This window comes from Saccharibacillus endophyticus (assembly GCF_013185185.1).
Classification (GTDB): Bacteria; Bacillota; Bacilli; order Paenibacillales; family Paenibacillaceae; genus Saccharibacillus; species Saccharibacillus endophyticus.
Genome location: NZ_JAAZWE010000003.1, coordinates 461,374 through 576,716 on the forward strand (window position 1 = coordinate 461,374; position 115,343 = coordinate 576,716).

General features: G+C 52.8%; 103 protein-coding genes and 4 pseudogenes (1 of these 107 running past the window's edge). 63 read left to right on the plus strand and 44 right to left on the minus strand.

The features are described from left to right. The first annotated feature begins 59 nt into the window (after positions 1 to 59). Entirely contained in the window at positions 60 to 1,712 is a 1,653-nt protein-coding gene (locus HRQ63_RS13430; protein WP_172244476.1) for an S-layer homology domain-containing protein, read from the plus strand. A gap of 137 nt (positions 1,713 to 1,849) precedes the next feature. On the opposite strand, the gene HRQ63_RS13435 is transcribed toward HRQ63_RS13430, so the two are convergent. Both HRQ63_RS13435 and HRQ63_RS13440 read right to left on the minus strand, forming a co-directional pair. Beyond that, positions 1,850 to 2,914 (minus strand): hemolysin family protein, encoded by a 1,065-nt coding sequence (locus HRQ63_RS13435; RefSeq protein WP_172244478.1) that lies wholly within the window; start codon positions 2,912 to 2,914, stop codon positions 1,850 to 1,852. Positions 2,915 to 3,080: 166 nt separating this feature from the next. Continuing rightward, the gene (locus tag HRQ63_RS13440; RefSeq protein WP_172244480.1) at positions 3,081 to 4,382 is read right to left on the minus strand and encodes a hemolysin family protein; all 1,302 of its coding nucleotides are present in this window, start codon (positions 4,380 to 4,382) and stop codon (positions 3,081 to 3,083) included. A gap of 369 nt (positions 4,383 to 4,751) precedes the next feature. Here HRQ63_RS13440 and HRQ63_RS13445 point away from each other — a divergent pair, with 369 nt between their 5' ends. Continuing rightward, positions 4,752 to 5,702 (plus strand): sulfurtransferase, encoded by a 951-nt coding sequence (locus tag HRQ63_RS13445; protein WP_172244482.1) that lies wholly within the window; start codon positions 4,752 to 4,754, stop codon positions 5,700 to 5,702. A gap of 309 nt (positions 5,703 to 6,011) precedes the next feature. On the opposite strand, the gene HRQ63_RS13450 is transcribed toward HRQ63_RS13445, so the two are convergent. Further along, complete coding sequence (locus HRQ63_RS13450) at positions 6,012 to 7,091, minus strand: AlbA family DNA-binding domain-containing protein (RefSeq protein WP_172244484.1); 1,080 nt, start codon at positions 7,089 to 7,091, stop codon at positions 6,012 to 6,014. Between the two features lie 192 nt (positions 7,092 to 7,283). On the opposite strand from HRQ63_RS13450, the gene HRQ63_RS13455 reads away from it, so the two are divergent. Next, positions 7,284 to 7,838 carry a hypothetical protein gene (locus tag HRQ63_RS13455; RefSeq protein WP_172244486.1) on the plus strand — a complete coding sequence of 185 codons (555 nt, stop codon included), beginning with the start codon at positions 7,284 to 7,286 and terminating at the stop codon, positions 7,836 to 7,838. 15 nt (positions 7,839 to 7,853) lie between these two features. After that, positions 7,854 to 8,048, plus strand: a complete 195-nt coding sequence (locus HRQ63_RS13460; RefSeq protein WP_172244488.1) for a hypothetical protein — start codon at positions 7,854 to 7,856, stop codon at positions 8,046 to 8,048. A gap of 69 nt (positions 8,049 to 8,117) precedes the next feature. On the opposite strand, the gene HRQ63_RS13465 is transcribed toward HRQ63_RS13460, so the two are convergent. The 3 genes and pseudogenes from HRQ63_RS13465 to HRQ63_RS13475 all read right to left on the minus strand — a co-directional run bounded on the left by HRQ63_RS13465 (position 8,118) and on the right by HRQ63_RS13475 (position 10,158). Continuing rightward, positions 8,118 to 8,759 (minus strand): site-specific integrase, encoded by a 642-nt coding sequence (locus HRQ63_RS13465; protein WP_280529311.1) that lies wholly within the window; start codon positions 8,757 to 8,759, stop codon positions 8,118 to 8,120. Between the two features lie 127 nt (positions 8,760 to 8,886). Further along, positions 8,887 to 9,159, minus strand: a pseudogene (locus HRQ63_RS26370) (tyrosine-type recombinase/integrase); the annotation flags it as partial. A gap of 240 nt (positions 9,160 to 9,399) precedes the next feature. Continuing rightward, entirely contained in the window at positions 9,400 to 10,158 is a 759-nt protein-coding gene (locus HRQ63_RS13475) for a Crp/Fnr family transcriptional regulator (protein WP_172244494.1), read from the minus strand. 224 nt (positions 10,159 to 10,382) lie between these two features. Here HRQ63_RS13475 and HRQ63_RS13480 point away from each other — a divergent pair, with 224 nt between their 5' ends. After that, the gene (locus HRQ63_RS13480; protein WP_172244496.1) at positions 10,383 to 11,405 is read left to right on the plus strand and encodes an S-layer homology domain-containing protein; all 1,023 of its coding nucleotides are present in this window, start codon (positions 10,383 to 10,385) and stop codon (positions 11,403 to 11,405) included. Between the two features lie 208 nt (positions 11,406 to 11,613). On the opposite strand, the gene HRQ63_RS13485 is transcribed toward HRQ63_RS13480, so the two are convergent. Then, positions 11,614 to 12,840, minus strand: coding sequence for an S-layer homology domain-containing protein (locus HRQ63_RS13485; RefSeq protein ID WP_172244498.1), 1,227 nt, complete (start codon positions 12,838 to 12,840; stop codon positions 11,614 to 11,616). Between the two features lie 114 nt (positions 12,841 to 12,954). Then, positions 12,955 to 13,443, minus strand: coding sequence for an ankyrin repeat domain-containing protein (locus tag HRQ63_RS13490; RefSeq protein ID WP_172244500.1), 489 nt, complete (start codon positions 13,441 to 13,443; stop codon positions 12,955 to 12,957). A 227-nt stretch (positions 13,444 to 13,670) separates the two neighbouring features. Here HRQ63_RS13490 and HRQ63_RS13495 point away from each other — a divergent pair, with 227 nt between their 5' ends. The 7 genes and pseudogenes from HRQ63_RS13495 to HRQ63_RS13525 all read left to right on the plus strand — a co-directional run bounded on the left by HRQ63_RS13495 (position 13,671) and on the right by HRQ63_RS13525 (position 18,654). Next, a complete protein-coding gene (locus tag HRQ63_RS13495) occupies positions 13,671 to 14,483 on the plus strand; it encodes a DUF5677 domain-containing protein (RefSeq protein ID WP_172244502.1) in 813 nt (270 codons plus the stop codon). Between the two features lie 242 nt (positions 14,484 to 14,725). After that, a pseudogene (locus HRQ63_RS26415) lies at positions 14,726 to 15,070 on the plus strand (sulfurtransferase); the annotation flags it as partial. Between the two features lie 201 nt (positions 15,071 to 15,271). Next, positions 15,272 to 15,859, plus strand: a complete 588-nt coding sequence (locus tag HRQ63_RS13505; protein WP_172245090.1) for a TetR/AcrR family transcriptional regulator — start codon at positions 15,272 to 15,274, stop codon at positions 15,857 to 15,859. A 19-nt stretch (positions 15,860 to 15,878) separates the two neighbouring features. Continuing rightward, positions 15,879 to 16,700, plus strand: a complete 822-nt coding sequence (locus HRQ63_RS13510) for a substrate-binding periplasmic protein (protein WP_172244504.1) — start codon at positions 15,879 to 15,881, stop codon at positions 16,698 to 16,700. A 42-nt stretch (positions 16,701 to 16,742) separates the two neighbouring features. Then, the gene (locus HRQ63_RS13515) at positions 16,743 to 17,387 is read left to right on the plus strand and encodes an amino acid ABC transporter permease (protein ID WP_172244506.1); all 645 of its coding nucleotides are present in this window, start codon (positions 16,743 to 16,745) and stop codon (positions 17,385 to 17,387) included. Positions 17,388 to 17,403: 16 nt separating this feature from the next. After that, positions 17,404 to 18,150, plus strand: a complete 747-nt coding sequence (locus HRQ63_RS13520; RefSeq protein ID WP_172244508.1) for an amino acid ABC transporter ATP-binding protein — start codon at positions 17,404 to 17,406, stop codon at positions 18,148 to 18,150. A 69-nt stretch (positions 18,151 to 18,219) separates the two neighbouring features. After that, entirely contained in the window at positions 18,220 to 18,654 is a 435-nt protein-coding gene (locus HRQ63_RS13525) for an OsmC family protein (protein ID WP_172244510.1), read from the plus strand. Positions 18,655 to 18,733: 79 nt separating this feature from the next. Here the strand turns inward: HRQ63_RS13525 and HRQ63_RS13530 are convergent, their stop codons facing one another. After that, entirely contained in the window at positions 18,734 to 19,657 is a 924-nt protein-coding gene (locus tag HRQ63_RS13530; protein WP_172244512.1) for a VanZ family protein, read from the minus strand. A 222-nt stretch (positions 19,658 to 19,879) separates the two neighbouring features. On the opposite strand from HRQ63_RS13530, the gene HRQ63_RS13535 reads away from it, so the two are divergent. The 5 genes from HRQ63_RS13535 to HRQ63_RS13555 all read left to right on the plus strand — a co-directional run bounded on the left by HRQ63_RS13535 (position 19,880) and on the right by HRQ63_RS13555 (position 24,645). After that, complete coding sequence (locus HRQ63_RS13535; RefSeq protein ID WP_172244514.1) at positions 19,880 to 20,239, plus strand: hypothetical protein; 360 nt, start codon at positions 19,880 to 19,882, stop codon at positions 20,237 to 20,239. Positions 20,240 to 20,275: 36 nt separating this feature from the next. After that, positions 20,276 to 21,265: a phosphotransferase enzyme family protein gene (locus HRQ63_RS13540; RefSeq protein WP_172244516.1), complete on the plus strand. Its 990-nt coding sequence runs from the start codon at positions 20,276 to 20,278 to the stop codon at positions 21,263 to 21,265. A 293-nt stretch (positions 21,266 to 21,558) separates the two neighbouring features. Further along, complete coding sequence (locus tag HRQ63_RS13545; protein ID WP_172244518.1) at positions 21,559 to 23,046, plus strand: methyl-accepting chemotaxis protein; 1,488 nt, start codon at positions 21,559 to 21,561, stop codon at positions 23,044 to 23,046. A 159-nt stretch (positions 23,047 to 23,205) separates the two neighbouring features. Then, positions 23,206 to 23,643: a DUF488 domain-containing protein gene (locus HRQ63_RS13550; RefSeq protein ID WP_172244520.1), complete on the plus strand. Its 438-nt coding sequence runs from the start codon at positions 23,206 to 23,208 to the stop codon at positions 23,641 to 23,643. A gap of 123 nt (positions 23,644 to 23,766) precedes the next feature. Then, positions 23,767 to 24,645, plus strand: coding sequence for a GNAT family N-acetyltransferase (locus tag HRQ63_RS13555; RefSeq protein ID WP_172244522.1), 879 nt, complete (start codon positions 23,767 to 23,769; stop codon positions 24,643 to 24,645). Between the two features lie 367 nt (positions 24,646 to 25,012). Here the strand turns inward: HRQ63_RS13555 and HRQ63_RS13560 are convergent, their stop codons facing one another. Then, the gene (locus HRQ63_RS13560) at positions 25,013 to 25,288 is read right to left on the minus strand and encodes a hypothetical protein (protein WP_172244524.1); all 276 of its coding nucleotides are present in this window, start codon (positions 25,286 to 25,288) and stop codon (positions 25,013 to 25,015) included. A 271-nt stretch (positions 25,289 to 25,559) separates the two neighbouring features. Further along, positions 25,560 to 26,114 carry a hypothetical protein gene (locus HRQ63_RS13565; RefSeq protein ID WP_172244526.1) on the minus strand — a complete coding sequence of 185 codons (555 nt, stop codon included), beginning with the start codon at positions 26,112 to 26,114 and terminating at the stop codon, positions 25,560 to 25,562. Between the two features lie 217 nt (positions 26,115 to 26,331). On the opposite strand from HRQ63_RS13565, the gene HRQ63_RS13570 reads away from it, so the two are divergent. Next, entirely contained in the window at positions 26,332 to 27,300 is a 969-nt protein-coding gene (locus HRQ63_RS13570) for an SDR family NAD(P)-dependent oxidoreductase (protein WP_172244528.1), read from the plus strand. Positions 27,301 to 27,753: 453 nt separating this feature from the next. Here the strand turns inward: HRQ63_RS13570 and HRQ63_RS13575 are convergent, their stop codons facing one another. Together HRQ63_RS13575 and HRQ63_RS13580 are read right to left on the minus strand one after the other, a co-directional pair. Then, positions 27,754 to 28,497: a CPBP family intramembrane glutamic endopeptidase gene (locus tag HRQ63_RS13575; protein ID WP_172244530.1), complete on the minus strand. Its 744-nt coding sequence runs from the start codon at positions 28,495 to 28,497 to the stop codon at positions 27,754 to 27,756. Next, positions 28,494 to 29,081 carry a TetR/AcrR family transcriptional regulator gene (locus tag HRQ63_RS13580; RefSeq protein WP_172244532.1) on the minus strand — a complete coding sequence of 196 codons (588 nt, stop codon included), beginning with the start codon at positions 29,079 to 29,081 and terminating at the stop codon, positions 28,494 to 28,496. The genes HRQ63_RS13575 and HRQ63_RS13580 overlap by 4 nt, the downstream gene beginning before the upstream one ends. Before the next feature lie 203 nt (positions 29,082 to 29,284). Between HRQ63_RS13580 and HRQ63_RS13585 the strand changes: the two genes are divergently transcribed. The 3 genes from HRQ63_RS13585 to allD all read left to right on the plus strand — a co-directional run bounded on the left by HRQ63_RS13585 (position 29,285) and on the right by allD (position 32,055). Beyond that, positions 29,285 to 30,004 (plus strand): SDR family NAD(P)-dependent oxidoreductase, encoded by a 720-nt coding sequence (locus tag HRQ63_RS13585; protein ID WP_172244534.1) that lies wholly within the window; start codon positions 29,285 to 29,287, stop codon positions 30,002 to 30,004. 157 nt (positions 30,005 to 30,161) lie between these two features. Further along, positions 30,162 to 30,950, plus strand: coding sequence for a (S)-ureidoglycine aminohydrolase (gene allE / locus HRQ63_RS13590; protein ID WP_172244536.1), 789 nt, complete (start codon positions 30,162 to 30,164; stop codon positions 30,948 to 30,950). 46 nt (positions 30,951 to 30,996) lie between these two features. Continuing rightward, on the plus strand, positions 30,997 to 32,055 hold the full coding sequence (gene allD, locus HRQ63_RS13595) for an ureidoglycolate dehydrogenase (RefSeq protein ID WP_229714196.1): 1,059 nt from the start codon (positions 30,997 to 30,999) through the stop codon (positions 32,053 to 32,055). Between the two features lie 127 nt (positions 32,056 to 32,182). Here allD and HRQ63_RS13600 read toward each other — a convergent pair whose 3' ends face one another. Then, complete coding sequence (locus HRQ63_RS13600) at positions 32,183 to 33,814, minus strand: PucR family transcriptional regulator (protein ID WP_172244540.1); 1,632 nt, start codon at positions 33,812 to 33,814, stop codon at positions 32,183 to 32,185. 287 nt (positions 33,815 to 34,101) lie between these two features. Here HRQ63_RS13600 and allC point away from each other — a divergent pair, with 287 nt between their 5' ends. The 4 genes from allC (at position 34,102) to HRQ63_RS13620 (ending at position 39,321) form a co-directional block, all read left to right on the plus strand. After that, entirely contained in the window at positions 34,102 to 35,328 is a 1,227-nt protein-coding gene (gene allC / locus HRQ63_RS13605) for an allantoate deiminase (protein ID WP_268239464.1), read from the plus strand. Positions 35,329 to 35,545: 217 nt separating this feature from the next. Then, positions 35,546 to 36,994 carry an allantoin permease gene (gene allW, locus HRQ63_RS13610; protein WP_268239467.1) on the plus strand — a complete coding sequence of 483 codons (1,449 nt, stop codon included), beginning with the start codon at positions 35,546 to 35,548 and terminating at the stop codon, positions 36,992 to 36,994. A gap of 21 nt (positions 36,995 to 37,015) precedes the next feature. Beyond that, positions 37,016 to 38,383 (plus strand): allantoinase AllB, encoded by a 1,368-nt coding sequence (gene allB, locus HRQ63_RS13615; protein WP_172244546.1) that lies wholly within the window; start codon positions 37,016 to 37,018, stop codon positions 38,381 to 38,383. 497 nt (positions 38,384 to 38,880) lie between these two features. Next, positions 38,881 to 39,321 (plus strand): hypothetical protein, encoded by a 441-nt coding sequence (locus HRQ63_RS13620; RefSeq protein ID WP_172244548.1) that lies wholly within the window; start codon positions 38,881 to 38,883, stop codon positions 39,319 to 39,321. Positions 39,322 to 39,644: 323 nt separating this feature from the next. Here HRQ63_RS13620 and HRQ63_RS13625 read toward each other — a convergent pair whose 3' ends face one another. Both HRQ63_RS13625 and HRQ63_RS13630 read right to left on the minus strand, forming a co-directional pair. Beyond that, a complete protein-coding gene (locus HRQ63_RS13625; RefSeq protein ID WP_172244550.1) occupies positions 39,645 to 40,577 on the minus strand; it encodes an AEC family transporter in 933 nt (310 codons plus the stop codon). A gap of 41 nt (positions 40,578 to 40,618) precedes the next feature. Continuing rightward, positions 40,619 to 41,428, minus strand: a complete 810-nt coding sequence (locus HRQ63_RS13630) for an alpha/beta hydrolase (protein ID WP_172244552.1) — start codon at positions 41,426 to 41,428, stop codon at positions 40,619 to 40,621. A gap of 231 nt (positions 41,429 to 41,659) precedes the next feature. Between HRQ63_RS13630 and fdrA the strand changes: the two are divergent. The 11 genes and pseudogenes from fdrA to HRQ63_RS13675 all read left to right on the plus strand — a co-directional run. After that, positions 41,660 to 43,381, plus strand: a pseudogene (gene fdrA, locus HRQ63_RS25930) (acyl-CoA synthetase FdrA); the annotation flags it as partial. A 30-nt stretch (positions 43,382 to 43,411) separates the two neighbouring features. Further along, positions 43,412 to 44,671, plus strand: coding sequence for a YlbE family protein (locus HRQ63_RS25935; protein WP_371873223.1), 1,260 nt, complete (start codon positions 43,412 to 43,414; stop codon positions 44,669 to 44,671). Positions 44,672 to 44,992: 321 nt separating this feature from the next. After that, a pseudogene (locus HRQ63_RS26180) lies at positions 44,993 to 45,505 on the plus strand (oxamate carbamoyltransferase subunit AllH family protein); the annotation flags it as partial. Between the two features lie 42 nt (positions 45,506 to 45,547). Beyond that, on the plus strand, positions 45,548 to 46,507 hold the full coding sequence (gene arcC / locus HRQ63_RS25945; protein ID WP_229714199.1) for a carbamate kinase: 960 nt from the start codon (positions 45,548 to 45,550) through the stop codon (positions 46,505 to 46,507). A 261-nt stretch (positions 46,508 to 46,768) separates the two neighbouring features. Then, the gene (locus HRQ63_RS13645; protein ID WP_172244559.1) at positions 46,769 to 47,761 is read left to right on the plus strand and encodes a LacI family DNA-binding transcriptional regulator; all 993 of its coding nucleotides are present in this window, start codon (positions 46,769 to 46,771) and stop codon (positions 47,759 to 47,761) included. A 50-nt stretch (positions 47,762 to 47,811) separates the two neighbouring features. Continuing rightward, positions 47,812 to 48,714 carry a ribokinase gene (rbsK, locus tag HRQ63_RS13650; protein WP_172244561.1) on the plus strand — a complete coding sequence of 301 codons (903 nt, stop codon included), beginning with the start codon at positions 47,812 to 47,814 and terminating at the stop codon, positions 48,712 to 48,714. After that, complete coding sequence (gene rbsD / locus HRQ63_RS13655) at positions 48,711 to 49,118, plus strand: D-ribose pyranase (RefSeq protein WP_172244572.1); 408 nt, start codon at positions 48,711 to 48,713, stop codon at positions 49,116 to 49,118. The genes rbsK and rbsD overlap by 4 nt, the downstream gene beginning before the upstream one ends. 11 nt (positions 49,119 to 49,129) lie before the next feature. Beyond that, on the plus strand, positions 49,130 to 50,611 hold the full coding sequence (locus HRQ63_RS13660; protein ID WP_172244574.1) for a sugar ABC transporter ATP-binding protein: 1,482 nt from the start codon (positions 49,130 to 49,132) through the stop codon (positions 50,609 to 50,611). 1 nt (position 50,612) lies between these two features. Next, positions 50,613 to 51,584: a ribose ABC transporter permease RbsC gene (rbsC, locus tag HRQ63_RS13665; protein WP_172244577.1), complete on the plus strand. Its 972-nt coding sequence runs from the start codon at positions 50,613 to 50,615 to the stop codon at positions 51,582 to 51,584. Between the two features lie 20 nt (positions 51,585 to 51,604). After that, a complete protein-coding gene (rbsB, locus tag HRQ63_RS13670; protein WP_172244579.1) occupies positions 51,605 to 52,537 on the plus strand; it encodes a ribose ABC transporter substrate-binding protein RbsB in 933 nt (310 codons plus the stop codon). Positions 52,538 to 52,788: 251 nt separating this feature from the next. Continuing rightward, positions 52,789 to 53,331, plus strand: a complete 543-nt coding sequence (locus HRQ63_RS13675; RefSeq protein ID WP_172244581.1) for a DUF1697 domain-containing protein — start codon at positions 52,789 to 52,791, stop codon at positions 53,329 to 53,331. A 218-nt stretch (positions 53,332 to 53,549) separates the two neighbouring features. On the opposite strand, the gene HRQ63_RS13680 is transcribed toward HRQ63_RS13675, so the two are convergent. The 6 genes from HRQ63_RS13680 to HRQ63_RS13705 all read right to left on the minus strand — a co-directional run bounded on the left by HRQ63_RS13680 (position 53,550) and on the right by HRQ63_RS13705 (position 58,419). Next, entirely contained in the window at positions 53,550 to 54,290 is a 741-nt protein-coding gene (locus HRQ63_RS13680; RefSeq protein WP_172244583.1) for a 5'-methylthioadenosine/adenosylhomocysteine nucleosidase, read from the minus strand. Between the two features lie 46 nt (positions 54,291 to 54,336). Next, positions 54,337 to 55,206 carry a MetQ/NlpA family ABC transporter substrate-binding protein gene (locus HRQ63_RS13685; RefSeq protein WP_172244585.1) on the minus strand — a complete coding sequence of 290 codons (870 nt, stop codon included), beginning with the start codon at positions 55,204 to 55,206 and terminating at the stop codon, positions 54,337 to 54,339. Positions 55,207 to 55,337: 131 nt separating this feature from the next. Next, a complete protein-coding gene (locus HRQ63_RS13690) occupies positions 55,338 to 56,108 on the minus strand; it encodes an SDR family NAD(P)-dependent oxidoreductase (protein WP_172244587.1) in 771 nt (256 codons plus the stop codon). Positions 56,109 to 56,111: 3 nt separating this feature from the next. Then, complete coding sequence (locus HRQ63_RS13695) at positions 56,112 to 56,573, minus strand: S-ribosylhomocysteine lyase (RefSeq protein ID WP_037290750.1); 462 nt, start codon at positions 56,571 to 56,573, stop codon at positions 56,112 to 56,114. Positions 56,574 to 56,674: 101 nt separating this feature from the next. Further along, a complete protein-coding gene (locus tag HRQ63_RS13700) occupies positions 56,675 to 57,355 on the minus strand; it encodes a methionine ABC transporter permease (protein ID WP_172244589.1) in 681 nt (226 codons plus the stop codon). Then, positions 57,352 to 58,419, minus strand: a complete 1,068-nt coding sequence (locus HRQ63_RS13705) for a methionine ABC transporter ATP-binding protein (RefSeq protein WP_172244600.1) — start codon at positions 58,417 to 58,419, stop codon at positions 57,352 to 57,354. The genes HRQ63_RS13700 and HRQ63_RS13705 overlap by 4 nt, the downstream gene beginning before the upstream one ends. A gap of 228 nt (positions 58,420 to 58,647) precedes the next feature. Here HRQ63_RS13705 and HRQ63_RS13710 point away from each other — a divergent pair, with 228 nt between their 5' ends. Together HRQ63_RS13710 and HRQ63_RS13715 are read left to right on the plus strand one after the other, a co-directional pair. Then, positions 58,648 to 59,238 (plus strand): hypothetical protein, encoded by a 591-nt coding sequence (locus HRQ63_RS13710; protein ID WP_172244602.1) that lies wholly within the window; start codon positions 58,648 to 58,650, stop codon positions 59,236 to 59,238. A gap of 253 nt (positions 59,239 to 59,491) precedes the next feature. Continuing rightward, positions 59,492 to 59,734 (plus strand): hypothetical protein, encoded by a 243-nt coding sequence (locus tag HRQ63_RS13715; protein WP_172244604.1) that lies wholly within the window; start codon positions 59,492 to 59,494, stop codon positions 59,732 to 59,734. Between the two features lie 116 nt (positions 59,735 to 59,850). Here HRQ63_RS13715 and HRQ63_RS13720 read toward each other — a convergent pair whose 3' ends face one another. Beyond that, positions 59,851 to 60,822 carry a hypothetical protein gene (locus tag HRQ63_RS13720; RefSeq protein ID WP_172244606.1) on the minus strand — a complete coding sequence of 324 codons (972 nt, stop codon included), beginning with the start codon at positions 60,820 to 60,822 and terminating at the stop codon, positions 59,851 to 59,853. Between the two features lie 284 nt (positions 60,823 to 61,106). Between HRQ63_RS13720 and HRQ63_RS13725 the strand changes: the two genes are divergently transcribed. Next, a complete protein-coding gene (locus HRQ63_RS13725) occupies positions 61,107 to 61,934 on the plus strand; it encodes an alpha/beta fold hydrolase (RefSeq protein ID WP_216673932.1) in 828 nt (275 codons plus the stop codon). 116 nt (positions 61,935 to 62,050) lie between these two features. Here the strand turns inward: HRQ63_RS13725 and HRQ63_RS13730 are convergent, their stop codons facing one another. The 4 genes from HRQ63_RS13730 to HRQ63_RS13745 all read right to left on the minus strand — a co-directional run bounded on the left by HRQ63_RS13730 (position 62,051) and on the right by HRQ63_RS13745 (position 70,858). Further along, a complete protein-coding gene (locus HRQ63_RS13730; RefSeq protein WP_172244608.1) occupies positions 62,051 to 67,132 on the minus strand; it encodes a discoidin domain-containing protein in 5,082 nt (1,693 codons plus the stop codon). A gap of 316 nt (positions 67,133 to 67,448) precedes the next feature. Beyond that, a complete protein-coding gene (locus tag HRQ63_RS13735) occupies positions 67,449 to 68,435 on the minus strand; it encodes a sensor domain-containing diguanylate cyclase (protein ID WP_172244621.1) in 987 nt (328 codons plus the stop codon). Between the two features lie 66 nt (positions 68,436 to 68,501). Then, positions 68,502 to 69,302, minus strand: a complete 801-nt coding sequence (locus HRQ63_RS13740; RefSeq protein ID WP_172244623.1) for an alpha/beta fold hydrolase — start codon at positions 69,300 to 69,302, stop codon at positions 68,502 to 68,504. 419 nt (positions 69,303 to 69,721) lie between these two features. After that, on the minus strand, positions 69,722 to 70,858 hold the full coding sequence (locus HRQ63_RS13745) for an alpha/beta hydrolase family protein (RefSeq protein WP_172244625.1): 1,137 nt from the start codon (positions 70,856 to 70,858) through the stop codon (positions 69,722 to 69,724). Between the two features lie 265 nt (positions 70,859 to 71,123). Here HRQ63_RS13745 and HRQ63_RS13750 point away from each other — a divergent pair, with 265 nt between their 5' ends. The 3 genes from HRQ63_RS13750 to HRQ63_RS13760 all read left to right on the plus strand — a co-directional run bounded on the left by HRQ63_RS13750 (position 71,124) and on the right by HRQ63_RS13760 (position 74,646). Next, positions 71,124 to 72,131 (plus strand): BMP family lipoprotein, encoded by a 1,008-nt coding sequence (locus tag HRQ63_RS13750; RefSeq protein WP_172244627.1) that lies wholly within the window; start codon positions 71,124 to 71,126, stop codon positions 72,129 to 72,131. A 24-nt stretch (positions 72,132 to 72,155) separates the two neighbouring features. Continuing rightward, complete coding sequence (locus tag HRQ63_RS13755) at positions 72,156 to 73,823, plus strand: methyl-accepting chemotaxis protein (protein WP_172244629.1); 1,668 nt, start codon at positions 72,156 to 72,158, stop codon at positions 73,821 to 73,823. Positions 73,824 to 74,103: 280 nt separating this feature from the next. Beyond that, on the plus strand, positions 74,104 to 74,646 hold the full coding sequence (locus HRQ63_RS13760; protein ID WP_172244631.1) for an NADPH-dependent FMN reductase: 543 nt from the start codon (positions 74,104 to 74,106) through the stop codon (positions 74,644 to 74,646). Positions 74,647 to 75,252: 606 nt separating this feature from the next. On the opposite strand, the gene HRQ63_RS13765 is transcribed toward HRQ63_RS13760, so the two are convergent. Beyond that, complete coding sequence (locus tag HRQ63_RS13765) at positions 75,253 to 76,002, minus strand: TerC family protein (protein ID WP_172244633.1); 750 nt, start codon at positions 76,000 to 76,002, stop codon at positions 75,253 to 75,255. Between the two features lie 266 nt (positions 76,003 to 76,268). On the opposite strand from HRQ63_RS13765, the gene HRQ63_RS13770 reads away from it, so the two are divergent. The 4 genes from HRQ63_RS13770 to HRQ63_RS13785 all read left to right on the plus strand — a co-directional run bounded on the left by HRQ63_RS13770 (position 76,269) and on the right by HRQ63_RS13785 (position 79,575). Continuing rightward, positions 76,269 to 77,084 (plus strand): alpha/beta fold hydrolase, encoded by an 816-nt coding sequence (locus HRQ63_RS13770; protein WP_172244636.1) that lies wholly within the window; start codon positions 76,269 to 76,271, stop codon positions 77,082 to 77,084. A gap of 37 nt (positions 77,085 to 77,121) precedes the next feature. Continuing rightward, positions 77,122 to 77,973: a sugar phosphate isomerase/epimerase family protein gene (locus HRQ63_RS13775; RefSeq protein WP_172244638.1), complete on the plus strand. Its 852-nt coding sequence runs from the start codon at positions 77,122 to 77,124 to the stop codon at positions 77,971 to 77,973. A 72-nt stretch (positions 77,974 to 78,045) separates the two neighbouring features. Beyond that, complete coding sequence (locus tag HRQ63_RS13780; protein ID WP_172244640.1) at positions 78,046 to 78,795, plus strand: MORN repeat-containing protein; 750 nt, start codon at positions 78,046 to 78,048, stop codon at positions 78,793 to 78,795. Between the two features lie 39 nt (positions 78,796 to 78,834). Further along, on the plus strand, positions 78,835 to 79,575 hold the full coding sequence (locus HRQ63_RS13785; protein WP_172244642.1) for an MORN repeat-containing protein: 741 nt from the start codon (positions 78,835 to 78,837) through the stop codon (positions 79,573 to 79,575). A 132-nt stretch (positions 79,576 to 79,707) separates the two neighbouring features. Here the strand turns inward: HRQ63_RS13785 and HRQ63_RS13790 are convergent, their stop codons facing one another. Continuing rightward, positions 79,708 to 80,337 carry a YfbR-like 5'-deoxynucleotidase gene (locus HRQ63_RS13790; protein WP_172244644.1) on the minus strand — a complete coding sequence of 210 codons (630 nt, stop codon included), beginning with the start codon at positions 80,335 to 80,337 and terminating at the stop codon, positions 79,708 to 79,710. A gap of 229 nt (positions 80,338 to 80,566) precedes the next feature. On the opposite strand from HRQ63_RS13790, the gene HRQ63_RS13795 reads away from it, so the two are divergent. From HRQ63_RS13795 to HRQ63_RS13805, 3 genes are read left to right on the plus strand one after another with little or no spacing between them, the layout of a single operon-like run. Beyond that, complete coding sequence (locus HRQ63_RS13795; RefSeq protein ID WP_172244646.1) at positions 80,567 to 81,181, plus strand: TetR/AcrR family transcriptional regulator; 615 nt, start codon at positions 80,567 to 80,569, stop codon at positions 81,179 to 81,181. Continuing rightward, positions 81,178 to 81,876, plus strand: a complete 699-nt coding sequence (locus HRQ63_RS13800; RefSeq protein ID WP_172244648.1) for an ABC transporter ATP-binding protein — start codon at positions 81,178 to 81,180, stop codon at positions 81,874 to 81,876. The genes HRQ63_RS13795 and HRQ63_RS13800 overlap by 4 nt, the downstream gene beginning before the upstream one ends. Beyond that, positions 81,867 to 84,149 carry an FtsX-like permease family protein gene (locus HRQ63_RS13805; protein WP_172244650.1) on the plus strand — a complete coding sequence of 761 codons (2,283 nt, stop codon included), beginning with the start codon at positions 81,867 to 81,869 and terminating at the stop codon, positions 84,147 to 84,149. The genes HRQ63_RS13800 and HRQ63_RS13805 overlap by 10 nt, the downstream gene beginning before the upstream one ends. On the opposite strand, the gene HRQ63_RS13810 is transcribed toward HRQ63_RS13805, so the two are convergent. Next, positions 84,116 to 85,462, minus strand: a complete 1,347-nt coding sequence (locus tag HRQ63_RS13810; RefSeq protein WP_216673933.1) for an APC family permease — start codon at positions 85,460 to 85,462, stop codon at positions 84,116 to 84,118. The genes HRQ63_RS13805 and HRQ63_RS13810 overlap by 34 nt on opposite strands. A 293-nt stretch (positions 85,463 to 85,755) precedes the next feature. On the opposite strand from HRQ63_RS13810, the gene HRQ63_RS13815 reads away from it, so the two are divergent. The 7 genes from HRQ63_RS13815 to HRQ63_RS13845 all read left to right on the plus strand — a co-directional run bounded on the left by HRQ63_RS13815 (position 85,756) and on the right by HRQ63_RS13845 (position 93,094). Next, positions 85,756 to 87,126: an extracellular solute-binding protein gene (locus HRQ63_RS13815; protein ID WP_371873217.1), complete on the plus strand. Its 1,371-nt coding sequence runs from the start codon at positions 85,756 to 85,758 to the stop codon at positions 87,124 to 87,126. A gap of 87 nt (positions 87,127 to 87,213) precedes the next feature. Then, entirely contained in the window at positions 87,214 to 88,107 is an 894-nt protein-coding gene (locus tag HRQ63_RS13820; protein ID WP_172244654.1) for a carbohydrate ABC transporter permease, read from the plus strand. Between the two features lie 51 nt (positions 88,108 to 88,158). Continuing rightward, complete coding sequence (locus HRQ63_RS13825; RefSeq protein ID WP_172244656.1) at positions 88,159 to 89,040, plus strand: carbohydrate ABC transporter permease; 882 nt, start codon at positions 88,159 to 88,161, stop codon at positions 89,038 to 89,040. 9 nt (positions 89,041 to 89,049) lie between these two features. Further along, positions 89,050 to 90,852, plus strand: a complete 1,803-nt coding sequence (locus tag HRQ63_RS13830) for a sensor histidine kinase (protein ID WP_172244658.1) — start codon at positions 89,050 to 89,052, stop codon at positions 90,850 to 90,852. Beyond that, on the plus strand, positions 90,849 to 92,018 hold the full coding sequence (locus tag HRQ63_RS13835) for a response regulator transcription factor (protein ID WP_172244660.1): 1,170 nt from the start codon (positions 90,849 to 90,851) through the stop codon (positions 92,016 to 92,018). Before HRQ63_RS13830 ends, HRQ63_RS13835 begins: the two co-directional genes overlap by 4 nt. A 138-nt stretch (positions 92,019 to 92,156) precedes the next feature. Beyond that, positions 92,157 to 92,630 carry a hypothetical protein gene (locus HRQ63_RS13840; RefSeq protein ID WP_172244662.1) on the plus strand — a complete coding sequence of 158 codons (474 nt, stop codon included), beginning with the start codon at positions 92,157 to 92,159 and terminating at the stop codon, positions 92,628 to 92,630. Between the two features lie 86 nt (positions 92,631 to 92,716). Beyond that, positions 92,717 to 93,094 (plus strand): PilZ domain-containing protein, encoded by a 378-nt coding sequence (locus HRQ63_RS13845; RefSeq protein ID WP_172244664.1) that lies wholly within the window; start codon positions 92,717 to 92,719, stop codon positions 93,092 to 93,094. A 202-nt stretch (positions 93,095 to 93,296) separates the two neighbouring features. Here the strand turns inward: HRQ63_RS13845 and HRQ63_RS13850 are convergent, their stop codons facing one another. The 3 genes from HRQ63_RS13850 to HRQ63_RS13860 form a co-directional block, all read right to left on the minus strand. Continuing rightward, complete coding sequence (locus HRQ63_RS13850) at positions 93,297 to 93,926, minus strand: RNA ligase family protein (protein WP_172244666.1); 630 nt, start codon at positions 93,924 to 93,926, stop codon at positions 93,297 to 93,299. Positions 93,927 to 93,973: 47 nt separating this feature from the next. Then, complete coding sequence (locus HRQ63_RS13855; RefSeq protein ID WP_172244668.1) at positions 93,974 to 94,954, minus strand: AAA family ATPase; 981 nt, start codon at positions 94,952 to 94,954, stop codon at positions 93,974 to 93,976. A gap of 200 nt (positions 94,955 to 95,154) precedes the next feature. Further along, positions 95,155 to 96,060: a LysR family transcriptional regulator gene (locus HRQ63_RS13860; protein ID WP_172244670.1), complete on the minus strand. Its 906-nt coding sequence runs from the start codon at positions 96,058 to 96,060 to the stop codon at positions 95,155 to 95,157. Between the two features lie 152 nt (positions 96,061 to 96,212). Here HRQ63_RS13860 and HRQ63_RS13865 point away from each other — a divergent pair, with 152 nt between their 5' ends. Further along, positions 96,213 to 96,905, plus strand: coding sequence for an O-methyltransferase (locus HRQ63_RS13865; RefSeq protein WP_172244672.1), 693 nt, complete (start codon positions 96,213 to 96,215; stop codon positions 96,903 to 96,905). Between the two features lie 90 nt (positions 96,906 to 96,995). Here the strand turns inward: HRQ63_RS13865 and HRQ63_RS13870 are convergent, their stop codons facing one another. Continuing rightward, positions 96,996 to 97,733, minus strand: coding sequence for a cyclase family protein (locus HRQ63_RS13870; protein WP_172244674.1), 738 nt, complete (start codon positions 97,731 to 97,733; stop codon positions 96,996 to 96,998). 183 nt (positions 97,734 to 97,916) lie between these two features. Between HRQ63_RS13870 and HRQ63_RS13875 the strand changes: the two genes are divergently transcribed. The 3 genes from HRQ63_RS13875 (at position 97,917) to HRQ63_RS13885 (ending at position 101,771) form a co-directional block, all read left to right on the plus strand. Next, positions 97,917 to 98,366, plus strand: a complete 450-nt coding sequence (locus tag HRQ63_RS13875) for a hypothetical protein (protein ID WP_172244676.1) — start codon at positions 97,917 to 97,919, stop codon at positions 98,364 to 98,366. 657 nt (positions 98,367 to 99,023) lie between these two features. Further along, positions 99,024 to 100,283, plus strand: a complete 1,260-nt coding sequence (locus HRQ63_RS13880; RefSeq protein ID WP_172244678.1) for a M20/M25/M40 family metallo-hydrolase — start codon at positions 99,024 to 99,026, stop codon at positions 100,281 to 100,283. 444 nt (positions 100,284 to 100,727) lie between these two features. After that, positions 100,728 to 101,771, plus strand: coding sequence for a serine hydrolase domain-containing protein (locus HRQ63_RS13885; RefSeq protein ID WP_172244680.1), 1,044 nt, complete (start codon positions 100,728 to 100,730; stop codon positions 101,769 to 101,771). Between the two features lie 337 nt (positions 101,772 to 102,108). On the opposite strand, the gene HRQ63_RS13890 is transcribed toward HRQ63_RS13885, so the two are convergent. The 7 genes from HRQ63_RS13890 to HRQ63_RS13920 all read right to left on the minus strand — a co-directional run bounded on the left by HRQ63_RS13890 (position 102,109) and on the right by HRQ63_RS13920 (position 110,696). Next, a complete protein-coding gene (locus HRQ63_RS13890; protein WP_172244682.1) occupies positions 102,109 to 103,347 on the minus strand; it encodes an MFS transporter in 1,239 nt (412 codons plus the stop codon). Positions 103,348 to 103,385: 38 nt separating this feature from the next. Then, entirely contained in the window at positions 103,386 to 104,420 is a 1,035-nt protein-coding gene (locus HRQ63_RS13895) for an ROK family protein (protein ID WP_172244684.1), read from the minus strand. 192 nt (positions 104,421 to 104,612) lie between these two features. After that, on the minus strand, positions 104,613 to 105,197 hold the full coding sequence (locus HRQ63_RS13900; protein ID WP_172244686.1) for a methylated-DNA--[protein]-cysteine S-methyltransferase: 585 nt from the start codon (positions 105,195 to 105,197) through the stop codon (positions 104,613 to 104,615). Positions 105,198 to 105,213: 16 nt separating this feature from the next. Beyond that, a complete protein-coding gene (locus HRQ63_RS13905; protein ID WP_172244688.1) occupies positions 105,214 to 106,203 on the minus strand; it encodes a DNA-3-methyladenine glycosylase 2 in 990 nt (329 codons plus the stop codon). Between the two features lie 80 nt (positions 106,204 to 106,283). After that, on the minus strand, positions 106,284 to 106,943 hold the full coding sequence (locus tag HRQ63_RS13910) for a bifunctional transcriptional activator/DNA repair enzyme AdaA (RefSeq protein ID WP_172244690.1): 660 nt from the start codon (positions 106,941 to 106,943) through the stop codon (positions 106,284 to 106,286). Positions 106,944 to 107,425: 482 nt separating this feature from the next. Continuing rightward, on the minus strand, positions 107,426 to 108,853 hold the full coding sequence (locus HRQ63_RS13915; protein ID WP_172244692.1) for an N-acetylmuramoyl-L-alanine amidase family protein: 1,428 nt from the start codon (positions 108,851 to 108,853) through the stop codon (positions 107,426 to 107,428). Positions 108,854 to 109,262: 409 nt separating this feature from the next. Beyond that, positions 109,263 to 110,696, minus strand: a complete 1,434-nt coding sequence (locus HRQ63_RS13920) for an N-acetylmuramoyl-L-alanine amidase family protein (RefSeq protein WP_172244694.1) — start codon at positions 110,694 to 110,696, stop codon at positions 109,263 to 109,265. Positions 110,697 to 111,074: 378 nt separating this feature from the next. Between HRQ63_RS13920 and HRQ63_RS13925 the strand changes: the two genes are divergently transcribed. Then, positions 111,075 to 111,482, plus strand: coding sequence for an NAD(P)-binding domain-containing protein (locus HRQ63_RS13925; RefSeq protein ID WP_172244696.1), 408 nt, complete (start codon positions 111,075 to 111,077; stop codon positions 111,480 to 111,482). 22 nt (positions 111,483 to 111,504) lie between these two features. Further along, on the plus strand, positions 111,505 to 111,834 hold the full coding sequence (locus HRQ63_RS13930; protein ID WP_172244698.1) for a DUF3024 domain-containing protein: 330 nt from the start codon (positions 111,505 to 111,507) through the stop codon (positions 111,832 to 111,834). A 245-nt stretch (positions 111,835 to 112,079) separates the two neighbouring features. Here HRQ63_RS13930 and folE2 read toward each other — a convergent pair whose 3' ends face one another. Beyond that, a complete protein-coding gene (folE2, locus tag HRQ63_RS13935; protein WP_172244700.1) occupies positions 112,080 to 112,991 on the minus strand; it encodes a GTP cyclohydrolase FolE2 in 912 nt (303 codons plus the stop codon). Between the two features lie 80 nt (positions 112,992 to 113,071). Then, on the minus strand, positions 113,072 to 114,040 hold the full coding sequence (locus tag HRQ63_RS13940; protein WP_172244702.1) for a LacI family DNA-binding transcriptional regulator: 969 nt from the start codon (positions 114,038 to 114,040) through the stop codon (positions 113,072 to 113,074). Positions 114,041 to 114,186: 146 nt separating this feature from the next. Between HRQ63_RS13940 and HRQ63_RS13945 the strand changes: the two genes are divergently transcribed. Next, positions 114,187 to 114,627 carry a PRD domain-containing protein gene (locus HRQ63_RS13945; protein ID WP_172244712.1) on the plus strand — a complete coding sequence of 147 codons (441 nt, stop codon included), beginning with the start codon at positions 114,187 to 114,189 and terminating at the stop codon, positions 114,625 to 114,627. 167 nt (positions 114,628 to 114,794) lie between these two features. Here the strand turns inward: HRQ63_RS13945 and HRQ63_RS13950 are convergent, their stop codons facing one another. After that, positions 114,795 to 115,343, minus strand: partial view of an AraC family transcriptional regulator gene (locus tag HRQ63_RS13950; RefSeq protein ID WP_172244714.1) — the 3' portion only. It continues 390 nt past the right edge of the window; the window shows 549 of its 939 coding nt (coding positions 391-939); the start codon falls outside the window, past its right edge; it ends in the stop codon at positions 114,795 to 114,797.

Sequence of the window (115,343 nt, forward strand, 5' to 3'; positions counted from 1 at the left end):
GTTTGGGTTTTTTTGCGTGTCCGATCCTTGATGATTCATACTTAAACGGAGGGATGAACATGAAAAAGAGAACAGGCTTAACCTTGATTGCCGCGTTGGCATTAGGCGGCGTACCTTTAGGAGGAGCGACGCCGGGAGCAAACGCGGCAGAAACGAATGCCGCAGCGAAGTCGCTTCAAATCACCGCGCATACCTATATCGGCGATGCAGGGCGCATGGCCGAATCGTTCGAATTGGTTTTACCGGCAAACTCTTCGTATACGGGTCTTCAAGCATCCGACTTTGACATCACGGGCAACTATGACGGCTACCCGCTGAACGCGGCAGGAGAGATCGTGCAGGAAGAGTATGAGGACGACGGCATCCAACTGACGCGAGACGGCAATGTGCTGTCGATGACGGTGAAACCTTTCAAATATCCGGGCGGCTATGTATCGGATTTTGCCGTCGTCAATAAGCGTTATCCGGAGCTATCCTTCAGCGCGGAGCAGGTGTCCGAGGTCGAGACGCGCACGGTGGATGATTTCGAGGCGGGCAACATTACGGGAACGAACGGTGAAAGCCTGACCTACCAACTGAAACTGTCCGAGAGTACGAAGGCGCAACCGCTTGTGGTCTGGTTGCATGGCGGCGGAGAAGTCGGAACGGATAATTTCAAGCAGTTGACGGAAAATCGGGGAGCGACGGTCTGGACGGAATCGGGCTACGATACGTCGGTGCTGGCTGTACAATTTCCGGAAAACTACGGCTGGAAAATCTACGATAATACGGAAGAACTGACGCGGATGCAGAACTTTTTTGAAGTACAAGTTGAATTGATTGATCGCCTTGTTTCCGAAGGGAAAGTCGATCCGCAGCGGATTTACGTGGTGGGACCTTCGAGCGGCGGGGGAGGAACGTTCCGTTTTCTGATGCAATACCCGAATAAGTTCGCCGGGGCGATCGCGATTGCGGCTAAGGATACGATTGCGGATTACGAAGGGTCGGTGGACGCGTTCAAGCAGGAATTGAAGGATATTACCGATACGCCGGTATGGATAGTCCATGCCGAAAACGATCCGACGACGGACAGCCGCACCAGTACGCTCGCGTATCAGGCATTAGCGGAAATGGGCGCGGCGCACGCGAAGCTGACCCTCTACGACGACGCGTTTATGGACGCAGGACGTTTTTACGGCGGAATGAAGCATTGGTCGTGGGTTCCGGTGTTTAACGACAAGGAGATGCTGGAGTGGCTGTTTGCTCAGAAAAACCAACAATTCGCGCGTCCCGTCACTCTCGAAAAAGACGCATCCGTAACGCGCGAAGATTTGGCGAGAGTGCTGGCGCAGCGCCTGAATCTGGAAGAAGTACGGGGAACGTCGATCTACGCGGATACGGCTGACTCTTTCCACGACTTGGCGATCCGGCAGTCTTCTGCGGCAGGTGTAATGCAAGGCGTCGGCGGTGACCGTTTTGCGCCTGATCTGGCTGTAACCCGAGCGCAATTGGCGGTGCTGGCCGATCGGGTGCTGGGCGATGAGGATGAAGCGGACGCGGCTTCTGCATATACCGATGTGCCGACCTCGTACTGGGCTGCCAAGGCGATCGCGCACGCGACTTCCGAGGAAATCATGCAAGGGACAAGTCCGAATACTTTCGAACCGAACCGTCTGGTGACCGGAGCGGAAGTCGAAGCGGTTTTGGAGAAATTGGCGGCTGCAAAGCAATAAAAGAAAAACGTTCAGCGGCGCGATGTCGGCGTCAAAAGCAAGGTAGGGAGGCCCAAATAGAAGTCGAAGCAAAAAAGCCCCGGTCTCCGTTTAGGCGGAAGCCGGGGCTTTGCGTGGAATGAACGTTGAAAAGAATCTTACAGAGGGGCAAGCGGCAATCTTACGCCGTCTGCCTCGTCGCGGATATCGCCGACGATCTCCTCCAAAATGTCTTCCATGGTCACGAGACCGATCGTACGGCCCGACGTATCGGCTACGGAAGCCATGTGCACGCGGCTTTGCTGCATGCTGAGCATGACTTCGCGGAGCGTGGCGGTCTCCGCGAACCGAGGCAGCTTGTGGATAAAGCCTTCGATCCGTCCGTCGCGTCCCGCCGCGATCGCGGTCAGGACTTCTTTGCTATGCACGAATCCGATAAAAGCATCGGGATTGCCGTTGGTTACCGGATAACGGGTATATTCGTGCTCGCTGAGTTTTTCGATCAGATCGTCCTGCGGAACTTCTTTGGCGATCTTGACGATCTTGTCCGCCGGGATCATGATCTCGCGCAGTTGACGATCATCGAAAGCAAAGATGTTTTGCAGATAAGCCTGTTCGGTCTTGTTGATCTCGCCGCTCTCGTAACTTTGCTCGACCAGCCATTTCAGTTCTTCCTCGGAGTGAACCGATTCGTGTCCGGCAGGCTTGACGCCGAATGCGCGAAGCAGCAGCGTTGCGGAACCGTTAAGCAGGCGAATAAACGGAGCCGTGACGCGTCCGAAGCGATACAGCGACGGCGCGAGCATCAGGGTCATTTTTTCGGAAAATTGAATCGCCAGCGTCTTCGGCGCAAGCTCGCCGATGACGACGTGCAAGAAGGTGACGAGCGCCAAGGCGATACCGTAAGACAATACGGTCGATACGGCTTCCGATACTTCAAAGCGTTCGAATACCGGTCGGAGCATTCGTTCGACGGTCGGTTCGCCAAGCGCACCCAATACGAGCGCTGTGATGGTGATGCCCAATTGACAGGCGGAGAGATAGTAGTCGAGGTCTTGAGCCACTTTTTTCGCCATGACGGCTTTTTTGTTTCCGTCGGCGATCAGTTGGTCGAGTCTCGACATCCGGACTTTCAGTATCGCGAATTCAGCGCCGACGAAGAAGGCCGTAAGACCGATAAACACGGCGACCAGAAATAGGTTTAAGGCAATTGTTCCGTCCAATAAATTCCCTCGTAAGAGGGATTCACCTCCAGAAGTTTCGGATTATTTGGTTGATTGATGACTTTCTGTTCGATGGTGCTGCGAGAGTTGCCCGGTGCGACACTGAGCGTATTTTACTGCTCGGTATAGTTAAGTCGCACTCGCTGGGTGAGGAACGGAAAGTTTATTATTCCGTGTAATTAAGTCTCACCTGTTTGATCTGCAGGTCGTCTTTTTCCACTATGGTCCAAACGTGACCGTTTTCGATCAGCTTCTCGCCTTCGCCAGCCGCGGTGCCTTTGCGATGTTGAATCCAGCCCCCGATGGTATCGGTGTCGCTGCGTTCCTCGAACTTCACGCCGAAGCGCTTCTCCAGCTCGTCCAGCAGAACCCGGCCGTTGACGACATACTCGCGTTCGTCCGTTTGACGGATCTCGGCGATCTCGTCGGCGTCGAACTCGTCGCGAATTTCGCCGACCAGCTCCTCAAGCACGTCCTCCATCGTCACGATTCCGGCGGTACCGCCGTATTCGTCGACGACGAGCGCGATGTGCATGCGTTCCTGCTGCATTTTGATCATCGTTTCCTGAATCGGCGTCGCTTCCGATACGATCGGAATCCGGCGGATGAATTCTTCCAGCCTGCGCGCGCGTCCGGCGATGATGTGGGGAAGCATCTTTTTCGCGTTGACGACTCCGATAATCCGGTCTTTGCTGCCTTCTTCGGTGACCGGATAGCGGGTATAGTTGTTCTCATCGAGCACCGCGATCAATTCCGCGTAATCCATGTCCTTATCGATGGTAACGAGCTGCGTTCGCGGCACCATGATATCGCGCGCCACGCGCTCGTCGAACGAAAACACGTTTTCCATATACGAAAGCTTGGTTTCATTGATCTCGCCGCCTTCAAAACTCTGCGCCATGATGATTTTCAGCTCGTCTTCGGAGTACACGTCTTCGTGTCCCGCCGGCTTGACGCCGAACATCCGAAGCAGCACGCGCGCCGCGCCGTTAAGCGCCCAGATGAACGGGTACATGACGCGTCCGAACCAGTACAGCGAAGGAGCGAGCAGCAGCGTCATCTTTTCCGCGAACTGAATCGCCAGCGTCTTCGGAGCCATCTCGCCGACGACCACGTGCAGGAACGTCACGAGGAAAAAGGCGATAGCATAGGAGACGACGGAAGCCGTGGCGTCCGAGACGTTCAACCATTCGAATACCGGATAGAGAAGCAGCTTGACGGCAGGTTTGCCGATCGCGCCCAGACCGAGCGCGGTTACGGTAATGCCGAGCTGACAGGCGGACAGGTAGTAGTCAAGGTCTTGAGCGACCTGCTTGGCCCGTACGGCCTTCTTGTTGCCTTCCGTGATCAACTGGTCGAGCCGGGATACCCGTACTTTAACGACCGCGAACTCCGATGCGACGAAGAATGCGGTGAGCGCGAGCAGTACGGCAAGAATCAATAAATTGACGATCGTCATTAGGTCCAATAAGTTCCCTCGTTCGAGGGATTCACCTCCAGTAAATTTTTAACGTTTAAAGCAGCTGCGCCTCTTCAATGCGGGTTCCGTATGAAAGAGACAGGTCAAAGAAACGGTGGTCAACGATGATGTGTGGTTAAACGCCTTCCCAAGTCTGCTGCCTCCTCCCTGAATGTATTACTAGATACTATACCATAACCTTTAGTAACCGTGCAGCATCACGTTAGGGTTCACAAATTCGAAAAAATTTTTGACTGCGCTTATGAAAAGGGCGATGTTGGATTTTAAACAGCGAAGGTGCTATTCTGATGAAAAGTTTCGCTTGCCGAACATACGGTGTATATCGGAAACAGGAAGAAGAAAAAAGGAGAGACGACCATGCAAAATATCGTATCGAACAAATGGCTGCTGGCCCGACTGTACGAGCCGGAGCAGACGATCGTGGACTGCCGTTACATCTTGGGGCAGCCGGACGCGGGACGCGAAGCTTTCGAACAGGATCATATTCCGGGCGCGATCCATATGGACTTGAAAAAAGATTTGTCCGCTCCGGCTTCCGATCACGGAGGACGCCATCCGCTGCCGGAACCGGAAGAATTCGCCGCGAAACTCGCGAAGCTCGGCATCGGCAACGATACGCGCGTTATCGCTTACGATGACGAAGGCGGCATGAACGCGGCGCGGCTGTGGTGGATGCTGCGCTGGATCGGGCATGAGAACGTGGCGGTGCTGGATCGCGGCTTCACGGCATGGAAAGAAGCCGGCTTCCCGGTCGACGACAAGCAGGCGGTACGCGTGCCTTCGACTTTCATACCGAACGTGCAGCAGCACCTGGTAACGGACGTGAACGAGGTGCAGCGGATCGTCGGCACGATCAAAGCGGAACAGATCGTGGAAGGCGTCGAGCAGGAGATGGCGGCCGAGCGCGGCGATGTGCCGGTGCAGGACATCGTGATCCCCGCGGCCGGCGATCCGACGGTCTTTTTCACCCCGGTGCTGATCGATTCCCGTGCTCACGACCGTTACCTGGGCCAGAACGAGACGATGGACCAGGTCGGCGGCCATATTCCGGGCGCGATCAATTTCTTCTGGAAGGATCTATTTAATGAAGACGGATCGTACAAAAGCACGGAGGAACTGGAGAAACACTTCGAGACCGTGGACAAAGAAGCGGAGATCGTCGTGTACTGCGGCTCCGGCGTGAGCGCGACGCCGAACGTATTGGCGTTGGAGCAGGCCGGGTTCAAAAGCGTGCGGCTGTATCCGGGAAGCTGGAGCGATTGGATCTCGTATGACGATAATCCGATCGGGACGGGGGAAGAAGTTTAAGTTGGTTTGGAATAGGGAAGCCCGCGAGAGACGCGGGCTTTTTTGTGTTGCTGGGAATTGTATAAGTACACGGCGCAGAGGATCAGGACGACTATCTTCAAGTATTCCGATGTACCCGAAGTCAACAAGGAGTCAACGCTGGGTTGGAGAAAATGTTTTCTGTAGGCAACAAGAAATACACGCCCCAAAGTACACGGGGCGTGTGGAAATGGCGCGATGAAACGAAGATGTGCCACGTAGAATCAACGAGACTGTAGGGATTTTGAGAGTTTAATCAACGAACAGCCAACGATCTTTGGTCCTGCACTTTCAAGGCGTTCTTTGAGGATATTTTTTAAATCCAAAAGCATTCCAAAGTGCATCGTAAATTATGTTTAGCTTATCCGAAACGTCTTCTCTTCCTTCTATGAGAATCTCTGGAAAGACTAGAACATCTTCATTAAGTGGTTCGGGTGTATCGAAAGAGAAACCGTCAATAATAAATTCATGCCCACTTACTCCGAATAATGAAACGGATATATAAAAAGGTTCTACCATTTCCATAAGCTCATAGTTTCTAATGTTTTGGTGAACAAATTCGGAGATTTTCTGAACAAAATATAAAGATGCTATTTTGTTTTCTCTAGTTAGTCGAATAGTAAAACCTTCAATAATTCCATTTCTGAAAATTTGAGTAATTGAATGATTTCTTGCAGTAGATACAATGCCATTAAAATTAATTCTCGGGTTCCATTCGGCGCTTGCTAAAGGCTTTAAGCTCAATTGATCATATAACGATAAATCAAGGATATTTCGATTTTCAAAACAAGATACAGGAATGAGCTGTATTAGCATGAAAGATTGATTAGGATACTGAGCATAATAATGAAGCGCTCTTTCTTCTCTAAAGCGATTTATTTTTTCAGAGAACTCGTCACTTTCATTAAACATTTTCCGCAATTCAAACACATCTAGTGGGAATTTTCCGTTAGACTTTCGAGAATAAAATTTCCCGGAATTTTTTACTCGGTGTGGACGAAGTGAACTGCGTTTGATTCTGAATAGAAAAACATATTTATTCTCATCTACTTTAAAAACTTTGCTTTCTACATTAGGAAGTTTAGGTTCCACACCATTTTGAAGGATGTTCATATATTTTAAAAGCTCTTTATCAGAATCAGATGTGGTAATTCCTTTCAATACGACATCTGCATTTTCGGGGGCATCAATCCCTAGAAACAGATCACCGCCGTGAGAATTCGCAAAAGAAGTGATTGCCGCGCAAAATGAATCAGGATGGGGAAATTCACTTTTGAATTCATGATATTGATCTTCTTTCATGTTGAATTCTTCAATTTGCTTAATCTCGTCCAAGTTAATCTCATCCATTTTTTTACTATATGTGACCATTAAATCACCCCTTAATTTCGATATTATACTAATTATTTTATGTATAAAAGTAAGAAGATTCAAGTTAACTTCTATGATAAAAGACCTAAGTGTTATTGCCTGAATCTATGGAAAATAAAAAATAATGTTGATCTTTGAAGAATTGTTGATGTAAGATATACCTATAAATTCAAATTGATTAGGAGAAAAGACATGTCTGACCCGTCCTCTGGTACACCACCAATCCCAGAAGTAGATTCTAATGAGTTCCCTTCAGCTGATTTGCTACTTTCTATAGTACAAAGAGAGTATGATATTGAGAACAACAGAAAGTCTACTTTAGAAACAAGAGCCGGTGTTTTGATTCCTATCATTGTAACATTGTTAACATTTTTGGTTTCTTTTTTTAAATTTGAAAGTTTTAAAAATGCAAAAATCGATTATGCTATTGAAGGATTCATTTATACTTCTTATATGCTTCTGTTAATTATTTCAGTAGCTTTATTACTTATAAGCTTGTACTATTTTATTAAAGTTTTGTCAGTAAATAAATATGAAAGATTAAACGTTGATGATGTAGAAGAGTCCCATGCTAGAACGGAAAAGAATAGATTAGCTTTAGGCTATGCTTTAAAATACAGTGAAATTCTTAAAGGAAATAATCCTTTAAATGAAACTAAAGCGATACAATATCAGAGAGGTTGTTATTGCACAGTGGGTGCTGTATTACCGGCTTTAATTATGATTGTTCTTTCTCAGTTCCTTTAAAAGGAGGTGTATAGTATGGCTCAAAAACCTATTGATTACTATTTGCGTAATATTGGCAAGGGTACACAGGCTAAAGATGAAAAAACTCCTGTCATCAAAACGAAAAGTGTTCTTGAAGGCGCAGATAGTATGATCACCACACGTACAGAACATTTCACTCAGTCCTCTGAAATTCGTGAAGAAAAGAAGCTCAAACCAGAAGAAGATTAAAATCGTTGCTTAGTCTAGATCAAGTTTGATGATTGATGTAGACTAAGCAGTTTTTATATTAAGATGTTTTCAAAATAATAACTTGTCAAAACGGCGTGCGGCTTCATAATCAATCCCATACGTATGCGAATAACGATCAAGCGTAATTCCTACAGAAGAATGCCCAAGCCGTTCAGATACAATCTTCGGATGCACATTCTGCTTGAGCAGCAGCGAAGCATGCGTATGCCTGAGATCATGGAACCGGATCTTCGGCAACCCAGATTTCTTTAGCATGTCCAGCCAGCGCGTTTCAAAATAATACGGGTTGATCGGCAAACCTCGTTTGGTTTGACTAACCAGCCCAAAATCTTTGTAATTCGGTCCTGCGGCCAGCTTGTCCTGCGCTTGCAGGGCTTTTTGTCGTTTCATTGCTGCAACTACAATTTCCGGCATTGCGATCGTTCGGATTCCGGCTTTCGTCTTTGGCTCATGGAAGGCATGACCATGTTCGCCACGCGTGTAGGAATGCTTGACGGTAAGAGTCTTGGCCTCCAGATCAACATCGATCCAACGGAGTGCGATGGCTTCGCCCCGACGTAGTCCGCAAGCAGCTGCCAGCAAGATGATCATGTAGTAGCGGTATGGCTTCGCGTAGTCGAGAAACTGTGAAAGCTCGTCGTTTGTCCAGACGTTTGTTTTGGCTTTTGGGATTTTTGGCGGCTTGACCAGTGGCTACATTGCGATGGAGCGTTTCGTGTCTGACGGCTATAGCCAGTGCATCGTGCAAAACCTTGTGAACGTGATTCACGGATTGTGGTGACAATCCATCTTCAACCCGTAGCCTTTCGTACATCGCGACTAGGTGAGCCGATTTGAGCTTGGCTATCGGGATCTGTCCAAGCTTCGGGATGATGTGATAATTCACTAGCCACTTGTAAGTTTTCATTGTGCCGGGTCTAACGTTTGGTCGCTTTAACTCTAGATATTTCAAAAAATAATCCTGTACACTCTCCGTAGTTTCTTCAATGTAACTTCCCCGCCCAAGTTCCGTTAGCATTTTAGCCAATGCTTGTTCGGTTTTTTTCTTTGTAACAAATCCCGCCTTCATCTTCTGCCGACGTTTCCCCAATCTCCCTGCGCGTGGCGGTTTAACGCAACCATTTGGTCGGTTTCACCTATGGCTTTTAGTACACCCTCCTATACTAAAATCTAAAATGATCCAAGCATGGCCCATCGTAATGCGACAATAAAATCTCATGTACCCCTGTATCCGAAAGGTCGATTTGTGCGGAAGAACACAAAAAAATAGCGGAAGTACGCACAGAAACGCTGGCGTAAATCCACTATAATAGAAGTTAGTTAAACGGTATTACGAGTGCCTAAAATGCGAAGTGTTGAGATCGTATTTGTGTGTGGAATGCCAAAGACGTTCGCTACCCGGTTGGGTTTCTCCTCCAGACAACCTTTTTAGCACGTCCAGTTTCAAGATGTAGGTCCGGCGATTCTTTAGCTCAATGACACCTTGATCATGAAACTCTTTCAGGATTCTTGCGGCACTTTCCCGACCTACACCGATCATGTTGGCGAAATGCTGCTGTGTGATCTTCCAGTCGATCAACAGTCCGCTTTCGGTTTCTTTGCCGAAATTGGAGTGAAGGTCTAGCAGAAGATTAGCTACTCGAATTCTGACATCAAGAAACGCCAGATATTCGAGCTTCCGATCCGCTTGACTAAGACGTTCGCTGAGTATGTAGATGGTTTTGCGTAAAATGGCCGGGTAACGTGCTACAAGCTCTTCTATAGCCGAACGAGTCACGACCCAAAGCGTTGTTTTCTCAATTGTAGCAACAGAAGCTGTGCGATGATTATCGTGGTGGAAAATCTCAAGTTCACCAATCGCTTCTCCAGGGAATTGGTGTCCGAAGATGATTTCCCGGTTTTCATCATGACGGTAGATCTTGAGTGCACCGGATTTGATGATATACATCTCGTGTCCTTCATCGCCATGCATGTACAACACCTGGCCTTTGTTGAACGTCTTTTCCCGGAACTTTGAGCTTACCCATTCAACATCTTCGTCTTTGACGATATCTTTAAAAAACGGAGTGTCGGTTACGGAATGGTACAACGGTGTATCCCCTCTATTCTCTTGTAAATCTTTTATTTTCCAATCTTTATTATAAAACTTGTTGCTCCGTTTGCATAAGCCCCTTTTTAAGGTTTGCTTGCACGCAGGCGGCCGAAGCAACAAGAAATACCCGTCTCTTGTAGACACGGTTCTTGACAAGCAGACGATTTGGATTATTTGATGAACGGGCGTTTTACTTTGAACATAACGGAGGGATAAAAAGAATGAACGCTTTTGGAAAGAAACTGCTGGGGGTGATTGGAGGGGTTACGCTTTCCATAACTCTTGTAGCGGGAAATGTAAGTGCAGCGAACCAATTCGATGATGTCAAAAAGTCCAACTGGGCTTATTCCACCGTCCAGTGGGCCATCGCAAACAACGTCGTAAAAGGATATCCGGATGGTACATTCCGACCGGAGAAACAGGTTTCTGAATCCGAATTCCTCATGATGTTCATCTCGGCCTACCAGAAGGTTACACCGACTAAGGGCCAGAAGCACTGGGCGGATCCGGTGTACGTCATCGCAAAGAACCTCAACTGGCCTGTCAACGGTGTAAGTAACGACGCCGTTGGACGAGCTACACGGGAACAAGCGATTACGCGGGGTGAAGTTGCGAACATTATAGCCGGCGCAAACGGTGTAAACCTTGTTGACGCTGCAGCCATCCAGTACCTGCTTACTAACAACCTGGCCGCTGGTAAAACGGGCAACACGGTAGCCGGTTACAAAGGAAATGATTACCTCACACGTGCGGAAGCCGTAGCTTTCATCCAGCGTGTAAAAACTCGTGGTCTTGAAACGCTTAAAGAGCGCCCAAGATTCCCGAGCACGCCTGCAACGCCTACACCAACGCCGCAAGTTCCAAGCGGCATTAAAGGTGTACAAGCTGCTATCGAGAAAGTAATCGCAGGATCGAATACGTACAAAGGATACACAACGGAGTCTAGTGCAGAAGGTATGGTCATCAGAAGTACAGCAGGGAAGACATCTGTAGCTTACCGTATACCGGAAAGCAAGTCCGCAAGCGGTCGCGTTATCTCGTTCAGAGCAAGCGAAACGGCGAGCCTGAAACTTGCAGTAGAAACTCTGCAAGCAGCTGGCGTTAAAGTACCGGATAGCTTCGTAAACACCCTGCAAAGCGCTGTTAAAACGGGTAAGGACACAACGCAGAAAGTGGGCAACTACACTGTAACGGTGTCCCCGGATCCAACAGCGTACGATTCGCTTTACATTTACTTCAAGTAATAAATTAGACCCTCACTGAAGTAGTGGGGGTCTTTTCATGTAAATGTGTAATCGACTAAATACTATTATTTGATACGGACAATCACTTACCTAAACAAACTGTACACAGTATAACTAAGAACATGAACAGACCCCAGAGCATGTACTCCAGGGCCTTTATCTTATTTACTATTTACAAGCTTCATGTTAGTTCCGTCTTTAGCATACATCAGGATGTCATCCGTGTTGTTTTCGTATTTTTTCCTACACTGCGTCCGACTCCCCAGAATCTCTTCGCTGTACTCTGGCTAAGATACGGCACGCTCTTGTACAGACCATTCACTTTTTCTAGATGGAACCCGCCGAATGTTACACCGTAATCCGTGGTCTCCGATTGTGCCAAGTTACCAATGCCTATAGATGGATCCATCGTAGAGTTCTGGAATACTGTACTTGTAAGCTTATATGGATCCATATTTGCCTTTGCCGTTTGCTCAGTAAGAATTACATATCCTGTACGCCAGTTCCACGTGTCTTTACTAAACATATCTGTGTAGATGCTGTGCTTTGCCTTCGTCTGTACATCAAGATCTAGCAGGATCATCCGGTGTACTTTTACATCAGCAACAGCGCTCTTCATCTTAATGTCTTTCCCAATCATTTCTTTAAACGTTGACGTGTTATTTGTCTTTACGTACTCAAGTGGTGTAAACGACGTTACGTTTGTGCCTGTAGTCGCAACTTCCCGAAGCTCGTTAAGGGCTGTGTACCCGGAGGCTTTACTTCCTTCAACCCCCATGTAGCGAATCAGAATGCTTGCAACCTCTGCCCGCGTTACATTGGCACGAGGTTTAAAGCTGCCTTTCGTGTCTCCCATCATGATTCCCGTACCCATCATGACTGAAATGTTCGGGATGTTAGATTTATTCAGACCGCCTTTGTAGAACTCCGTGACCGGTACAAGCGCGTAAGGCCCGGCTACATCACTCAGTGCCTTATTGAACTCTGCACTTGATGCCGCAAGCCCTGTAGCCAACCACTTTGCAATTTCTTCTCTGCTCATTGCAGTGTTTGGTTTAAGACCGGCACTGTAGTCCGTTTTCTTTACAAAGCCAAGCGCTGTAATTTTGTTTACACTGGCGTAGGCGTAGTTATTTTTCGCTACATCACTGAATGCCACACCAGTCATGCTTGGGGTTTGCTTCGTAGCCCGAGCCAGCATCACCGCAAATTCCCCGCGTGTAACGTTACTTCCTGGTTTGAAGCTACCATCTGCATATCCTTTAACGAGTCCAAGGTTCGCCGCTTGTTTAATGGCAGCTTCAGCCCAGTGGCCGGAAATGTCGGTGAATGACGTAGTGGCTGCATGTGCTGTATCTAACTTTGTGAGCGGTGCAGTGCCAAGAAGAAGCGTAGTGGCCATAGCACCTAGAAGAAGTTTTTTAAGTTTATTCATATGTTAAACCCCCAATCACAGACTACTTACAGCATACTGGACACGTATCTAAGGTTCTGTGCGTAACCAGACAACAAAACTGTGCTGCACATCACAAAACTTTGTTTTACAGAGTTAGGCCCGTAAAACCCCGTTGCCCAGCAAAAAATGTACAGCCTCCGTTTGAAAGTTGTCGATGGCTTCAGAAAGTGCTGTGCGGCCATCCCCGGATCTGTAATTAAGATCAGCATTATGTTCAAGAAGGAGCTTTATACAGGACAAGTTTCCTCTAGCTGCAGCCACCATCAGCGGGGTTTCTCCAGAATCTTGTACGATGGAAGCATCGGCACCTTGTTCTAACAGAAAAGCAATAAGCGAAGAATCGCCAAGCTTACAAGCAAAGCTAAGCAGAGTTCTGCCGCCGAAATCTTGTACGTTCACATCCAATCCATACTGGAGAAGCATGCGTAACAAAGTCTCGTCAGCCATTTCTACGTATTTGTACATGAGGGCTGGCACTGTGGAAATGATCTCGGCATGACCGTGAAGGAGAAGCGAACAGGGCAAATAATCTTGGTGTTGTGCATGGTGCAAAAATCGCTCTATTTCTTGAGTAAATAACATAGACTCGCTCCTTTTGGAAAAAAAGGAACATGTGGGTGACCCGGAAATCAAGAGAATTTCATTTTGTGAAAAGTAGCATATCAAATCATTTTTCATCGTCTACCTTATCGAACTTATAGACTCAATTATTGTTTAGGAAAATCGATTAAGATTCGTCATACTTACACCCTAGTAAACTGTAAAAGTGGTCATATATAATAGATTTAAAAACATATTGGAGGTACAAAATGAAAATAAAAAATGTCCATCAATTGTTAGAGTATTGTATATCATTTGCCGAAGAAGAGTTAAATTCTTTTTTGAAAAATAGTAATAATAAAGCTGAAGAAAGCATAATCGTTGCAGCTCTATATAGATCAATTCTTGAGTTAAGTCTTAGTGCTAAAATTAGTGCCGAAAATGGTTTACGCGTTTCAAACGAATTGAACTACAGAAGTTTTCTTGAACACTACTTGACATTAAAATATATACTAAAAGATGCAAAAAAGTTTAAACGTCGTGCGACAGCGTACAAAGTGTCATATCATCTCATACAGATTGAAAGTGCCGCTTTGCTTATGGACACCTATGAAGAACTAGGCATCGATAAAGAGCAAATGGAAGAAATCAGAAAAATGCATATCGAAATTATAGAGCAGCCTGAATACGCGTCTATAAGAAATGAATACGAAAGGATGAAAAGAAATTCCAAATATAAACAATACCCTAAATGGTATTCTCTTAACAATGGACCCACAAGTGTAAATCAATTAATAAAAGCAAGTGAAGATGACCCGCGTTTTATGAAATATTTGTATGGATCTCTGTCTCAAAGTGCACATGGTTATTTGGCGTTGCGTGACTGGCATTCAAAAGGATTACTGCCGTTACAGGCTAAAGTTGACCCAAATGAAGATAACTTCAATTTAGGGGTTTTCGCTTCATTTTTAGCGACTTCTACTCAGCGATTTATTATAGCTGTTCATCCAGAACATAAACTTAAATTGGAGAGGTTTTATAGCGACTATATCTCCGCGAAAACAGAGTTAGGGCTTATGTAAATGTAGAAGAAAAAATCGTACCTTTAGCGGTCGACGACAAGCAGGCGGTACGCGTGCCTTCGACCTTTATCCCGAACGTGCAGCAGCATCTGGTGACGGACGTGAACGAGGTGCAGCGGATCGTCGGCACGATCAAAGCGGAACAGATCGTGGAAGGCGTCGAGCAGGAGATGGCGGCCGAGCGCGGCGACGTGCCGGTGCAGGATATCGTGATCCCCGCGGCCGGCGATCCGACGGTCTTTTTCACCCCGGTGCTGATCGATTCCCGTGCTCACGACCGTTACTTGGGCCAGAACGAGACGATGGACCAGGTCGGCGGCCATATTCCGGGGGCGATCAATTTCTTCTGGAAGGACCTTTTTAATGAAGACGGATCGTACAAAAGCACGGAGGAACTGGAGAAACACTTCGAGACCGTGGACAAAGAAGCGGAGATCGTCGTGTACTGCGGCTCCGGCGTGAGCGCGACGCCGAACGTATTGGCGTTGGAGCAGGCCGGGTTCAAAAGCGTGCGGCTGTATCCGGGAAGCTGGAGCGATTGGATCTCGTATGACGATAATCCGATCGGGACGGGGGAAGAGGTTTAAGTTGGTTTGGAGCAGGGAAGCCCGCGGCGGACGCGGGCTTTTTTCGTCGCTCAGAAATCTGCTTGACAATACCTGAGTTATCCCATAGGATTTAAAAATAAGAACTGACTGACTCGTCAATCGGGAAGGGGATACAGATTGCCTAACGATGAATCGAATGAGGAAAAGAGCAAGGAACTGATCGATCGAAAAACTCAATTGATGGAGATTGCTTTAGAGAAGTTCGCCAGGCTGGGCTATCATCAAACGAAGATATCCGACATCGTATCCGAAGCGGGCGTCGCGCAGGGCACTTTCTATTGGCATTTCAAAAGCAAGGAAGCGATCGGGCTGGAGATTATCGAGCAGGGCAAAGAACGTCTGCTGCAGGTGATCGACCAAGGCTATCGGCAGGATCCGGGAGATATCGACGACATGGTCAAAGCTTCGGAAGCTTTATTCCTCCGATTGTTCGGTTTCGCCGAGGATAACCGTCATCTGATGGAGATCCTATTGACTGGCAACGGAGCCGACCTGACGATCAGGCAAAGCATTGCCGCGGCCCGGAACGCGATGGAGCAGGGCTTTCGGCGCAATATTCAACGGGCGAAAGAGCTGCGCATGCTGCCGGAAGAAATCGACGTCGAGCTTCGCGCCGCTCTGCTGATGAGCATGTGCGAAGGCCTGCTCTCGCGCTGGCTGTTCGGCTCGGGCGATATGCATGCCAAGATCGCGGAGTCGGATGCCGGAAATTTGGCGGGCGAGTTGGCGAATTTCGAGTTTTACGGATTATTGGGAAAGTCCAGATAAGGATAAGGGGAGAAAAAAGATGATGAAACGTAAATGGGCAGGAATGACTCTCGCGGCACTGACAACGTTCAGCCTGGTGCTGAGCGGGTGCGGAGGAAACTCGAACTCGGGAGCGGCATCCGCGAACGAATTGGAGCAGATCAAAAAAGCCGGCTTGATCAAGGTCGGCACGATGGGCACTTACCCGCCGTACACCTTTTTGAACGAACAAAAAGAAGTGGACGGTTTCGATCCGGATATCGCCAAAGAAGTCGCCAAGCGCATCGGAGTGAAAGCGGAATTCACGACGCAGGAATTTTCCGGATTGATCCCGAGCCTTCAGGCGAAAAAATTCGACGTCGTGGTCAGCCAAGTCACGATCACGGACGAACGCAAAACGCAGATCGATTTCACCGATCCCTACATCACGAACCAAGTCAAAATCATCGTGAACGAGGGCAACGGCGATATCACGAAGCTGGAAGATTTCAAAGGCAAAAAAGTAGGGGTCGGACTCGGCACCAACGACGAAACGTATCTGCGTACCGAGGTTTTGCCGCAAGTCGGCGATTTCGAAATCAAGACTTACGATGACGTCATTACGTCGCTGAAAGACTTGGATGCGGGCCGCATCGACGCCACGATCAACAACCTGTATGCCTTGAAGCCGATCGTGGACGAGAACGGGTTCAAGATCAAAGCGGTAGGCGAACCGATCAAATCGGACGAAGCCGGCATCGCTCTTCGCAAAGACAATGCGGAGCTGCAGGAAGCCATGAACAAAGCGTTGGCGGATATGAAGGAAGACGGCACCTACGATACGATTTTCAAAAAATGGTTCGGCGAAGCGCCGGCCAAATAAATACGGGAACATTCGCCCTCCGGCAGAAAGGCGGTAGAATCCATGCAGCTCGTGTTCGACAATCTGCCCTTCTTGCTGAAGGGCGCAGGGTTTACGTTATTGCTGACGATCGTGTCCATGTTCTTCGGTCTGATGATCGGACTGGTCGTGGCGATCGCCCGTCTCAAAGGCAATCGGCCGATTCGCTGGCTGGCCCGCGTCTATGTATCCATCATTAGGGGCACGCCGCTTTTGGTGCAGATCGTGATTATTTATTACGGGGTCGTGGATTACGGGATCACGTTGGGCTCCTTGACGGCGGCCTATATCGCGCTCAGCGTGAATGCCGGCGCTTATTTGTCCGAGACGTTTCGCGGAGCGATTCTTTCGGTTCCCAAAGGTCAGTTGGAAGCCGCGTATTCGACCGGCATGACGCCTTGGCAGGCGATGCGCCGGGTCGTGCTGCCGCAAGCCATGCGCATCGCGATCCCGCCGATGGGCAATACGTTTATCGGCATGCTCAAAGAAACGTCGCTCGTTTCGGTCATTACGGTCAGCGAGCTGCTTCGTCAAGCGCAGCTGCTGATCGCTCAATACTACCAATACATGCCTTTTTATTTGGCGATCGGCGTGATGTATTGGGTCATGAGTACGGGGCTGTCCTTCATCTTGGAACGCTTCGAACGCAGACTGGCCAAAGCTTACTGAACATGGAGATGAAGCGATGATAACGACGACAGGTTTGTCCAAACATTTTCAGGATCTCGAAGTGTTGAAAAATATCGATCTTCAAGTGGCGGCGAAGGATATCGTGGTCGTGCTGGGGCCGAGCGGTTCGGGCAAAAGCACGCTGCTGCGCTGCCTGAACGGTCTGGAAGACATTTCGGGCGGCAGCTTCGAAGTGAACGGCATTCGGGTGGAGTCGGCGGCTTCCAAGCGCGCGCGCCAGCAGGCCACGCGCGAGATTCGGAAGCAAAGCGGCATGGTATTCCAGCAGTTCAACCTGTATCCGCATATGACCGCGCTCGGCAACGTGACCGAAGGCTTGATCACCGTGAAAAAGCTGCCCAAAGAGCAGGCCGTAGCGATCGGCCGCAAGCTGCTGCACCGCGTCGGGCTCGCGGACCGCGAAGACTATTATCCGTCCCGACTCTCGGGCGGGCAGCAGCAGCGGGTCGCGATCGCCCGTTCGCTGGCAATGGAACCGGCCGTCATGCTGTTCGACGAACCGACTTCCGCGCTGGATCCCGAACTGGTCGGCGAAGTGCTGAGCGTGATGCGCGAGCTGGCTCAAGAAGGCATGACGATGCTGGTCGTGTCGCACGAAATGAAGTTCGCCCGCGAAGTGGCGACCAAAGTCGTGCTGATGGCGGACGGAAACATCGTCGAAGAAGCGGCTCCGCAGAGCTTTTTCGAAGACCCCCAGCAAGAGCGGACACGCAAATTTTTGCGTCAGATTAATGAAATTTAAGTCAAAGTAAGGTTTAAGTCAAAGTAAGGTTTAAGTCAAAGTAAAGTTTAAGGAAGAAGGTTATTCATCATGAACGTATCGACAATCTGGAAAGGCGGCCGCAAGTTCGATTCGACCGGACCCTCCGGTTACTCCGTAGGCATGGACGCCACGCCGAAGTACGGCGGGAACGGCGAAGGCATGACGCCGATGGAACTGCTGTTGGCCGGACTCGGAGGCTGCATGGGGATCGACATCACCATGATTTTGGATCGGTTTTTGTCCGACATTACCCGCATCAAGATCCAAGCCGAAGGAACGCGCAAAGAAACCAACCCGTCGGGCTTTACGTCGATCGATCTGTTTTTCCGTATCGACGGCAGCGTTCCCGATTATCGGATCTGGAAAGCGCTGCTGATGGCCGAAGAAAAGTACTGCGCAGTCTCCGACTCGCTCAAAGCGGACATTAACCTGCGTTTGATCCTTAACGGGGTAGAAGTAGAGAAGCCTGAAAAATCCGCTTAACGAGTCTGTTTCATTCCATTAAAAAAGCCGTCGGCGTTAATCACGCCGACGGCTTTTCTTTTTTTGATACCTTCCCCGTTTATTCCCATCGATGCTGAAGCTTCCGATATCCGACATCCCAAGCTTGTTCGCCGCCTTCCAACGTAAGCGTCAGCTCGGCGGGCTGGTCGAAATGCCATTCGAATACGTCCGGCGCGTGCTGTTGATATTGTTCGGAATTGGACAAGACCTCCTGCCCGTTCACGGATACGCGGATGCTGCCTTCGAAATCGCCCGAGTCGGGAATGCCGTACTGCAAGTAAAAATAACTCGCTTTGTCGTCGAGCTTGTAGCGGTAGGTCTTCGTTTTCCGGTCTTCGGCGCCGTACAGGTTGAATTCAGGCATAACGGTTTGACCGCCGATTTCAAAAGGACGCGGCTCGACGTTCTCGGCCGAAGATCCGCCGCCGTTTTCCCATTCGTTCAAAGCGACGAAAGGACCCGGCTTTTCGGCGATAACCCAATCGACGCCGAAGCCGACCGTCCAGTTCGCGGCCAGCAGCAGCGCGACGGAGACGGCCATGACGGCCAAACTTTTCTTTACGTTTTGAACGCGTTTGCCGATCGCGTAAGCCGCGAATCCGATCGCCGCGCCGACCGAGTTTTGCAGCGCGTCGTTAATATCGAAGCTGCCGAGCAGGGTCAGCGCCTGAACGGTTTCCAGCACTAGAATAGACGCGAAGAAACCGAGCATGAAGCGAACGAATTTCACTCCGTACAACCAAGGAATCAAGATGCCGAAAGGAATGAACGCCGCCGTATTGCCCCAGCCTACGAGGTCCATCAGCGTCGGAGGAAACAGTTCGGAAGGATTCGGCAATTTCAAAAAATTATCGAGTTCGAAAATAAACGTGTATTGATCCGCTGCCGTATCGCCTCTGCCGAAAGCGAAAAACATGAAGTACAGGATCAAAAGCGTGTACAACAGCGTTGCGTAAAAGATAAGTTTGCGGGATTTTGACATGGTCTTCTCCTTCGGGAATACGTTCTTGAGATCTGATGGATAAGACGGCGCCCGAGTCTGTTTTGTATCCGATCCTTTGAATTTTTTCTCTGAAAAACAACATCGGGCCGAGTGCGGACGTTCATCATAAAGAGAAGCTGCGGTACCGTCTCCATGTATTGGGTATGTTAAAGCAAGGGCAAATGCCGCACGCCGACATTCATATCGGAAGGAACGTGACCCATGGACGACCCATTTTTCGAATTCGGACGCAAGTCCGCTTTGGAGCTGATCCGTACCTTATTTTATGCGGGGCTGCTGCCGATCCTGTATGCCGCTTACCGGTTCGGGAAGATGTTCGCTCTGATGCACCCGATTCAAGGCATGTCTCTTCAGTCGGACGGTTTTTATGCAGGAAGCGAAAGGCCCGGCTGGATTTTGGGCTTGATCGCGGGCGGCGCGGCGTTGATCGTGGCCGTGATCGTATGGAAAGCGGTCTGCGAGATGCTGCTTGTCGCGCTGAGATACTTCGAGCGGGGAACGGGCGGCGGGAATGACCGAAGGAAGCGGGCGCAAACGAACGGACGGCGCAAGCGTTTCTGAAAAAAAGAACGGCACGACAGAGGGAGGGGAAGCGCGGTGAACACACTCATAAACGAACAATTGACGCATCTTTTATCGCTTTACGATCTCGAACGTCCCGTAGCGACCTTTTTAAGGCATAACGAGAACCGGACTTACCGCGTGCAGGACGGATCGGGAAAAAAGTACCTGCTGCGCATTCACGATCCTTTCGTTCCGGACATGGCGGGACTTCAGCATCGGTTCGAAGGCATCGCCGCGGAATTGGACATGCTCGAGCATTGGGGACGCTGGAACGAACGGGAGGTCCAAATTCCGGTACGGAACGGGCAAGGCGGACTGGTCACGACATTCGAAAGCAGCGGGAAAAAGGTTCACGCTTCGCTGCTTACTTGGCTGGAGGGACGCGATCTGATCAAAAACGATCTGCCCTGCGAAAATACGGTCCGCGGATTGGGCGAGCAGCTTGCGAATCTGCATGCCTTTTTCGACCAATATGAACCTGCGGGGATCGAGGCCCGTCCTCATCAGGGTAAAGCGTACAACGTCAAAATGGCCGGCGTGATCCGTTCGGGCGTCGGACAAGGTCTGTTCGCCGAAGAAGACGCGGATACGATCGAGCAAACGCTGGACCTGGTCAATCGGCGCCTCGGAGATGCGGACGGCGACGAAGGCCCCGGCTTGATCCACGGCGATATCGGATTGGGCAATACGATCCTGACGGAGGACGGCGGCGTGCGTCTGATCGATTTCGGCTTTTACGGCCGGGGGTATGCGCTGACCGATACGGCGATGGCGGTCATGATGCTGCCGGCGGATTGGCGGGAAAGATTCTTGGACGTATACTTCGGAAACAGGCGCCGCACCGAAAACGAGCTTCGGCAGATCGACGGATTCATGCTGGTCGCGATCATCGGCTACTACGTGTTCCATTTCGGGAACGCGGCGATGCACGACTGGATGCGCGGCCGCATGCCGATGCTGTGCAGGGAGTACTGCCGTCCGTTTTTGGCGGGCGAACCCATGCTGGAGCGGATCGGATTTTGAGAAGAAATGCCGCACCGTTTCGGACATGATTCCGTGAAAAGTTCGTTCTGCTGTCGCATAATGACGAAATTTAAAAAATGCTTAATAACTTGTCGAATTATTCCGATATGTATAAAGTGGTGCGTACAAGTACGCGATAAAAGGCTTCGAAGCGGTCGATCGCGATAGATTCATCGATCCGGTTCAGAGGAAATCGGCTTACCGAAAACGTTCTACTAACTTGTTTAGTGTTGACAAGGAATTACATCAGCAGACGAATTTCATCATGACAAAGAAAAGGACGGAATCGGAACATGGATCGCAAAGACAGTATTCTTTGGAAGCGCAACAAATTGGTAAGCTATATGCTGTGGGCGATCACCTCGATCAGCGCGGCGTTGGCTATCGTCCTGCCGGAAATCTGGCCGATCGTATTGATTTCCCTGATCGTGCCGGTAGGCGTCACGATCGCCAACTTCGCCAAAAAAGGCATCCGGATCATTCCCTGGGTCGTCACGGCATGGGTCATTTTGAGCGCGGTCACGACCAGCTTCGAACAAATCAGCATCGTGCAGGGCATTTTGATCTTGCTGCCGCTGCTTTTGTATCCCGACAGCAAGCATTACAATATCGCGTTCGCGGTCATCTTGGTCTATTTTGTCGGTCACTTGACGTTCAAGCCCGCGGCGGACCCGATCGTCGCGTTTACCAATCTGATCAACCTGAGCATGTTCGCGGTAACGGGCATTATCCTGATCACGCTGTCCCACGTGAACAAAAAGCTTTTCCTGAGCGGCGAGAAGCGCCGGGAAGAGATCGAGCAATCGCAGACGCGCGTCGAAGCCATGCTGAACCGCGTCAAGGAATCGGTGGAAGGCCTGACGGAATTCACGGACGGATTCAAACGGAAAGTCAACGACACCGTCACGATTTCGGACGAAATCACGCTGGGTTTCGGCGAAGTGGCCCGGGGCGTCGAAGTGCAGGCGGCCAGCGTGGCGGAAATTTCGGAATCGCTGGCTTTGACGGACGGCCATATCCGGAACGTGGCGGCTTACTCGCAGCAGATGAAAGACATCTCGGCGGACATGGCCGGAAGCACGCAGGTCGGAAGCTCGAAAATGGACCTGCTGAATACGCGAATGGACAGCCTGTACGACGCCATGAAAACGGCGGCCGACGATATGCAGAGCTTTAACCGGGAAAGCGAGTCGATGACGGAGATCTTGAACGGCATCTCCGATATTGCCCGCCAAACGAATTTGCTTGCGCTCAACGCCGCGATCGAAGCGGCGCGGGCTGGCGAGCACGGCAAAGGATTCGCGGTCGTTTCCGACGAAGTGCGCAAGCTCGCGGAGCATTCGGGGCGGTCGGCGACCGAAATCGCTTCGATCCTGGTACGGCTTCAAGGACGCACGAGCGAATTGACCGGGCGTTTCGACAGCATGCGCGTTTCGCTCGAGGAAAGCCGGGACGTGGTTCAAACGGCGGAACAAGCTTTCCGCGCGATCGACGAAAGCTCCCGCGACGTGTTGACGCAGGCTTCGCATATCGAAAGCAGCTCCGTGACGATGAAAGATTCTTCCGGACACGTCGTGGGCGAAGTTACGGAAATTTCGGGCCTGACCGAGCAATCCAGCGCGGCGGCGGAAGAAATTTTGGCCGGCATGGAAGAACAGCGGAACCTCACGAAACAGATGGTCGACAGCTTCCGCGAGCTGGAAAGCCTGATCGTCGGACTGAGCGAGCTGGTATCGTCCTCCGGCGACGGCGATGTTGAAAAGCTGCGGGAGACGGCATAAAAGGCTGCCGAAAGCGAAATGAAACCCTGCGGCACGCAGGATCAAGAACGAAGTTATAAGTCCGCGTACTCCGCGGGCTTTTTTTGCGTTTTTCAATGCGTGCCGAAGCGGTTTATGGTTGAAAGGAGAATCAATCCGAACAAGAAAGGAGATCGCGCTTTGACGAATACGCGCAAACCGTCCGGCAGGCTGTACACCTCGAACCTGCCCGGATTGAAAAAGCTGAAAACTCAGGCGGATCGCCTGCTGATCACGCGGGCGGGAGCGGAGATTTCGAACGTCGAGCCTGTCCGCGCGCTGTCGCCTTCGCCCGACCTTTTCCACACCTATCTCGACGAATGGAGGGACCGCCCGGACAAAAGCTGGTGGCCCGAGTACGAGCGCCGCTTTCGGCGGGAGTTGGAAAGCGAGGAGAAGCTTGGTGCTTTGCGGGACGTGTACAAAAGACTGCTGCGGGGGCAAGATGTGGCGCTGATCTGCTTTTGCAAAGACCATCGGTACTGCCACCGCAGACTGGTCGGCGAATTTTTCGAAGGCTACGGCGTGCGGGCCGAGGAGTTGAATCCGGTGACGGTGGAGCAGATCGATTTGTTTTGAGATTCGAGCAAGAACCGTTCATTCGCGGATCTCGAATTCGTTTAGGATACGGAAAGCGGGTCTGTACGCTTCCTGAAGAGCGAGCTTCCTGCTTAAATTATTCACGAATGCGAGGGACCGCAGATGACTGTTTATCGATGGGAACGGGCAAATCAAGAAGAGTTTGCCGTGAATCAAGTCGTCTATTCGAATGCCGATATCGAGATGTGGTACGACTGGACCGCTCAATTGAACGATACGAAATTTACGGAAGATTGCTTTTGGGTCGTGGAAGAAGGACGAAGAATCGGCGGAATTCTGAAACTGGGCGATACGCTGATGTATCCGTTTCTGATTCCGCCTTTTTCGGATCGGGAGAAGTTTTGGACGGGACTGCTCGGCAGCCTCGGGGAAAAGGTCGCGCATATCAACGGAGTCATGCAGCAGGATGCGGACATTTTGCTTGCTCGCGGTTTTGAATCCCAGGTTGTTCGCCGCGTTATGTGCAGTCCCGCAAGTTCAGGGAAAATGATCGCGCTTGCGGAAGGATACTCGCTGCATCCTTTTGACGGCGCGACCGATTTGAACGAAATTCAGGAGTTGATCCGAAGCGCTTATACGGGCAGTCTCGATTACGAAATATTCGGTACGCCGAGCGATGAAGAACTGCGCGGCGATATTCAATATTTGCTGGACGTATACCGTCAGCGGAATTTGTCCGTATACGTCGCGGACAAACATTCCGGAAAGCCGATCGGCGTCTGTATAGCGGGAGTCGGGGAGAAGATGCCGCTCGGCTTTGCCGAGATCGCCGAAATCGGCGTCGAGCCGTCGCACCGCGGCCGAGGAATCGCGGAATTAATGCTGCATCATGTCAAACACCAAGCGCGACCGTATACGGACGTGGTCAAGTTGTGCGTAACGGTGGGCAATCCGGCGGAAAATCTGTATCGGAAAGCCGGATTTCAAGGAGGGCCGTCTTTTGCGAAAATGAGTCGGATGCCTCGGGCAAACATGAAGTAAACAACCCGATGCCGTCTGCGATCATCCGATAAATCAACCTGCTTTTCTGCCTCTTGGCCGATCGAGCCGGTTTCCGTTTTGAATGATGCGCTGCCCGCATACGGGACATTGAAATGCCGATCGGTGAACCGGAACGTTTTGCAGCGAATAGTCGCAGTAAGGGCAAACGCCTTGATACTTTCCAAAATATACAACGTGAGCAACTCCCATCAACGCAAGGTTCCACATCAATGCGGTATGGCCGTAGAAGTCGATTCGGCTTAGAAGGATCAGAATAAACGCATAAACGCCGGCAGTGATCAAAGACTCCGTGCGATCTCTTCGGAGTTCGTAAGGAGAGTGATTTTCTTTTCCCGTTCTCCACTCGTCAAGTACGGCTTTTAGATGTCGGGAGTTTAGAGGATCGGTGGCGCCCCGTTTGCTGTTGATTATGATCGCGAATAAAACGGGCAGGAACAGACTCGATAAAAAAGAATCGATATGAAACGGTCGGGCGGGCACGGAAGAAAAAACGACGATCGGAACCGAGAATAAAATCAAACCGACCGAGACGAACGTGAATTTCATATTGATTTTTGCCGCAAAAGTATTTCTTCCCAAAAATTGAGTAAAGCTCAATAAACCGAAAATCAAAATCCCGCAAATGCCGACTCTTAGAAAAAAATCAACGATAGCGATAAGGATAATCTCCTTTCGAAATGTAGTAGAGTGTTATTATGTAATTATCATATATTCAATATAATCCCTTTTATTATAAAAAGATAAATAGAAACGAACAATAGAACCAGAGAAGCATGGCTTAGGCCTTACGTTTTGGAGAAGTCTCGATAAGCAGTTTGAAAAAGAAAAAACCCGCGTTAAACGCGAGTTTTCAAGCAGGAACCAATTCCCTGTGGATTTATTAAAACGCATGGTTATTTCTTTGGCTGATACCGCGTCACGTCCACCGCCACATGCTCCAGCTTCGTTTTGCTCAGCGAATGGTAAGGCGCGTAAATCGTCACGAACCGGTCGTTCAGCGGGAAGGTGAGCATATCGGTTTTGCCGACTTTGTACCATTTGCCTTTGACGTTGTTGGAGTTCGGCAGCGTCACGGTCGTTCCTTTGTAGCTGTAGGAATCGTCGCGCGGGGATACCGATACTTTCATGTATTTGAACGAGAAGGTAACGCTGTCGCCGGATACGGCTACCTTTTTGAAGGCATCGCCCGTGATCATGCGCGACGGCACGTATGGGGTCTCGAATCCGTCGAACGCTGCAAAGGCTTTGACGATGCTTTTATATTGAGCGGCGGAATAATTCACATCGCTTACCGTAAAGTTCGCTTTTTGAGCTTTTGCGGCGGTCGTCGAAGCGGCGGCTGCCGAGTGCGTCGTGCTGCTTGCCGCCGAAGCGGTCTGCGCGGATACGGTTCCTGTCAAAAGTACGCCTGCGGCGAGCGAAGCGGCCATCCATTTTGTGTAACGCATTGTTCATCCATCTCCTTCGAAGTCTTGTTTTCTTGTTCTGAGGTTATCTTACTCGAAGAATGTATCCGATTTAAAACTGAATTGTATCCAAGATGTAAATAAATTCGTTGATCCGTTCATACGTCAAACTTGACTTATAGTACGCTCTAAGGAGTAAAGTGGAGGAAGAACATCGAAAGTCTTTCAAATCCATCCGAACTCAAAGGAGCGAATTAATATGGCACAAGCGTATACCCGAACCCCGCAGCATCCGGTCGAGTCGGGATTCGGTCTCAGAAGCACGGCGAACGACGTTTTGAACGGAATCGACTTGTCCGGCAAGCTGGCTTTGGTCACGGGCGGCTATTCGGGCCTGGGTCTGGAAACGACGAAAGCGCTGGTCAAAGCCGGGGCGCGCGTCATCGTGCCTGCCCGTCGCCCCAAAGCTGCTGAAGAAGCGCTATCCGGCATCGAGAACGTCGAGGTTGACGAGTTGGATCTATCTGATTTGAACAGCGTCAAAGCTTTTGCGGATCGGGTGCTGGCAAGCGGCCGCAGCATCGACTTGGCGATCTTGAACGCGGGAGTGATGGCAAGTCCGGAGACGCGCGTCGGCCCGGGCTGGGAGCTGCAATTCGCGACGAATCATCTGGGGCATTTCGCGCTGATCAATCGGCTGTGGCCGCTGTTGACCGCAGGCGAAGGCGCGCGGGTCGTGTCGACGTCTTCGACGGGGCATCACTTTTCGCCGATTCGTTGGGATAACCTGAACTTTGAAGGAAACTATCATAAATTCGAAGCTTACGGCCAATCCAAAACGGCGAATTCGCTGTTTGCCGTAGAATTGGACCGCCGCGGAGCGGAGCAGGGCGTTCGCGCTTTCGCGGTGCATCCGGGCGGCATTTTGACCCCGCTTCAACGGCATATGGGCCGGGAAGAAATGATCGCGCTGAAATGGATCGACGAAGACGGCAAAGGCAATCCGGGCTTCAAAACGCCGGAACAAGGGGCCGCGACGCAGGTCTGGGCTGCGACTTCGCCGCAGCTTGAAGGCAAAGGCGGCGTGTATTGCGAAGATTGCGACATCGCTAAGCCCGCGCAGGAGGAAGGTCCGCGCGTCGGCGTGAAGGATTATGCGGTCGATCCGGAAGAAGCGAAGCGGCTGTGGGATTTGTCGGTGGAGTTGACCGGAGTGAGCGGGGCGTGAAGAAGGTTTTTTAAAGACTGAAAAAGAGAACCCGGCTGACGGTCGAACGTCGCTTCGCTTGTATCCATGCGTCTGCCGACTATGGCTATGAAATAGAACGATTCAAATATTAAAAAACACACAAAAACATTCCGTTTTTGTGTGTTTTTTGATGTTTGGGGAAAAACGGAATTTGAGACCTGTAATCAACTGTCCCGATGGTCATTAACATAGTAAGCATAATGTCCTACCTAGTTGTTTATCATGGATAGGTGAAATTCGAACAATATCATATATTCGGAAGAATCGCTGCGGATAGAGGTGGATGCGGCTCGGAGCACGATTCGGAACATTTTTGAATCATGCAAGCGTACGCAAGAGGGCAATATTTGTGTGTGTTTTTCATTGGAATCCTGTATGTGCTTGTTCATAAAATGAAGTCTTCTTCTTAGAAAATTCGGATCTTTTTAAGTGTTACATTTGCTCCCGCGTCCCCGCTCTCCACAACCCGATCGCATACACCAACATCACCAACACCTGCACGCCGACCACAATGAGCGCAGTCCGGTCCAGCGATGTTTCGGTTACGTAAGAGATAAAATTATGTACCGTGTGCCACAACATGCCGATCCATAAGCTTTTGGTAATGCTCACGATCAAGGCCAACACCAGACCCGCCAGAAAAGCGAACGCGATTTGCAGCAGAACGGCCCACGGGTTGGTTCCGCTGAGCGCGTTGACGGAGTGCAGCGCGCCGAAGATGATTGAGGAGCCGATCACAGCCGCTTTAGGTCCTTTTTGACGGATAAAGCCGAATACTAATCCGCGGAAATAGACTTCTTCATTGATTCCGACGAGAATGGTGAATACGATAAGAACCAGGTAAAACGCGCCGGGTTCCTGGAACTTGGGAGCGAAAAGCACCAGAGGAACGATTTCGAGGAGCAGCAGCGGGGCAAACAACCAAACCTTTTTTACACTGCCCGAAGCAGGTTTGCGGAATCCGTAAAATGCCAGAGAGTGACCCGAACGGGCCATAAGCAGAAAGCCGATCAATATGGAACAAGCCACAGCGGCAGACATCGCCAGATAACCGGGAACTTCGTCGAGTACGGCGATTTGCGTGATGGCGGCACCGACAGAAGTTAAAAAGGTACAGATCAGAGCAGCCAGAATAGCCGCTCCGTAGGGGTGTTTGCGGATAAAGGATTTGATCATGGTAAAGTGTCCTCGCTTTCTTGTTTTAGACCGATGAGTATTCCTTTGTAGACGTCGCGCAGGATTCGATTGGCCTCGGCGTCGTCCATCGTGCTTCCGTTGGTTGCGAGCAGGGAAGCGATGCCGTGCGTGGTGAACCAGATGCCGGAGTATAAGCGCTGCGCCTGATCGCGGCTTAATCCGGCCATCCGGGCGATCATGAGAATGATCTCCTCGTCGCCCTCGGTCGTTCCGGCGATCTCGGCGACTTTTTCCTGTTGGAACGCGCCGGACATGAACAGCAACTGGAACAGCCTTTTCTCGGTGCGGGCGAAGCGGATATAAGCCAGACCCATGCCGAGGAATCCTTCTCCGCTGTTTTGCAATCCGTCCATCATGGCCGCGTTGTAGAGCTGCTCGGCTTGGGCTCGGACGGCGGCTTTGAGTTCTTCCATGGAAGCGAAATGGCTGAAAATCGGTTGAGTGGAGCAGTTGAGCTTTTTGGCGACGTTGCGGGCATTCACGGCATCCGTGCCTTCTTCTCGAACCAAGTCCAAAGCGGCGCTTAGGATGGCTTCTTTGGTGAGCTTTGGTTTGGGTGGCAATGTAGTTCCTCCTAAAAATAACTTAAGTTATATTACGTATGTTATTTAATTGTTTGAATGTTGTCAATAGATTTTAATTTAAGCGCGAGTTGACCTTAATTAAATCTTCATAACAACTCCGAGTGGATACGATATGCTTATTCAAGTAAGTGAATGACAATTAAATTCTAAAGCGAAGCAAAAACATAAAAGGAGAAATATACATGAAAAACTACCTCATCTTCGGAGCAAGCCAAGGACTCGGCGACGCTTTCGCAAGAGGTCTGCCAGGGTCCGGTGATCGCATGTGGCTCGTGTCGCGGAGTCGCCCGTCCAGCCTGGAGCTGCAAGACGGCGCCGAGCGAACCTGGATTCCGGCAGATTTGTCCGAACCCGGAGCCGCGAAAACGATCTTCGATCAACTCCAAAACGAAAAGCTGGACGTCACCGTATACAATGTGGGCATCTGGGAAAAGGAAGGCTTCGAGGATCACTACACGTTCGATCAAGACGAGCCTGAGCATATCTCGCGCATGATTCAGACCAATATCACTTCGGCTATCGTGTGCCTGCAAGGCCTTCTGCCGAATCTGCGTCAATCGAACTCCGGCAAAATCATCCTGATCGGCTCGACGGCGGGACTTGGCAACGCGAACAATTCCCAAGTGTCCTTCGTCGCGTCCAAATTCGCAATCCGCGGCATCGGCGAAGCGCTGCGCGAACATCTGCGTCAGGACCGGATCGCCGTCACCTGTATCAATCCGGGCGAGTTGGCGGCGGAAATTCCGTATGCGGAAGGGCGGGAACGGGCGCTGGAAGCGTATCAGGGAACGCGCATTCCTTTGCAGGACGTGGTCGATTTGGCGAACTGCCTGATCGGATTATCCCCGGCAGCATGCGTCAAAGAAATCCATCTACCGGCCATCACCGACATCAACGCCTGATTTTTGTGTAAAAACGCACTTTCTTTGTTCATCATCAACAACTTCGCCTTCAGAATTGTACGTTTTGAAACTAGTCGCATTCCCGGCTAAGCGTTTACAATGAACAGGAACAGTGATTTCGGCTGTAATCCTACTCATGGAAAGGGAACGATCAGACATGGGATATAAAAACAATAACGTCGGCTACCTGGATGGAATTCTCACTTCACGCGCAGTCGTCAAAAAAAATAATTACGCGATTTTGCCGCACGATGGATTGGTTAACAACGTCGTACCGGGCTTTGAACATACACGCATCAGCATTCTCGGTTCGCCGCGACTCGGAGCCAGCTTCTCCGACTTTATCGCCGAGTTCCAAGAAGGCGGCAAAAACACGCTCGGCTTCGGCGGCGAAGGCATCGAGACTTTCGTTTACGTCATTTCCGGCAAATTGAACGTGAGCGACAGCAAGGAGAAGCACGAACTGACGGACGGCGGTTACGCATTCTTCCCGGTAGGCGAGAAAATGTACTTCGAAAACGCCCAATCCGAGATGACCGAAGCTTTCTTGTACCAACGCAAATATGATCCGCTCGCGGGCTACGAGGCGCATAAAGTCGTGGGCAACCGTGCGGATATCGAGCCGATCGAATACGAAGGCATGACGGACGTCCTGTTCTGGAATCTGCTGCCGACCGACAACCTGGGCTTCGACATGAACATGCACATTTTGGAATTCTCTCCGGCTGCCAGCCACGGCTACGTGGAAACGCACTACCAAGAGCACGGCGCGTACATCCTATCCGGCAAAGGCATGTACAACCTCGACAATAACTGGTATCCGGTTGAAAAAGGCGATTACATCTTCATGGCTTCTTACGTGCCGCAAGCCGCTTACTCGACCGACCGCAAAGAAAAATTGGCTTATGTCTATTCCAAAGACGCCAACCGCAACCCGGGCGTATAATCATCCAAGAAGGAGGTCTTGAACCATGTCTACTGAAGAGAAAATGATCCGCGTCAGCGGCGAACAACTGCACGGTTTGATCAAAAACAAGCTTGTCGCTGCCGGATTGAAAGACGAACAGGCGGAAGAAACGGCGCACCACCTCGTATACGCGGACCTTTGCGGCATCCACTCCCACGGCGCGGTACGCGTCGAGTATTATGCGGAGCGAATCAACAAAGGCGGCATCAACGCAGAGCCTGAGCTGAACTTCGAAGCGACGGGACCGAGCACGGCCATTTTCCACGGTGACAATACGCAAGGCCACTACGCGGCCAACGAAGCGTTGGAGCCTGCGATCCGAATGGCAAAAGAAAGCGGCGTAGCCGTGGTCGGCGTCTCCAAAGTCGGCCATACCGGAACGCTCTCGTACTATGTACGCAAAATTGCCGAAGCCAACCTGATCGGGATCTCCATGTGCCAATCCGACCCGATGGTCGTGCCTTACGGCGGCGCGGAACGTTACTACGGCACGAACCCGATCGCGTTCGGCGTACCGAGCGCCGGCGAAGATCCGTTGATCTTCGATATGGCGACGACGGTACAGGCCTGGGGCAAAATTCTGGATGCGCGTTCGAAAGGCAAACTGATCCCGGACACGTGGGCAGTCGACAAAGACGGCGCGCCGACAACCGATCCGAACGAAGTCAACGGTTTGCTGCCGATCGCGGGACCGAAAGGCTACGGCTTGATGATGATGGTCGATATTCTGTCCGGCGTGCTGCTGGGACTGCCGTTCGGCAAAGACGTCAGCTCCATGTATCATAACCTGCACGAAGGACGTAACCTTGGACAGATCTACATTCTGATCGACCCGGAACGTTTCGTCGGATTGAAGCCGTTCCAGGAGTCCATCACCCGTACCATGAAAGAACTGAACGCGATCAAGCCTGCAGCCGGTTTCGACCATGTTCAATACCCGGGACAAGGCAGCCACGAGCGCTATCTCAAAAACCTCGAAGAAGGCGTCGATATTCCGGAATCGATCATCCGTTATTTCGAGTCCGACGTGATCCATTACGATCGGTACGAAGGATTGGACGCGTTCGCGAAGTCTTCCGAGTAACTCGAGTTCAGTCATAAGGAAACATCACAAAAAAAGCATTGAATGCCGGATCGCGAGCGCTTGTTAAAGCTTGCTCCGAATCGCTTTCAATGCTTTTTGGCATACTTATTTATTTTTTAGACGCGTTTTAGCTGTTCTCGTCACTCAAAGCGAGCGCCAAACGCAGATTGAGCGAATGACTGGGCGAATTGACCGCATGGCCGAGGATTTCCTCGCAGCGCAAAATCCGGTATTTGACCGTGTTGCGGTGAACGAACAAAGCCGAAGCCGCGCTGGCGATTTCGCACTGCGCGCCCAAGTAAACCGTCAGCGTTTTGCGAAGTTCGACCAGTGCGGGTTCTTTCGGATAAGCAAAGTCCTTCAACACGTTTTCGCAGAAAAAGCGGACTTCGTTTTTTTCGAGATGATGGAACAGCTGCACCATCCCTTTGTCTTTGTAATGAAGGATCGGCTGCGTTTGCAGGTTGCTTTTTCGTTCTTCGAATACCTGTTTGGCTTCCGTATAGGATTGATTGATCCGTTTCCAGTCCGTATACGGATTGCCGACGCTGAAAATCAATTGAATATCCAGATTTTCGTGCAGCCGGCTGCGCATCGCCATCAGCTGCTCGTCCAGATCGGCCGTTTCGCGCTGGACCAGAATGACCGTTTCTTTGCTGACGCCGAAAAAGAGCACCAAGCCGTTGGCGAAATAATCCGGAACGTGTTTTTGCAGCCACTGCGAAGCCAGAACCAACCGTTCCTCCTGCTGAAGATGGGGCATCGCGTCTTCCAGCGCCGCTTCGTCGAATACGTGGACCACCTGATAATGATCGGACAATAAGTAGCCGTGCTTCATGTTCAATTCGAAAGACCGCGCGGAAGGCGTAGGGCCGGAATGATAATCGATCAATTCTTTGAAATGCTCCGTCGCGATCGATTGTTGGGACTCGGATACCTTTTCGTTTTTGAACAGGACGAACGATAACACCATCGCCGCTTGATCGATCGCGAAGCTGGAGATGGGATACGGAATTTGCTCCGGATTGACGATGACCAGATAATGCGGGAAATACGTATGGACCCGGATCGGAATGATGGAGATTTGAACTTCATGTCCTTTCGGACCGTTGATGATGAACGAATCGTTTTCCTTGGGCATCTCCTGCATGGTTTGCACGATTTGGTTAACGTAATGCTGCGCGGGGTTGCCCGACTGATTGAATTGCTTGGACGAATCCATGATTTCTTTGAAAGGATTCAGCAAAATGATCGGCGTTTTGACGATTTCGCTCAGTTTGTTGATCACCACCTGGTTATTCGCGTTTTGCACCAACAAGCTGAAGAACTTTTTTTGAATATCCAGGGCGAACGAAATTTCTTCATAGCGCGTTCCCCAGATTTTATTGAGCAGCTGGTGCAGCAGGGAGCCGAGCGAATACGTATTGGGAATATCGATCAGCGGAAACCCGACCTTTTCGGCGTACGCGATGACTGCGGGATCCACTTCGCCGATAAAGCGTCCGGTTTTGATGCCGAGGCCTACCGCTTTGGCGCGAATCAGCGAGTCGATCAGCGAAATCAACCCTTGCTGGTCATTCGTATAGCTCATGGCCGTCGTCAAAAGCAGAACGTCGGCTGGAATATAATGCTCGATATCGGGCGTTTCGGAGATTTCCACGCTTTGTATCGTTTTGTTCGCATCGACTTGTTCGGGGCTGGTTAAAAGTTTGATATCCGAGTAGCGGGGAAGCTTCAGGATGTCAGTTATTGTTGTCATATGAGATTCCTTTCTGTAAAACCGACTGCTTCTGAAAGTAAAGTTGTTTCTCGTATAGTATGTCAGGTACAAACACGGAATGAAAGCGGTCGATTTTGAACGGCTGTCTATTTTTGAGATTTTCGTACACGTTTTTAACGAAAAAATGTGCAGAATGAACAAAAGAACTCGAACGTTTTGTATAAATGACCAATGATATTGAAAGCGGTTATATTTATACTTAACTCAGAAAGCTTATTCTTTCGAAATAACCAATGGTCAAAAATATCGAAAAACGGGGTGAGCTTGTGATCCAATCAGCGCCGCAAACAATCGATGACTTGATGGACTGGATTTCGGGATTTTCCGATGCAGAAGGTCCGGGGACGACTCGGTTACTTTATAGCCCATCTTGGATAAAAGCGCAGCATGCACTGAAAGAAAAATTCGAAGAACTCGGCATGATGGTCGAATTCGACGCGGTAGGCAATTTATTCGCCACGGTTGCGGGAACCGAGCAGCCGAACGAAGTGATCGCGACCGGTTCGCACGTGGATACGGTTGCCCGGGGCGGACGTTTGGACGGGCAACTGGGAATCATGGCCGGATATTTGGCGGTAAAAGAACTGCTGGAGAAAGAAGGAAAGCCGAAAAAATCGCTTCAGATCATCTCGATGGCGGAAGAAGAAGGCTCCCGTTTCCCGTACGCGTTCTGGGGCTCCAAAAATATCTTCGGCATAGCCGATCCCAAAGACGTCGAAGACATTTCCGATGCTCAGGGTATCCGGTTTACTGACGCCATGCGCGCGGCCGGATTCGATTTTTTGGAAGGAACGCCTAAGTTCGACCGTATCGCCGCATTCCTGGAACTGCATATCGAGCAGGGCAACTTCTTGGAAAACACGGGCAAAAAGGTGGGCGTGGTCAACGCGATCGTGGGTCAAAAACGATACACGGTCATCCTCAAAGGCGAAGCCAACCATGCAGGCACCACATTGATGGAATATCGCAAAGATACCGTCGAGTGCATGGCCTGGATCATCACGCAAAGCATCGACAAAGCCAAAGCCGAAGGCAGTCCGCTTGTCTTGACATTCGGTCGGGTCGAGCCTAAGCCGAATACGGTGAATGTCGTTCCCGGGGAGACACTGTTCTCCATAGACTGCCGCCACACCGATGCGCAAACGCTGGATCGTTTCACGCTTGAGATCGAAGAGGACATGCGGGCGATCGCCGCGAAAATGGGCATACAGATCGAGATCGACAAATGGATGGACGAGGCTCCGGTTCCGATGGACGCCCGGATCATCGAGACGATCGAGAGCGTATGCAAAGACAGCGGCCTGAGCTACCAAGTCATGCACTCCGGTGCCGGACACGATTCGCAGATTTTCGCGCCTCGCGTGCCGACAGGCATGATCTTCGTTCCTTCCGTAGGCGGAATCAGCCACAACCCTGCGGAACACACCGAAGCGGAAGATATTCAACAAGGCGTACAGGCTTTGGCCGAAACGTTGAAGCGTTTGGCGTACTGATCGCCCGCATTTGTACCCCGTTCCTTGATAAGCCATACGAATATCGGTACATGTCTACATTTTAATCAAGCAGACCGTTCCGTTCTCTGCTTGATTAAAAGACACCATCACTTATTAAAGCGCTTACATTTTATTTGGCGCGGGAAAAAGCTCGGAAATAAGGGTCTAGGAGAGTTGCGTTTTGCTAAATATAGAGAATGAAATACCGGAAAACGACGTGGATACCTACCGGAAACGCGGGTATGAAAACGAAGACGTACTACCGAAAACTCAAGATAAAAGAAATATGGGACCTATGAATTTCTTTACGCTTTGGATGGGCTCCATTCACAATATTCCCAATTACGCGGCGGTCGTCGGTTATTTGCTGCTGGGGCTTTCGCCGCTCAATACGATGCTCGCCGTCCTTCTGGGAGGGACGGTCGTTGCCTTCTTCCTGTACTTCAACGGCCGTCCGGGAACGAAGTACGGCATTCCGTTTTCCATGCAGCTTCGCTCGACTTACGGAAGCAAAGGCGCCAAGCTGCCCGGCTTTCTGCGCGGCGGCGTGGCAGCGATCGCCTGGTTCGGCGTTCAGACCTACGTGGGGGCGGCAGCGCTGACGATCCTGATCGGAAAAATCTGGCCCGCATATTTACAAATCGGAGCCGGGAATGATATTCTCGGAATCTCCGTTCCCGAGTTGATCAGCTTCGTCCTTTTTTGGGCGGCTAACATGGCGATCGGCTTAGGCGGGGGAGGCATTCTTAACAAGTTTACCGCGGTATTAAGTCCGATTATTTACATCGTTTTTGGCGGAATGACGATTTGGGCGATCAATGCGGGCGGCGGGTTGGGAGCGATCTTCTCTTACGAAATGTCGCAAACGCCTTCCGTAAATCCCGTCTTCGGTTATCTGATCATCATCGCTTCCGTGCTTGCCGTCTGGGCCGCGCCGGGCGTCAGCGTCGGAGATTTCACGCAGAACGCCAAATCGCAAAAAGCGCAGGCGGTCGGGCAGATCGGAAGCTTGGTCTTCGGTTATCTCGTGTTCGCGATCATGGCGGTCGTCATCGTAATCGGGGGAACAATCCGTTACGGGGAGCCGACATCCGGCAACGGGGTGCTTGATTTCATTAACCAATGGGATAGCCTTCCCGCTATTTTGTTGGCGACGCTCGTGTTTTTGATGACTACGATTTCCACGAATGCGACAGGGAACATCATTCCGGCCGCCTATCAACTGACGGCGTTGTTCCCGAAATTCGTTAATTACCGTAAGGGGGTGATGATCGCCGGAATCATCAGCGTGCTCATCATGCCGTGGCGCTTCATGTCCGGCGGCAGCGGCATCATCGTATTTTTAAATGCGATCGGGGCATTGCTTGGTCCGATTGCGGGTGTTATGATTGCTCATTATTACTTTGTTCAAAAACAAGTAATCGATTTGGACCAGTTATATTACGACGTCCATAATCAGGGCAAACAGAAAAGCGCGTATAACGGAATCAACTACAAAGCCTATGCGGCGACTCTTGCCGGATTGTCGTTGGCCTTGAGCGGTCAGTTCATTCCGGTCTTATCTTTCATGTCCGATATCGCCTGGATAGCCGGCTTCATGTCCGCGTTCGCGCTCTACCTTGCCTTGATCAAAGCATCATCGAAAAAAGCTTTTGCCGACAATTGAAATCAACGGGAGGAATAAAGAATGGCATACGATTTGGTAATCAAGAACGGACTGGTTATTTTGGATAGCGGTGAAGTGAAGACGGATGTTGCCATTCAAAACGGCGTCATCGCCGCGATCGGCTCCGATCTGGAAGGTTCGAAAGTCATCGACGCCGCAGGCTTGATCGTAAGTCCCGGCATGATCGACGCCCACGTGCATATTTCCGAACCGGGCGGCGAACACCGCAAAGACTGGGAAGGATACACGACCGGAACGGCTTCTGCCGCAAAAGGCGGAGTCACTTCGTTCCTCGAAATGCCTTTGAACCAGGTTCCTGCAACGACGGACGGCGAATCGCTGCAAATCAAATATGATGCCGGTCAAGGAAAACTGAGATCGGACGTCTACTCGTACGGCGGCCTGGTTCCTTACACGTTGAAAAAAGGCGGCATTCAAGAGCTGGATGCGGGCGGCGTTATTGCTTATAAATGCTTTATGGCGACTTGCGGCGACCGTTCGATCGACGGAGACTTCATGAACGTCGACGACTACTCCCTGTACGAAGGCATGAGACAAATCGCGAAGACGGGTAAAATCCTCGCGATCCATGCGGAAAACAGCCCGATCACGGACCGTCTGGGCGAGATCGCTTACGCAAACGGCGAAACGACGCTGAAAGCTTACGTGGCGACGCGTCCGGTATTCACCGAAGTCGAGCCGATCCAACGCGCGATCCTGTTCGCCAAAGAAACGGGATGCCGCATCCACATCTGTCACGTCGCTTGTCCGGAAGGCGTGGAAGCCGTGACTCGCGCCCGTCAAGAAGGCGTAGACGTGACGTGCGAAACTTGCACGCACTATCTGTATTTCCAAACGGACGAGCTGGACTCGATCGGCCCGGTCGTCAAATGCTCGCCTCCGATCCGCGACAAAAAAGCGCAAGACGGACTGTGGGAAAAAGTCATGAGCGGAGAAATCCTGTTCGTCACGTCCGACCACTCCCCGTGCACGCCTGACCTGAAAGACAAAGAAAACGCGTTCGACGCATGGGGCGGCATTTCCGGCCTGCAAAACAACGTCGACGTCATCTTCGACGAAGGCGTGCAAAAACGCGGCATGTCCCTGAAAGCTTTCGCCGACGCGATCGCGACCAACGTCGCCGACCGCTTCGACATCGCCAACAAAGGACGCATCAGCGTAGGCAAAGACGCGGACATTATCCTGATCAAGCCGAACGCGCCGTACACGCTTCAAGCCGAGCAGCTGGAATACCGCAACAAAATCAGCCCGTACATCGGCCGCGAGATCGGCGCCCAAATCGCGACGACCATCCTGCGCGGTCAAGTCATCTACTCGCAGGAAACCGGCGTGACTTCCGAATTCCCGGGCCAATTCGTAAAGTGCTAAAAGCCGCAAAAACCCTCAACGGTTATCGTTGAGGGTTTTTTAACGTTGTCGGGAAAGTCACGTGGGCGCGGGAAGCGAGAAGACTGCGAGAGAAATTCGTTTCGGTCGCGTGTTGAAATCGAGAAAATTGATTTAAACTTTTAGTGGTTTTTTCTCGATTTCAAAGGCGATCGCTAACGCTCCTACACTGAATTTCTCTCTCCGTCTTCTCGCTTCCAGTTACGGTAGGTTTTCTCGACACCTTAAACCTCAACGCTTATTGTTGAGGTCTTTTCTTATGTCTAAAAAAATTTAATATCAAGTGAAGTGACGAAGCGGAGGGAGAATTCATTCAAGGCGCTATCGAATTGTATTTGAAATCTTTGGAGCAACAGCAAACTTAGTTCGGTTTAAATTGTTTATTTTTATGGAGTACCCTTTCAACTCGTAATCCCAGGATTACGTTTTCCTGAAATAACAATTTGGTATATTCTTGATTGTTGCCGAAAGGAGATAAGATGTATAAAAAAGCTATCATATCGATGCTGTTATTGGAAATTGTGTTTTTATTTGTGCTGCAATATGTTTACGGCAATGTGTTGGATATCGGATCGTTGATCGGGCTCGCGGTACTGCTGATCTTTTTGAATCTTTTTCTGATTCATAGGCTGAGCGGAAAACGCAAACAAGCAGTATTCGTTATTCAGATCATTCTTTTGATTTTTATACCCGTTTATTCGATGATGATGAGTCCTGCCCATACCTACGAAAGTGCAGCAGAAAAAGTCGAGCAGAATCTAGAAAGTTCTGATAAGATCATCAAAAATCGAAAAGTGATATTGATGGAAAATGAAGATGGATCTATAAAAAAGGGTTACCTTTTCTCGATGGAAAACAACTCGGACCCTGCTTCGTATGCTTTTAATCCATGGAACGGAGACTATCAAAAAATAGATTAGCATAGAAGAGAAGCTAAATCAGGAGTTTAGGTTTGTCTGAAACGGACACGCTTCAGATTTGTTTCAGACGGGCGTAAGTTTACCTTTGACTTCGGCAAAGGACTTGGAATTGATTTTTTGGAAATATGAAAAAAACCTCAACAGCTGTCGTTGAGGTTTTTTCTTACCCATAAAAAAATCGGAGCGAAGCGACCAGGCGGAGGGAGAAATTCAGTTTAAGACGCCTTTGAACTCGGAAAATTCCTTATTCAAATTCCAATCAACTTTTCCGAGTGAGACAGCGTCTTGAACGAATTTCTCCCGCAGCCTAGCCCTAGCTTCGTTCAGAACAACAACGTAATGATCGGAATCGAAATCATCGACAACAGCGACGACAGGAACACGATCTGACTGGCGAACTTGGCGTCGTTGCCGTAATTGCCGCTGAACATCGCGACATACGACGCGGTCGGCATGGCGATCATCATGATCGGAATCACGAGCGCCGGTCCCGTCAATCCGAAGGCTTTCAAAATAAACAGCAGCGTCACCGGCACGATCAACAGTTTGAATGCGGCCGCCAGATACAGGTACTTGTTTTTGAATGCTTCCTTGATGTTGCTGCGCGACAGCATCAGGCCGATCACGATCATGGCGAGCGGCGAAGTGGCCGGGCTCATGATATGAATGACGCTATCGATCGGTTCAGGCACCGGCAGTTGGAACGCGAAGAACACGAGGCCGAACAGGATCGACAGAATGCCGGGGCTCAAAATCACCTTTTTCCAATCGAACGAAGCTTTTTCCGTCCCGTTTCGTGAAATCAGGTAAATACCGAGCGACCAGGATACGATCTCGAAGATGAATCCGGCTCCGACCACCGCGTAAAAGAGCGCCTCCGGACCGAGCAAGCTTTGAATGATCGGATAGCCCATGAACGAAGTGTTGGAGAGCAGCAGGGCCGTCTGGAAAATGTCTCTTCGGTTATCCGGCAGCGCCAGTCGCCTGGAGAGCACCATACCGACCGTGAACATGACGACGTAACAAAAGATCATGATGCCGAGGATCAGGAAGGAGGTATGCAGGCGCTCTTGACTCATCTCCAGCTGCATCGCCGAAAAGATCGTGGCCGGCATCGTGATGTACAGCACCAGCTGCGTGATGTCTTTTTGCCCTTTTTCCGAAATCAGCTTGCTTCTTCCCGCGATAAATCCGATGACGATCAATAAAAATAGCACGACTACCTTTTGTAGCGTCAGAAAAAAATCGATTTGCATGAATAAAATCCTTCTTCCGTGTAGTATGTTCTGCGACAAACTCAATCGCGATCCAGCCACTTGATCAATTTCGAATAAACGTCCAGCCCCCATTCTTCCGTTTGGGTCCGATCGAAATCATGGTGCGTCGATTGTACCAAATGAAGCTCGCTGTCCGGAATCCATTTGTGCAGCATTTTCGATTGTCTGACCGGCACGTCGGGATCTTGATCCGCGGCGGCGAGAAAAGTCGAAGGCAGTGTCGCAAGTTGTTCTTTCGTCAGGTCGAAGTTCCGATCCGGCGGCGTATCGCCGAACAGAAGAGTAATCCAATTGCCTCGCTGCCGGGCGGCCAGGTAAAGCAGATATCGCTGTTCCGAAGGTGAGGAGGCGATCGGTTGCTGGGCAATCAAGCTCTGCATGGTCGAATCGGACACCGGAGGAAAAGCGAGAAAGTGTCGGCTCGGCACATGGAAGCTGGCTTCGCTCAATGTGTGGTACCCGTAAAAAGCGATTACGCCGAGCGGTTTAACCGCAGCGGAAGCGTGAACGGCATAATGCAAAGCCAAATACCCGCCTGCCGAACGTCCCATCAGATAATGATCGGCGTTTTCAAGGCCCAATGTTCGAAAGCCCTGATCCGTGAACCATGCGATAGATCGGCTGATTGCCTCCATGATTGCCGGAAGCGGCGTCTCGGGAGCGAGCGGATAATCGAGGGTAAGCAGTCCATAGCCGTGTTCGGTCAGCATGGAGACGTAAACGCTCGGAAGATCGTCCCGGTGCCCGAAGATCAATCCGCCGCCGTGAAAATAAACAATCGTGCCTTTAGCGGGAGCACTTTTTTTACTCGGATAAAAGGTTCCCTTCAACCGCAGCCCCTCAGGCGCGGCTATCGGAATTTCAAAGCGGTTCGCCTTTATTTCTTCATTCAGTTCAACCAGCACCTTTCCTCTGATCCTCGATCGGTTTTGTATTAACATATCATAAAGTATGGATGACTTTTTTATTCATAGTGCACAAAAGAATGCGCGTTTTTGGACGAATTGTTCATTTTTCACGAGTATGAAAGCGGTTATACTAAATTCAAAAGGAGGGTTTACATGTTACACTCTGTGATCCAAAAAAACAATTACCAAGATTCGATCAACTTAATGCTGTTAACCAACTCCATTAACGGATTAGAAGGCGTTACGCAAGGCCAGGTCATGATGGCTACGGACGCCAATAAAGATATCTTGAAAGCAGCCGGCTTGTTCACCGACGAGGTTCAGGGCGCGGGCGCCAACGATATGGCCATTGTCGTGGAATCCGATGACGCGAACATTCTCGAATCGGTCGTCGAAGAAGTGAAACGCTTCTTGAGCAACCTGTCGGGCAGCAAAAAAGGCGACGGCATCGAAAGCGTGGACAACTGGAAAGACGCTTTGGAAGCCATGCCGGACGCCAATTTGGCGCTGTTGTCCATTCCGGGCATCTACGCGGCGGGCGAGATCGAAAAAGCTTTGGATTCGGGACTGCATGTATTCTCCTTCAGCGACAACGTGAGCCTGGAAGACGAGATTCGCCTGAAGCAAAAAGCGCATGAAAAAGGTCTGCTGTTGATGGGTCCGGACTGCGGTACGGGCGTACTGTCCAGCGTTCCGCTTGCCTTTACCAACGTGACCAACCCGGGCAACATCGGCATCGTGGCCGCATCCGGCACGGGCATTCAGGAAGCGACCACCATTATCGACCGTCTGGGCGGCGGCGTCGTTCATGCGATCGGAACCGGCGGACGCGACCTCAAAGAAGGCGTGAACGCGCAAACGATGATCGACGCCGTTGTTGCTCTTGAGCAGCACGCGCCGACCGACGTGATCCTGGTCATTTCTAAACCGCCTGCGAAAAAAGTCCGCGACAACGTGATGCAGCTGCTGCAATCGTTATCCAAACCGGTCGTCGCATTGTTCCTGGGCGAAAAGCCGGAAGCGCATGTCGGCAACGTATCGCTGGCTTATACCTTAGAAGAAGCGGCGAAGATCGCGGTCGATATCTCGAACGGCGACGACGTGAAAGCCAACTACAATGAACCGATCGACTTCGCGGTCGACCAACCGCTTGCGGCAGGAAAAACGGTGAAAGGCCTTTACTCCGGCGGCACGCTGGCGAGCGAAGCGGCGACGCTGATCTCCGACGCGCTGGGCCTGGACAACGTGAAAGGCGAAGAAGGCTATATCTTGAACACGCAGGGCTTCCAAGTGATGGACCTTGGCGACGACGTGTATACCCAAGGTAAGCCTCACCCGATGATCGACCCTGAAGTTCGCGTGAACAAGCTCAAAGAAGTGCTGAAAGACGAAAGCACGGGCATCATCCTGGTCGACGTCGTGCTCGGCTACGGCGCGCATGCCGATATGGCAGCCGCTCTGGCTCCGAGCATCAAGTCCGCTCTGGACGAAGCTCAAGCTTCCGGCCGTCAATTGTACGTGATCGGCAGCGTCGTCGGCACCGACAACGATCCGCAAAACTACGCGCAGGCCGTCCAAACGCTCAAAGACGCCGGCGTAATCGTCGAAAGCAGCAACGCGCGCGCAATCCGTTTGGCGCTTAAGCTGATGGGACGCGAACTGCAAGTCGCGGACAAAGGCCGCGTGGAATATACCGATGCCAAGATCGAAGTTCCGGCTCCGGGCGAAAAAGTGCTCGAGCTGCTGAACAGCGTGCCGCGCGTCATCAATATCGGCATCCAAAGCTTTACCGAGTCGATCACCGCGTTCCAGGGCAAGGCGCTGCAATTCACATGGCGTCCGAAAGCGGGCGGCAATCAAAAGCTGATCCGCATCCTGAACGAGCTGGAAAAACGCGAAGAAGAAATCAACGCGTCCAACGATAAAATCGTGGCCCGCCTGATCGAATCGCAGCCGTTCCTCGTGGACGCGCGTCCGGCCAAAGAAGTCATCGCGGAACTGAACACGGACGAGAAAGTCATTCTGCATGCTGGACCGCCGATCAAGTACGAGAACATGACCGGCCCGATGAAAGGCTCCGTGATCGGCGCGATGCTGTTCGAAGGCTGGGCAGCGAACCAAGAAGAGGCTCTCTGCCAGTTGGAAAACAACGAAGTGAAGTTCATTCCGTGTCACCATGTCGGCGCCGTAGGCCCGATGGGCGGCATCACCTCGGCGAACTTCCCGGTATTCGTCGTCGAAAACAAAACGGACGGAACGACGGGCTACTGCATCATGAACGAAGGCATCGGCGAAGTGCTGCGTTTCGGCGCGAACAACGAGAACGTCATCAACCGTCTGAAATGGATGCGCGACGTGCTCGGTCCGGTACTCGGTCAAGCGCTGCGTACCCTCGAAGAAGGATTGAACCTGAACGTGATGATCGCCCGCGCGATCGCGATGGGCGACGAGTTCCACCAACGCAATATCGCGGCATCGCTCGTGTTCCTGAAAGAAATCACGCCGGCGATCACGCTGCTCGATATCGATCAGAAGAACAAAGCGGACGTGATCCAGTTCCTGGCCAACACCGATCAGTTCTTCCTGAACATCATGATGGCGACAAGCAAAGCGATGGTCGATTACGCGCGCAAAGTTCAAGAAGGCTGCGTCGTCACGACTATGGCGCGCAACGGCGAAAACTTCGGCGTACGCATCAGCGCATTGGGCGACGAATGGTTCACGGGTCCGGTCAACACGCCTGACGGCTTGTACTTTACAGGCTACTCGGCCGAGCAGGCCAACCCGGATATCGGCGACAGCGCCATTACGGAAACGGTCGGCGTCGGCGGCATGGCGATGATCGCGGCACCGGGCGTCACCCGCTTCGTCGGCCTGAACGGTCTGGACGACGCGCAAAACATTTCCGAAGAAATGCAGCGCATCTCGATCACCAACAACCCGACCTGGACGATTCCGAACTGGAACTTCAAAGGCGCTACCTTGGGTATCGATATCCGCAAAGTCGTGGAAACGGGCATCACGCCGATCATCAACACCGGTATCGCGCACAAAGAAGCCGGTGTCGGTCAGATTGGAGCGGGTACCGTACGTGCACCGCTGGTCTGCTTCGAAAATGCGCTGATCGCCTATGCGAAGTCGCTGGGCATCAACGTCGAAGAGTAAGCTAAGATGACTAATCGGAGCTTGACCTCGGCACAGTCTTCGGTCAGTTCTTATATGTGGCAGTTTATCAAGCAAAAACCAAGCATTCAGGCAAGGGTCCATTCGATCTTCTCGAATGGATTCAACCTGAAAGTTCAAGATCGCTTATGGTTCGTCGGAAAAGGGGAGGAAAATCTGTCGGCAATTGGGCTTGCGCTCGGCGCCGCGGACTTTGAGCGTATTGCGGCAGGATTATTCGTAGGCGCGCAGGTCAAAATGGTTCCTCTTTTTTCCCGATCCGACGAACAACTTGATCTGACATTTACCTGTTATATCAGGCCGATGCCGATCACGCTAACCGTACTGTCTATTCGTATCGTCGATTTGTCTATTCCGCAGATCAGGCTCGACAAGTTGAACCGCAGCACTTTGCTGCATCAACTTGAAAAAGCGGAAATTCAGAAGAAATCAGGCTTCGCTTCGGCAGCGCTCGAACAGGCTTATATCCGCTTCGTTGACGGATCCGATTCGTTTTCTGCCGCTTCGCTTCAGCCTTTGATCGGTGCGGGAGTCGGCTTGACGCCTTCGGGCGACGACTTTTTGCAGGGGATGATCTTGTTTGAACGAATCACGGGCGTCAAGGCGACGATCACCGATTTGACCCGGCAGTCGCTTCAGCATCGCTCGACCACGGATATCAGCCTGGCTTATTACCAAGCGCTGTTCGACGGATATGCCAATATGCAGTGGATCAACCTTTTCAAAGCGATCGAAAGCGAAGACGAACAGCAGATTGCCGCAGCGATCGAAAAGAATCAAGCATACGGAGCAACCTCGGGAAACGACAGTCTAATGGGTGTGCTTACTTTTTTAAGAAAAGCTAAAATGGAGGCAATTATGGGAAAACGAATCGTAGTCGCATTGGGCGGTAACGCCATTTTGAACGAAGATCCTTCGACGCAGGGGCAGATCGAAGCGCTGCGTCACACCAGCAAGCAGCTGATCGAATTGATCAAGCAGGGGCATCAGCTGATCATCAGCCACGGCAACGGTCCTCAGGTCGGCAATCTGCTGCTTCAGCAGTCGATCGCGCAGTCCGAGAAGAACCCGGCGCTGCCGCTCGATACGTGCGTAGCGATGACGCAAGGCAGTATCGGTTACTGGCTGCAAAACACGATGAACGAAGCGATCGCCGAAGCGGGTCTGAGCCAGCAGGTCGCTTCGATCGTGACGCAGGTCGTCGTCGACGAGAACGATCCGGCGTTCGCTAATCCGACGAAGCCGATCGGTCCGTTCTTCACGCAAGAAGAAGCGGAAAAACTGTCGGCGGAAACTGGCGAAATCTATGTCGAAGATTCGGGCCGCGGTTACCGCAAAGTCGTGCCGTCCCCGAAACCGCAAACGATCGTCGAATACCCGATCATCAAAACGCTGATCGAAAACGGCTACGTGACCGTATCGGCAGGCGGCGGCGGTATTCCGGTCAAAAAAGTGGCCCATGGTTATGAAGGCGTGGAAGCCGTCATCGACAAAGACTTCGCGTCCGCCAACCTGGCGAATCTGGTCGAAGCGGATTATCTGTTCCTGCTGACCGGCGTGGACAATGTCTACGTGAACTACAACAAGCCGAACCAGGAGAAGCTGGAAAACGTGACGATCGACCAACTGCAAGCTTGGATCGCCGAAGATCAATTCGCGCCGGGCAGCATGCTGCCGAAAGTCCAAGCGGCCATTTCCTTCGCGGAAAGCCGTCCGGGCAGCAAAGCGGTCATCACGTCGCTCGAAAATATCGGCGCGATCTTCAACGGCGGCTCCGCAACGGTGGTATTGGCGGGAAACCCGGTGCAGGCGGTCTGATCACCCCATAAGGATCGCCTGCGCCTTTCCCGCGTTATCATATATAATAGAAGAAACACGTTTGAAGAATCCGTTCGTTACCGGCTGAAACCGGATGCGAACGGGTTTCTTTTTTGTGAAAAGGTGGTACAGCGCTCGGCGTTATGCCGAATGGAATGCAGCACCGGGACCGAAAAAAAAGCCGAAAAACAAAAACGCTTGAAAGCGGTTAAAATTTGTGATACCTTATGTGTAACCGGTTACCTATTCGAGGTGAAAAGCATGGTCACGATAAAAGATGTCGCAAAACACGCCGGCGTATCGGTAGCTACCGTATCGCGGGTACTTAACGAAACCGGTTATGTGCATGAAGATACGCGCCGTATGGTGGAAAAAGCGATTCAGGAACTGAATTACACGCCCAACGAGGTGGCCCGCTCCCTGTACAAGCGCAAATCGAGACTGATCGGATTGCTGCTGCCCGATATCACGAACCCGTATTTCCCGCAGCTTGCCCGAGGCGTGGAAGATCGCATGCAGGAAAGCGGATTTCGCCTGATCTTCGGCAACAGCGACGAAAGCGAACAAAAAGAACGCGATTACATCCAGACATTCGTGCAAAATAACGTGGTCGGCATTATCTCGTCCACGAATTTTCCGAGCATGGATTTCTATCGCAGACTGAAAATACCGGTCGTGTTTTTGGATCGGATCTCCAGCGACCGCCCCGCGGTCTACGCGGACGGACGCGAAGGCGGGCGAATCGCGGCGCAGCAGATTATCGATCGCGGCAGCCGGCGCGTCGCCGTGCTGCAAGGCCCGGCGCATATCCGTCCGGCGCAGGACCGCTTTCAGGGCGCCGTCGAGGTGCTTCAGGATCACGGCGTTTCGCACGAAGTGATCTCTACCGATTCGTTCGCGCTGCATGAAGCGGAGCAAAAAGCGAAAAAGCTGTTCGAGACGGTTCCGGATGTCGACGGCGTCATTGCCAGCAACGACATGGCGGCGATCGCCGTGCTGCACGAAGCTCTTCGGTTAGGCAAAAAGGTGCCGGAGGACGTGCAGATTATCGGCTTCGACGATATTCCGCTGAGCGGACTGCTGTTCCCGCCGCTGTCGACGATCCGCCAGCCCGCTTACGATATGGGCTACAAGGCGGCGGAATTGATGATTCAATTAATCGAGGAACAAACGGTAGAACTGCGCAACATCCAGATGCCCGTCGAATTTATCGAACGGGGCAGCACGCGCGCGAAGCCGGAGAAGCCGTACTGAACAGCTTCTTCGGCCATAACGGAACCTATATAGAAAAGGCGGGAATGAACATGAGCATCTCTAATAACAAACGCGCACGCGTCGTCGTGGTCGGAAGCTGTTCGATGGACTTGGTCGTTACGTCTTCCAGACGGCCGGGGGCGGGAGAAACGGTACTCGGAGAAAGCTTCAAGACCGTACCTGGCGGCAAGGGAGCCAACCAGGCGGTAGCCGCGGCCAGACTCGGCGCGGAAGTGTCCATGATCGGACGGGTCGGCGACGATGCGTTGGGTCAAACGATTTTGGATAACCTGAAACAGAACGGTGTTCTTGTGAATAATGTGGAACCGGTTACACATTGCGAAAGCGGAACGGCGCATATCATTTTGGCCGAAGGCGACAACAGCATCATCGTGGTCGAAGCAGCCAATCGCGAAGTAACGCCCGAGTACGTGGAAAAGGCTCGCGCCACGATCGAACAGGCCGATATCGTGCTGATCCAGCAGGAAATTCCGGCCGAGACCGTGCTGCTCGTCAGCCGCATCTGCAAGCAGGCCGGCGTGCCGCTGCTGCTGAATCCCGCGCCTGCCCGTCCGGTCGAAGCCGAAGTGATCGAAAACAGCGCGTACTTGACCCCGAACGAACATGAAGCAAGCCTTTTGTTCGACGGAGCGGATCTGGGCAAAAGCCTGCGGAAGTATCCGAATCGCCTGATCGTGACCGAAGGAAGCCGCGGCGTTCGTTATTTCGACGGCAATGAAGAGGCGGTCGTTCCTTCTTACCCGGTCGAAGCGGTCGATACGACGGGAGCCGGCGATACGTTCAATGCGGCTTTCGCGGTAGCTCTGGCCGAAGGACAAGGGATCGCGGACAGTTTGCGTTTTGCCAACCGGGCGGCATCGTTGTCGGTCACGCGTTTCGGCGCGCAGGGCGGCATGCCGACCCGGCAGGAAGTCGAGGAGGCGCTGGCATGAAAAAGAACGGCATCTTGAACAGCCATATTTCCAAAGTGTTGGCCGACCTGGGGCATACCGATTATATCGTCATCGCCGACCTGGGGCTTCCGGTTCCGGCGGGCGTGCCCAAGATCGATCTGGCGTTGACCTACGGCGTTCCCGGTTTCGAGCAGGTCGTCGAGATCGTAGCCGCCGATATGGAAATCGAGAAAGTGACGATCGCCGAAGAGATGGTCGCGCAAAACGAATCCGCCTACGCTTTTACGGTCGATACCTTCCGAAAAGCCGAGATCGAATCATGCAGCCATAAAGAATTCAAAAAGCGGACCTCGGGAGCCAAAGTCGTGATACGGACCGGCGAAGCCAAGCCTTATGCCAACTGCATCCTGCAAGCGGGCGTTTGGTTCGGCACTCAAGAATAGGAGGAAGCGGCATGCATATCGAAATGCACGGCATTCATAAAGCCTTCGGCACGAACCAGGTGCTGAAAGGCGTCGATTTCGAGCTGAGACAAGGCGAAGTCCATGCGCTGATGGGCGAGAACGGCGCAGGCAAGTCTACCTTGATGAATATCCTGGTGGGCCTTCACGCGCTGGACGAAGGCAAAATCACGGTCGACGGCAAAGAAACGGTTTTCTCGAATCCCGGGGAAGCCGAGAAGCAGGGCATCACGTTCATCCATCAGGAGCTGAATATTTGGCCGGAAATGACCGTGCTCGAAAATTTGTTTATCGGCCGGGAACTGAACCTGCCTTACGGCCTGCTCGATACGCGAAAAATGAAACGTTTGGCCCGCGAGCAGCTTCAACGCTTATCCGTCGATCTGCCGTTGAATCGCGAAGCCGGTGCTTGTTCGGTCGGACAGCAGCAGATGATCGAGATCGCCAAGGCGCTCATGACCGACGCGAAAGTGATCATCATGGACGAGCCGACGGCGGCATTGACCGAACGCGAGATCGTCAAGCTGTTCGAAGTCATTCGCGCGCTCAAAGCCGAAGGCGTTTCCATCGTGTACATTTCGCACCGGATGGAAGAGATTTTCGCGATTTGCGACCGGATCACGGTGATGCGCGACGGGATTACGGTGGACACGAAAGACATCCCGGCGACGAACTTCGACGAGGTCGTGCGCAAGATGGTCGGACGCGAGCTGACCGAGCGTTACCCGAAGCGGAATCCGAAGCCCGGCGAAGTGGTGTTGGAAGTGAAAAACGCGACCCGGCGAGGGTTGTTCGAAAATATCAGCTTCAAGGTTCATGCGGGAGAGGTCGTCGGTTTCTCGGGGCTGATGGGCGCGGGACGCACGGAAATCATGCGCGCGATCTTCGGTCTGGATAAGCTGCATAGCGGAGAAATCATGCTCAAAGGCAAAAAGATCAATATCCGCCGTCCGGAAGACGCGGTGCGGCACGGCATCGGCTTTATCACCGAAGACCGCAAAGACGAAGGTCTCGTGCTCGACTTCTCGATCCGCGAAAACATGGCGCTGCCGAATCTGTTCAGCTTCACGTCCAAAGGCTTTATTTCTTCCCGCAAAGAAAAAGAATTCGTGGACACGCTGGTCAAGCGCCTCCAAGTCAAAACGCAATCCGCCGAAACGCCGGCCGGAAGTTTGTCGGGCGGCAATCAGCAAAAAGTCGTTATCGCCAAATGGATCGGCATCGGGCCCAGCCTGCTTATTCTTGACGAACCGACGCGCGGCGTAGACGTAGGAGCCAAGCGGGAAATTTATCAGTTGATCAACGAGCTGACCGACCGGGGCGTGGCGATCATCATGGTGTCTTCCGAACTTCCGGAGGTGCTCGGCATGAGCGACAGAATCATCGTCGTGCATGAAGGCCATATCGGCGGAGAGCTTACAGGCAGCGAAGCGACGCAAGAAAATATTATGACTTTAGCGACAGGGGGACAATAAGATGCAAAAATCAGCTTCCGCGGCCGATACGGGCAAGCGCTTCAAATTATCGGAGGTCACGCAAAAACTCGGTCCTTTATTGGGCTTCATCATCCTGGTCATGATCGTGTCGATCCTGAATCCGGCATTTATGGAACCGCTTAATATTTTGAATCTGCTGCGCCAGGTGGCGATTAACGCGCTGATCGCGTTCGGCATGACGTTCGTGATTTTGACCGGCGGCATCGATTTGTCGGTCGGTTCGATTTTGGCATTATCCAGCGCATTCGTCGCGAACCTGATGCTGGCCGGCGTCGATCCGATTCTCGCGATCCTGATCGGCTGTATCGCCGGCGCGATCATGGGCGCGATCAACGGCCTCTTGATCACGAAAGGAAAAATGGCGCCGTTTATCGCCACGCTCGCTACGATGACGATTTTCCGCGGATTAACGCTCGTTTATACCAACGGTAATCCGATCACGGGTTTGGGCGACGATATGTCGTTCCAATTGTTCGGCCGCGGTTATTTCTTGGGAATTCCGGTTCCGGCCATCACTACCATGATCGTATTCGCGGTACTGTGGATTATTTTGCATAAAACGGCTTTCGGACGCAAAACGTACGCGATCGGCGGTAACGAAAAAGCAGCAATCGTATCGGGCATCAAAGTGCATCGCGTCAAAATCATGATCTACAGCCTGGCCGGCATGCTGTCCGCTTTGGCGGGCGCTATCCTGATGTCCCGTCTGAATTCCGCGCAGCCTACGGCCGGACAATCGTACGAGCTGGACGCGATCGCGGCGGTCGTTTTGGGCGGAACCAGCCTGACGGGCGGACGCGGATGGATCGTCGGCACATTGATCGGCGCCCTGATCATCGCGACGCTGAACAACGGCTTGAACCTGCTCGGCGTGTCTTCGTTCTTCCAGATGGTAGTCAAAGGCGTCGTGATCCTGATCGCGGTGCTGATCGACCGCAAGCGGTCGGCTTAAAACAGAAAGAAGGTGACCCCATGAAAAAATTAACGACTACATTAGCCGCTTTGCTGGTGGTCCTGATGCTCGCGGGCTGCTCCATGCAGCCGCCGGCCTGGGCCAGAAGCGATCGGTCCGGAAACTCCGGCGAAATCAGAATCGGTTTGTCGATCTCGACCTTGAACAATCCGTTCTTCGTCTCGCTCAAAGACGGCGTAACGGCGGAAGCGCAAAAGCTGGGCATTGAAGTGATCGTCGTCGACGCGCAGAACGATTCGGCGAAACAAAGCAACGACGTGGACGATCTGCTTCAACAGGGCGTGAACGCGCTGCTGGTGAATCCGACCGACTCGGCCGCGATCTCTTCCGCCGTGCAAGCGGCTAACGGGCTGGATATTCCGGTCATCGCGCTGGACCGTTCCGCGGATCAGGGCGACGTCAAAGCATTGGTCGCGTCCGACAATGCAAAAGGCGGCCAGATGGCGGCCGAGTATCTGGTGAAGCAGATCGGCGAAGGCGCCAAAGTGATCGAGCTGCAAGGCGTACCCGGCGCATCCGCGACCCGTGAACGCGGACGCGGCTTCCACGAAGTTGCCGATGTCCAGCTTGACGTGATTGCCAGCCAGGCGGCCGACTTCGACCGGACCAAAGGATTGACCGTTATGGAAAACCTGCTGCAAGGCAATCCGGACGTACAGGCCGTGTTCGCTCATAACGACGAAATGGCGCTCGGCGCGATCGAAGCGATCGAAAGTTCGGGCAAAGATATCCCGGTCGTCGGCTTCGACGGCAACGACGACGCGCTGACTTCGATCCGAAACGGCAAGCTGACCGCAACGGTGGCCCAGCAGCCGGAGCTGATCGGACAGTTGGCCGTGGACGCCGCGCGAGACGTGCTGGAAGGCAAAGAAGTGGAAGCTTCCATTCCCGCGCCGCTGAAGCTCGTGACGAAGGAAGATGCGCAGCCTTAAGCTTGACTTGAACGTTCGGAATCATCGAAAAGAGACTGTCCTGGCACCGAATCACGGCGCTCGGGACAGTCTTTTTTTGCGGCAGATTCCCGATTTTTCGTTTGAATAATTGCACGACAGCACTTATTTTGTAGGCATCCGTCGTAAAATCCTTCTTCGTTTTGGAACGCGCTGCCGCTATACTAAGAAAAACGAACATTACGCATCTATCTCGTCTCACCTTGAACCTGAGCCGAAAAGGAGAAAACACTATGATCTACATCGCTTTACTTAGAGGCATCAACGTAGGCGGCAACAACAAAATCGATATGAAAACGCTCAAGGCCGTGTTCGAATCGGCAGGGATGGAACGCGTCAAAACATATATCAACTCGGGCAATATCGTTTTCTCGAACGATACCTTTTCCCAAGCCGAGCTGGTACCGGTGTTGGAAGCGGCGATCGAAGCGCGATTCGATCTGCGCATCCGGGTGCTGATTCGCAGTCTGGATGAAATGCAGGCCGTTTGCGACGTGCTGCCGGAGTCTTGGAGCAACGGCGGCGAGATGAAAAGCGACGTGTTTTTCTTATGGGACGAGGTGGACGAAGCGAACGCTCCGTCGGCTCTTCCGCTGACGCCGGGCGTCGGGACGCTGCTGACCGCGCCGCGCGCGCTTCTGTATTCGGTGAATCGAGAAGATGCGGGGCGCAGCGGCATGAACAAGCTCATCGGATCAAAACTATATGCCCAGATGACGGTGCGCAACGTGAATACGACGCGGCAGATCATGAAACTGATGCGGGAGCTGGAGTAATAAGGCGAACGACTACTCTTACGCTTTGAACTTGCAGATCAGCTTTTGCATGCTATAGGAGATATCCTGAATCATGCCGTTGATCGCGGAAGTTGATTCTTCGATGCATGTTGGGAAAATGAAGCGGACAACCGAAAAACCGCCTAAGCTCGCTTTGCGCGAATTCAGGCGGTTTTTGGCGTGAACCGCGTGCCATTTGGCGAAAACCGGTGCCGCGGTTAAGCTTGCGGTTCGGCCGTCGCAACTTCCGAACTTAGGCTCCGCAGCAAAAACTCCGTAAAATGAACCGCATGACGCCCGGCCAGCTCGACGTTCTCGTCGAAGCTGTCAGCCGATTCTGCGCCGTGTCCGGCAATGTCGGATACGGATTTCACGGCGATAACCGGGATTTCGTAACGCTGTCCGACTTCCACGATCGCCAAGCCTTCCATATCGGACACCTTCGTATCCGGCAGTTTCTCCAGAATGCCTTGAACGCGTTCGCCTTCGCTCATGAACGAATCCAGCGTCAGTGCCAGACCGAAGTCCAGACGGTAAGGCAGGTTGCCTTGCTCTTCTTGAGCGATAACGCGCAGGCGTTCCAGCCAAGCGGCGTCGATTTCGTAGGAAGGAGGCATTTGCGGCATTTGACCCCAAGCGTAGCCGAAGCAGGTCGCGTCCACGTCGCCGTAAATGTACGAAGTCGGGATAACCACATCGCCGACTTTCAGCGTCGCGTCGAATGCGCCGACCGAACCGGTGTTGATAATCAGATCGGGACGATGGCGATCAGCGACCAGCGTTGTGGCTACCGCCGCATTAACCTTACCGATGCCGCTCTCGACGAGCAGCAGCTCACGGCCTTCGCGAACGGCATGCTCGATCACGGTTTTACCCATGACTTCGCGGCCGGTAATGTCCGAATTGATACGAAAAGGTGCAATTTCTTCTTGCATGGCACAGATAACAGCGATTTTCATGATCGAACCTCTCTTATAGACGGATTTCTTTTCAAACGTTTGAAGCTTATTTTTCTTCCAAGTAGGAAATCGGCTCGTTGACATCTACTTTCGTGCCGCCGAATTCATCCTTGATGTACTGCTGCGTGTCTTCGTTGTGATACAGTTCGCCCAGTTTGAGCAGACCTGCATCGTCTTTCTTGTCTTCGGTCGTGACCAGCACGTTGATGTTGGCTTTCGTGTCTACGGACACTTCTTCGTGGAACAGGGAGTCTTCCAGCACGTTCAATCCGCCTTCGAGCGCGATCGTGTTGCCGATCAACACCAGGTCGACGTCTTGAATGACGCGCGGACCCGTCGTGTCGTCGATCAGTTCGAACTTGAGGTTTTTCGGATTGCTCGTCACGTCGTTGGTGCTGCCCGTGCCGACATCGAATCCGTCTTTCAGCTCGATCAGACCGGCTGCTTGCAGCAGCAGCAGTCCGCGCGCCGTGTTGGCCGGGTTGTCCGCCAGAGCCACGAGCGCGCCGTCGGGAACGTCTTTGATGTCTTTGATTTTGCTGGAGTAGATGCCCATCGGCTCCAGGTACGTCGTCGCGATTGCCGTCAGGTTGGCGCCGCTGTCTTTATTATAGCTTACGAGATACGCCCATGACTGGAACGCGTTCACGTCGACTTCTTTTTCTTTTGTCGCATTGTTCATTTCCACGCCGCCGTCGATTTCTTTGACCTTGATATCCAGCTTGGCGTCTTTGGCTGCTTGAGAATCCGCGATGTGTTTCCAGATCTGAGCGTCCGAGCCCATCGAACCGACAGTGATCGTCTGTGTGCCGTCCGCGGCGACGGCGCTTGCGCCGCTGCCTGCCGAGTTGCTGCCGCATGCTGCAAGAACAACCAAAGCGCTCAGTGCCATGCCTGCAAACCATTGTCTTTTCATCTGTAATTCCCCCTGAATTATTCTTTGTGTATAGAAGTGTAATGCGTTCAATCGGTAATGTACGAAAGCGAGCGGTTGCAAAAGAACGAGATCGTTTAAAGGTTCGCCCCGGTCTGCTGCAATCCGATTGATCAATGCATCGTCATGCCGCCGGTTACGTTAATCGCTTGCCCCGTCATGTAGGATGCGAGAGGGCTTGCGAGGAACAATACCACATTCGCGACGTCGCGCGGCTGCGCGGTTCGGCCGAGCGGTACCTGCGAACAATCTTCTTCATAAATCTCTTCCGCCGTCATGCCGCGAATCAGGCCGCCTTCGATCCGCTCGCGATGCTTCATGGCCGTTTCCACGATGCCCGGACATACGGCGTTAACGCGGATATTTTTCGCAGCCAGCTCAACCGCCATCACTTTGGTCAGTCCCAGTACGGCGTGCTTGGACGCGCAGTAACCGCCCATGGCGCGATAGCCGTTTTTGCCTGCTTGGGAAGACATCTGAATGATGCTGCCCGGTTTGCCCGCTTCGGACAATGCCCGTGCCGCCCGTTTGGACGCCACGTACAAGCCGGTCGAATTGATCGCGAATACCTTTTCCCAATCCTCGGTGCGGCTGTCGATCACGTAATCCATGGTCGAGATCCCGGCGCAGTTGACGAGCACGTCCGGCACGCCTTCGCGTTCCAGTACAGTATCGAACCAGCGCTCCACGTCATCGGTGTTCGACAGGTCGAGCCGCGTTTGTGCAAAACGCTCGCCTGTCTCCGCATAGTCTTCGTTGTAACGGAGGTCGGCGGAGATCACTCTCGCGCCGCTCTCCAGAAACAATTCCACGATTGCGGCACCAATACCCGATCCGCCCCCGGTCACGACGACTTTTTGTCCCGTGAGATCGATGGCGATCATGGCTTAAAATACCCGGTTGAACGGATCGCGGCTGATGCCGGCTTCCAGCACCTGGCGCGCGTACTCCTGTGCGGAGAACAACGAGTGGTCGCGATAGTTGCCGCATTCCAGCGCCGATACGGCAGGAACTTCCGTCGTTTCAAGCACGAGACGCAGTGTTTTTTCCAACGCGGTCGCGACTTCTTCCGGGGAATGTTCGTTCCACAGAATCATGTAAAATCCCGTGCGGCAGCCCATAGGAGAAATATCGATAATCCCGGTCAGCTCATCGCGCAGATAAGTCGCCAGCAGATGTTCAAGCGTATGAACGGCCGCCGTCGGCAGCGCATCTTCGTTAGGTTGAAGGAAGCGCAGGTCGTATTTTTGCACCGTGCTGCCTTTCTCGTCATGTTCAACCCCTGCAGGACGTACGTAAGGAGCCTTTACGATCGTGTGATCCAATTCAAAACTTTCGACTTTTGCCATTGCGCTTCATTCCTTTTTCGTTAGATTGGGTATTGGGATGCGCCCTGAATTTCGGTTCGGCCGTCCATCCCAAGCTTTCTGCCAAGCGATACGTTTCGACGTTAATGCGTGGATTTGCGCGTGAAATAGTCTCCGATAAACTGACAAACGAATACGAGCAGCAAAATCAAGATCGTGGCGATAAAGGTGATATCCAGTTGGAAACGGTTGTAGCCTTTGTTGATCGCCAAGCTGCCGAGACCGCCGGAACCGATCGCGCCTGCCATGGTGGTCAGGCCGATCAGATTGATGACCGTGACCGAAGACGCTCGGATGATGCCGGTCAGTCCCTCTTTTAAGTATACACGGAAAATGATCTCGACCGGACCCGAACCCATCGCCTGCGTGGCTTCGATAATGCCGGGATCGACTTCAAGCAGGGCATTCTGGATCTGTCTGGCGTAAAAAGGCACGATCCCGATCACCAGCGGCACGATCGCGGCGTTCATTCCGATCGACGTTCCCGTGATCAAGCGCGTGACCGGAACGACGAGCGCGATGAGGATGATGAACGGCACGGAGCGGAAGAAGTTCACGATTTTTTCCAAAATGCTGTATACCCATCGGTTAGCAAGGATGCCGCCTTTGTCGGTCGCAACCAAAATGACGCCGAGCGCAATCCCGAAGATCGCGGAGAACAGGGAGGTCATGAACACCATGTACAGCGTCTCGTAGGTGCTTTCCCAGATCTCCGACTTATTTTCCATGACATTGGGCAAATAACGGTTCAGAAAATCGTTCATACGATGCGTTCACCTCCGAGAGTCGCTTTCTCCGGCGAGTCCAGACGGTCGACGGTGACGTCGAGCGAACGCAGATAAGCAAGAGCGTTTTCCAATTCCGAACGGCCGCCCGACAACACCACGATCAGGCTGCCGACGGGGGTTTGCTGAAGAACTTCGACGTTGCCGAACAAGATGTTGGCCGAGACGCCGAAGCGGGTCGCGATATCGGAGACGATCGCTTCGCTGGTCCGGCTGCCGACGTAAGAGATTTTGCATAGGACATCGTCGTCTCCCATACGTGCGAGGGAAGGATGCGACATGATCTTTTCCACGGTCTGCCCGAAATGCGTTGCCGTATGGATAAAGTCGCGCGTCAGCGGCTGCTTCGGCTCGCTGAAGATGGAGACGATATCGCCTTGCTCGACGATCGCGCCTTCCTCCATCACCGCCACCTTGTTGCAAATCTCCTTCACCACCTGCATTTCGTGGGTGATGATGACGATGGTCAAGCCAAGCTTCCGATTGAGGTCGCGCAGCAGATCGAGAATCGACAGCGTCGTCTTCGGGTCGAGCGCGCTGGTCGCTTCGTCGCATAATAGGATGCGCGGCTCGTTGGCGAGCGCTCTGGCGATGGCGACACGCTGCTTTTGTCCGCCGGATAGCTGGGAAGGGTAGGAAGCCAATTTATCGGATAGGCCGACCAATTCAAGCAATTCCCGGACTTTGCGATCTTTGTCGGCTTTCGGCATGCGAGAGCTTTTGAGCGGGTACAGCACGTTGTCGTAGACGGTACGGGATTTCATGAGATTAAAATGCTGAAAGATCATGCCGATTTTTTTGCGTGCGCTGCGAAGTTCTTTCGGTTTCAGTTCAAGCAGCTTCTGACCGTTGACGACCACATCGCCGGAACTGGGACGTTGAAGCAGGTTCATTACGCGCACGAGCGTGCTTTTGCCCGCGCCGCTGTAACCGACGATGCCGAACACGTCTCCTTCGTCCACTCGAAGATCGATGTCCCGCGCGGCGACGACGGTGCGCGAACCGGTGTTGAACGTAACGTTGATACGGGATAACGAGATCATAATCAAGCACTTCCTTATGTAAGCTTTCGGTTAGATATTTCCGATATTGTACACCTATTTAGTCGGGATTACTATAGTTTTTATGAATTTATTTGTTAGAAATAGTAAACCGGTGGTCAAATAAAAAAGGATGGATTTTCATATTCTTTTAAAAGGGAATTGACCATAACATGGATGCGATGTGTCTCGTTTATAGGGTGTGCGTATCAACATTCAGGAGGAGAAAATATGAAGGAAAGATGGATTGCGACAGGATTGGCGGGAATATTGGTGCTGAGCGGAGCCGGTATGGGGTATCAAGCGTACGCGGAACAAGCGACGGATGTACAGGAAATTCAAACGGAAGAAACAGGCGGGTTGGAAAAGACGGGCCAAGAACCCATGCTTGAGCCAGATCCGGCCGCTCCACAATATAACGTAGATCCTGCATCGATTCCCGCCGAGAAAAAAGGGTTGCCGAAAGTGTTGATCGAACCGGACGGAACTCCGACTAAACCTGCGAACGTGGCTATAAAAGATTACGGTTACGGTATCGTGCAATCCGCGACTTACTTCGCGAACGACGGCAAACAATACTATATCGTCCAGTCGGAGGTCGAGCCCGGCGAAGGGATTTCGTTTATTCAAAATGCCGAATCCACTTACAAAGAACCTGTTCGGCATATCGAAATCGGCGGATATGCCGCGGTGGCGATCGACGGCGAGTATCGCCGCGTCGTTCATGTTTTGATCGACGATCAGCTCTTATGCGTAGCCTGTTGGGGTCTTAGTGCCCAAGAACTGATTGCTATCGCTGAACAAGTCGTAACTCGGTCTTAAGCCATCCCGCTGTACTTTTAACCCGTTCCCATTCCGTATACCCCCGCATCCGGGAGCATATGGCCGCACTTTTACGAACCCTTCCGCTCAGTTGGCTTCTGCTGCACTCAGTCCGGCTCACTCCGTCTCAGGTGGACTGACCATCGTTGGGGACCGAGTGCCTTTCCCGTATAATAGTAAACGTTACGCCGGATGGCACATCGAAAAGTTCCTCCGACGTCGGAAATCGAGCAAGCCGAAAGGATGAATCAAATTGGGTTATACGGAAGTGCTGGAACGGAAAAGCGAAATTCTGAAGAAGACGATGGAAAATTGGATTTTGAAAGAGAACCGCGACGGGTTAAACCGCCAGGAAGCGCACATTTACCGGAATATGCTCAAAGAGCTTCATCAGAATGAACAGGAATTGAACACGGTGCGCGGCGAAGAAGTCGCGAAGTCGCCGGAATCGGAAGAAACATCGACCGAGCGCGTTCCTGTGGGAGCGACTCGTTAATTGAAAAGACGTTAAACAACTTCGCGCTAAAAAAGAGCTCGACAAACCGCCCGAACTTCGCCGTATGCGAAATCGGGCGGTTTTTAGGTTGAGTGAATCTTTTTAAATCCATTCGTTTATAGACGAACGATTCTCCGGTAAACGAGACAGTCCAGCAGATCCGGCCAATCCAATTCTTGCTCGTGCGGATCGCGGAAAGCGGTGGCGGTAGGCAGATAACCAAGCAGCGGGCCGAGCCCGCCGTGGATGTTGTTGCCTCCGTCGCCGCCTTTTCCCGTATAGCCGCCAGGTGTAAGCACAAGCTCTTTTACATAAGGATCGCCGGGAAAACATAAACCGAGGCTATTCGGCAGTTCCAATTCATGCGGTCCCCGTGCGAAATGCTTCAAGCGCATCGACTCGTCGATACCGTCGCCCCACGGGAAGAGCGTTGAAGCCCCTGCGCCGTACAAGACTTCCCATTCATCTTCGGTGGGCAAAGCAAAACCGGCTTCGATCTCGACTTCGCTCCATTCCTCGAACGTCTCGCTATCGTCGAACAGATACAGCCGGACGTCTTCGCCGTGTCGTTCCAGTCGAAGGTATTGGTAGATTTCAAGGCTGTGTTGAGGCATGCCGCGAAAACGTTCGATCTCCTCAAGCACATCGGCATCTTCCTCCGGGTCCAGTTCATCAATGGAAAAAGGATACCAACCGGCAGACGTAGTCTGACGTTCGACAAGCAGCGGCCGGATTGTGACTTCGCGAACAGGAGACATCAGCTTGCTCAGATAGGCGCTTGCTTCTTCCGACGTTCCCTGAAATTGTTTTTCAAAAAGAGCAAGCAACCGCTGACGTACAGGCGTCTCGCCGGCGGACCGTTTATCGATTCCCGTCCAGCCCGCGATCGCCGTATCTCCGGGCACGAAGACGAATTCGCGGCCTTTGCAAGCAAAAACCTCGACGTCCCGGGTTTGTCCGAACCGCTCGAAAGTTTCCGTCCGCAGCCATTCGAAACCGGCAGGAAGCATTTCAAGCAGCCCATTGACCTGTTTGCGGCGTTCTTCCTTCGTTAACGAGTTCCAATTCCCGCGTTTCCAAGATTCCATCCGTATCGCTGCTCCTTTCGTTCCGTTTTTCTTTTATCCAAACGTTAAGCTCTATTACTGCCTATTTTAGCGATCCGATTTCCCTCTTTCAACTGCATTTGACCTACGAATTGCCGCTGATCGTCACATGATCGCCAACGCCCAGCACATGCTTCAGCCAGTGTTTGAACCCGGCAATCGGTTCTTCGTTGTTCATGTAAGCTCGTACCTCCTTATGGGAACATGCATTCCTTTTTGTGGATCAAAAATGTTACACTAGATAAAAACAGATGATGGAGGAAGTCATGGTGGTAACTTTGTATCGCAAACGCATCGTTTTAAAACAGGTCGAATTGTTCGTGCTGGACACGCAAACCGAAGGGCCAGCGATCTTATGCCTGCACGGCCGGTGGGGAAGAGGAGAGACGTGGGCGGATCTGATGCGCCGTTACGGCGATCGGTATCGGATCATCGCTCCGGATCAACGCGGCCACGGTTTGAGCGGCAAGCCGCTTGCCCGCTATACGGCCGAGGAGATGGCGGAAGACGCGGTCGAGCTGCTCGACGCGTTGGGAATCGAAACCTGCATATTGATCGGGCATTCGATGGGTGCGCAAAATGCCGCCCATGTCGCAGCCCTGCATCCTCATCGGGTATCCCAAATTGCGCTTCTTGATAAGACGCCGGCAGGACCTTCCGTTCGGATCGACACGCCGCCGGAACAGCTGCCTGCCGTCGATCCGTTGACCGTCGATTGGCCGCTGCCGTTTTCCGATCGTGCAGCGGCCCGCGATTTCATGCGCCGCGAACTGGACAGCGAGCTTGCCTATGAATACTTTATGAACAGCTTGATCGAAACGCCGGACGGCTATCGCATGATGTTCGGCGCTCAAGCCATGGCCGCCAATATCGCGTACAATATCGACTGGTACGATCGGCTGAGCGAGATTGCTTGCCCGACGCTGCTGATCCGGGCGCAGGACGGTGACAATATGCCGGACGACGTATGGGAAAAGGCAAAAGGGCGTCTATCCGATTGCATGGCGCGCGAAATGCCGGGTACGGATCATAACGTCCATTTGAGCGACCCCGAAAGGTTTTACGGATTTTTGGACGAGTTTTTGGCACTATAGCGTTAATGGCGATCATTTTCCGGCATCAATCAAAAAGCCGTTCCGGCGAGCCGAGCAAGTCGGCAGGCCGGAACGGTATTTTTGTATCCGCATGCTGATCCGTCTATCCCGTCATTTTACCGATACACGTTCAATTCCGCGACCGACCACCAATATTCGGAAGAACCCGTTTGTGTCACGCGAATATAACGGGCGGTTCGGGAAGCGTCGAATGCGGCGTCGATCCCGTTGGAGGTTCCTTCGCCGGATGCGGCTTGCGTCCAATCGACCCCATCGGCAGAAGTTTCGATCGTGTACGCGCGCGCATAGTCGTCCGGGGCGTCCGGGGCGGACGGGGAAGTCAACTGCACGCGGGAGAACGCAGTCTCGGCGCCCAAATCAACCGCGATCCATTGCCCCGGCGATTGAACTTCGCCGGAAGACCAGCGGCTGGAGACGTCGCCGTCCAGCATGGCGGAGATCGCATAGTCCGCGCGCTCCGGCATGGAAGTGGTTACGATCCAATCCGTGCGATCCAGCAGCGTGGGCAGCCCGTCGTCAGGCGCGGAATCATCCTTATCCGCTGCAAACACGGATAGTCCGGAGATGGACCACCACTGCGAATGGTCCGCCGTTAATTCGACCCGCGCATACCGTGCGGACTGCGGAGCGAAAGAAGCGACGACATGCGCTCCGGTGCCTGTTCCTTGCGCTACGGGCACGCTCCAATCCACGCCGTCATCCGATACGGAAACGGCATAGCCGCGCGAGTAATCGTCGGCGCTTCCCGTGCTGTCCAACACAAGCTGGCTGAATTCGGTAGTCTGACCGAAGTCCAGCATCAGCCATTGGCCTGCACGCTGCTCCGTACCCGTCGACCAGCGCGTGCCGGAATCGCCATCGAGTACGGCGTTCGGCTCCTGACCGGAAGCGGAAGACGAAGCTTCTACGGCCCATCCCTCTGCTGTCAGAGCTTTAAGTTTTCCAGTACCGTTATGTTGCACATCCAATTCGGCGATCGACCACCAATTGGACGATTCACCGGTCTGTACGACTTTAACGTAACGGGCTGCTTGCTGCGGGAAAGTGGCGCGCACGAGCGAGGTATCGCTCCGTCTTCCCGCGGCGACAGGCTCGCTCCATGAGCGTCCGTCCGCTGACAGCAGAATCCGGAAGCCGTCCGCACTGTCGCCGATTGCTCCGGCGGAGTTCAGCACGACGGTGTCCACTGCGGACAACTGCCCCAGATCAACCGTTACCCATTGTCCGTTTGTTTGCGGGCGTCCGGAGGTCCAGCGAGTGGAGAGATCCCCGTCGAGCATGGCCGAGGCGATATCGGTTCCGTTATCGGCAAAAGTCGTCGCCTGCCAATCTTCGCGACTACCCGGCCCGTTACCCGGAAGGGGCGTTTCAGGTTCTTCCGGCTCGCCCGGTTCCTCATTGTCGTCGGAACCGCCGTGGAACGAAGCCAAGCGAAGTTCGGCGATCGACCACCAACTGTCGGTGAGGGCTGTCAGTTTTACGCGGATGTACCGGGCTTGCTGCGCACCCAAGTCGACAGCAATTCCTGCGGATTGACCTTCTCCGGAAGCGACCGCCTCCGACCAGTCCTCGCCGTTATCCGAGACGAATACCTCATACCCGCGTGCATAATCGCCGCCGCTCGTACCCGAGTTCATGAACAGGGTATCGAAGCTTTGCTTCGAACCGAGATCAAGCCGGAACCATTGCGCAGGGTTTTGCGCGGAGCCCGAGGTCCAGCGGGTGGATAGGTTTCCGTCGATCATGTTGGATACCGGATCGCTGCCCAGGTCGGCGGAAGCGGTCAGCGTCCAATCGGTCCGATCCAGATAGCGGATGCCGCTGGAGTGATCCGGCTCCGTCATCGTTTCTTTTTTCGGATCGACCTGAACGATGGCTTTCGGATGTACGACCGCGGAACCGACTTTGCCGCTTGCGTCGTAGAAGCCGACCGTTTTGGCCGAAGAAGAAGGATTCCAGATCTGAGCGGCATATCCGTTCGCGCCTTTATACACCGTAACCGCCGGATCATCGCTCCAAATCTCAGAGGTGCGACTGCCCAGCGCGTTCATCGAATGGGTAAACCAATACGCGTTGAAAATCTCGTTTTGCTGCATCAGGCTTGCATCCCATTTGGCAAGCACGGATTGAGGATCGCTCAACGCCTGGAACGGCCAAATGATATGCTGCCAACTGCGTTCTTGGGTCGCGCTGCCGCCGCTTTGTTTCCGGATATCTTCTAACAGGCCGTCGTACAGCTTCGCGGCTTTTTGCGGATCGCGGCCGTAAGCCGACATCCATTCGCCGAGCGGCAGCCAATGAATCCCGTAGATATGCTCGGCATCGCCGGAGAAGAAGGTCGTATACGCATAGGCGCTGCCATAGACATGCCCGGCTGTTTCATGCGCGTAACCCGGCAGGAAATTGTCCCCGTCGTAATCGAACCAATATTGCTCCGCGGCTTTCAGCTCCGTCGTGAAGCCCCAGATTGCCGCATCGCGGTAATCGGTATTTTGCGTGACTTCGCCCCACATGAACTGCCCGACCCAGCCGAACAGCGCTTCTCCGGCGGCTTCCTGGTTGTTGCCGCTTGCGTTGTCCGCGAAGCCGCCCGCCCACGAATGGCCTTCGTACGGATCGAAATTGCGCATCCACGGGTACATGTCGTCGGTACGCGAAGGGTTGGCATAGTCGCGAATCAAATGCTCGACCATATCGCCGTAATCGCGCACGAAGTCTTCGTCATATTGTCCCAACACGGCCGAAGCGAACGCGTAGTAGCCGTAAGTGAAGTGATGGTCGGTCAGCCCCGTATTCAATCCGAAGCCGCTGGCATAAGGGAAGATCGAACCCCACGCCGGCGAGTAATGGAAGTAATGCGAATGCTGAGGTTCATCTTCGGAATACGTGTACCAATCGGTCAAAATGCTGCGTAACGTGTCCAGATACATGTCGCGCCGGTCCGTATCGCCGATCTGATCGCTTACCAGCACGCCCATCGCCAGCGGATGCAGCTTTTTGCCCTGCCAGTACGGATCGCGGCTCATCAGCCCTGCCGCGATGTCCGCATCCAGCATATCCAGGTAGGCGCTGAGCTGCACGCGGGAATAACCGGCAGAACCGCTCGGTTCGGCAAACTGCGGCAGCAAGCCGCTAAACCGATCCTGCGTCGTGAAGGTGTTGCCCGCATGGACCTTCAACGTGCCGCGTACGGAAGGATAAGTCAGTCCGGTAAGTTCGGACGTCGTGATTTTCCATTGGTGCGGCAGCAATGTCGCCAACGTCTCATTAGGGAACGTCTCCCGCTTGGACTCGGTGACGGCCGTGAATCGGGTCGTGACCAGCGCCGATTCGGCGTTGTAGTCGTAATCGACCGCGGTATCGGTTACGAAGGCATAGCCGTGCAGCCGATACAGCGAAAGGTCGTCTGCCGAAGGCAGTGCAGCCAGCGACAGATAAGTCTCGTCTCCCGCGAACTTGATTTTGATCGTATCGCCCAACTTCATGAACGTGGTTCCCGGAGGAGCGAATACGCCGTAGTTCCGTTCGAACGTCTCCGGCACGGGAGCACGGTCCGTGTTGGTAATCTCAAGTCCAAGATGATCGGCCGTCGCGACGTCGCCGTCTTGAAGCTCGATCGTGCGACCGGATTCATCGTAAATACGCGTCAGATTCGCCGTGCGCAGCACGACGGCATCCGGATTTTCGAACGTGTTATACAGATACGGCGAGCCTTTGACGAACGTTGTTTTCATTTTCTCCGTCTCGTCGTCACTCATGACCACGTCAACGGAATAGTCGCCGTATCCGATGACGGTGGTCTGCACGTCTGCCGGATTGATCGACGCTTCGTTGATATACAGATCCGGCTCGCCGTCAGCATTGACCGAGCCGCCGTCCGACGACGCGTAACCCGCACCGGGCGTCATGACTGCGAGTCCCATCGTCGTATATTTGTTTTTAAAAGGAAGCGTGATGACGCCGTTGCTTTCGCCCAGATTGAAAATGAGCAGCGATTGCCACCAGTCGTTAGACGGGAAAGGAGCCTTCAGCTTCTCCGATACAAATTTGGGACTGCGAGGTTCCAATTGCGACAGGTCTCCAGTCTCGTAGCTGCCCGCGCCGACTTGAACCTTTTCGATCGTCGGCATTTCCGGGATATCGTAAACGGGCTTATTGTCGCCTTCGCGGTATCCCAGCACTTCGAACTCGAACAGTGAATAACCGTAGTCGTTGCTGCGCGCAAGACCTTGCATCTTCACGTAACGCGCTTCCGCATAGAGATCGACTTGCTCTTTTTTGCCTGAGCCGTCCAATTGACGATAGATCGTTTTCCAATTCCGCGCATCATCGGAAATCTGAATATCGTAGGCTCGCGCGTAGGAATTTTCCCAATCGAAACGAATTCCGCCGATTTCTTTTCTTTCGCCCAAATCCACGTAAATCCAGCTATCCGCACGGAACATGGAAGCCCAGCGCGTATTGCGATTGCCGTCGGTAGCGTTTTCGGCCAAGTAATTGCCCGGTACCGGCCGTTCGTTTTCCGGTCGGTTCAAATGTTCGTCGATTTCCAGCGAAGAGGCCGTAACCGGTCGGTTCAGCGCCAAGTTGACGGGAGCGGGGCGAAGATCGTCATTCAGACCGCCTGTTCCGTACACGCGGAATTCCCAGATCGAGATGCCGTAAGCGGCCTGCGAGCGCTGGGTGCTGAATAGGCGTATGTATCGGCCTTGCGCCTTCGTTTCCAGTTCGATCTTTTCTTTTCCGCCGCGTCCGTCGGTTGTGTCGTAGACGTCCCGCCAGTTCAGTTCATCGTCCGACACTTGAAGTTTGTAAGCCGTCGAATACGCGCCTTCCCAATCGATTTCCACGCTCGATACATCGGCTGTTTTGCCCAAATCCAGATAGATCCACTGCGGGTCTTTTTGCCAGACGCTTTCCCAACGCGTATCTGCCAGACCGTCCGCAGCCAGATTCGGCGTGCCTCCGCCAAGCGAAGATGAAGCATAGACGGGCCGATTGGCCGACAGCAAACGTACGGCCTCGTTTAATTCTGCGGCCTGTATCGTCGCGGGCTCAAATCCGGCTGCGCCGCTAACCCCTCCGGTCAGCAGCATAAGCGCTAACGCCGCATTCCTCCAACGTCGTTTGCCTCCCGGATGTGCAGCCCGAACGCTGCCGTTCCTTTTTTTCTCCACCTTTCAATCTCCCCCCGAAATTCAAAATGCGATTCTGTCCAGTGACTTGTAAAAGCACGTTGTACTATTCGGTCATTATTTACGATTTCCTGTTTATTTTTGTGAAAAAATGTGAGAATCGCACTCTAAACGTAAAAATAGCCGAAAAGGAGGAGGACTATCGAACCAAGCGAACGAGCAAGCGAATCAAAAATAAAGATGTGTGTCGTCAAGAGACATTAATGCTCTTGATTCGGATTTTTTTAAGGAAGCACAAAAAAACCGTCTCTCCTTAACGGACAGGAGGACGGTTTTGAATAGGAATCGTGCGAACGGTTCAGGTTTGCGCGAGCTGCTTTGCATGAGACACGCGGTTTCGGCTGTTGCTTTTGGAAGCGTATAGAGCCAAGTCGGCACGTTCCAACAGCGAGGCTTCCGTCGAATCGGGCTGCGAAGTATCGACACCTACGCTAATGGTCACGCGATGCGTGCCGAGAAGCGTGTTTTCGATGACGGAACGGATCTGCTCCGCTGCCGCAACCGCGTCTTCGCTGCCGACGGCGGGAAGCAGAACAACAAACTCTTCTCCGCCGAATCGCGCGCAAATGCTAAGAGCGCCGGCGGTTTCCCGCAGCAGACGAGCCAGCTCGATGAGCACGAAGTCGCCGACGGGATGTCCGTACGTATCGTTGATGGTTTTGAAATGATCGATATCGGCAATCAGCAAAGAAAGCGGCAAATTGCTGTCCTTGCTGGCTAATAGCTCGCCTCGCAGGCAGTCCTCGAAAAAGCGCCGGTTATGCAGGCCTGTCAGCGGGTCCGTCGAGGCGAGCGTCTCCAGTTTGCGATTCATTTCGATCAATTCTTGCTGCTTGCTCTCGTATTCTTCATGCAAGGCTTCCAACCGGTCATTCACTTCGCGCGTCGTTTTATACAATTCTTCAAGCTCGTGCTTGCTGCGAAGGGTGTCCTTCTCGTATTCCAATCGTTTGCGCATCAGCAGAGCCATGCAATCGATGACCACTTCGCCGCCGCGCTCCTGCCGAACTCCGTTGATCAGAACAGGCACGCTCTGCTTATCCACGGTTCGGAAAGCAAAATACATCTCGTCCACCCGTTCATACAGCTGAATATGCGGATAGAAATAAGTATGAAAAAACATTTTGTTGGTCGGCGACATAACGGTCTCGATATGCCGTCCGATCAGCTCGTCGGCGCTTTTCATGCCGAGCATGTTCAGGAAGGTGCGGTTCACGGACTGTACGAATCCCGATTCCGAGATCGAAAAATAGCCGCCGGGCGCGCAATCCAATTGATTATCCATAAGAGTACTGCCTTTCTTCCGGTAAGTTTAGAGACAGGCCGATCGGCTGCCCGCACGCGAACGCGCTTAACGGATCAGGAGGTATTGATCGATTTTCGCGTACGTCTCGTCCGGTTGGCTGAGCTGCGGATAATGGCCTTTGGCCGTCATCCGGTTCAGCGTGCTTCCTTGCAAATGGCGGTGCAGGTAATCGCCGACTTCGAGAGGGGCAATGCTGTCATCCGCGCATTGCATGATCAAAGTCGGCACCTGCACATCCGATAACAGATCCCGGCAGTCGCAATAGAAGGTCACTTCCGCGAATTGGCGGGCGATTCGCGGATCGCGCGAAGCGAATTGGCGCTCCAATTCTTCGGACAGCTCGCCCCGTTCCTCGTTCTTCATCGCGGCCGGAGCCATGTAGCTGGCCCAGCCGCTGAAGTTGAGCTGCATCATTTCCAGCAGCTCGTCGATGTCTTCGCGATCGAATCCGCCGTAGTAACCGGGAAGATCGTTCAAATAGCGAGGCGAAGGTCCGACCATGATCAGGCGGTCGAAGTACTCCGGATGCAAGGTGGAAGCCAGCGCGCCGATCATGCTGCTGACCGAATGGCCTACGAATACGATATTCGTTAACTCCAATGCTTCGATCACGTCAATAAGGTCCCGGGCATAGCCCTTAAGGCTTGCATATTTCGCCGGGTCGTATTGATCCAACTGAGACAAGCCCGAGCCTACATAATCGAACAATACGACGCGGTAACGATCGGCGAAACGGGGAGCAACCAGCCTCCACATTTTTTGATCGCAGCCGAAACCGTGCCCGAATACAAGGGTTTGGCTGCCGCTGCCCAATATCGTTACGTGATTGCGTTTCAGAATATCCACTGCCGTTCATCCCTTCCGTGATTCCGAATTCCATAAGACTTCCCATCAAGTAAGTGTCCCATAATTCGGAATAAGGGTTAAGTGACTTTTTACTCATTATTATAACGAAAAATGTCGGATATTGGTGAGTGAATAGGCGGGAAAAGGAGATCGCAGCCGCGCGGTCTTCTTAGGCTGTTCTCGAAAGTCGCGTTGGCGCAGGAAGCGAGAAGACTCCGAGAGAAACTCGTTCAAGACGCTGTTTCACTTGGAAAACCGGATTTAAATTTACGATGTAGTTTTCCAAGTTCAAAGGCGTCTTTCACTGAATTTCTCTCTCCGTCTTCTCGCTTCCAGCTGCGTTAGATTTTCTCGGCAGGTTGAAGATCGCAAGGCTGCGATCTTCTTTATTGTCGGGATGAAGGAGAGGAGAAAAAGACTTAGTTCGGCTGAAGTTTTAGGATCACTTCTTGGGGATGACGGGAAGCGGCAGTTTGGAGTGACGCGTTCGCGTCTTTGCGTAAGTGTTGATCGAAGAAGGCGTTGAGTAAGTCGTTGGTGATTTTGGAGACGACGGGGCCTTCGACGGAGATTGTGGGCTCGACGGCTTTTAATACTTCGTTCGCGACGACGGCCATATCGCAGTAGAACCAGTGGGTGCTGCCCGGGATGATGGCGTGGGTCAGTTTAGGGTCATCGGGTCGGAAATTCGCCGGCAGGTGAGTGTCTGACGTCGAGATGACCAAACCCGGGGTCGGGATATGTCGATCGAGCAAGCCTGCGCCGTATTGCCAGCCGTCCAGGTTGACGGCTGCGCGGACTCTTTTGTCGAGAAGGGCGGTATGCAGGGAGGAGGCACCGCCCAGCGAGTGGCCGAATAAACCGAAACCGGCCGTATCCAATCGTTTATAAAGTAGAGACTGCGGGTCGCCGGCGATGCGTTCGATTTCATCGAAAGCCGCAATCGTATGTCGGCTCCAGGCTTCGACGCGTTCGGTCATCGTATGGCATTCGCGCAGGTAATCGGAGATTTCGTCCAAAGTGAGGGAGCCGGGATCGGTCTTGCCGATTTTTTGCATGAAACGAATATTGTCGTCGGTGGCGCGGGCGATCGTATCGTTATTGATTCCTACTTTGCCGCCATCGCCGAGAATGGTGCAGAAGGCATCGCCGGGATGGGAAAGCGCGAATACGACATAGCCCCGGCTGGCAAGTTCTTCATGTTGGACCAGATTGGACAGGTGAAACGACATATAGCCGTGCGAGTATGCGACGACAGGAAAGTTCGCTTCATTTTCCAAGACAGGCGCGTTCTCATAGCTATGCGTGGACATTTCCGAGATTGCGCCAAGCAAAGGAGCGAACGATTGGTATAAAGGCATCGCAAGCTGCATATCTACCATCTGCGGATCGGGATAATAGGAAGCCGGCGCGTCCGTTACAGCCTGGGCCGGATAGAAGCATCGAAAAGCAACTTCCTCCGAGTCGTCAGGTCCATCGCAGACAAAAGTTCCGTCATAAAAACCGACGGTATAAGAGCCGGACGGCTCGGGTAATTGCGGCACAAGCAAAGGCATGAAAGTCCCTTCTTTCCGGTGGTATGGCATTTATTATAGCGGAATCGGACATAAGTTGCTCGGTTCGGACAAGGGAAGAAATTCGTACGGCGAGCAAGAGAAAGAAAACGATGTTTGCGCATTTTCGTCATGGAGGCACATCGCAATCGTTTTCGATGTCGAAATGTCGCGAAATTGAACAAATCCGATCTTTTGCTCTAACAAGTTAGCGGGGAAAAGGCGATAAAAATAAAAGATATTCAGACCATTCAAGTGGGGTGCACGCATGCTAAAAAGCAATACATTCAAAAGCCTGATCGGCATTTCCGCGTTGGCTGCGCTGCTGTCGTTGACGGCCTGCGCATCGCGCGAAGCATCTACGGCGAGCGCGCAGGAACGCCCGGAAATCGGAGTCGTTCTGTCCGACGTGGGACTCGGGGACCAGTCTTACAGCGACGCGGCGTTCCGCGGATTGGTAAAAGCGCGCGACGAAGAAGGCATTTTATTCGATTACAGAGAAATGGCGCAGACCGGCACCTACGACGAAGCATTCAAGCAGCTGGTCGAAGGCGACAACGATCTGATCATCGGCCTTGGTTACATGGTCAAAGAAAGTCTGGAGACGATTGCCGAAGCAAATCCCGACCAGCAGTTTCTGATCGTGGACGACACGTCGGAGCTGCCGAACGTCGCCTCGATTACTTTTAAAGAAGAAGAAGGCAGTTATATGGCAGGCGTTGTCGCGGGTCTGTCCACGAAAAGCGGACATGTCGGTTTCCTCGGCGGCGTCGAATCGGATCTGCTCAAAAAGTTCCAGGCAGGCTACGAGCAGGGCGTCAAAGCGGCTAATCCGGAGGCTGACGTCAAGGCCGTCTATGCGGGCGACTTCGGAAAATCCGATCTGGGTGCTTCCATCGCGGCTTCCATGATCCAAGACGACGATATCGACGTGGTCTACACGGCTGCGGGACTGACCGGAGTCGGTGCTCTTCAGGAAGCGCAGAAGCAGGGGAAATACGCGATCGGCGTCGATTCCGACCAATTTTTCATCGCCGAAAAAGCGGTAATCACCTCCATGATCAAAAACGTGGATAATGCGATTTTCAGCGCGGTTCAGACCTTCAATGAAAACGACGGCAAATTCCCGCAGAAAGATATGGTATTCGGTCTCAAGGAAGAGGGCGTAGGCCTGGCTCCGATTCGCGTCGTCGAATTGACGTCGGAGCAGCAAAGTCAGATCGACAAGCTGACGCAGGACCTGATTTCGGGCAATATTACCATTCAGCTTCCCTAAAACCGGACGGAGGAGTTTTTAACGATGAAATTACAGGGTAAACTGCTTCTCAATGCCATGATCTCGCTGGTCGCTTCGTTGGCATTGGTCGGTTACATCATTTTACAATTGCTGCAAATGAATTCGCAAAATCAGACGCTGGTGCCCGACATGATGAACGTTCAGCAGCTTAACGCGGATCTCGGAGGCTTGAGCCAATCGCTCGACAGCTATTCGTTCTCGATGACGGAGAGCAATAAAGCGGACGTGACAAGCCAGATCGAGACGGTAGGCGCGACATTGGCTTTGCTGACGAATCAGGAAGAAACCAGCTTGGATACGGAAGAGCAGCGCTATTGGTTATCGTCTCTTTCGACGAAGTTTACCCAACTGTCCGAAGAATCGCTTCAGGCGGTCAATAGCCAGGACAGCCCGGAAGCCAAACGCCAAGCCACGCGTATCCAAGGCATTCAAAACGACGCGTACCGGCTCGATCTGCTGACGAAGGAGCGCTACGACGTCTATACCTCCGAATTGACGGCAGATATCGAACTGACTTGGGAGATTGCGCTGGGCGGAGCGATCGTGCTGCTCCTCGTGCTCGGATGGGTCAACGCAAGCTTCGCCCGCAAGCTGGCCCGTCGTACGCGTACGATGAAGGATGCGGCGGTACGATTGGCAGACGGAGACTTGAGCCTGAATCTGGCGAAGTCCAAAGGGCGCGACGAGCTGGACGAGTTAAACGATGCTTTTGCGATCATGATCGATAATCTGCGCGGCATCGTGCGTTCGATCGAATCGAGCGGAGGCGTGCTGGATCGCGTAGCCGGTGAGCTGGACGGGCAAAATGACAAGATGCAGGAGATCGTGTCCCAGGTCGCCACTTCGACGGAAGAGCTTGCGATCGGCAGCCAGCGCATCGCGGAAGATCTGGGCCAGACCGTGGAGACGGTGGACGGCATGCAGCGCAACTTCGAAATGAACTTGTCCGAAACGGCGCAATCGTCGTCGGCGACGGAAGAAGCGCTGCGGTTCGTCGAGCATGGCGAATCCGTGATGCGCGAACAGCTGCGGATCACGAGCGAGAACCGTGCCGCCATGTCCGAGGTGGAGCAGACCGTCAACGAATTGGAAGCCAGCGCGAAGCGCATCGCGACGATGACCGAGCATGTGGCGCAGATCGCCAAGCAAACGACGCTGCTCTCGCTCAATGCGTCCATCGAAGCAGCGCGCGCCGGAGAAGCGGGCAAAGGCTTTGCGGTAGTCGCCGGCGAAGTGAACAAACTGGCGGATCAATCCGATTCGGCGGCGCGCGAGATTTTTGCCACGGTGAACGAAATCGCCGCGGCCATGACCCGTGTCAAAGGTTCCGTGGAGCAGAGTCTCGGTCTGTTCCGGCGCCAGGAGGAAGCTTCCGCGACGACCGAGCAATCTTTTGCCGCGATCAGCTCGCAGGTGCGCCGTATTTCCGGCAGCGTCGGCAAACTTTCGCAGGACATGGAAGAGTCGCGCCGCTTGAGCATGCAGGTACAGGCGGCGATCGAGAACATCAGCGCCGTGACCGAGCAGTCCGCGGCGGGCAGCGAAGAAATCACGGCTTCCACGGATGAGCAAAAACGTTCGTTCGAAGAAATCGGCGGCAAGGTCAAGGAACTGCTGCAAGTCCGCGAGGAGATGCAGCAGGAACTGGCACGATTCAAGCTGGACGCGTAGCTTACCCTAAGAGCCATATGCACATGTATGTAAAAAAGGCCCAAACCCCTGTCATTTCGAAGGCGTTTGGGTCTTTTACATACGAAAAATATTTTTCTATAAAAAAGTAAGCGAAAAGTGTTGCGCATCGAAAAAAGTCGTGCTATGATTCATTCATAACAAAAAGTTAGTAACATTTAAAAATTAACCTAAAGAGAAAAGGAATGCGAATAGTGAAGTCGACCTTTGCCCATGCGCTTTCCGATCTCGAATCCAAAACAAATCACTGGAGGAATCAATCATGGAAAAGTTGAACATCGGTATCATTCTCGGAAGCACGCGCGAAGGTCGTCTGAGCCCGCAAGTCGGAGAATGGGTAGAGCGTATCGCAAACGAACGCGGCGACGCCAACTACCAAATCGTCGACATCGCCGACTACAAGCTGCCGCTGCTCGGCGAAGCTGATGCAACAGAACAAGCAACCGCTTGGAATGCCAAATTGGCCGAGCTGGACGGATTCGTATTCATCGTTCAAGAATATAACCACAGCATCTCCGCTTCCCTGAAAAACGCGCTCGACTATGCGCGCGAAGCTTGGAACAACAAAGCGGCCGGCATCGTCAGCTATGGTTCCGTCGGCGGCGCCCGCGCGGCCGAACACCTCCGCGGCATCCTGGGCGAACTGTCCGTAGCCGACGTCCGCGTACACCCGGCCCTGTCCCTGTTCACCGATTTCGAAAACGGCGCAACTTTCAAACCGGCCGACCTGCACTTGGTGAACCTGAACGGCATGCTCGACCAAGTCCTCGCGTGGAGCGGCGCCCTGAAAACCCTTCGCGTCTAAGCCTTTAAGCCGCCTTCGAAAGTTACGTGTGCGGGGGAAGCGAGAAGACTGCGAGAGAAATTCGTTCAATTCGCTGTCTCACTCGGAAAAGTCGATTGAAGTTTTTAGTTGAAGTTTTCCAAGTTCAAAGGCGTCTTGAACTGAATTTCTCTCTCCGTCTTCTCGCTTCCAGCTACGTTGGGCTTTCTCGACACCTTAAAGGCGTATAGGGTTTGAGTTTTCAACAGTTGTTGGATAGTTTTAATTTTTGCAACAACGTAAAGCTAAACCCTCTGTTAGCTTGCGATTTGATAGATTGGGCTCCGAACCTGCGAAATGCAGGGGCGGAGCCTTTTTTTGTTTGAATGGGACACCGAGCGAAAATAAGAATTGCGCTTTGGATATTGTGTTTTTTTTCTTGAACAAAGCGGATTAGCGGAGGGAGGGATTGAGTGCAGGAGCGTTAGCGATCGCCTTTGCAATTGGGAAGCGCCCTTATTCAAATCCAATCCAGCTTCCCAATTGCAACACGCGACCGAAACCAATCCCTCCCGCAGCGCCTCCCCGAGCCAAACTCACCAATAAAAAAGCCCGCTCCCCATAAAAGGAAAGCAGGCTTCATTTTTTTTACGCAGCATTCTTACGAACGCGAATACGGTTAATCAGGAAAGTGATCGCGAACACCGCAACGAGAATGACAAAGAATACGCCATGCTCCATGTGGTAAACATCCGCCGTTTCGAGAATCATCTTCATGCCGATGATGAAAATCAACACGAACGCCGCGTTTTCCAGCTCCGGAATCTTGTCCATCAGCTTCAGAATGACCGTAGCGACGAGACGCATCATCAGGATGCCGAGCAGGCCGCCCGTGATCAGAATCCAAGGGTTCGGCGAGATCGCGAAGGCCGCAAGGATCGAGTCGATCGAGAAGGCGATGTCCATCATTTCGACGGTAATGATCGTACGAACGAACAGGCTAAGCCCGGTTTTGGCCAGCAGCTTTTGCAGCCCGCCTTCTTCTTCCCCTTCTTCGTCATCTCCGCCTTTTCTGGCTTTATCCCAGAAGTGCTTGATGGCGATCCAGAGCAGATAAGCGGCGCCGATATACTTGACCCATGCGATCTGAACGAGATAAATCCCGACGCCGATCGCGATGATCCGGAAAATGTAAGCTCCCCATAATCCGTAAAGCAAAGCTTTCTTTCTTTGCTTTTCCGGGAGCTTGTTGACGATTGCGGCGAGAACGAGCGCGTTGTCCGCCGACAACAGTCCTTCGATGATAATCAGCGACAAAATGAATCCCCATCCCGCTGGCGTAGCGAACGCTTCGAGGAAGGTGCTCATTTCGAACAAATGGCTGTAGCCCATTTCCATTCTGGTACAATCCTTTCCTGGTCATATGTTGGTAGTTACAGTTGCACGTTTGTTATACGTACGAAGTTGCATTGCGTTTCAAAGATTTTTAGAAAATTTTTTGACCGAAAAACGGTACTCCCAACCCCTTTCCATATCGAAGTATCTGCATGAAAGTGTAGCACAATCCCTCAGGAAGTACAGACCCAAGTTCGATTCGCAGGGGAGCAAGGACGGGTAACGGGTAGAAAGGCAAATAATAGGCGGAGAAGGGCGGCGTATTATTCATGAACCGAACGGGAATCCATACGATCGGCAGCGCGAAATTTAATGTATCCATGCAGGGCCAAGGCAGTCCTTTGGTTCTGTTACACGGTGCATACTGCAATCTCGATGTGTGGAACGAGCATGTTGAGCTGCTTTCGCGGAGCTTCACGGTCATTCGCTACGATCAACGGGGATACGGCCGCAGCGACGCGATTACCGGTCCTTTTTCATATCACGTCGATCTTAAAAATATCCTCGATTACTTCAATCTGCCTCGCGCTTCGATCATCGGCTCCTGCATCGGCGGTGCGACCGCTATCGATTTCGCTCTGGCTTACCCCGAATATGTCGAGCAGTTGGTATTGGTGGCGCCCTCGCTGAACGGAACGCCGCCGCCGCTAAGACTCGTCTGGGAACGGCTGCTGGATCATCGACGGGTAAAAAGCGAGGGGATCGAGCGGGCGGCCGCAAGGTTCATGCGCAGCCGCTACTGGCGATACGTCGTGCCGAGAGATCGAAGAGGGCGCACGCGTCTCAAAGAGATGTATTTGGCGAACGGCGTGCATTACCGATCGCGACTGAGCATGCAGCGTCCGCTGATGCCCCTTGCCCGCAAACGCCTGCACCGTATCGAATGTCCGGTACTGATCGTCCAAGGCGAATGGGATTCGCCGTTCAACCGGAAGGTGGGGCGGTACCTGCGCGAAGAAATCATGCACGCTTCCTTGATCCGGATGGAGGGCTGCGGCCATTTTCCGCAATTGGAGCAGCCGCTGGAATTTTCGGCGATTGCGATGAGCGCGCTCAAAGCGGCTCCGGCGGGACGTTTCAGATAATGCGCATTTAAATAAACATTCGAAGAGGAGTGCGATCATGCAAATCGGCTATAATGTCGGAACTACCCTTGAGCGCTCCGCTTTGGAGCAGGATTTAAAGTTTTGCGAGGAGTCGGGCTTTGATCTGATCGAGCTGGAATGGGACAAGTCGTTGACGGAGTATTTGGAGGAGCATTCATTGAGCGAGCTTCGGACATATTTCGATGACCATCGTTTGAAGCCGCTGTCGCTTAACGCGCTCGCCTCGATCAATAATCGTGCGGACGCCGAAGAAGACGAGGTCGTGCGTAAATTCGAAAAGATGGCCGAAGCCGCGGAGACGCTCGGCATTCCTTATATCGTGGTGACGCCGCTGCGAACGGAAACGAAGCTGACGCGCGGGGAGATTCAGGCAAGCTGCGTTCGCGTCCTGCGCCGATTGTCCGACATTTCCGCGCCGAAAGGCGTCCGGATCGCGCTGGAATTCGTCGGCGAGCCGGAGTATACCGTGAACACGTTGGAGCAGTCGCTTGCGATCGTCGAAGAGACGGCGCGCGACAACGTCGGCGCGACGTTCGACTTTTTCCACTTTCACGCAATGAACTCCAAGCTGGAAACGCTGCGCGAAGCGGACCCCCAGCGGATCTTCATCGTCCAGCTCAGCGACGCGCCGGATTACGTGCCGGGCATGCTGAAGGAGCACGAAGACCGGCTGTGGCCGGGACAAGGCGTCATGCGCTCGGAAGAGATGTTGAACGTGCTGCGCGAGATCGGCTGCCAAGCCGCGTTCTCGGTCGAAGTGTTCCAAAAAGAATACGACAAGCTGAGCGTGGAAGAGGCTATACGGACTGCTTACGAAACGGCCTCGAAGTTGTTGGAAAGAACGCCGAGCAAACCTGTGATTTTTTGAGTTCTATTACTCCAATGGTCTCTTACCTTGTATAATGGTGGGTAAATGAGTACCGAAAACAGGAGGCGGAAGATGAAAAAAAGATGGGTTTTACTATTCGTTTTGCTATTGGGCACAATTCCGGCGGGATTTGCTCCTTTCATGGACGGCTTGGCTTCGGCGGCTGACGCATCCACTAAACAATGGCTGCAAATCTCGTCCGAAATCAGATATTACGGAGAAGTCGCAAACGGCAAACCGCACGGGCGGGGTACGATGACTTGGAGCGAGAACAAGAAGTATTCGGGCGATTTCGTCAACGGTAAAAGAAGCGGTACGGGGACGTATATGAATACTTACGTTGATTTCGACAGTTCTCGTTTACACGAGGTCAAATATATCGGAAGCTGGAAAAACGACAGGATGAACGGCGAAGGAACGCAGACGGAGAAAATCACGGAGAATGATTTCGATCAGACGGTTACTTTAAACGAGATCAAAAAAGGAATGTTCAAAGATAACAAATTCGTTAAAGGTTACGATGTAGCTCATGGGCTGTATGATCCCGATTTCAATTTTGTATACAAAGATCAGGATACGTATTTGGAAATCATGCATGGAAATAAAAATTTAGTTCATAATTGGAGAAGCGGCGACCTCATGGGCATAACTTATAAAAGAGGTGCAGTCATTTACGATTACGGGGCTATACCATATGAAAATAATGAAATTGCAGAAAAACAACGCCGCGTCGCCCTTATGCATCTTCGTACTTTCACTAAAGAAGTGACGCCTCACCTGAATCAATTCGAATACTTGTCCAAGCTGGTTCCTCTTCGATAAAATGATTTCAGCTTTCCATACGAAAGGAATGTTTGTCGCATGAAAAAGAAATTCGTAATGTCGTTAATGTTGGCTTTTGCGGTTCCGTTCGGCGTATTTGCCCCGGCAGGAGGAGGAACGTCGTCCGTCGAAGCCGCCGCGGCCAAGCAGTGGCTGCAGATTTCGTCTCGCGCGACCTACTACGGCGAGGTGGAGAACGGCAAACCGCACGGGCGGGGGACGATCAAGTGGGGCCAAGACAAGCAGTATTCCGGAACCTTCGCCAACGGCAAGCGCAGCGGCAGCGGCAAATATATCAACACCTATACCGACGCTTCGACAGGGCGGGAGCATACGGTCGTTTACAACGGAAATTGGAGCGGCGACGCGATGAACGGAAGCGGAACGCGTACGGAAAAGGTTGCCGAACCCGGCGGCATGACCTTTTCGAGCGGTATTCAAATCGGCGCGTTCAAAGCCAATGCGCTGAACAGAGGGTACGAGGTCGTGCACGCGATGGCGGACCCGGACTACAGCTTTTCGTATCGCGGAGCGGACTACCGGCTCGACGTTTTGGGCAGTAACATGAGCCTGGTGCAGGATTGGAAAACGGGAACGCTGTTCGACGTACAGTACCGCAAAGGCTCCGTCCGCAAAAGTTACTCGCTGTTCCAGGGTCAGACGGCCGCCGAAGAAAAAGCGCGTCTCGCCTCGCTCCGATACTTGCAAAGCAAGACCAACGAAGTGACGCCGATTCTGTGGCAGTTCAAGGCGTTGTCCAATCGGCTGACGTTGAAATAAATTCGAATAAAGGCGCGATTTTCAGCCGTTTTCCCGGAACTCCGCGGAAAGCGGCTTTTTCTGCGCAACATAAAAAATTCCCTGGACGATGTCCGGGAACGCTTCTTGGCCTTGCTATTCGCGCCGGGCGCCTTACTGGGCCAGCGCTTCCTCCGTGATGCGTTTGATATCGACGGGCGACAGCGATTCTTCGTTGACCATTTCCGGCAGGATGTGTTCAAGGAAATAATCGACGCAGGCGAGTTTGATCCGTTTAATCTTGACGAGCGCATTACGGTACATGACGACGAATTCTTTTTCCGTGTTGCCTTTTTGCAGCTCGGAGAACGCTTCGTAGACCTGATCCATCTTGTCGGCGACTTCGAGAATCAATCCTTCGATCGAATCGTCTTTGCCTTCGCGCAGTTGTCTGCGGAACGTCGGCTTGAACTCTTCCGGAATGTTTTCCTCGATAAAATGCGCGATCATGCCTTCTTCGACCTGTTGGATCAGATGACGCAGCTCCGGCGAAGAATGCTTAACTGGCGTTTTAATGTCTCCGATAAAAATTTCCCCGTAATCGTGGCTGCTGGTGATCTCGTACAGCTTTTTCCAATCGATCGCGGCGCCGTGCTGTTCTTCGATATCGGCCAGCGTTTTGGCATACTGCACGACTTTCCAGGAATGCGCGGCCACGCTGTGTTCTTCGAACTTGAATTTGCCCGGGCAGCGAATGATGCGTTCAAGCCCGGTGAGCGAGCTGAAATAACGGTGGATTCCCATGCGTGTTCCTTCTTTCCGAAGTAGGTAGGGTGCCGAATATAGAATGAGACATTTTCAGTATAAGCATGTCATGTTCGGAGAACGTCAACGGATAATCAAGCGAGTGTCAAAGATTCGCCCGCGAAAAAAGTCAGCGCGTAAGCGTATTGACAAAAGCGACACGGGTGTCGTATTCTGAATTTGACCAAAAGCGACACTAGTGTCGTTTTTAAGAGAGCGAGGAATACATATGTGCGAACCTAAGGGAATATCGAAGTCGGAAGAGAAAAAAGCGTATATTTTGCAGCAGGCTTACGAATTATTCGTCGAAAAAGGATTTTATGCGGTAACTATGTCGGATATCGTAGAGCGCTGCGAAATCAGTCGCGGCGGTTTATATCGGTATTATACTTCGACCGAGCAGTTGTTCCGGGAGTTGATCCGACGCGGCGGCGAAGCGGATCAGGCAGATTTTGGCGTGAAAATGGAGCAAGGAGTGCCTTTTGCGGATATTTTGGAAGGGTTTTTGGAGATGCAGCACGATGAACTGAAGCAAATCGGCAGCAGTTTGACGCAAGCCGCCTATGAATTCTTTTTGGCGCATCGGGAAGCGGAAGACCGCAAATTGCTTCGTGACCGTCATGGCGACGCCGGCCAATTGTTAAGCGGATTGATCCGATACGGAATCGAACGTGGAGAAGTCGCGGCGATCGCCGAAAAACAAGCGGCAGCGGCAGCCGAGCATCTATTGGTCTGTTTGGAAGGGTTGCGGATTCTGGCATTGGCTGCCGATCTCGACGAACATTTTTTCAAAACCCAGTTGGAGTTTGCCGCCTATGCTTTGACAGGAGGAACGCAGCCATGACGATCCTGTTGAAGGCGGAAAAAATCGGCAAACGTTACTCGGATCAAGCGTCCGCGTTAAAAAGCATCTCGCTTGAAATCGAGCAAGGCGAGTTCACGGCTATCGTCGGACCGAGCGGCTCGGGCAAATCGACGCTGTTGGCCGTGATGTCCGGTCTGGCGAAGCCGAGTACAGGGCAGGTATTGTACAAAGAAAACGAATTGACGTCCTGGAATGCCAAGCAGTTATCCCGTTTTCGCCGCCGCGAGATGGGACAGGTTTTTCAAGCGTATCATCTGTTGGCTTATTTGACCGTCGAAGAAAATATAACGCTCGGGCTGCCGGATTCGGGAAAAGGATATCCGCTGAATGAATTAACGGATCTGCTTGAAATCGGAGATTTGCTGGATCGGTTCCCCGGTCAACTGTCCGGCGGTCAGCAGCAGCGGGTCGCTATAGCGAGAGCGATCGTGAAGCGTCCGTCGATCCTGTTCTGCGACGAAGCAACCGGCGCGCTCGACGAGAACAGCAGCAAAAAGGTAATCTCGCTTCTGCATCGTATTCGGAAAACGCTCGGCACGACGATTTTGTTCGTTACGCATAACGGAGAAATTGCGCGCACGGCGCAGCGGGTAATCACGATGAACAACGGGCAGTTGGTGCGGGACGTTCGAAACGTCCGGCCGATTGCTCCGGAGGAAATGGCATGGGCATGAAAAAAAGCCGGTCGCCTCAACAAGGAAGCGCTGTTCGAAGTTTGAATAAGCAGCTTCGAAAACGGCTATATTCAGGTAAAGGGCATACGATCGCTTTGCTGTCGATCGCGCTGCTGACTTCTTTTATGTATTTTTTCGTTTCGTTTTCCGTAGACCGTAATCGGAGTAACGAGCTTGAATACGCGGCTCGGCAGCATAAAGAGGAGTTTCGCTTCGTTCTCGCCGATCCCGAAAAAGCGGATACGGTAATCAAACGGCTTCAACCCGGCTATGATATCGAGCAGAGAAGCATCGCCAAGGTCGTATCCGGGGATCGAACGTTTTTTATCATCAATCGCCCTCGACTTTTAAACTTGCCGAACGTTACGGCAGGGAGTTTGCCGGAGGCTCCGGGCGAGATCGCGGTTCAGCCGAAATTCCTGGAATCCAACGGCTTGAGCGTCGGCAGCGCGCTTGAACTGCGCGGAAACGAATATCGAATATCCGGTACGTTCACATTGCCGGATTACGAAGTGTTCATGCCGTACGGCAATCCGGTACAAGATTCCGTTTCCGCTACTTTCGTTATCGCCGCCGATCGGACTTTTTCGAATCGAGGCGACGAGGTTCAAACGTATTATGCGGGAGCGGCAAAGCGGGATGCGAGGAAATCGGAAATCGTGCAAAAGGTCTCCGAGCCGGCAGAAGATCCCGCTTTCGCTTTTTGGGAGAAAGAGCCGTCTTCAGGGCTGGGATTCCGTCAAGCGCTTGAATCGAATGCTGCATTGGCCCGAATGTTTTTACTGTTGTTCGGAGCTGTCCAAAGCTTTATTTTTTATTTGTTTTTTAACCGATTTATGCTGCTGCATCGGGAAGAATTCGGTTTTTTGCTGGCTTTGGGTTTTACGGCAAAGCAGATTGGTGCCGCATTGATTCGTTTTACGTGCGCCGTCTCGTTTGCGGGCGGCGTTGCCGGGCTTCTGTTCGGTTTTGCGGCCTCGCCTTTGCTGAACAGGCTTTACGAAGAATCTTATTCGTTTCCTGTCTATGAAATAGGGCTGAACCCCGGTTCTGCCGTAAGCGGCTTGATAATTCCGATGGTCCTGAACGCGGCCGTCGCGGCAGTGGCCGTTCTCCCTGTTCTGAGGCGGGACGCATATACGCTGCTTCACGGATTCGGTGCCCGGGCTGCGCGAGGAATCTGGAAAGACGCGACGATCCGCACGACCGAACGACTTCCCGCGCGCCTTCGCCTGCCGATGCGGATCGCGCTGCGTAAGTGGAGCTCTGTTATGCTGAGCGGTTCGGCCGTGTTTTTGATGACGCTATTGTTTATTACAGGATTTGCTTTGTATCGGTCGAGCGAAATCGCGACGCAATCGCAGATGGAAGGGAATCTTTACAAATACGACATCTCGTATTCGGAACCGAGGACGGGCACGCCGGAGAATCATTCGGAGAATATGCCGTATCTGGCAAGTCCGGCCTATTTGGGCGGAGCGGACAGATCGCGGCCGATTCGGTTGATCGGACTCGGGGAAGGAAGATTGTTCACGTTGAACGATGCGGACGGCCATGAGCTGTCTCTTGCCGACGGAGCGGTCATCAGCCGCGCGGCAAGTTGGATGTACGGTATTCGAATCGTCGATACGCTGGATATGCGGGTAAGCGGCCGGGCGCGCGCTCTAACCGTGCGGCAGATCAGCGAGAACGGCGATCCGTCTGCGGTATACATATCCCGAACGAGGCTTGCCGACTGGATGGGAGTCGGGCGCATGCAGTATTCGGGCGTATACAGTCTGGAACCGCCTGCATCGTCGGATACCGCCTATACAGGGTTGGCGCAAAAAAAGGCGCAGCTCGAACAAAGCGCAGTTTCGAATCGTTCCAGCGCCGTAATCAATCAGATTGCCGGCATGGCGGTCGGCTGCCTGCTTCTGTACTTGGTTCTGCTGCTGCATGTTCAAGATAGCACGTCCGATATGCGGACGCTGGCTCGTTTGGGTTATCAGCCGAAACAAATCCGTCATTTGTTGATCGACGTCTATCGCCCGTTATTGATCGGATTTTATCTGTTATCGTTATGGCCGGCGATTCGGCTGGGCGAAAGCATCCTGCGTTCGACTTCGGCACAAACGGGCGATTATATCCCGTTTTCCGTCGGAATCGGTACCCTTCTCGCAGTTTTGTTTGCGATTCTGTTGTTATATCAAATCATGCTCGCATTGTTCGGCCGCCTTATTCGGAAAGAAACCGCTTATCACGGGGTCCGACGGGTACGACGCTTCATATAATAAAACACCGGCAGACCGATCAACGTAATCCCGATCCCGATCAACGAACGCCCCGGGCTATCCGTCAACGTACTGCCCAGAATATACAATCCGCCCGCGATCCCGATGATCGGCGTTACCGGATACAGCGGTACCCGATAACGACCCGCCGACGGTGCCGCGGTACGACGCAGAATGAAGACTCCGAATACCCCCGCCGTAAAGAAAATCCACAAAACAAACACCAGCAGATCGGTGAGCGTATTGAACGTGCCCGAAAAGATATAGATGATCGCCAGCGCGGCTTGGAACGTCAACGCGTTCGCAGGCGTGTCGAAACGCGGATGGATACGGCGCAGGAAATCCGAGAACGGCGCGATCCCGCGTTCGCCCATCGCTTGCGGCACGCGTGCGGCGGTCATCAGATACCCGTTCAACGCGCCCAATACCGAAATGATGATGCCCGCCGTGATGAACGCTCCGCCTCCGCTGCCGAGCAGCGCTTGAGCGGCGTCCGCGCCCGGCGTCGGCGACGAGACGATCTGCTCGAAAGGCAGAGCGCGGAAGATCGCCAGATTGAACAGGACATAGACCCCGATCACGAACGAGACCCCGATCAGAATGACTTTGGGCAGCGTTTTGGCCGGGTTTTTCATCTCGCCTGCCATATTGGTTACGCCGATCCAGCCGTCATACGCCCATAATGTACCCAGGATCGCCGCGCCGAAGCCTGCCGCTCCGGCAGTCAGGCCGGATACGCCCGCAAAGCCCGGCTGCGTGCCGGAGATCAAGCCGAAAGCGACGATCCCGACCACCGGAATCAGCTTGCCTGCCGTGGCGACCAATTGAATGATACCGCCGTATTTGGTCGAAATGACGTTCATCAGCAAGATAAATAGCAAAATGCCGATCGCGAGCAGCTTTTGCTGAATACCGTTCATCGGTAAAAAGTAGCCTGAATAGGAAGCGAAAGCGATCGCTAACGCGGCTACGGATGCCGGATAAGAGATGACCGCTTGCACCCAGCCGAGCAGGAAGCCGACGACTTCGCCGTATAGGTCTTCAAGGTAGGCGTACAGACCGCCTGCCTTCGGAATGGTAGCGGCGATTTCCGCGACCGACAACGCGGAAGCGAGTGTAATGATGCCGCCCGCTACCCAAGCTAGAATGCTCAGCCAGGGCGAGCCCGCGCTGGCGAGTACAATACCGGGTTTCAGAAAAATGCCGGAGCCGATAATCATCCCGACCACGATCGCCATGGCTTCGAGGAAGGTTACCGATTTTTTGAGTCCGCTGCCCGATGGGCCGGAGGATGTTTTGGATGTGTTGGACAAGACGTTCACGTTTCCTTTCGGGTGCTGTAGAGATTTCTTCGTAAGGCGAATGCTTTTTTGGATTGATCCGTTAATTGAAGAAAGGATAAGACAAGGTATCATTTTAGCATGTTTTGACGCTGACGAATATGACATCTTTGGTTTGGTTTTTCCGAAACGATTCGATACGCGAATCACGAAAAAACAAACATTGTCCCTGAATAATTTCCATTGTATGCGTTTTCAGTAAAGGCCATAATAACTCTATCAACTAGCAAAAAGAACCAAACCATGAATCAAGGGGAGGAAATACAGTGACAAAGAAAAAGATGAAATGGTTCGGAATGGCAATGACAGGAGTTCTGGCATTCAGCCTTAGCGCTTGCGGAGGCGGGGGTTCGACTACGACGAACAACGCGGGCGGCGACGGAGGAACGACGGATTCCGGCACGACGGCAGCGGGCACGACCGAACCGGCAGCGGAGAACATCACGATCACGTTCCAGAACATCTATCCGGACGCCAGCGATCCGAAAAACCAGATGATGAAGAAGATCGTAGATCAGTATCAAAAAGACAATCCGAACGTGACCATCGAACTGGATTCGCTGAACACCGACCAACAGAAATTGAAGTTGAAAACGCAGGCCGCTTCGAAAGAAGTACCGGATATTACCGTCGTGAACCCGGCCGCGCAAATGCAGCCGTTCGTCGACGCGGACCTGTTCGCGCCGCTGAACGACATGGTTGAAGAAAACGGACTGAAAGACACCTTCCAGTCGGGCATCCTCGATTACTATACGTTTGACAACAATCTGTACGCACTGCCGGACGGAAACAACATCGGCGTCGTGTATTACAACAAGAAGTTGATGGAAGAAGGCGGCGTGGAAGTTCCGACGACTTTCGAAGAAATGATCGAAGCGATCAAGACGCTGAAATCCAAAGGCATCCAGCCGATGGTTCTGGGCGAAAAGGATACGTGGACCGGTTCGTTCCTGTTCATGAACATCCTGCTGAGAACAAACGGAGGTCCGGGCTTCCTGCAGGACGTGCTGGACGGCAAAAAGACGTTTGAAGATCCGGCTTACGTCGACGCGATTACCGCGTTCCAACAACTGGTTGACGCGGGGGCGTTCCAGGACGGCGCGACTTCGTTCGACTATAACGCGGGCGAGAACCTGTTCAAGACGGGCACGGCGGCCATGTACTTCATGGGAAGCTGGGCAACGGGAGGGATCGAAACCGCGGAAGTCAGCAAAGACGGCAATGTAGGCGTCTTCCAATTCCCGACCGTAAACGGCAAAGGCAATCCAGACGAGTTCATGCTGGCGCCGGGCAGCGCGTTCGCGATTTCGAAGGACAGCAAGCACCTGGAAGAAACGAAAGCCTTCCTGAACTACTTCATGCTGAACTTCCCCAAAGAAGCGTTCGAAGCCAAGGGCGCAGTCGGGATCGCGCAGAACGTCGACGGCGATTTCAAAGCTGCGGGCTACTCGGAAATGGCGATGAACGTGCTTGATCTGTTCAAGAAAGTTCAAGGCGGCGACCTGGCGTTCGATAATACGATGAATCCGGCGGTAACGCAGGTTCACCTGTCAGGCACGCAAAGCCTGTTCGTCGAGAAAAAAGACGCTGCCGCGGTGGCAAAAGAACTGCAAGCCGCATACGAAGAAAACAAATAATAACGTGAAGCCGGACGGAAACAAAAGAAGGGGACCCGAGGTCCCCTTCTCTTCGTCGGCGGCTCTCTCAAGGAGGCGGACTTTCGCGTGAACGTATTAAAAGTATCCCGTTGGACGATCGCGGCGTTTATCCTGCCCTGTCTGATCGTGTATGTCGGTCTCGTGTTTATCCCGATTCTCGTTTCGCTGTACAGCGGACTGCTCGATTGGAACGGGATCGGCCAATCCACTTTTGTCGGCCTTGACAACTACGTGAAAATGTTTACCCGCGACGCCGTGTTTTGGCCGGCCGTGCGCCGAACGTTTACGCTGGCCGGATTCTCGATGCTGGTACAGGTGCCGATCGCTTTGCTGGTCGCGATCTTGATTACGCGTTTCGTGCGTCGGCCGAACTTCCTGGTATCGAGTTACTTCCTGCCGGTTATCTTGTCCGTCGCGATCATCGGGCAGCTGTGGAAAACGATCTACAACCCGGCTTCGATGGGCGGGATGATCAACCAAATTCTCACCAGCGTCGGTCTGGAATCATGGACGCATTCTTGGCTGACCGAGCCGAAAATCGCGATCTACGCGATCATTCTCGTCTCGCTCTGGCAATATCTCGGGTATCATATCCTGATTCAATTTACCGGGATTCAGAACATTCCGAGCGAAATCTACGAAGCGGCCAAGATCGACGGAGCCGACGGCTTCAAAGCAGACCGTTATATCACATTGCCGATGGTTCTGCCGATTCTCAAAATCTCGATCGTGTTGTCTTTCATCGGTTCTCTTCAATCCTTCGACCTGATCATGGTCATGACGGGCGGCGGCCCTGCCCATGCGACCGAAGTATTGGCAAGCCATATGTACAATATGTCGTTCCTCACCATGCAGTACGGCTACGGCAGCGCGATTGCCAATATGTTGATCACGATCTGCCTGATCGCGACCGTATTGATCAACGTGTTGTTCACCCGGCTTGAAAAACGCTATTCGTAATCGTTGCCGCTATCGTATTTTCTCATCATATAAGGAAAGGGGGCTCCGCCCATGAGCCAGTTCGCAAGTTCCGCGGGTTCGAAGCCCGCGCTCAAAATTTTGGGCCGCAGATTTTCGTTCAAGACGGCTATCGCTTTCGTGTTCTTCGGTCTTTTGCTGCTCACGCAGCTGTATCCGTTGGTATGGCTGCTGATTTACTCGCTCAAAACGAATGAGGAAATTTTGTCGGGCAGCTTTTTCGCTCTGCCGGCCCAATGGCAGTGGAGCAATTATCAAGGAGCCGTCGAAGGCGGGAACTATCTGCGCTACCTCGGGAACAGCTTGTTCGTCACGGCAACCACGATGGCGGGCGTGATCTTGCTTTCGTCGTTGGCCGCTTTCGCGATTGCCCGCTTCCGCTGGAAGTACGGCCAACTCGTCATGCTGCTGTTCCTGCTCGGCATGATGATTCCGATGCAGGGCACGCTGCTGCCGCTGATGATCATTTTCAAAAACCTGCATATCCTCAATACGCATCTGGCGCTGATTCTGCCTTACATGGCGTTCCAGATGCCGATCGCGGTCTTCATCCTCAGCGGATTCCTGCGCAGTATTCCGCACGAGATCGAGGAGTCCGCAATCATGGACGGAGCCGGTCCGTTCCGCATTTTCCGCAGCGTGATCCTGCCCGTGTCGATCCCGCCGATGATGACCGTATGTATCCTGACTTTCATCAACGTCTGGAACGAATACATCCTGGCCGCGACGTTCATTTCGTCCGAAAAGCTCAAGACGCTGCCGTTCGGCGTATACAGCTTCGTCAGTCAGTATTCGGTCAATTACGGCGCGATCGGAGCCTTCCTTGTACTCGCCGCGCTGCCGGTTATTCTGGTGTACTTCCTGCTCGCAGAAAAAATTACCAAAGGCATGGTGGCGGGTGCCGTTAAGGGTTAAGATGAGTCTATGAGACGCTTAACGAAACGCCTAAACACGATTTACGGCCGGCTGTTTCCCGTGTTCCTGTTCAGCCTGCTCGGTCTTCTGCTGATCGTCAGCCTGGTCTACTATCAACGGGCGACCGAGCAGGTTCGGGAGCAGGTGGGAACCCTGGCCGAAAAAAACATGTCCCAGACGGTCGCGTTGTTCGAGCAGCTGCTCGACGGCTATGATAGCGTTACCAAGACACTGGGCAGCAATGGGGAATTGATGCGTTTGCTGCGGCAGCCGTACCCGGCCGCGGGATCAAGCGCGCAAATTCAGGCCGAGCGGCGGATCACCGATATTCTGGGCGCCATTTTCTATTCCCGCAGCGATATCGTCGGCATTCATATTTTGGCGGACCAAGGCAAAGTGTACAGCTTCGTGCGTTCCACGGGAGCTTCGATCCAGACCTATCCCGACAAACCGTGGTTTGCCGAACTCCGGCGTTCGGAAGGCGATATCCGCTGGCTCGGCGTCTATCCCGAATCGCTGATGAGCGGTTGGTCGGCCCGGCCGGTTTTCGCGTTCGGGCGCCAGGTGTTCGAACTGGAAAATTTGAAGTCGGTCGGCTACGTGCTGATCGAAGTCGAAGCGGATGCCATCACGTCGGCCGTGTCCAACGCGAGCGTCGGGCAAAACACCCAAGTCGCTATTTTGGACGGAGCCAGCAACGATATCATCCGCACCGGAACGGAAGATGAGGCATGGCGATCCGTTCCGCCCGGCTGGCCCGGTTTGCTTCAGTCCGGCAAGATTCGTTCCTACGAAGGGGGCGATTGGCTGCTGACCGCCGCGCAGGTCGAGAAGAACGGTTGGACGATTCTGCGCGCCTCTCCGCAAAGCGACCTGAAGCTGGAGCTGCGAGAGACGCAGCAATTTTTGCTCACCGTTATCGTGGCTCTTATTATAGCGGCGACGATTCTGTCGACGATCGTTTCCCGTTCGTTTTCCCTGCCGTTCAAGCGCCTTGTCCAGCAAATGAAGCAGGTCGAGACCGGCAATTTCAAAGGCCAGGTGCATATCCAGTCCTACCAGGAAATCAATGTGCTGGTCGGCTCGTTCAACCGAATGGTGCGCGAGATGGACGGGTTGGTCGAAGACATCAAGCAGGCGTCGATCAGCGAGAAAAACGCGCAATTGCAGGCGCTGCAATCGCAGATCAATCCGCACTTCCTGTTCAACACGCTCGATATGATCTACTGGATGTTGGACGAACGCGAAGACGACCGTCTTGAAGGCGTGATTTTGGCATTGTCCAAAATGTTCCGTTACAGCAGCGACTGGGAGGAAGGAGCACGCGTACGCCTGCGGCTCGAGCTGGAGCAGTTGAAGTCGTATCTGACGATCATCGAGACCCGGCTCGGGCGACGCGTGCTGACGCAAATCGACGTCGAGGAGCGCTGGCTGGATGCACCCGTACCGAAGATGATCCTGCAGCCTATTGTGGAAAATGCGGTCAAATACGGATTGGAGCCTTTGCGGGAAGGCGGGACGCTGCGGATTTACTCCGAAGCGGACGAGGAAAACCTGCATATCGTGGTCGAGGACAACGGGGCCGGCATGGACGCGGTCACGCTTCGCCGCTTGGAAATTTTGCTCGATTATCCGCCCGCGGCGGCCAGGCACGTCGAAGGCGGACGGATCGGCATCGGATTGCTTAACGTGCAGCGCCGCATCCGCTTGACGTACGGCGATACTTACGGACTTACGATCCGCAGCATACCGGGAACCGGGACCAAGGTGAGAGTCACCTTTCCGATTCCCGAGGAGGAGGACTTTGCGTGAATATACTCGTCGTGGACGACGAACCGATTATTCGCAACGGAATTCAGCGTACGATTGAGCGAGCGTTTCCGCAGCATCGGGTGGTTCTCGCCGAGGGGCCGACCGAGGCGGTGCAGCGTCTGAAGAATGAGCTGATCGACTTAGTGCTCACTGACGTGCTGATGCCCGGCATGAACGGACTCGAATTGATGGAAGTGTCCCGAACTTTGCACCCCGATGCCAAATGGGTCGTCATTTCCGCATACTCCGAATTCGAATACGCCAAAAAGGCGGTTCGACTCGGAGCCAGGGATTACCTGCTCAAGCCGATCGGCAAAGACATTCTGGTCGAACTCGTTAAGAAAATGGGCGAGGAGATTGCCGAACGCAACGTGCGGGCCAAAGAAAGTTTGCTGCTCAAACAAAACCTGCGTTTTCTGCGCGAAGCCGTCTTTGCCCGATGGGCATCGGGACTTGATCTCGGAGGAATCGATCTGGCTTCGTTTACCGAATCCTACCCGGACTTTCATCTGTTGATGGTGCATGTGGAGAGCGATACGGATACGAAGCTGGAGCACTTTATCGTCGAAAACGTGATGAACGAGCTAATCGCGTCTTTCGGCCGGGGGTTTGTCGCAAGCATTGACGCCAAAAGCCTGCTCGGGTTGGTCAAACTTGAACGCGGGAGCATGGCCGGATTGAACGAGGAATTGCGGAGCTGTCTCAAGCGTTATCTCAAAAAACCGTTTCAATTGCTGGTATCGAGCCGAATCGAAGATCCGTCCCGGGTGCCCGAGGAGGTGCAGCGCATGCGCGAATCGTCGGAATATCAGGTTTACGATCATTACGCCAGCGGAGGAGAGCAGGCTGTCGAAGTGGCGCTTCAGTACATAAAAGCCCGCTACGGCGCCGAATTGTCGCTGGAAAAGGTAGCCTCCGTCGTGTACCTCAATCCGGCCTACTTCAGCCAGCTGTTCAAGCAGAAAACCGGACAGGGGTTCAAGGAGTATATTACGCAGCTTCGTTTGGACCGCGCGATGGAGATGTTGGGCGAATCGGAGCTGAAAGTCGGCGACATTGCGGAGCGGGTCGGTTACCCGGACGTGCGGCACTTCTCGCAGGTGTTCAGGAAGAAGATCGGGAGTACGCCGTCGGAGTATCGGGAGCAGACGAAGAGCCGTTGTTAGGAATCGACCGAATAACACCCGGTACCATGCGTTTGCATGTTCAACCCAAGACTCTGTTTTCCCTGATTCAAAAAAGGGAAAGCAGGGTTTTTTTACAAGTTTCAGTATGATATCATGGAAATATAAGGGGGGAATCAAATGAGAATCGAACAAAAGCGCGAGATGTTTTGGACGATCGGTGCTTCCTTATTTTCATTGGCGTTTTTTATCATTCTGGCACCCGTTCCAAAAGATATACTGGGAATTATGATTGCCGGCAACGTGATCGGGCTGATTATTTCTCTGGTGAGAATACGCGGCGAAGAAACGAGCAACGAACGTTTTGTTCGTAAACGCGAGGAAAACGGACCTCCGGGGTTTTGGAAAGGCAGTTTATCGGAAAGCATGCGGGCATGCGCTTATTTATTCATCGGATTGATGATTCTTGCCGTTGCCGTTTATCTGACGGAAGGTGCGAATCTGCTGCAAATGCTGGTTGAACAGCCTTTGGATACGATCGGTATTTTGGCATTGATCTTGGTCATTGTGTCTTTTTTGATGGGGACGGTTTTTCATGCCGGAAGCGAGGAGCGTTACGAAAGATTGAAGCAGAGATTGGAGCGCCAACAATAGGCGTTCTTTTTTCTTTTCTCTTCATTTTCGATTCGCGGCAACCGATGAATAGTACAAACACACTTGGGATAAAATGGAGGTGCGCTATGGCCGGAAATCGAAGGAAGTCGCCGTTTCGCTATGTACTGGATGAACCGATCACATTCGAACTGTATATCGTAAGCCTGAACTTCACGCCTGCTCCGCGCAAGCCCATATCCGCGCAAATGCATGACATCAGTCGATCAGGCTGCTTAGTATCGCTGCCGCTTGAGATTCCTGTAGGAAAAAATCGAATTCGCGTGGCTCTGGATTTCGTGCTGAATGAAGATCCGATGCATTTCGAAGGCCATTTGCGTTGGAATAAAGAAGAGAACAATCGCCATTACTACGGGGTAGAGATGGAAGTGCCGGAAGATCAGAAAGATCGGTTGCAGTTGGAGCTTCGGGGACTTGCAGGGGCGAACCGTATTCGCGTGATGTAAAGCAGGAGATTAAAAATTCGGAAGAGAGGGAGAATAGAAGTCGAAGCTTGAGAAGACGGCGGGTATCCGTTATTCAGTCGTTTTCGCGATAGATCTTGCATTTCGTATTACATCGGACTCTCTCCTTTCGTTTGTTCATTCAATTTCATCGCTTGATGAGGTCGCGCGAGCCTGTTTTCCGGCTGCGGCTTATTTGCGTCGGTTACGAAAGTTCATTCGGTTCTACCGGTTGGCTGAGCCAATGATCCTCCGTTTGGACATGGTTTTTACGCACGAATTTAGCCAAGCTTTTCTTAAAGTCGTCATAGGCGAAAGCATCGGCTAACCGGACGACATAACCTTCCTGTTCGCCGCCGTATTTCGATTCGCGCGTGTAGCAGTCTTTGATCGCTTTCTCATCCCAAATGCCCCGATACAACACCGGAACCGTGGGAATGTGCAGCTCGCGTGCCAAACGTTCCGTTTCGTCCCAAGACAGGCAGACATTGCGGCCGTCCCACACCGAGAACAGCATGAAGTACCCCGGCAAAGCCTCGTACTTGATCGAATGCTTCGCATACACGTTTTCCCCGCATAACCGCCAGCCTTCCGGAATCAGATACCGAATGCCTCCGTGCAGCGTTTTGACGTAATGCCGAGAAACGTGGTCTTTGCTGTCGAGCGACCTTGCATGGATATGGTCCGGGTACATCGTGGTGTTTTCCCCGTCCATTTTTTCCGTCACGACCACTTCTTTTCCGATAAAATGCGCCGTGTCCCGTAAAATCTTGTCGTCGTCCGTATAGCTTCTGGACCAGGGCAGGTGCATCGTTTTCGGGTATTTGATTTTCATGGAATCACCTCTTGAACTCTTTCATGAATCGATCGGTTTCGTTATGCTCATTTTCCGTAAGTGTCGGCTTCCGCAAAAAAGTACATCTTCGCAAGCAAATCTCCGCCCAGCAGATGGTACACGTTGGACGCGCCCGCGTCTCCGCCGTGCATGATCTCCATGTGCATCTCCGTCCGGCTCGCCACGTCCAGCACGAACTTGTCGTCGTAACCCAAGCTTTTCAACAGATTGCAAGCGATAGACGCCGAGACATGTTCATGACCGAAATACGAATAGTAGCCCCGGTTTTCTTTCCACACTTTGCAGAAAGGCTTGCCGATATCGTGCAGCAGCGCCGTCCATTGCATCGCAAGCTTGTCTTCTTCTTCGTAAAAAGCGTTCACGTATTCCAGCACGGCGTACGTATGAAGAGACAGCGTGCGGCTGTGATGCGGATTGCCCTGGTCGTACCCGGGCATCTGCGCGAAAAGGGGATGGCGGGACAATTGCGCGAACAGCTCGTCGTGACTCGCTTGCCGAGCCAGCAGATCTTCGATCTCGCCGCGGTGCAGCGTAGGTTTCGAGCGGTCCGACACTTCATCTTCGCTCTCATGCACCAGATGCACGGCCGTAAATCCTTCGCCAAGAAGCGGGAATTGAAGATTTTTGGCGTATTTCGTCAAAATCTTGTCGTCCAGTTTGCGTTTGCGCGAAGAGATGCGTCGCTGCGCCGTCTCGTACGACGTATCGAAGAAATGGCACTCTACAGGCGTATCGGAGAAACGTTTCAGAAACTTCGCGCGCCGAGCCCGATCCACGTTCGTCGCGTCGAAAATCACGTCGCGTCCGTCCGCCAAAGCTTGCCCGATTTCCCGAAAAGCTTCGTCGAAGATGATGTACGTATTTTTTTGCTTGGATTCGCCGCCGAACAACCGCAGCCGGATTCCGTCCGTCGAGACGATGACGCCCCGCGTCGCTTTTTCCAGCTGACGAGCATAGACGCTTTTGCCGCTGCCGGGAATGCCGACCAGCATATGAATCGTATTCATAAGGAATTCACCTCCTTTCGGCGGTGGTCCCAATCTGTATTATACCCCGAACCAAGCGCATTGCGAATGCCGCGATAGTCCCGGGACCAGCGCGGCATTCGCACCGATGCGGAATCTACCAGTCCCGTTCTTGCAGCGCCGTCTCCGGATCGATCTCGATTCCGCGCGCTTGCAAGATCTGCTCGACGGTCTCGAACTCGCTATTCGTCATGCTTGATTCTGTTCACTTCGCGGATTACTTGCAGCAGATTGGCCGCTGCCGGCGATAAAGCTTCATCTCGCCGCGTGCAGATCGCAATGACGTTCTCCAGCGAAAAACCTTCGACATGAACGCGGCATAGCCAGCCTCGCTCCACGTCGTCGCGAACAACAAGAGAAGAAACGAAGTTGGCGCCGTACCCTGCAATGACAGCACGGGTCGCTTCATGCAGGCCGCTGAACTGTAAAGCTACGCGAGGCGCGGGCAGACCGTGCGTGCGGCACAGCGCGAACAGCCGTTCACGCGTCGAGCTGCCTTCGGCGCGCATGACGAACGGCTCGCGCATCATGTCGGTCAGCGAGACGCTACGGTTTGCATAAGGATGTGCAGGCGCTACGACAAACCATAGTTCGTCGCGAAACAACTCTTCGGCTTCGATCTCGTCCGAATACTGTTCAGGCGATCCGCCGTATAGAGCGATGTCCGCTTGCAGATCCAGCAGCCGCCGTAGTGCGCCGCCTGAATGAGTGGTCGTAATCGACAACTCCGCCTGCTCATAGCGCTGCTTGAATGCCGCGATCCAGCCGGGCAGCAGAAAATGAGCAGGCAGATAGGTTGCCGCAATCGCTACGCTGCCGACCGCGCCATGCTTATACTGCTCGGCGAATTGTTCGATCCGGCGTTCGGCCGCGAAGAGTCGATGCGCAAGCCGATACACTTCTTGCCCGGCTTCGGTAAGCGCAATGCCTCTGCCTTCGCGCCGCAGCAATACTAGCGATAACTCCTGCTCGAACTTTTTGATCTGCGCGGTGATGGCAGGTTGGCTGATGCTTAACTTTTCCGAGGCTCGGGTGACGCTCCCCAGGGAAGCTGTTTGGTAAAACAAACGCAGCGCATGCAGATTCATGGAAGCTCCTTTCTCTATTTTGTCCAATAGCAGATCGTTAATTAATACATTTTGTATATGGTTTGTGGATAAAGATATATTATATTTATTTCTTTTCTCCGTCTACAATAAGGGTGCAACAACCATTCATTCTTGAAAGGAACGTGATTTTGATGAATAGAAACGTACAATCGCAAGACCGCTCGCACACCTGGGCCAAAGTGGATCGTTATCTGGAGCGAAAGCTGCTCATGCCTGACGCTGCGCTGGAAGAAGCTTTATCTGCCAATGAAGTCGCCGGGCTGCCAAACTACGATGTTTCTCCGCTTCAAGGCAAACTGCTGCATCTGCTTATTCGGATGAGTCGCGCAAAGCGTGTGCTGGAGATCGGGACGCTGGGCGGATATAGCGCGATTTGGATCGCAAGAGCTTTACCGCAAGAAGGCAAGCTGACGACACTTGAACTGGACCCTAGGCATGCGGAAGTGGCTCGGACCAACCTGCGCCATGCGGCGATTCCTGACGAACAGGTCGAGATTCGGGTGGGGGATGCACGCATGCAGCTGGCGCGGTTGGAGGACGAAGGTACGGAAGCTTTTGATTTTATTTTCATCGACGCGGATAAGCCCAGCAACCCGGCCTATCTGGAAGCGGCGCTTCGATTGTCGAAGCCGGGAACGGTGATCTTGGCGGACAATGTGGTGCGTGGCGGCGAAGTTATTGAGGAATCGAGCGCGGATGCGAGGGTGCAGGGGATTCGCGAGTTTTTCGAACGGTTGGAAGGAGATCAGCGGATCGAATCGACAGCTTTGCAGACGGTAGGCATCAAAGGATACGACGGTTTTATGATGGGGATTGTGCGTTGATACGGGAGAATAGGCTTTGGACAGGACAGAACAAAAGCAGCGGCTCCTTTTAAGGGATGCAGCTGCTTTTTGATTATAAACGACGAAGTTTTAAGGCAGGATCGCGAACGAGCGTACCGGGAATCCCGACGCTTTTTCCGCTTTGGGCACGATATTGAAGATCACGGCGCCTTTCGGCGGAAGCAGATGCAGGTTTGTTAACAGTTCCACTTGATACGCGTCCTGCTCCAGTACATAATATTCGCCGATCAGCGCACCGTTTTTCGTATAATCGGCCGCGGAATCGGTATCGAACGTCTCATGACCGACAGCCGCGATCTTGCGTTCACGAAAAAGAAATTTCAGTGCTTCGAGCGACCAGCCGGGAGCATGATTGTTCCCGTCCGCATCTTTGTTTTCGAACTGTTCCTGACTGGGCCAGCGTTTGCTCCAGTCGGTGCGCAGCGCGACGAAGCTGCCGGCTTCGATCGTTCCCTGCTTCGTTTCGAACTCTTCGATATCCTGCACACTCAATGAGTAATCGGCATCGGCGGCAGCTTCCTCGGACTTGTCGATCACGACCAGCGGCAGCACAAGTTCTTTCAAGTCCAGTTCATCCAGATAACGTGTATCGCGCACAAAATGAATCGGGGCGTCCAGATGCGTTCCGTACTGTCCGGCAAAACTGAAGCGCTGCGCGAAAAATCCGTCTTCGTGATCGAACAGCGTTTCGAACTCGGCAGGCGCGAACGCGGCAAAATGCGGAGAGTCCGGTCCGAAGGTATGGGTCAGGTCGATCCATTGTTTTTGTTTGAGCAATTTGAGCGCGTCGAGAAGTTCGTTGGTCATGAATACCCACCTCTTTTTTCCTTTTTTAATGGTTTATTATAAGTGAAAACGTTTCGGGAAAACAAGCGCCAGGCTTGGCGTAAGCCTAACCGTTGGCCATATTGGGAGAATTACGGGTTTTTTCGCGCTTTGGCCTATGCTAACATGGAAATTAATGCATGGGCGGGAAGGGGGAGCGAAAAGATGGAATACAATAAAACGACTCGCGCGGTACTGGCTTTTAGCGCATTGGCCATTTTGATTTTTATTCCTTTGCGCGTCGAAATCGGATATCCGGCGATTTATTATACGGTTATCGCTTTGATCGGAATCCGGGTCGGCTTTTTATTGATCAATGACAAGAAAAACGAAGAGCGTTTTTTCAAAAGTTGGGCACGGAAAAAGTCTTGGCCGAAGCTGCTGGTCGTCTTGACCGAAGCGTTGAAGTCCTTGGTTTTGCTGCTTCTGATTGTGATTTTCGGGCAGGTTGTCGTGAACGGAACTGACTTCGCGGGGTTGGTAAACGGAATGGCGTTAGGCGCTCGAATCGCCATTGCGGCGATGCTGGTCGCGTTCAGCGTCATCCTGGGCTTCGTTAATTTGTATGAAAAAAACCGGAAATATGATCGGTTATACGCACAATTTCATCCGTAAACGAAAGCACAGATCTCCCTGCGCAAGTACGCCGGGCAGCCTGTGCTTTTTTACTTACCGATGTTTCCAATAGGTTCGATAGACACGCGGAGCATCCAACTCCGCTCTTAAATCGCGTGCCGCTTCCGCGATCCAGAACGGATTGCGCAGCAGAGGCCGTCCGATCGCGATCAGATGCTCCGGTTGGGGAAGTCCCTCCTTTTGCCAGCGAATCGCGAGTTCGGTACAATCGATTACAAAGATAAAGCTTCGTAGTGAACAGCATGCACTTTTTGGTGAGGATGCACGCCAAAAAAGAGTCAAAAATGCCGAACTGCACGAAAGAAGTTCATGCCTGTATCGGATTTGATGTGCAATTGGAGCGTAGCAAACCGAAACTGACCCAGTATGTCATTTTGCATTTTTATGCACCCGAATATAAGATGAAAAAAAGCTGATTCGCTCATTCTAATTTTTCCCTGACCCCCACCTAGCTCGGCCCAAGCGGAGGATGAACGGAGACGGAAAAGCGAAGCGCTCGCATTTGAATTTGGATTTCTACCACGGGCACCTATTCCGATCAGAGAAATCCAAATTCAACGGCGATTGCAGCCCCGTTCGTCCGCAGCGCCACCCGGCGCGCACACCATACACACACTCAACGAGGAGGAACTCCCCATGCCCGGTTCTCAAAAAACAGCGATCTCCGAACAAGTTACGCAGACGCTCGACACGCTGAATCATCATGATGCCGTCCGTCGTGCTTTCGATTTTCTCAAAGCCGACAACGATCATACGACCGAGGAACAGATCGAACTGACCGAGGTTGAAGCGCCGACCTTCGAAGAAGCGGAAAAAGGCAAGCTGTTCGCCAGAAAATTGGTTGAACTGGGCATCGAAGAAGTGAAGACCGACCAAGCAGGCAATGTATTCGGCATCCGACGGGGAAGCGGGAATGGCCCCAAGTTGGTTATTTGCGCGCATCTTGATACTGTCTTTCCGCGCGGAACCCATGTCAAAGCGCGCCGCGAAGGCAGCCGGGTCTATGCGCCGGGCATTTCCGACGACGGTCGCGGACTCGCATCCGTGCTCACGATTGTGCGTGCATTAAACGAAGCCAAGCTGCAAACGGTCGGCGACCTGATCATCGGGGCGACCGTCGGCGAAGAAGGGCTCGGCGATCTGCGCGGGGTCAAAACGTTATTCGCCAATCGCAGCGACATCGACGGCTTTATCTCGATCGAGCCGGGCACGCCGGATCGGATTACTTATCTGGGAGCGGGAAGCAAGCGTTACAAGATTACCTTCCAAGGCCCGGGCGGGCACAGCTTCGGCAACTTCGGCACGCCGAGCCCGATTCATGCGTTGGGCCGCGCGATCGCCAAAATTGCGGATCTCGAAGTTCCTCGCGATCCGAAAACGACGTTCAATGTGGGTTTGATCGGCGGCGGCACTTCTGTCAATACGATCGCGGAAACGGCAGAAGCCGTCATTGATATGCGTTCAACTTCGCAAGCCGAGCTGGAAAGCCTCGAAACGAAAGTGCTCACCTTGGTTCGCGAAGCGGCGGAGACGGAAAATCGGCGTTGGAGAAGGGAAGGAGCCATCACGGTTAAGCTGGAGCGCGTCGGCGATCGTCCGGCCGGTTCGCAATCGCCGGATAGCGAGATCGTGCAGACAGCTGCCGCTGCGGGTCTTGTCATGGGTTTCCGTCCGATACTTGAAGGCGCAAGCAGCACGGATTCCAACATCCCGATCCACCTCGGCATTCCGGCAGTCACGCTTGGAGGCGGCGGAGATTTCGGCGGAGCGCATACGCTGAACGAGTATTACGATCCGACGGATGCCTATCTCGGCGTGCAAAAGATTTTACTGACGGTGCTCGGCCTTACGGGTCTGCAAGATACGACCGAACCGTTACTGCCCAAGCGCGTTTAGTCGAAAAAAAGCCGCGGAGGTGCATATCCACCTTTTCCTCGGCCTATAAGGCTTGACGCTTGAACAGCAGTTGTGTCGGAAGCGGTCAATTGTCTCATTCGCGTACCATCTCCGTAAACAAATCTTCCAAACACGGCTCAAGCCGTTCAATCCGCCGTGCAGGCAGTCGATGCTTCGTCAGTATTCGCAAAACATCCAGCATGTCCGCCTCCGTTTGTCGGTCCAGGCTGATGATATTGTTAGAAAAGTTCAGTGTGTTAATCTCGCTCGCCTCCTATCTCTATTATCTCTGCTGCTAGACGTAGGCTCAATGGATTGTCGCGATACTTGGGCATGCCGCAAGAAGTGTTCATTTTTCTCGTCTTCGGTTCCGTAAAATGTAGATATGGGTTGGGCTGACGGACAGGACGGACGGTTTTTTACGGAAAGCGAGGGAGTATACCAATGAATTCGACGAGCGAAAATATCGAGCAAGCCGTTCGTGCATACAACGAGAACGAAGAATATGACGTACTGTTTTCCGGCGTAATCAAAGTCAGCGGCATGGAAGATCCCTCCACAGAAGCCGCGTACGGGCATGCCAATCGGAGTGAACAGGTTGCCAATCGCGCAACTACCCGCTTCGGCATCGCGTCAGGCTGCAAAATTTTTACGGCGGTAGCGATCTGTCAACTGGTCGAGCAGGGGAAGCTTGCGTTCGATACGAAACTGAGCGAATGCAGCGACGTTTCTTTTCCGAAATTCGATCCAAGCATCACCGTACATCATCTGCTAACGCACAGCTCGGGCGTACCGGATTATTTCGACGAAGAAGTCATGGACGATTTCGAGGAACTGTGGCGCGAGCGGCCGACGTACGGAATGACCGAAGTGTCGCATTTTCTGCCTTTGTTTGCGGAACAATCGATGAAATTTGCGCCGGGCGAACGGTTTGCCTATAACAATTCCGGCTATATTCTGCTTGGGTTGATCGTGGAAAACGTATCGGGGCTAAAGTTTCGGGATTACGTGGAGACGCACATTTTCAAAAGCTGCGGCATGACCGATTCCGGTTACTTCCGTATGGACCGACTACCGGAGCGAACGGCACTGGGCTATATCGATAGCGAAGACGGTTGGAAAACGAACATCTTCTCGCTGCCCGTCGTCGGCGGACCGGATGGCGGAGCTTTCACGACGGCAGGCGATCTCGATAAGTTCTGGAATGCGCTGCTCGGTTATCAATTATTGTCGGAATCGTTGACGCAAAAACTGCTGTCGCCGCAGATTACGGAAGACGAAAATACGGCGTACGGTTACGGCATATGGATCGGAATGAACGGCAAACACGTACGCTGCCGCTATATCATGGGCTTCGACCCCGGCGTATCGATGGTCTCTCGCGTATACGCCGATTCCGGACTTCGCGTGCACGTACTGGCAAACATCGACGGAGCCGCTTGGCAAGTAGCCGCAGACGTAGGCGCAAGTATACGAGAATCAAAGTGAATTTGATTATTCGCATACGCAGTCATTCTGACTGAACATCTAAAACCTCCCCCTCTTCATATAAGCGAAAAAAAGAAGCTGATCTGACGATCAGCTTCTTCGTGTCGAGAAAATCAAACGTAACCGGAAGCGAGAAGACGGAGAGAGAAATTCAGTGAAAAATGCCTTTGAACTCGGAAAATTCCTTATAAAAATTCCAATCCATCTTTCCGAGTGAGACAGCGTTTTGTGAAGCATTTCGAAGAAATGCACTTCGGAAGCATACGCTGGCAATTTCTCTCGCAGTCTTCTCGCTTCCCCCGCACACGTAACTTTCTCGACATCCTAAAGCTGATCGTCAGATCAGCTCTTTTCTGTTTTTCAAATACCGATACAGCACGACCCCGCAAACGGCGCTGAGCGCGGCGCACAACCCGATAAACCCGTACCCCGCTTGAAGTCCGCGCAGCAGTCCGACGGAGGAGTCCGCGCCGAAAGCGCTTTTTACCCCTTCAATAACCGCCCCGATGATATAGTTCCCGATTACGCTCCCCACGCCCATCAAGGTGACGGTGAACGTAATCGCCGTATCGCTGCCGTGCGGATAACGCCGGGCGATAAACGCCATCACCGTCGGATAGATCATCGCGATCCCGATCCCCGCTGCCGCGAACAAGAATGCGAATTTCTCGCCGCCCAAGATCGCGCCGAACGTACAAATCGCGGAAGCCGCAGCGAAAATAATGAGCGACAACGTGAACCCGATCCGATCCGTCAACGCGCCCAGCAGCAGACGAGCCAACGCGAAGCAGAGGAAGAACGCCGATAGCAGACCGGAAGCGGACACGGTCGTCCAGCCGTACGCTTTCTCCAAAAAGTTGACCAGCCAGCCGCCGACGGCAAGCTCGGACACGACGCCGAACGACAGGATCAGAACCATGAGCCAGATCGCCGGATCCTGCATCAGCTTTTTGAACGGCAGTCGGTCTTCGTGCGCGATATCGTCGCCGGGAAAACGGCTTTTGAGCGCGGTCAGAATCGGCAGCACGCACAGCGACAGCATAATCAGATACATTCCGCGCCAATCGAGCGTCCAGCCGAAGATCGTCACGGACATCAGACCCGTAGCGATCAGCGGAGCGACGGTCGAGCTGAAGCCATAGAAGAAGTGGGACAGATTCATCATCATGCCCGTGTTTTTCACGAAGATCCGCGCGCCGAGAATCGCCAGCGCGATCTCCAGCATTCCGTTGCCGATGTACATCAGGAAGTAGGAAGAGGAGAACACGCCGTAGCTTTGCGATAACGCGATAAGCACGCCGGATAAAACCATCGAGCCGAACGCGATTATGCTGACGGATTTAATGCCCCATTTGCGGACGAGTATGGCGGTGAACGAACAGGCGATGAGGTAGCCGAGCGCGTTCAGCGACAACAACGTGCCTAATTGGCCTTCGTTCAGGTTAAAGTCGAACTGGATACGCGGAATCGCGGGCCCTTTGATATTTTCCGAAAAGCCGAATACGATAAAGCCGAGGAAAATCGTGATCAATTGCCACATATAGATGCGGTCGATACCGCCGAGGCGTTTTTTCATGCGAGAGTAATTCCTTTCCGGGACGTAAAATAAAGTCGTTAAAGCTTGTCATTCCGTTGAAGGCGATAAGTCAGGCTTTCGAGCGTCGAGGCAGTCAGGCCGGACATGTATTCAAGGCGAGTATCGGCTTGCACAATCAGCTCCGGCATATGCTGCTCCGGAATCGTGCGCAGACACCCGGCTCGAAGCGCGGCTTCCAGCGAAAGGTCGACCGCATCGCCTGTAACCGCAATCGATGCCGGGTTGAAAATGGCGATGATCGAGGTGAGCGTCTGAACGGCAATCGCCAAGAATCCGTCCGGCGTCCGAAGCTTCGTTATTTGTTCTTCGCGTGTCAGTCCGGCAAACGGCAGATAGGAGACTTCGCCGCCGAAATCGGTATACCCGTTCAAGATCCGTCCGCCCGAAATGAAGCCTGCTCCGGGAAAATGCCCGCGCGGAAAAGTCACGACGGCAAAAGGACGTTCTTCCTCGAACTGCTGCTGGCGGTACATTCCGTAGACGGTCAGATTCATATCGTTGCCGATCGTCGTGTCGAGGCCGTATTCGGCTTGCAGTCTCGGTCCTAATGACTTGCCCGCAAGACCTTTCGTATCGCAGATTCCGATGACGCCTTCGTGAGCGACGCCGGGAATGCCGATGCCGATCGCGCGAACGCCGTCGAGCGTTTGCAGCTTGTTGCCGATCCAATCCGACAAGAAATCATCATCCAGCACGTCCTCGACGATGAAGCTTTCTTCGTCGGAATGTTCTCCCGCCAGATTGGCGACCGCGGTTTGCAAAGAATCGATACCGTTTTTGGATCGGACGATCACGCACAGCACCCTCGCGTAATCGGCGTTGAACCGGTACAGTTTGGCAGGTCGCCCGCCGCCGGAAGGTTCCGCGTCATGCTCGAATACTTCGCCGCCGGCGGTCAATTCGTTCAAAATGGTCCCGCAGGTGGCGATGCTCAAATTCGTCATTGCGGCAAGCGAAGCTTTGGTAGCTGATCCGGTCGCTTTCAGAGCCTGTTTGATGATCTCGACATTAAGTTGCTTGACCTGAGCCGAATTGAAAGAAGAGGGAATCATAAGGGGATATAACGCCTCCTATGCAGAAGCCGAAGCTTCATCATATTCTCGAACACTTTTTAAAACCCTTTTAATAAATGAAATATAGCCTATGTCATCCGGACTGTCAACGCTAAAAAATAAGCAGCAAAAAGCCCGTCAGCATCGCGAACCGCGGCTGACAGGCTGGAGATTGGATTCGAAACAAGACACTTACTCGGCAAAACGCGCTTCGTGCCGCAACAGCCATTCTTTGCGCCAAAGTCCGCCCGCATATCCGGTCAGCTTTCCGCCGGAACCGATGATGCGGTGACAAGGCAGTACGATGCTGAGCTTGTTGCGGCCGTTAGCCGAACCGACTGCTCGGACAGCCCGCTCGCTGCCCACGGCAATCGCCAGATCTTTATACGAGCTTGAAGCGGCGTAAGGGACAGCGGCGAGCTCGGTCCACACGGACCGTTGAAAAGCCGTTCCGTAAAAGGCGTAAGGAAAGTCGAAGCTGCGCCGCTCGCCGCTGAAATATTCGACAAGCTGGCGACGGCAAATCCTCAGAGCTTCGGGAATATCCGATTCTGAAACGTTCTGATCGTTCTCGTATGCAAAGGCGTCGGGGAACGGATTGACCGCAGGCCAGCCTTCGGGCATTGCCGTGTCGCTGAACAAGATGGATAACACAGCCTCGTTCGTTCCTTCGATGATCAGTTCGCCCAATGGAGACGGATAGAGCAGTCGGTAGATCGCGCAAGTTTTCGGCGATACCGTCGACAAGGCGGGGTGCGGGATCGATGGGGTATTCATGGTGAAATTCCTCCTGTTAAGTCGAAATCGAAGATTGCCGTGGCGGAGCCAGCAGCGAATGCCACAGGTAAAAGGTTGCGTACGCTTCCCACCCGTGCCAGCTTGCGGAAGCCTCGGTCATTTCGGATAGAAGCGGCTTGCGATCAAGCTGAAGACCGCGCTTCAACGCCTGCTGCAATCCGGCATCGCCGACGGGAAAAGCGGTCGGGTGCCGCAGGCATTTTAACCCTACATAATCGGCTGTCCAGGCACCGATGCCGCGAATCGCAAGCAGCGTCTCGCGTGCTTCAGCCGTTTTCATATGCCGCAGCGTTTTTTTGTCCAACTTGCCTTGCTCGAACAGCTGCGCGATTCCGATGATGTATTCCGCTTTGCGTCCCGAGAATTGAAGCGGCTTCAGGTCGTCCGGCGACAGCGCGGCAATTCGTGCGGGCTGAGGGAAAAGAAAGAAGGGTTTATTCTCCGAAAAAGCGACGTCCAAGTCTGTATTCGCAAGCGGTTCGCCGTATGTTTCGACCAGCCGCTTCTTCATCGTGTAGGCAAAGCCCAAGCTGATCTGCTGACCCGTGATCGACCAGACCAGCGCTTCGAACAATTCCGGAATCCCGATGAGTCGCAACCCCGCGTGGGCAGACACGACCGGGTGGAGGATGGGGTCTTGCTCGGCCAGTGCATAGAACGGAAGCAGGTCGTCGTCCAGACCGAACCATTCCCGCACGTAACTTGCCGCGGCGGAACGTATTTCGGATGTGGCTTCTCCTTGTGGAAAGCCAATCTGAATAGAGGCCGAATCGGCTGAATAACCCAGCTCCAACAATACGGGAATTCCGCCGAGTTCCACAGGTTTATACACTCGTTCCCCTTCGATCCGGTGCATGATTTCAACGTCGGATCGACCCAGATAAGCCAGACATTCACTCCAACTGAAAGGTTCGGAAATGCGAAGGAGCAGCGGCGGCGATAGGGAGCGCTCGCGTTCTGCGGAAAGATAGTCAGGTGGGGTCATCGTCATAGCGACCTCCTTTCGTGTTAACTAAAATCTGTTTTCAGAGGATCAGCGTCCACGTAGTTGGCTTGAAGGTAGAGTCATTCGGCAGCAGAAGATTGCGTCGATTGCCGCTGTACCGCCGACGTCGGCTGCCGCGGAATTTTGCGTCGGGCGGCTTCGCGCACGATCGGCGCCCCTTGCTCGCGGTATTCGCCGGGCGAGCAGCCGTGATGTCGTTTAAAAGCTTTATAAAAATTCGATGGGGTATGGAAGCCCGACTCGTAACAGATATCCAGATTGGATTTGTCGCTGCATCGCAGCAAGTGTGCGGCGCGGTCTACGCGGACTTTTTCCAAAACCATGCGCGGCGTCTCGTTCGTTTCCTGCTTGAACAGCCGTTCGAGATAATAGGTGCTGAGTTTGACGTGATCCGCAATATCCTTAAGCAGCAAATTTTCCCGGTAATGTTCCACGATAAAGGAGCGGGCCTTGAGCACGAATTCGTTCCACGGCGAATGCTCGAATTCCGGTTGGCATCTTTTGCACGGGCGATATCCGGCAGCTTCCGCTTCGTTCAAACGGACATAGAACTCCACGTTTTGCTTTTTCGGCTTGCGGGATCGGCAGGACGGGCGGCAATAGATGCGGGTCGTTTTGACGGCTGTGAAAAAGAGTCCGTCGTATCTCGCATCGCAGGCCATAATGCGCTCCCACATCTCTTCAAAGGACAGCCGGATCGTTCCGATGGTCGTGTTCATTCGTGCGTCTCCTTTCCGGTTGAGCGATGACTTCTGAGTTTATTGTAACAGGATGAGCGGGAAAAGGACTCCTCATTATTGCGGTTAAGGTCGGAAGCTGCTTTTTGAAAACGGAGGGGAGAACGCCTTGAGAGGGCGTCTGTAAAGAAGTTTAAGATCCTGTTCGTAGAAGAAAGGATAGGCTGCGAGAGAAATTCGTTCAGGACGCTGTCTCACTCGGAAAGCTTTCAGCTTTCCGAGTTCAAAGGCGTCCTTCACTGAATTTCTCTCTTCGCCTGCAAGCATCTTTTTGAAAGATCAGGATCGTTTAAAAAGATTCAGAGCATCGCAGCTCAAGGGGGCTTTGGGAAAGAGGTTTTCGAAAAGAGCTTTTTTTGGGGGATTAGGTGGGGAAATAAAAAGGGGTACAACGGATCAGATGTCCGTTGTACCCCTTTTTGTTATGTTTTTTGAGTAACAGATCGCGGTGTTAGCTGTTGAAATCAGCTATTGGCTAAGTATTCTTTAATGCCGGCTACGATGGCTTTGGCTACTTTTTGCTGGAAAGCGTCCTGCATCATCAGCTTTTCTTCGTTGGCGTTGGTCATGAAGCCGATTTCGAGAAGGGCTGCGGGCATGGTCGTTTTGCGAATGACGAGATAGTTGGCTTGTTTGGAGCCGCGATCCCGGAATCCGGTAGCCGCCAGGACATGTTTTTGAATGGTGTCCGACAAGGCTTTACTGCGCTTGGTATCCGCATAGAAGGTCTCGGTTCCGCCTGCGTTGGAGGATGCGGCGTTGCCGTGGATGGACAGGAAGACGTCGGCTTTGGCGTCTTGGGCGATCTTGACGCGTCCGTCCAACGGGATAAAGGTATCATCGGTTCGCGTCATGATCAGGTCGATATTCGACTCCTGTTTAAGCAGTGCGGCGACCTTCAGGCTGACGCTCAATACCATGTCTTTTTCCCTTTTTCCCGTCACGCCGATGCCGCCGGGATCCTGATCGCCGTGTCCGGGGTCGATGACGACGACTTTTTTGCCGTCGGTGCCGATCGGTGCGGCCGCGCCGTCGTCGTTCAGATCGACGAGCACGAGATTGCCCCGGGTGTACAGCTTGTGTCCGGTCGAACGATTGAGATCGATGACGACCCGCACCGTTGACGGACTTTGGCTGAACAGCGAGTAACGAACTTGTTTGACCGCCGAAGAACCGGTTACGTGCAGAGTTACGACTTGGCCTGTTGATGCCGTTTGGTTTTGAAGCAGTCCGGGTCCGAACGAACTGTCCGGCAGATCGACCACGATCCGGTCCGGGCCCCTGAGCACGGAACCTTCGGGCTTCACGGAACTGTCCGCCGAGATCGTCAAACGATTGTCGCTGAAGCTGATACTGTTGATCGACGCCCTGTTCGAATCGGCAGGAGGTGTCGAAGGAGCCGTCGGGGGCGTAGTCGGAAGGGAAGGGGCTTCAAGCTGCGTTTGCAGATAAACGGTACCTGAAGACTGTTCCCATCGAACGGCCAAACCCATTTGCGAGCCGACAAAACGAAGCGGCACGTAAGTCGTATTCGAACGAAGAAAAGGGGCCTGCTGCATCGTGATGCTGCCCGAATATGAAGCTGCCGTCCGGCTGCCCAGAGTCAAAGTTAACGAGGCCGGAGCACTGCCGATCTGTATTCGTCCTGTTGCTTGATTCCAATTCACCGAGTGGCCGAGTTGTTCGGATACAATGCGAATCGGCACCATGGTCGTTCCGTCAACCGTAATCGCCTGGGCGTTATCCAGCTTTCGGCCGTCCAACATGATTCCGGTTTCGGTCGTCGCGGCAGAAGCCTGTCCGGTTGCGGCGGGCAGAGCCAGCGTAACCGTAAGCACGATAGCCAGCACCATGGCGGCTATCTTTTTCCACATATTTCGTTCGAATCTCATTATCACTACTCCCTTCAAGGTAATAGACTCAATTACGATTAAAAAGTTTCTCTTGGGCAAAATAAATTGATTCAGGAAAAATTAGTTGCCGAGTAAAACTTATTGGTAGGACAGATAAAAAAGAACCCGCGATTGCGGGTTCTCAGGTTTTCGAAAAAGTTCCGTATGCGTGGGAAGACAGAAGGCTCCGAGAGAAATTCATTCCGGTCGCGTGTTGAAATCGGGAAAACAGATTGAATTTTTAGCGGAATTTTCCCGATTTCAAAGGCGAACACTATCGTTCCTTCATCGAATTTCTCTCTACGCCTTCTGTCTTCCAGCTGCGTTGAACTTTTTCGACATCTGAGAACCTGCGATTGCAGGTTCTATTTTTTAGAAAGAGGAGAAAGAAAAGAAGAGGAAGAAAGGATCAGTTCATTCCCAAATATTCTTTCAAGCCCGCGACGATCGCCAGCGCTACTTTTTGCTGGAAGTCTTCTTGCATCATCAAAGCTTCTTCTTCCTTGTTGCTCAAAAATCCGACTTCGACCAGAGCGCCCGGCATGGTCGTTTTGCGAATGACGACGAAGTTGGCTTGTTTGGAGCCGCGGTCGCGGAAGCCTGTCGCTTGCTGGACGTGTTTTTGGATCGTGTCGGACAGCGTTTTGCTGCGAGCTGCATCGGCATAATACGTTTCGGTGCCGACCGCGCTGCTCGCGTTGGCTTTGTTGCCGTGGATGGACAAAAACACATCCGCTCCGGCATTGTTGGCGATCTTGGCCCGGTCATCCAGCGCGATAAACGTATCGTCGCTGCGCGTCATAATGACGTCGATATTCGGCTCCTGCTTGAGCAGGGCGGCTACTTTTAAGCCGACTTGAAGCACCATGTCTTTTTCTTTGACGCCGGTAATGCCGACGCCGCCCGAGTCATGGTCGCCGTGTCCGGGATCGATCACTACGACTTTTTTGCCGTCCGTTCCGATAGGCGGAGCGGTTCCGTCGTCGTTCAGATCGACGAAGATCAGATTGCCTTCCGCGTAGATGTTGTATCCGACAGCCCGATTCAAATCGATGACCACTCGCACGGTAGAGGGGCTTTCGCTGAACAGCGAGTATCGAACTTGCTTGACCAGGGAAGAGTTTTCCACAGTCAGCGTGCCGACTTGTCCCGATCCCAAGCTGCCGTTGGCAAGCAACCCCGGTCCGAAAGCGCTGTTCGGCAGATCGACAACGATCCGGTCGGGGCCTGCCAATGAAGAGCTTTTCGGCGTTACGTTCGCTCCGGCCGAGATCGTCAAGCGGTTATCGCTGAAGCTGATTGCATCGATCGACGCGTTATTCGAAGGGACTACCGGTGTTGGGTCCGGCGTCTCGACGGCAGGCGGCAGCGATGGGTCTTGAGCCGGAGTCTGCAAAAATACGGTCCGCGAAGCCTGCTCCCACTTGACGCCGAGACCCATCTGGGAACCGACGAAGCGCAGCGGTACATAGGTGGTGCTGGAACGAACGAACGGCGGCTGCTCCAGCTGCACGCTGCCGGAAGCCGAATCTGCCGTCGTGCTTCCGATCGTCAGTACGAGCGGCGAGGCTTCTGCTCCGATCGTAACGCGTCCCGCGGACTGGTTCCAATTGACCGAGTAGCCCAGTTGTTCGGAGACGACGCGGATCGGTACCATCGTCGTTTGGTTGACGATGACCGGCTCCGCGCCGTTGATCGTCTGACCGTCCAGTACGATGCTCGCTTCGACCGCAGCGGCTGCGGACGCGTGCCGAACCGTTCCGGGAAGCGTAAAGAGCGCCAACAGCATAAGAGCGGCAAACACGACTACGCTTTTTTTCCAGGCAAGATTTCCGAGTTTCATTCTCACTTCTCCTTTGGATTATGTATGGGCTTGATGGCATGACGCATGATCTCTATAAAAATTGGACGCCCAAGGCGGGACTAAAGTTTCACCTGTACAAAAAACATACCCTACTAGCTTAATCAACCTTAATCAGAAGTTTACGGACACCTGAAATGCACACGTTTTAAGTGCGTTTCCGTTGGAGACTTCGTACACGGGTTAGGTACGAAATCTCAGGTGTGCGTAACTTTACATTTAACTTGGTCAAGCTACTACAACAAAAATAGAGCATGATGCCCCAAAATTCAAGAGACTTTGATTTGACAGAATGGCAGGAACGCCGTATGCTCTGATTAAATCGTAATAATTACTATTAAATTTTCGAGGTGAATCAAAGTGGAAGAGTTCGACTGTCTGGTCGTCGGCGCTGGCGCCGGCGCCGCAGGCTTAGGTATAGCATGCGTATTGCAGGATTTGAAAATCGGCCGTTTCGCCGTGGTGGATCGCGGCGGAATCGGCTCTTCTTTTCGGCTTTGGCCGAAGGAAACGCGCATGATCACGCCTTCTTTTACCGGAAACGCTTATGGCCTGCTTGATCTGAATTCGATATCGCTGCGCACGTCTCCTGCTTTTACGCTGGGAACGGAGCATCCTTCGGGAGACGAATATGCGGATTATCTGGAAACGTTGGCCGCGTATCGCAAGCTGCCTATATACGCGAATACCGATATCACGGCTATTCGTCCATTGGAAGGCGGCGGATTCGAGCTGGACAGCAGCCGCGGCGGTTCATTTTTACCATAAAACGATAAAGGCGGGGACATCGATGAGCACGTTGGAGACGAAAAGATTGGAAGCTTTGCTTCGCGGTTATATTTCGGAAAAAATTCCGCCGAGCATGCGCAGGGCGGTGCGGATCGTGTACCGGATGGAGGAGGACCGCGTCACCTTGAGCGAAGAGCGTCCCGAGCCTCCTCGTTACGGCTGGCAGGGGAAAGATCTGGCGCAGTTCCGGTTGGAGCAGGGGGCTTGGAATTTATACGCCAAAACGGAAGACGGAAAATGGGCCGCGGCGCCGTCGCTGGCACCGCAGCCCGATTTCGAAGATCAGCTGGAGCAGTTCGAGCTTGATCCGGAAGGGTTGTTTTGGAAATGACGGGAGTCTGCGAATCCGGATGGGGAGGCGCTGCGGGAAAAATTCGTTCAAGACGCTGTCTCGCGTAGAAAGCCTCCGGCTTTCTTTGCTCAAAGGCGTCTTTCACTGAATTTTCCCCTCCGCTACAGCTTCTGGGAATCGTATTTTTGGGTGGGGGAAGAGAAGAGAAGATGCAACATAAACAACATAAACATACAAGATAAAGCAGTCTCAAAGCGAAAAGGCTTGAGGCTGCTTTTGATTTTTTAGACTGGGCTTTTCTTTGGGTATCGGACTCTCGCTATAGCGTCGTGTTGGTGGATGGATTCTTCGTTGCGGCATTCGAGGTCGAAAGAACGGATGAAAGGAGATTCGACCAGGTCGGCGGCGACGAGGCGGGCCAGGTCTTCGACGAAGCGCGGGTTTTCGTAGGCGCGCTCGGTGACGAGCTTTTCGTCGGGCCTTTTGAGAACCGGATGCAATGGAGCGCTGGCGTTGGATTCGGCGGCGTCGAGCAGTAGGGCGCACCAATTGCCGTCAAGTTGTTCGGGATCGGCTTCGGCTCGGATCTGTACGGTTCCGCGTTGATTGTGGGCGCTGTATTCGCTGATTTCTTTGGAGCAGGGGCAGAGCGTCGTTACGGATGCCCGGATGCCGAGGGTTAGGGAGAATTCGGGCTCGGTGTGCTTATGATACCGGGCTTCGATGCTCAGTTCGGCGTGGGCCAGGCCGACTTGGCCGGAAACGGGAGCGCTGCGCTCGTAGAACCACGGGAATTCCAGCTTCAGCGTTGCGCCGTCTTGCTGCATGGCTTCGGCCAGTTCGCGGGTGAAGGCGTTCAGGGAAGCCGGATCGGACACGAAATCGGTATGACGATAGCGTTCCAATTGTTCGGTCAGGCGGCTCATATTGATCCCTTTTGCATCACGGGAAAGAGTTGTCGTCAGCTCCAATGAGGCAATCGGCGTTTGCTGGACAGGAGCCAATGGAGAGCGGAACAAGATCGGGTGCTTCACGGAAGACACGCCGACTTGATCCAGGTCGAACCAATAATCTTCCCGGCGGTTTTGCAGGTCAGGCATTTGATCTTTGCTTGTAGGTTTATCGCCCGGGATGGGAGGAACGCTTCCGAATTTGCGATGACGTTCCTTTTTGGGCGGAAAATGCAGATCAGTCATAAAGGCATCAGGACTCCTAGGTTTTTTCTATTAATAGTAATGTATACGATTAATAAGTCAACAGCTTGGGAGTGCGATGTTTATGTTGTGCCGCGCTGCACCAAATGGAACTTCAGCGGACGCAGCGGCAGGTCGATATGTTCGATGCGGTTGCGAATGATCGAGAACGCGTTGCCCGCTTGTTCGTTCACCGGATAATGAATAGTCGTCAGGTCGAGCATGTCCGCGAAATCGAGATTGTCGAAGCCGCAGACGGCGAAATCTTCGGGAATCCGCAAACCGAGTCTGCGTGCTTCCGCGACCATGCCTGCCGCGACGCGGTCGTTGGTAGTGGCAAACGCGTCGGGAATCTGTCCGTTTTCCAGCCACCAGCGGACTATCTGCTCTCCGTGCGAAGGGTTGCCCATATCGTCAAAAGAAGGACAGGCACAGGGATCGAGTTCGTATTTTGCGCAGAAATCCCGAAACGCGTCGATACGGCTTTGCGTGTTCAATCGCGTCGGTGCTCCGTAAATGTTGCAAATCCGACGATAGCCGCGCGCGTACAAGTGTTCAAGGGCGATCATATAGCCGTCGTATTGATTCATGAATACAGACGGAACATCGGGATGGATAATCCGCTGCCACGACACGATCGGACCGTATTTCGTATAGCTTGCAATCAGCGACAAATCGCTTTTGAACATGACGAACACGAGCGCGTCCACCTGCTTGCGACGCAGCGCTTCCAGCGCTTCAAGCTCTTTGGACACGTCGCTGCCCGTCATGAACAGCGTCACGGTATACCCGTTCTCTTCGGCCGCCCGCACGAATCCTCCAGTAAACAGGCTGACTGATTCGATGAAAGCGGGGGCGACCAGACCGAGCCTGCGCGTGATTCCCGTTTTGAGCGAAAGAGCGTTCAGGTTCGGCGCGTAATCGAATTCTTCGGCCGCGGCCAGCACCCGGCGCTTTTTCTCTTCGCTGACGTATCCTTTTCCGCTCAGCGCGCGGGAGACCGTGGACGGCGATACGCCTGCGCGTTTTGCGATTTCTTTGATATTCGTCATTTCTGCCGCCCCCTTTGCCCAAAAGTATAACAAAAAACCGCTTTTTTCGCTGAGGGCGAAAAAAATCTGTTGACCTGAAATCGATGTCACAAATTATGCTTGGCATATTCAAACATACGGGGAACGATGAAAAGGAGGCGGCAACCATGAAAATTACGCAAATCATCAACGACGATATGGTGATCGCGCAGGAAGAACAAGCTGACGAGGCGACGTATTGGAAAAAGCAGGGGACCGGAGGAGAAGGCGAATTATTGTTTGCCGCACTCGAAAACGCATTCGGGATCATCGAGCGCCGTTTCGGCATCGGAAGTTCCGACGTGTCCGTGTTGACGTATCGTCGTTTCGCGGAACATATGCGGACCTCGGTACGACGGACGCTGCGGACGGAAGACCGAGGTTCCGCGACGGACGGCGTGCTCGGCCGGTTGATCCGCGAGCACATGCCGGAATGTTACGCGTGCGCCGAAGACATCCGGAACGATCTGGAGCGCCGCAGCGGTACGCGTTTGCCGGAAGACGAGCTGCTTGACCTGATGCTGCACGTGCATAAGGTAGTCGCGAGCGGCACGAAGCGCGGCGCCTGAGCGCTCTCGCATCCTTGCCGCGCAAACCGTCGAAAGAATATGCCCATACCCATGAATGCTTAGTCGAAAAAGGAACGTTCCCGGGGGAACGTTCCTTTTTCGCGTGCAGCGGAGAAGCGCTTTTTCCGCAGTCTTTCTCGAGGTTTGCCGTTCGTTCGAACGTTGCTTCAATTTTCGCCCGCCGTCCGGCGCGCGGACAGCGTCTTCAATCGGCGGATATCGACAAGCGGCGGCCGGCCGAACAGCCGGGCGTATTCGCGATTGAACTGGGACGGGCTTTCGTAGCCGACGCGAAAAGCGGCTTCGGCGGCTTGGACCGGTTCGCAAAGCAGCATTCGACGCGCCTCTTGCAGCCGGATCTGTTTTTGAAATTGAAGCGGGCTCATCGCCGTCACGTCGCGGAATCGTCGATGCAGCGAAGACGGGCTCATGCCCGCTTCCCCGGCCAGCTCGTCGATGCGCAGCGGTTCGTTGTAGCTTTCGCGGATGCGCCGGATCACTTCGGCGACGGAAGCGGCATGTCCCGCTCCGGGCGCCATCTGCCGGATCGATTGTCCTTGGCCGTCCCGAAGCGCCCGATACAAAATCTCCCGCGCCGCCATCGGGGCCAGCACCGGAAGGTCCTCTGGCGTTTCGAGCAAACGCACGAGGCGCAAGAACGCGTCCAGCATGCCGGAAGCCGCTTCGCTGACGTACAATCCGCGCGCGGTCGAGAT

Bases quoted from the DNA above. Each gene is read 5' to 3' on its own strand.
- HRQ63_RS13430 (WP_172244476.1), top strand. From the start codon at position 60: ATGAAAAAGAGAACAGGCTTAACCTTGATTGCCGCGTTGGCATTAGGC.
- HRQ63_RS13445 (WP_172244482.1), top strand. From the start codon at position 4,752: ATGCAAAATATCGTATCGAACAAATGGCTGCTGGCCCGACTGTACGAG.
- HRQ63_RS13450 (WP_172244484.1), bottom strand. From the start codon at position 7,091: ATGGTCACATATAGTAAAAAAATGGATGAGATTAACTTGGACGAGATT.
- HRQ63_RS13455 (WP_172244486.1), top strand. From the start codon at position 7,284: ATGTCTGACCCGTCCTCTGGTACACCACCAATCCCAGAAGTAGATTCT.
- HRQ63_RS13460 (WP_172244488.1), top strand. From the start codon at position 7,854: ATGGCTCAAAAACCTATTGATTACTATTTGCGTAATATTGGCAAGGGT.
- HRQ63_RS13480 (WP_172244496.1), top strand. From the start codon at position 10,383: ATGAACGCTTTTGGAAAGAAACTGCTGGGGGTGATTGGAGGGGTTACG.
- HRQ63_RS13485 (WP_172244498.1), bottom strand. From the start codon at position 12,840: ATGAATAAACTTAAAAAACTTCTTCTAGGTGCTATGGCCACTACGCTT.
- HRQ63_RS13490 (WP_172244500.1), bottom strand. From the start codon at position 13,443: ATGTTATTTACTCAAGAAATAGAGCGATTTTTGCACCATGCACAACAC.
- HRQ63_RS13495 (WP_172244502.1), top strand. From the start codon at position 13,671: ATGAAAATAAAAAATGTCCATCAATTGTTAGAGTATTGTATATCATTT.
- HRQ63_RS13505 (WP_172245090.1), top strand. From the start codon at position 15,272: ATGGAGATTGCTTTAGAGAAGTTCGCCAGGCTGGGCTATCATCAAACG.
- HRQ63_RS13510 (WP_172244504.1), top strand. From the start codon at position 15,879: ATGATGAAACGTAAATGGGCAGGAATGACTCTCGCGGCACTGACAACG.
- HRQ63_RS13515 (WP_172244506.1), top strand. From the start codon at position 16,743: ATGCAGCTCGTGTTCGACAATCTGCCCTTCTTGCTGAAGGGCGCAGGG.
- HRQ63_RS13520 (WP_172244508.1), top strand. From the start codon at position 17,404: ATGATAACGACGACAGGTTTGTCCAAACATTTTCAGGATCTCGAAGTG.
- HRQ63_RS13525 (WP_172244510.1), top strand. From the start codon at position 18,220: ATGAACGTATCGACAATCTGGAAAGGCGGCCGCAAGTTCGATTCGACC.
- HRQ63_RS13530 (WP_172244512.1), bottom strand. From the start codon at position 19,657: ATGTCAAAATCCCGCAAACTTATCTTTTACGCAACGCTGTTGTACACG.
- HRQ63_RS13535 (WP_172244514.1), top strand. From the start codon at position 19,880: ATGGACGACCCATTTTTCGAATTCGGACGCAAGTCCGCTTTGGAGCTG.
- HRQ63_RS13545 (WP_172244518.1), top strand. From the start codon at position 21,559: ATGGATCGCAAAGACAGTATTCTTTGGAAGCGCAACAAATTGGTAAGC.
- HRQ63_RS13555 (WP_172244522.1), top strand. From the start codon at position 23,767: ATGACTGTTTATCGATGGGAACGGGCAAATCAAGAAGAGTTTGCCGTG.
- HRQ63_RS13565 (WP_172244526.1), bottom strand. From the start codon at position 26,114: ATGCGTTACACAAAATGGATGGCCGCTTCGCTCGCCGCAGGCGTACTT.
- HRQ63_RS13570 (WP_172244528.1), top strand. From the start codon at position 26,332: ATGGCACAAGCGTATACCCGAACCCCGCAGCATCCGGTCGAGTCGGGA.
- HRQ63_RS13575 (WP_172244530.1), bottom strand. From the start codon at position 28,497: ATGATCAAATCCTTTATCCGCAAACACCCCTACGGAGCGGCTATTCTG.
- HRQ63_RS13585 (WP_172244534.1), top strand. From the start codon at position 29,285: ATGAAAAACTACCTCATCTTCGGAGCAAGCCAAGGACTCGGCGACGCT.
- allE (WP_172244536.1), top strand. From the start codon at position 30,162: ATGGGATATAAAAACAATAACGTCGGCTACCTGGATGGAATTCTCACT.
- HRQ63_RS13600 (WP_172244540.1), bottom strand. From the start codon at position 33,814: ATGACAACAATAACTGACATCCTGAAGCTTCCCCGCTACTCGGATATC.
- allB (WP_172244546.1), top strand. From the start codon at position 37,016: ATGGCATACGATTTGGTAATCAAGAACGGACTGGTTATTTTGGATAGC.
- HRQ63_RS13620 (WP_172244548.1), top strand. From the start codon at position 38,881: ATGTATAAAAAAGCTATCATATCGATGCTGTTATTGGAAATTGTGTTT.
- HRQ63_RS13625 (WP_172244550.1), bottom strand. From the start codon at position 40,577: ATGCAAATCGATTTTTTTCTGACGCTACAAAAGGTAGTCGTGCTATTT.
- arcC (WP_229714199.1), top strand. From the start codon at position 45,548: ATGGGAAAACGAATCGTAGTCGCATTGGGCGGTAACGCCATTTTGAAC.
- HRQ63_RS13645 (WP_172244559.1), top strand. From the start codon at position 46,769: ATGGTCACGATAAAAGATGTCGCAAAACACGCCGGCGTATCGGTAGCT.
- rbsK (WP_172244561.1), top strand. From the start codon at position 47,812: ATGAGCATCTCTAATAACAAACGCGCACGCGTCGTCGTGGTCGGAAGC.
- rbsD (WP_172244572.1), top strand. From the start codon at position 48,711: ATGAAAAAGAACGGCATCTTGAACAGCCATATTTCCAAAGTGTTGGCC.
- HRQ63_RS13660 (WP_172244574.1), top strand. From the start codon at position 49,130: ATGCATATCGAAATGCACGGCATTCATAAAGCCTTCGGCACGAACCAG.
- rbsC (WP_172244577.1), top strand. From the start codon at position 50,613: ATGCAAAAATCAGCTTCCGCGGCCGATACGGGCAAGCGCTTCAAATTA.
- rbsB (WP_172244579.1), top strand. From the start codon at position 51,605: ATGAAAAAATTAACGACTACATTAGCCGCTTTGCTGGTGGTCCTGATG.
- HRQ63_RS13675 (WP_172244581.1), top strand. From the start codon at position 52,789: ATGATCTACATCGCTTTACTTAGAGGCATCAACGTAGGCGGCAACAAC.
- HRQ63_RS13680 (WP_172244583.1), bottom strand. From the start codon at position 54,290: ATGAAAATCGCTGTTATCTGTGCCATGCAAGAAGAAATTGCACCTTTT.
- HRQ63_RS13685 (WP_172244585.1), bottom strand. From the start codon at position 55,206: ATGAAAAGACAATGGTTTGCAGGCATGGCACTGAGCGCTTTGGTTGTT.
- HRQ63_RS13690 (WP_172244587.1), bottom strand. From the start codon at position 56,108: ATGATCGCCATCGATCTCACGGGACAAAAAGTCGTCGTGACCGGGGGC.
- HRQ63_RS13695 (WP_037290750.1), bottom strand. From the start codon at position 56,573: ATGGCAAAAGTCGAAAGTTTTGAATTGGATCACACGATCGTAAAGGCT.
- HRQ63_RS13700 (WP_172244589.1), bottom strand. From the start codon at position 57,355: ATGAACGATTTTCTGAACCGTTATTTGCCCAATGTCATGGAAAATAAG.
- HRQ63_RS13705 (WP_172244600.1), bottom strand. From the start codon at position 58,419: ATGATCTCGTTATCCCGTATCAACGTTACGTTCAACACCGGTTCGCGC.
- HRQ63_RS13710 (WP_172244602.1), top strand. From the start codon at position 58,648: ATGAAGGAAAGATGGATTGCGACAGGATTGGCGGGAATATTGGTGCTG.
- HRQ63_RS13720 (WP_172244606.1), bottom strand. From the start codon at position 60,822: ATGGAATCTTGGAAACGCGGGAATTGGAACTCGTTAACGAAGGAAGAA.
- HRQ63_RS13725 (WP_216673932.1), top strand. From the start codon at position 61,107: ATGGTGGTAACTTTGTATCGCAAACGCATCGTTTTAAAACAGGTCGAA.
- HRQ63_RS13735 (WP_172244621.1), bottom strand. From the start codon at position 68,435: ATGGATAATCAATTGGATTGCGCGCCCGGCGGCTATTTTTCGATCTCG.
- HRQ63_RS13745 (WP_172244625.1), bottom strand. From the start codon at position 70,858: ATGCCTTTGCTTGTGCCGCAATTACCCGAGCCGTCCGGCTCTTATACC.
- HRQ63_RS13750 (WP_172244627.1), top strand. From the start codon at position 71,124: ATGCTAAAAAGCAATACATTCAAAAGCCTGATCGGCATTTCCGCGTTG.
- HRQ63_RS13755 (WP_172244629.1), top strand. From the start codon at position 72,156: ATGAAATTACAGGGTAAACTGCTTCTCAATGCCATGATCTCGCTGGTC.
- HRQ63_RS13760 (WP_172244631.1), top strand. From the start codon at position 74,104: ATGGAAAAGTTGAACATCGGTATCATTCTCGGAAGCACGCGCGAAGGT.
- HRQ63_RS13765 (WP_172244633.1), bottom strand. From the start codon at position 76,002: ATGGAAATGGGCTACAGCCATTTGTTCGAAATGAGCACCTTCCTCGAA.
- HRQ63_RS13770 (WP_172244636.1), top strand. From the start codon at position 76,269: ATGAACCGAACGGGAATCCATACGATCGGCAGCGCGAAATTTAATGTA.
- HRQ63_RS13775 (WP_172244638.1), top strand. From the start codon at position 77,122: ATGCAAATCGGCTATAATGTCGGAACTACCCTTGAGCGCTCCGCTTTG.
- HRQ63_RS13780 (WP_172244640.1), top strand. From the start codon at position 78,046: ATGAAAAAAAGATGGGTTTTACTATTCGTTTTGCTATTGGGCACAATT.
- HRQ63_RS13785 (WP_172244642.1), top strand. From the start codon at position 78,835: ATGAAAAAGAAATTCGTAATGTCGTTAATGTTGGCTTTTGCGGTTCCG.
- HRQ63_RS13790 (WP_172244644.1), bottom strand. From the start codon at position 80,337: ATGGGAATCCACCGTTATTTCAGCTCGCTCACCGGGCTTGAACGCATC.
- HRQ63_RS13795 (WP_172244646.1), top strand. From the start codon at position 80,567: ATGTGCGAACCTAAGGGAATATCGAAGTCGGAAGAGAAAAAAGCGTAT.
- HRQ63_RS13800 (WP_172244648.1), top strand. From the start codon at position 81,178: ATGACGATCCTGTTGAAGGCGGAAAAAATCGGCAAACGTTACTCGGAT.
- HRQ63_RS13805 (WP_172244650.1), top strand. From the start codon at position 81,867: ATGGGCATGAAAAAAAGCCGGTCGCCTCAACAAGGAAGCGCTGTTCGA.
- HRQ63_RS13825 (WP_172244656.1), top strand. From the start codon at position 88,159: ATGAGCCAGTTCGCAAGTTCCGCGGGTTCGAAGCCCGCGCTCAAAATT.
- HRQ63_RS13830 (WP_172244658.1), top strand. From the start codon at position 89,050: ATGAGACGCTTAACGAAACGCCTAAACACGATTTACGGCCGGCTGTTT.
- HRQ63_RS13840 (WP_172244662.1), top strand. From the start codon at position 92,157: ATGAGAATCGAACAAAAGCGCGAGATGTTTTGGACGATCGGTGCTTCC.
- HRQ63_RS13845 (WP_172244664.1), top strand. From the start codon at position 92,717: ATGGCCGGAAATCGAAGGAAGTCGCCGTTTCGCTATGTACTGGATGAA.
- HRQ63_RS13850 (WP_172244666.1), bottom strand. From the start codon at position 93,926: ATGAAAATCAAATACCCGAAAACGATGCACCTGCCCTGGTCCAGAAGC.
- HRQ63_RS13855 (WP_172244668.1), bottom strand. From the start codon at position 94,954: ATGAATACGATTCATATGCTGGTCGGCATTCCCGGCAGCGGCAAAAGC.
- HRQ63_RS13860 (WP_172244670.1), bottom strand. From the start codon at position 96,060: ATGAATCTGCATGCGCTGCGTTTGTTTTACCAAACAGCTTCCCTGGGG.
- HRQ63_RS13865 (WP_172244672.1), top strand. From the start codon at position 96,213: ATGAATAGAAACGTACAATCGCAAGACCGCTCGCACACCTGGGCCAAA.
- HRQ63_RS13870 (WP_172244674.1), bottom strand. From the start codon at position 97,733: ATGACCAACGAACTTCTCGACGCGCTCAAATTGCTCAAACAAAAACAA.
- HRQ63_RS13875 (WP_172244676.1), top strand. From the start codon at position 97,917: ATGGAATACAATAAAACGACTCGCGCGGTACTGGCTTTTAGCGCATTG.
- HRQ63_RS13880 (WP_172244678.1), top strand. From the start codon at position 99,024: ATGCCCGGTTCTCAAAAAACAGCGATCTCCGAACAAGTTACGCAGACG.
- HRQ63_RS13885 (WP_172244680.1), top strand. From the start codon at position 100,728: ATGAATTCGACGAGCGAAAATATCGAGCAAGCCGTTCGTGCATACAAC.
- HRQ63_RS13890 (WP_172244682.1), bottom strand. From the start codon at position 103,347: ATGAAAAAACGCCTCGGCGGTATCGACCGCATCTATATGTGGCAATTG.
- HRQ63_RS13895 (WP_172244684.1), bottom strand. From the start codon at position 104,420: ATGATTCCCTCTTCTTTCAATTCGGCTCAGGTCAAGCAACTTAATGTC.
- HRQ63_RS13900 (WP_172244686.1), bottom strand. From the start codon at position 105,197: ATGAATACCCCATCGATCCCGCACCCCGCCTTGTCGACGGTATCGCCG.
- HRQ63_RS13905 (WP_172244688.1), bottom strand. From the start codon at position 106,203: ATGACCCCACCTGACTATCTTTCCGCAGAACGCGAGCGCTCCCTATCG.
- HRQ63_RS13910 (WP_172244690.1), bottom strand. From the start codon at position 106,943: ATGAACACGACCATCGGAACGATCCGGCTGTCCTTTGAAGAGATGTGG.
- HRQ63_RS13915 (WP_172244692.1), bottom strand. From the start codon at position 108,853: ATGAGATTCGAACGAAATATGTGGAAAAAGATAGCCGCCATGGTGCTG.
- HRQ63_RS13920 (WP_172244694.1), bottom strand. From the start codon at position 110,696: ATGAAACTCGGAAATCTTGCCTGGAAAAAAAGCGTAGTCGTGTTTGCC.
- HRQ63_RS13930 (WP_172244698.1), top strand. From the start codon at position 111,505: ATGAGCACGTTGGAGACGAAAAGATTGGAAGCTTTGCTTCGCGGTTAT.
- folE2 (WP_172244700.1), bottom strand. From the start codon at position 112,991: ATGACTGATCTGCATTTTCCGCCCAAAAAGGAACGTCATCGCAAATTC.
- HRQ63_RS13940 (WP_172244702.1), bottom strand. From the start codon at position 114,040: ATGACGAATATCAAAGAAATCGCAAAACGCGCAGGCGTATCGCCGTCC.
- HRQ63_RS13945 (WP_172244712.1), top strand. From the start codon at position 114,187: ATGAAAATTACGCAAATCATCAACGACGATATGGTGATCGCGCAGGAA.